Annotated in this window: 106 protein-coding genes and 1 riboswitch (1 of these 107 cut by a window edge); of the genes, 60 read left to right on the top strand and 46 right to left on the bottom strand. The window is 69.5% G+C overall.

Going from position 1 to position 112,175, the window contains the following annotated elements; genetic code table 11:
- Positions 1-89: 89 nt before the first annotated feature.
- Both BM013_RS24770 and BM013_RS24765 read right to left on the bottom strand, forming a co-directional pair.
- Positions 90-1,109 carry a FecR domain-containing protein gene (locus BM013_RS24770; RefSeq protein WP_093130293.1) on the bottom strand — a complete coding sequence of 340 codons (1,020 nt, stop codon included), beginning with the start codon at positions 1,107-1,109 and terminating at the stop codon, positions 90-92.
- A complete protein-coding gene (locus BM013_RS24765; RefSeq protein ID WP_093130292.1) occupies positions 1,099-1,608 on the bottom strand; it encodes a sigma-70 family RNA polymerase sigma factor in 510 nt (169 codons plus the stop codon). The genes BM013_RS24770 and BM013_RS24765 overlap by 11 nt, the downstream gene beginning before the upstream one ends.
- A 466-nt stretch (positions 1,609-2,074) precedes the next feature.
- Here BM013_RS24765 and BM013_RS24755 point away from each other — a divergent pair, with 466 nt between their 5' ends.
- Together BM013_RS24755 and BM013_RS41845 are read left to right on the top strand one after the other, a co-directional pair.
- The gene (locus tag BM013_RS24755) at positions 2,075-2,764 is read left to right on the top strand and encodes a mandelate racemase/muconate lactonizing enzyme family protein (RefSeq protein WP_218153683.1); all 690 of its coding nucleotides are present in this window, start codon (positions 2,075-2,077) and stop codon (positions 2,762-2,764) included.
- Between the two features lie 60 nt (positions 2,765-2,824).
- Positions 2,825-2,947, top strand: a complete 123-nt coding sequence (locus tag BM013_RS41845; protein WP_256221661.1) for a hypothetical protein — start codon at positions 2,825-2,827, stop codon at positions 2,945-2,947.
- 22 nt (positions 2,948-2,969) lie between these two features.
- Here the strand turns inward: BM013_RS41845 and BM013_RS24745 are convergent, their stop codons facing one another.
- The gene (locus tag BM013_RS24745) at positions 2,970-3,875 is read right to left on the bottom strand and encodes a LysR family transcriptional regulator (RefSeq protein WP_093130289.1); all 906 of its coding nucleotides are present in this window, start codon (positions 3,873-3,875) and stop codon (positions 2,970-2,972) included.
- 75 nt (positions 3,876-3,950) lie between these two features.
- Between BM013_RS24745 and BM013_RS24740 the strand changes: the two genes are divergently transcribed.
- Genes BM013_RS24740 through BM013_RS24720 form a run of 5 tightly spaced genes read left to right on the top strand, consistent with a single transcriptional unit; the run spans position 3,951 to position 9,000 of the window.
- A complete protein-coding gene (locus BM013_RS24740; RefSeq protein ID WP_093130288.1) occupies positions 3,951-4,826 on the top strand; it encodes an HpcH/HpaI aldolase/citrate lyase family protein in 876 nt (291 codons plus the stop codon).
- A 57-nt stretch (positions 4,827-4,883) separates the two neighbouring features.
- Positions 4,884-5,894, top strand: a complete 1,011-nt coding sequence (locus tag BM013_RS24735; RefSeq protein ID WP_093130287.1) for a tripartite tricarboxylate transporter substrate binding protein — start codon at positions 4,884-4,886, stop codon at positions 5,892-5,894.
- Between the two features lie 10 nt (positions 5,895-5,904).
- Positions 5,905-7,110 (top strand): CaiB/BaiF CoA transferase family protein, encoded by a 1,206-nt coding sequence (locus BM013_RS24730; protein ID WP_093130286.1) that lies wholly within the window; start codon positions 5,905-5,907, stop codon positions 7,108-7,110.
- Positions 7,111-7,114: 4 nt separating this feature from the next.
- Positions 7,115-7,990 carry an amidohydrolase family protein gene (locus BM013_RS24725; RefSeq protein WP_093130285.1) on the top strand — a complete coding sequence of 292 codons (876 nt, stop codon included), beginning with the start codon at positions 7,115-7,117 and terminating at the stop codon, positions 7,988-7,990.
- Positions 7,991-8,040: 50 nt separating this feature from the next.
- On the top strand, positions 8,041-9,000 hold the full coding sequence (locus BM013_RS24720) for a Bug family tripartite tricarboxylate transporter substrate binding protein (RefSeq protein WP_093130284.1): 960 nt from the start codon (positions 8,041-8,043) through the stop codon (positions 8,998-9,000).
- 1 nt (position 9,001) lies between these two features.
- Here the strand turns inward: BM013_RS24720 and BM013_RS24715 are convergent, their stop codons facing one another.
- Positions 9,002-9,433 carry a nuclear transport factor 2 family protein gene (locus tag BM013_RS24715; protein WP_093130283.1) on the bottom strand — a complete coding sequence of 144 codons (432 nt, stop codon included), beginning with the start codon at positions 9,431-9,433 and terminating at the stop codon, positions 9,002-9,004.
- A gap of 353 nt (positions 9,434-9,786) precedes the next feature.
- On the bottom strand, positions 9,787-11,184 hold the full coding sequence (locus tag BM013_RS24710) for a replication initiation protein (protein WP_093130282.1): 1,398 nt from the start codon (positions 11,182-11,184) through the stop codon (positions 9,787-9,789).
- Positions 11,185-11,797: 613 nt separating this feature from the next.
- On the opposite strand from BM013_RS24710, the gene BM013_RS24705 reads away from it, so the two are divergent.
- From BM013_RS24705 to BM013_RS24690, 4 genes are all read left to right on the top strand, one after another.
- The gene (locus tag BM013_RS24705) at positions 11,798-12,952 is read left to right on the top strand and encodes an AAA family ATPase (protein ID WP_256220156.1); all 1,155 of its coding nucleotides are present in this window, start codon (positions 11,798-11,800) and stop codon (positions 12,950-12,952) included.
- Between the two features lie 432 nt (positions 12,953-13,384).
- Positions 13,385-14,476 carry a ParB/RepB/Spo0J family partition protein gene (locus BM013_RS24700; RefSeq protein WP_093130280.1) on the top strand — a complete coding sequence of 364 codons (1,092 nt, stop codon included), beginning with the start codon at positions 13,385-13,387 and terminating at the stop codon, positions 14,474-14,476.
- Positions 14,477-15,248: 772 nt separating this feature from the next.
- Positions 15,249-15,482 (top strand): hypothetical protein, encoded by a 234-nt coding sequence (locus BM013_RS24695; RefSeq protein WP_093130279.1) that lies wholly within the window; start codon positions 15,249-15,251, stop codon positions 15,480-15,482.
- A gap of 28 nt (positions 15,483-15,510) precedes the next feature.
- Positions 15,511-17,454 (top strand): phage integrase family protein, encoded by a 1,944-nt coding sequence (locus tag BM013_RS24690; protein ID WP_093130278.1) that lies wholly within the window; start codon positions 15,511-15,513, stop codon positions 17,452-17,454.
- Positions 17,455-17,487: 33 nt separating this feature from the next.
- Here the strand turns inward: BM013_RS24690 and BM013_RS24685 are convergent, their stop codons facing one another.
- From BM013_RS24685 to BM013_RS24660, 6 genes are all read right to left on the bottom strand, one after another.
- Positions 17,488-18,084: an L-threonylcarbamoyladenylate synthase type 1 TsaC gene (locus BM013_RS24685; protein WP_093130277.1), complete on the bottom strand. Its 597-nt coding sequence runs from the start codon at positions 18,082-18,084 to the stop codon at positions 17,488-17,490.
- A 59-nt stretch (positions 18,085-18,143) separates the two neighbouring features.
- Complete coding sequence (locus tag BM013_RS24680) at positions 18,144-19,007, bottom strand: isocitrate lyase/PEP mutase family protein (RefSeq protein ID WP_093130276.1); 864 nt, start codon at positions 19,005-19,007, stop codon at positions 18,144-18,146.
- A gap of 40 nt (positions 19,008-19,047) precedes the next feature.
- Positions 19,048-20,238, bottom strand: coding sequence for a 2-methylaconitate cis-trans isomerase PrpF (prpF, locus tag BM013_RS24675; RefSeq protein ID WP_093130275.1), 1,191 nt, complete (start codon positions 20,236-20,238; stop codon positions 19,048-19,050).
- 18 nt (positions 20,239-20,256) lie between these two features.
- Complete coding sequence (acnD, locus tag BM013_RS24670; protein WP_093130274.1) at positions 20,257-22,863, bottom strand: Fe/S-dependent 2-methylisocitrate dehydratase AcnD; 2,607 nt, start codon at positions 22,861-22,863, stop codon at positions 20,257-20,259.
- A gap of 82 nt (positions 22,864-22,945) precedes the next feature.
- The gene (gene prpC, locus BM013_RS24665; protein WP_093130273.1) at positions 22,946-24,157 is read right to left on the bottom strand and encodes a bifunctional 2-methylcitrate synthase/citrate synthase; all 1,212 of its coding nucleotides are present in this window, start codon (positions 24,155-24,157) and stop codon (positions 22,946-22,948) included.
- Positions 24,154-24,561, bottom strand: coding sequence for an acyl-CoA thioesterase (locus tag BM013_RS24660; RefSeq protein ID WP_093130272.1), 408 nt, complete (start codon positions 24,559-24,561; stop codon positions 24,154-24,156). Before BM013_RS24660 ends, prpC begins: the two co-directional genes overlap by 4 nt.
- A gap of 140 nt (positions 24,562-24,701) precedes the next feature.
- On the opposite strand from BM013_RS24660, the gene BM013_RS24655 reads away from it, so the two are divergent.
- Positions 24,702-26,123, top strand: a complete 1,422-nt coding sequence (locus BM013_RS24655) for a short-chain fatty acyl-CoA regulator family protein (protein ID WP_093130271.1) — start codon at positions 24,702-24,704, stop codon at positions 26,121-26,123.
- On the opposite strand, the gene BM013_RS24650 is transcribed toward BM013_RS24655, so the two are convergent.
- The 5 genes from BM013_RS24650 to BM013_RS24630 are packed head-to-tail and all read right to left on the bottom strand — an operon-like array spanning position 26,095 to position 32,012.
- The gene (locus BM013_RS24650) at positions 26,095-27,207 is read right to left on the bottom strand and encodes an LLM class flavin-dependent oxidoreductase (protein WP_256221660.1); all 1,113 of its coding nucleotides are present in this window, start codon (positions 27,205-27,207) and stop codon (positions 26,095-26,097) included. The two genes, BM013_RS24655 and BM013_RS24650, sit on opposite strands and share 29 nt — an antisense overlap.
- A complete protein-coding gene (locus BM013_RS24645) occupies positions 27,204-27,980 on the bottom strand; it encodes an ABC transporter ATP-binding protein (protein ID WP_143098329.1) in 777 nt (258 codons plus the stop codon). The genes BM013_RS24650 and BM013_RS24645 overlap by 4 nt, the downstream gene beginning before the upstream one ends.
- Positions 27,977-28,969, bottom strand: a complete 993-nt coding sequence (locus tag BM013_RS24640; RefSeq protein ID WP_093130269.1) for a FecCD family ABC transporter permease — start codon at positions 28,967-28,969, stop codon at positions 27,977-27,979. Before BM013_RS24640 ends, BM013_RS24645 begins: the two co-directional genes overlap by 4 nt.
- Positions 28,966-29,838 carry an ABC transporter substrate-binding protein gene (locus BM013_RS24635; RefSeq protein WP_256221659.1) on the bottom strand — a complete coding sequence of 291 codons (873 nt, stop codon included), beginning with the start codon at positions 29,836-29,838 and terminating at the stop codon, positions 28,966-28,968. The genes BM013_RS24640 and BM013_RS24635 overlap by 4 nt, the downstream gene beginning before the upstream one ends.
- Before the next feature lie 41 nt (positions 29,839-29,879).
- Positions 29,880-32,012: a TonB-dependent receptor gene (locus BM013_RS24630; protein WP_093130267.1), complete on the bottom strand. Its 2,133-nt coding sequence runs from the start codon at positions 32,010-32,012 to the stop codon at positions 29,880-29,882.
- Positions 32,013-32,151: 139 nt separating this feature from the next.
- Positions 32,152-32,422, bottom strand: a riboswitch (cobalamin riboswitch).
- Positions 32,423-32,665: 243 nt separating this feature from the next.
- Here BM013_RS24630 and BM013_RS24625 point away from each other — a divergent pair.
- Positions 32,666-33,373, top strand: coding sequence for a pentapeptide repeat-containing protein (locus BM013_RS24625; protein ID WP_256220152.1), 708 nt, complete (start codon positions 32,666-32,668; stop codon positions 33,371-33,373).
- A gap of 25 nt (positions 33,374-33,398) precedes the next feature.
- On the top strand, positions 33,399-35,387 hold the full coding sequence (gene mrdA / locus BM013_RS24620) for a penicillin-binding protein 2 (protein WP_093130265.1): 1,989 nt from the start codon (positions 33,399-33,401) through the stop codon (positions 35,385-35,387).
- An 18-nt stretch (positions 35,388-35,405) separates the two neighbouring features.
- Here the strand turns inward: mrdA and BM013_RS24615 are convergent, their stop codons facing one another.
- From BM013_RS24615 to BM013_RS24580, 8 genes are all read right to left on the bottom strand, one after another.
- Positions 35,406-36,311 (bottom strand): DUF1932 domain-containing protein, encoded by a 906-nt coding sequence (locus tag BM013_RS24615; protein WP_093130264.1) that lies wholly within the window; start codon positions 36,309-36,311, stop codon positions 35,406-35,408.
- A 25-nt stretch (positions 36,312-36,336) separates the two neighbouring features.
- Positions 36,337-37,218, bottom strand: coding sequence for a metal-dependent hydrolase (locus BM013_RS24610; RefSeq protein ID WP_177206677.1), 882 nt, complete (start codon positions 37,216-37,218; stop codon positions 36,337-36,339).
- A gap of 25 nt (positions 37,219-37,243) precedes the next feature.
- A complete protein-coding gene (locus BM013_RS24605; RefSeq protein ID WP_093130263.1) occupies positions 37,244-38,251 on the bottom strand; it encodes a Bug family tripartite tricarboxylate transporter substrate binding protein in 1,008 nt (335 codons plus the stop codon).
- Positions 38,252-38,375: 124 nt separating this feature from the next.
- Positions 38,376-39,347 (bottom strand): Bug family tripartite tricarboxylate transporter substrate binding protein, encoded by a 972-nt coding sequence (locus BM013_RS24600; protein WP_093130262.1) that lies wholly within the window; start codon positions 39,345-39,347, stop codon positions 38,376-38,378.
- A gap of 49 nt (positions 39,348-39,396) precedes the next feature.
- The gene (locus tag BM013_RS24595) at positions 39,397-40,704 is read right to left on the bottom strand and encodes a gallate dioxygenase (protein WP_093130261.1); all 1,308 of its coding nucleotides are present in this window, start codon (positions 40,702-40,704) and stop codon (positions 39,397-39,399) included.
- A gap of 12 nt (positions 40,705-40,716) precedes the next feature.
- Entirely contained in the window at positions 40,717-41,421 is a 705-nt protein-coding gene (gene ligK / locus BM013_RS24590) for a 4-carboxy-4-hydroxy-2-oxoadipate aldolase/oxaloacetate decarboxylase (RefSeq protein WP_093130260.1), read from the bottom strand.
- 2 nt (positions 41,422-41,423) lie between these two features.
- Entirely contained in the window at positions 41,424-42,452 is a 1,029-nt protein-coding gene (locus BM013_RS24585; protein ID WP_093130259.1) for an amidohydrolase family protein, read from the bottom strand.
- A gap of 16 nt (positions 42,453-42,468) precedes the next feature.
- On the bottom strand, positions 42,469-43,608 hold the full coding sequence (locus BM013_RS24580) for a 4-oxalomesaconate tautomerase (RefSeq protein ID WP_093130349.1): 1,140 nt from the start codon (positions 43,606-43,608) through the stop codon (positions 42,469-42,471).
- 138 nt (positions 43,609-43,746) lie between these two features.
- On the opposite strand from BM013_RS24580, the gene BM013_RS24575 reads away from it, so the two are divergent.
- Positions 43,747-45,018, top strand: coding sequence for a LysR family transcriptional regulator (locus tag BM013_RS24575; protein WP_093130258.1), 1,272 nt, complete (start codon positions 43,747-43,749; stop codon positions 45,016-45,018).
- A 26-nt stretch (positions 45,019-45,044) separates the two neighbouring features.
- Here the strand turns inward: BM013_RS24575 and BM013_RS24570 are convergent, their stop codons facing one another.
- Positions 45,045-45,827 carry an IclR family transcriptional regulator gene (locus tag BM013_RS24570; protein ID WP_093130257.1) on the bottom strand — a complete coding sequence of 261 codons (783 nt, stop codon included), beginning with the start codon at positions 45,825-45,827 and terminating at the stop codon, positions 45,045-45,047.
- Positions 45,828-46,013: 186 nt separating this feature from the next.
- Between BM013_RS24570 and BM013_RS24565 the strand changes: the two genes are divergently transcribed.
- The 5 genes from BM013_RS24565 to BM013_RS24545 are packed head-to-tail and all read left to right on the top strand — an operon-like array spanning position 46,014 to position 50,431.
- The gene (locus BM013_RS24565) at positions 46,014-47,033 is read left to right on the top strand and encodes a TRAP transporter substrate-binding protein (RefSeq protein ID WP_093130256.1); all 1,020 of its coding nucleotides are present in this window, start codon (positions 46,014-46,016) and stop codon (positions 47,031-47,033) included.
- 43 nt (positions 47,034-47,076) lie between these two features.
- Positions 47,077-47,523, top strand: coding sequence for a type II 3-dehydroquinate dehydratase (locus BM013_RS24560; RefSeq protein ID WP_093130255.1), 447 nt, complete (start codon positions 47,077-47,079; stop codon positions 47,521-47,523).
- A 19-nt stretch (positions 47,524-47,542) separates the two neighbouring features.
- Positions 47,543-48,106, top strand: a complete 564-nt coding sequence (locus BM013_RS24555; protein ID WP_093130254.1) for a TRAP transporter small permease — start codon at positions 47,543-47,545, stop codon at positions 48,104-48,106.
- Positions 48,103-49,383: a TRAP transporter large permease gene (locus tag BM013_RS24550; protein ID WP_093130253.1), complete on the top strand. Its 1,281-nt coding sequence runs from the start codon at positions 48,103-48,105 to the stop codon at positions 49,381-49,383. Before BM013_RS24555 ends, BM013_RS24550 begins: the two co-directional genes overlap by 4 nt.
- Positions 49,384-49,408: 25 nt before the next feature.
- Positions 49,409-50,431, top strand: a complete 1,023-nt coding sequence (locus BM013_RS24545; protein WP_371280767.1) for a TRAP transporter substrate-binding protein — start codon at positions 49,409-49,411, stop codon at positions 50,429-50,431.
- A gap of 93 nt (positions 50,432-50,524) precedes the next feature.
- On the opposite strand, the gene BM013_RS24540 is transcribed toward BM013_RS24545, so the two are convergent.
- The 4 genes from BM013_RS24540 to BM013_RS24525 form a co-directional block, all read right to left on the bottom strand.
- Positions 50,525-53,140: a TonB-dependent siderophore receptor gene (locus tag BM013_RS24540; RefSeq protein ID WP_256221657.1), complete on the bottom strand. Its 2,616-nt coding sequence runs from the start codon at positions 53,138-53,140 to the stop codon at positions 50,525-50,527.
- A gap of 99 nt (positions 53,141-53,239) precedes the next feature.
- A complete protein-coding gene (locus BM013_RS24535) occupies positions 53,240-54,250 on the bottom strand; it encodes a FecR family protein (RefSeq protein ID WP_093130252.1) in 1,011 nt (336 codons plus the stop codon).
- Positions 54,243-54,755: a sigma-70 family RNA polymerase sigma factor gene (locus BM013_RS24530; RefSeq protein WP_093130251.1), complete on the bottom strand. Its 513-nt coding sequence runs from the start codon at positions 54,753-54,755 to the stop codon at positions 54,243-54,245. Before BM013_RS24530 ends, BM013_RS24535 begins: the two co-directional genes overlap by 8 nt.
- A gap of 98 nt (positions 54,756-54,853) precedes the next feature.
- On the bottom strand, positions 54,854-55,762 hold the full coding sequence (locus BM013_RS24525) for an AraC family transcriptional regulator (RefSeq protein WP_093130346.1): 909 nt from the start codon (positions 55,760-55,762) through the stop codon (positions 54,854-54,856).
- 245 nt (positions 55,763-56,007) lie between these two features.
- Between BM013_RS24525 and BM013_RS24520 the strand changes: the two genes are divergently transcribed.
- Both BM013_RS24520 and BM013_RS24515 read left to right on the top strand, forming a co-directional pair.
- Complete coding sequence (locus BM013_RS24520) at positions 56,008-56,871, top strand: oxidoreductase (RefSeq protein WP_093130250.1); 864 nt, start codon at positions 56,008-56,010, stop codon at positions 56,869-56,871.
- Between the two features lie 42 nt (positions 56,872-56,913).
- On the top strand, positions 56,914-57,423 hold the full coding sequence (locus BM013_RS24515; protein ID WP_256221656.1) for a DUF2867 domain-containing protein: 510 nt from the start codon (positions 56,914-56,916) through the stop codon (positions 57,421-57,423).
- 4 nt (positions 57,424-57,427) lie between these two features.
- Here BM013_RS24515 and BM013_RS24510 read toward each other — a convergent pair whose 3' ends face one another.
- Complete coding sequence (locus BM013_RS24510) at positions 57,428-60,226, bottom strand: hybrid sensor histidine kinase/response regulator (RefSeq protein WP_093130248.1); 2,799 nt, start codon at positions 60,224-60,226, stop codon at positions 57,428-57,430.
- A 147-nt stretch (positions 60,227-60,373) separates the two neighbouring features.
- On the opposite strand from BM013_RS24510, the gene BM013_RS24505 reads away from it, so the two are divergent.
- The 14 genes from BM013_RS24505 (at position 60,374) to BM013_RS24440 (ending at position 72,773) form a co-directional block, all read left to right on the top strand.
- Entirely contained in the window at positions 60,374-60,766 is a 393-nt protein-coding gene (locus tag BM013_RS24505) for a response regulator (RefSeq protein ID WP_093130247.1), read from the top strand.
- 59 nt (positions 60,767-60,825) lie between these two features.
- Positions 60,826-61,869 carry a LysR family transcriptional regulator gene (locus BM013_RS24500; protein WP_093130246.1) on the top strand — a complete coding sequence of 348 codons (1,044 nt, stop codon included), beginning with the start codon at positions 60,826-60,828 and terminating at the stop codon, positions 61,867-61,869.
- A 137-nt stretch (positions 61,870-62,006) separates the two neighbouring features.
- Positions 62,007-63,602: an AMP-binding protein gene (locus tag BM013_RS24495; RefSeq protein WP_093130245.1), complete on the top strand. Its 1,596-nt coding sequence runs from the start codon at positions 62,007-62,009 to the stop codon at positions 63,600-63,602.
- A 14-nt stretch (positions 63,603-63,616) separates the two neighbouring features.
- Positions 63,617-64,906, top strand: a complete 1,290-nt coding sequence (locus tag BM013_RS24490) for an acyl-CoA dehydrogenase family protein (protein WP_093130244.1) — start codon at positions 63,617-63,619, stop codon at positions 64,904-64,906.
- 48 nt (positions 64,907-64,954) lie between these two features.
- Positions 64,955-65,968: a Bug family tripartite tricarboxylate transporter substrate binding protein gene (locus tag BM013_RS24485; protein ID WP_371271168.1), complete on the top strand. Its 1,014-nt coding sequence runs from the start codon at positions 64,955-64,957 to the stop codon at positions 65,966-65,968.
- A gap of 107 nt (positions 65,969-66,075) precedes the next feature.
- Positions 66,076-66,348 (top strand): hypothetical protein, encoded by a 273-nt coding sequence (locus BM013_RS24480; protein WP_093130243.1) that lies wholly within the window; start codon positions 66,076-66,078, stop codon positions 66,346-66,348.
- A 22-nt stretch (positions 66,349-66,370) separates the two neighbouring features.
- Positions 66,371-67,138, top strand: coding sequence for a hypothetical protein (locus tag BM013_RS24475; protein ID WP_093130242.1), 768 nt, complete (start codon positions 66,371-66,373; stop codon positions 67,136-67,138).
- Positions 67,139-67,384: 246 nt separating this feature from the next.
- On the top strand, positions 67,385-68,482 hold the full coding sequence (locus BM013_RS24470) for an alpha/beta hydrolase (RefSeq protein ID WP_093130241.1): 1,098 nt from the start codon (positions 67,385-67,387) through the stop codon (positions 68,480-68,482).
- Positions 68,483-68,530: 48 nt separating this feature from the next.
- On the top strand, positions 68,531-69,793 hold the full coding sequence (locus BM013_RS24465) for a sterol desaturase family protein (protein WP_093130240.1): 1,263 nt from the start codon (positions 68,531-68,533) through the stop codon (positions 69,791-69,793).
- A 145-nt stretch (positions 69,794-69,938) separates the two neighbouring features.
- Positions 69,939-70,274, top strand: coding sequence for a tannase/feruloyl esterase family alpha/beta hydrolase (locus tag BM013_RS24460; RefSeq protein WP_093130239.1), 336 nt, complete (start codon positions 69,939-69,941; stop codon positions 70,272-70,274).
- Between the two features lie 4 nt (positions 70,275-70,278).
- Positions 70,279-70,887, top strand: a complete 609-nt coding sequence (locus BM013_RS24455) for a class I SAM-dependent methyltransferase (protein ID WP_093130238.1) — start codon at positions 70,279-70,281, stop codon at positions 70,885-70,887.
- 215 nt (positions 70,888-71,102) lie between these two features.
- On the top strand, positions 71,103-71,939 hold the full coding sequence (locus BM013_RS24450) for an alpha/beta hydrolase (RefSeq protein ID WP_093130237.1): 837 nt from the start codon (positions 71,103-71,105) through the stop codon (positions 71,937-71,939).
- A 9-nt stretch (positions 71,940-71,948) separates the two neighbouring features.
- Entirely contained in the window at positions 71,949-72,347 is a 399-nt protein-coding gene (locus BM013_RS24445) for a GNAT family N-acetyltransferase (RefSeq protein WP_093130236.1), read from the top strand.
- A 48-nt stretch (positions 72,348-72,395) separates the two neighbouring features.
- Positions 72,396-72,773, top strand: coding sequence for a copper-binding protein (locus BM013_RS24440; protein ID WP_256221654.1), 378 nt, complete (start codon positions 72,396-72,398; stop codon positions 72,771-72,773).
- A 39-nt stretch (positions 72,774-72,812) separates the two neighbouring features.
- On the opposite strand, the gene BM013_RS24435 is transcribed toward BM013_RS24440, so the two are convergent.
- Together BM013_RS24435 and BM013_RS24430 are read right to left on the bottom strand one after the other, a co-directional pair.
- Entirely contained in the window at positions 72,813-73,595 is a 783-nt protein-coding gene (locus BM013_RS24435; RefSeq protein WP_093130235.1) for an ATP-grasp domain-containing protein, read from the bottom strand.
- Positions 73,596-73,607: 12 nt separating this feature from the next.
- The gene (locus BM013_RS24430; RefSeq protein ID WP_093130234.1) at positions 73,608-74,006 is read right to left on the bottom strand and encodes a PaaI family thioesterase; all 399 of its coding nucleotides are present in this window, start codon (positions 74,004-74,006) and stop codon (positions 73,608-73,610) included.
- Positions 74,007-74,173: 167 nt separating this feature from the next.
- On the opposite strand from BM013_RS24430, the gene BM013_RS24425 reads away from it, so the two are divergent.
- Positions 74,174-74,722: a TetR/AcrR family transcriptional regulator gene (locus tag BM013_RS24425; protein WP_093130233.1), complete on the top strand. Its 549-nt coding sequence runs from the start codon at positions 74,174-74,176 to the stop codon at positions 74,720-74,722.
- A gap of 101 nt (positions 74,723-74,823) precedes the next feature.
- On the opposite strand, the gene BM013_RS24420 is transcribed toward BM013_RS24425, so the two are convergent.
- Both BM013_RS24420 and BM013_RS24415 read right to left on the bottom strand, forming a co-directional pair.
- Positions 74,824-75,018 (bottom strand): hypothetical protein, encoded by a 195-nt coding sequence (locus BM013_RS24420; RefSeq protein ID WP_093130232.1) that lies wholly within the window; start codon positions 75,016-75,018, stop codon positions 74,824-74,826.
- Positions 75,019-75,136: 118 nt separating this feature from the next.
- Positions 75,137-76,039 (bottom strand): LysR family transcriptional regulator, encoded by a 903-nt coding sequence (locus BM013_RS24415; RefSeq protein ID WP_093130231.1) that lies wholly within the window; start codon positions 76,037-76,039, stop codon positions 75,137-75,139.
- A gap of 96 nt (positions 76,040-76,135) precedes the next feature.
- Between BM013_RS24415 and BM013_RS24410 the strand changes: the two genes are divergently transcribed.
- Complete coding sequence (locus BM013_RS24410) at positions 76,136-77,482, top strand: aspartate aminotransferase family protein (protein ID WP_093130230.1); 1,347 nt, start codon at positions 76,136-76,138, stop codon at positions 77,480-77,482.
- A 17-nt stretch (positions 77,483-77,499) separates the two neighbouring features.
- Here BM013_RS24410 and BM013_RS24405 read toward each other — a convergent pair whose 3' ends face one another.
- Positions 77,500-78,258 carry a hypothetical protein gene (locus BM013_RS24405; RefSeq protein WP_093130229.1) on the bottom strand — a complete coding sequence of 253 codons (759 nt, stop codon included), beginning with the start codon at positions 78,256-78,258 and terminating at the stop codon, positions 77,500-77,502.
- A gap of 91 nt (positions 78,259-78,349) precedes the next feature.
- Here BM013_RS24405 and BM013_RS24400 point away from each other — a divergent pair, with 91 nt between their 5' ends.
- From BM013_RS24400 to BM013_RS24365, 8 genes are all read left to right on the top strand, one after another.
- The gene (locus BM013_RS24400; protein WP_093130228.1) at positions 78,350-78,787 is read left to right on the top strand and encodes a hypothetical protein; all 438 of its coding nucleotides are present in this window, start codon (positions 78,350-78,352) and stop codon (positions 78,785-78,787) included.
- 123 nt (positions 78,788-78,910) lie between these two features.
- Positions 78,911-79,417: a hypothetical protein gene (locus BM013_RS24395; protein WP_256220149.1), complete on the top strand. Its 507-nt coding sequence runs from the start codon at positions 78,911-78,913 to the stop codon at positions 79,415-79,417.
- On the top strand, positions 79,414-80,601 hold the full coding sequence (locus tag BM013_RS24390; protein WP_093130226.1) for a PrsW family intramembrane metalloprotease: 1,188 nt from the start codon (positions 79,414-79,416) through the stop codon (positions 80,599-80,601). The genes BM013_RS24395 and BM013_RS24390 overlap by 4 nt, the downstream gene beginning before the upstream one ends.
- Before the next feature lie 21 nt (positions 80,602-80,622).
- The gene (locus BM013_RS24385) at positions 80,623-81,843 is read left to right on the top strand and encodes a helix-turn-helix domain-containing protein (protein WP_093130225.1); all 1,221 of its coding nucleotides are present in this window, start codon (positions 80,623-80,625) and stop codon (positions 81,841-81,843) included.
- 48 nt (positions 81,844-81,891) lie between these two features.
- The gene (locus BM013_RS24380) at positions 81,892-82,599 is read left to right on the top strand and encodes a Vgb family protein (protein WP_093130224.1); all 708 of its coding nucleotides are present in this window, start codon (positions 81,892-81,894) and stop codon (positions 82,597-82,599) included.
- 55 nt (positions 82,600-82,654) lie between these two features.
- Positions 82,655-83,491, top strand: a complete 837-nt coding sequence (locus BM013_RS24375; protein ID WP_093130223.1) for a DUF899 domain-containing protein — start codon at positions 82,655-82,657, stop codon at positions 83,489-83,491.
- A gap of 31 nt (positions 83,492-83,522) precedes the next feature.
- Positions 83,523-84,158: a hypothetical protein gene (locus tag BM013_RS24370; RefSeq protein ID WP_093130222.1), complete on the top strand. Its 636-nt coding sequence runs from the start codon at positions 83,523-83,525 to the stop codon at positions 84,156-84,158.
- A gap of 270 nt (positions 84,159-84,428) precedes the next feature.
- Positions 84,429-87,512, top strand: coding sequence for an autotransporter outer membrane beta-barrel domain-containing protein (locus BM013_RS24365; RefSeq protein ID WP_093130221.1), 3,084 nt, complete (start codon positions 84,429-84,431; stop codon positions 87,510-87,512).
- Between the two features lie 34 nt (positions 87,513-87,546).
- On the opposite strand, the gene BM013_RS24360 is transcribed toward BM013_RS24365, so the two are convergent.
- The 3 genes from BM013_RS24360 to BM013_RS24350 form a co-directional block, all read right to left on the bottom strand.
- Positions 87,547-88,608, bottom strand: a complete 1,062-nt coding sequence (locus BM013_RS24360) for an agmatine deiminase family protein (protein WP_371280796.1) — start codon at positions 88,606-88,608, stop codon at positions 87,547-87,549.
- A 95-nt stretch (positions 88,609-88,703) separates the two neighbouring features.
- Positions 88,704-89,882 carry an agmatine deiminase family protein gene (locus tag BM013_RS24355; protein ID WP_371280755.1) on the bottom strand — a complete coding sequence of 393 codons (1,179 nt, stop codon included), beginning with the start codon at positions 89,880-89,882 and terminating at the stop codon, positions 88,704-88,706.
- A 92-nt stretch (positions 89,883-89,974) separates the two neighbouring features.
- On the bottom strand, positions 89,975-90,847 hold the full coding sequence (locus BM013_RS24350) for a LysR family transcriptional regulator (protein ID WP_093130220.1): 873 nt from the start codon (positions 90,845-90,847) through the stop codon (positions 89,975-89,977).
- A 109-nt stretch (positions 90,848-90,956) separates the two neighbouring features.
- On the opposite strand from BM013_RS24350, the gene BM013_RS24345 reads away from it, so the two are divergent.
- Entirely contained in the window at positions 90,957-92,036 is a 1,080-nt protein-coding gene (locus BM013_RS24345; RefSeq protein WP_256221651.1) for an agmatine deiminase family protein, read from the top strand.
- A 4-nt stretch (positions 92,037-92,040) separates the two neighbouring features.
- On the opposite strand, the gene metC is transcribed toward BM013_RS24345, so the two are convergent.
- The 4 genes from metC to BM013_RS24325 form a co-directional block, all read right to left on the bottom strand.
- Positions 92,041-93,246 carry a cystathionine beta-lyase gene (metC, locus tag BM013_RS24340; protein ID WP_093130219.1) on the bottom strand — a complete coding sequence of 402 codons (1,206 nt, stop codon included), beginning with the start codon at positions 93,244-93,246 and terminating at the stop codon, positions 92,041-92,043.
- A 49-nt stretch (positions 93,247-93,295) separates the two neighbouring features.
- Positions 93,296-94,306, bottom strand: a complete 1,011-nt coding sequence (locus BM013_RS24335) for a Bug family tripartite tricarboxylate transporter substrate binding protein (RefSeq protein ID WP_093130218.1) — start codon at positions 94,304-94,306, stop codon at positions 93,296-93,298.
- 76 nt (positions 94,307-94,382) lie between these two features.
- Positions 94,383-96,014: a rhodanese-like domain-containing protein gene (locus BM013_RS24330; RefSeq protein ID WP_093130217.1), complete on the bottom strand. Its 1,632-nt coding sequence runs from the start codon at positions 96,012-96,014 to the stop codon at positions 94,383-94,385.
- An 84-nt stretch (positions 96,015-96,098) separates the two neighbouring features.
- Positions 96,099-96,689 carry a cysteine dioxygenase family protein gene (locus BM013_RS24325; protein WP_093130216.1) on the bottom strand — a complete coding sequence of 197 codons (591 nt, stop codon included), beginning with the start codon at positions 96,687-96,689 and terminating at the stop codon, positions 96,099-96,101.
- Between the two features lie 106 nt (positions 96,690-96,795).
- Here BM013_RS24325 and BM013_RS24320 point away from each other — a divergent pair, with 106 nt between their 5' ends.
- From BM013_RS24320 to BM013_RS24310, 3 genes are all read left to right on the top strand, one after another.
- A complete protein-coding gene (locus BM013_RS24320; RefSeq protein ID WP_093130215.1) occupies positions 96,796-97,674 on the top strand; it encodes a LysR substrate-binding domain-containing protein in 879 nt (292 codons plus the stop codon).
- A 154-nt stretch (positions 97,675-97,828) separates the two neighbouring features.
- Complete coding sequence (locus tag BM013_RS24315) at positions 97,829-99,715, top strand: sensor histidine kinase (RefSeq protein ID WP_143098328.1); 1,887 nt, start codon at positions 97,829-97,831, stop codon at positions 99,713-99,715.
- A gap of 133 nt (positions 99,716-99,848) precedes the next feature.
- Positions 99,849-101,489, top strand: coding sequence for a thiamine pyrophosphate-binding protein (locus BM013_RS24310; RefSeq protein ID WP_093130213.1), 1,641 nt, complete (start codon positions 99,849-99,851; stop codon positions 101,487-101,489).
- Here BM013_RS24310 and BM013_RS24305 read toward each other — a convergent pair.
- Complete coding sequence (locus BM013_RS24305) at positions 101,486-102,607, bottom strand: RNA methyltransferase (RefSeq protein ID WP_256221650.1); 1,122 nt, start codon at positions 102,605-102,607, stop codon at positions 101,486-101,488. The two genes, BM013_RS24310 and BM013_RS24305, sit on opposite strands and share 4 nt — an antisense overlap.
- Before the next feature lie 159 nt (positions 102,608-102,766).
- On the opposite strand from BM013_RS24305, the gene BM013_RS24300 reads away from it, so the two are divergent.
- Entirely contained in the window at positions 102,767-103,210 is a 444-nt protein-coding gene (locus BM013_RS24300) for a cupin domain-containing protein (protein ID WP_093130340.1), read from the top strand.
- A 36-nt stretch (positions 103,211-103,246) separates the two neighbouring features.
- On the opposite strand, the gene BM013_RS24295 is transcribed toward BM013_RS24300, so the two are convergent.
- Positions 103,247-104,110 (bottom strand): AraC family transcriptional regulator, encoded by an 864-nt coding sequence (locus BM013_RS24295; RefSeq protein ID WP_093130212.1) that lies wholly within the window; start codon positions 104,108-104,110, stop codon positions 103,247-103,249.
- Positions 104,111-104,204: 94 nt separating this feature from the next.
- Between BM013_RS24295 and BM013_RS24290 the strand changes: the two genes are divergently transcribed.
- The 7 genes from BM013_RS24290 to BM013_RS24260 all read left to right on the top strand — a co-directional run bounded on the left by BM013_RS24290 (position 104,205) and on the right by BM013_RS24260 (position 108,931).
- Entirely contained in the window at positions 104,205-104,750 is a 546-nt protein-coding gene (locus BM013_RS24290; RefSeq protein ID WP_093130211.1) for a carboxymuconolactone decarboxylase family protein, read from the top strand.
- 37 nt (positions 104,751-104,787) lie between these two features.
- Positions 104,788-105,495, top strand: coding sequence for an MOSC domain-containing protein (locus tag BM013_RS24285; RefSeq protein ID WP_093130210.1), 708 nt, complete (start codon positions 104,788-104,790; stop codon positions 105,493-105,495).
- Between the two features lie 58 nt (positions 105,496-105,553).
- Positions 105,554-105,931: a DUF4345 domain-containing protein gene (locus tag BM013_RS24280; RefSeq protein WP_093130209.1), complete on the top strand. Its 378-nt coding sequence runs from the start codon at positions 105,554-105,556 to the stop codon at positions 105,929-105,931.
- Between the two features lie 367 nt (positions 105,932-106,298).
- Positions 106,299-107,483: an MFS transporter gene (locus BM013_RS24275; protein WP_256221649.1), complete on the top strand. Its 1,185-nt coding sequence runs from the start codon at positions 106,299-106,301 to the stop codon at positions 107,481-107,483.
- A gap of 87 nt (positions 107,484-107,570) precedes the next feature.
- Positions 107,571-108,035, top strand: a complete 465-nt coding sequence (locus tag BM013_RS24270; protein ID WP_093130207.1) for a GNAT family N-acetyltransferase — start codon at positions 107,571-107,573, stop codon at positions 108,033-108,035.
- A 3-nt stretch (positions 108,036-108,038) separates the two neighbouring features.
- Positions 108,039-108,386, top strand: a complete 348-nt coding sequence (locus tag BM013_RS24265) for a toxin-antitoxin system YwqK family antitoxin (protein WP_371280746.1) — start codon at positions 108,039-108,041, stop codon at positions 108,384-108,386.
- A gap of 254 nt (positions 108,387-108,640) precedes the next feature.
- Positions 108,641-108,931, top strand: coding sequence for a DUF1330 domain-containing protein (locus BM013_RS24260; protein ID WP_093130205.1), 291 nt, complete (start codon positions 108,641-108,643; stop codon positions 108,929-108,931).
- Between the two features lie 176 nt (positions 108,932-109,107).
- Here BM013_RS24260 and BM013_RS24255 read toward each other — a convergent pair whose 3' ends face one another.
- A complete protein-coding gene (locus BM013_RS24255; RefSeq protein ID WP_143098327.1) occupies positions 109,108-109,446 on the bottom strand; it encodes a hypothetical protein in 339 nt (112 codons plus the stop codon).
- Positions 109,447-109,786: 340 nt separating this feature from the next.
- Here BM013_RS24255 and BM013_RS40615 point away from each other — a divergent pair, with 340 nt between their 5' ends.
- Complete coding sequence (locus tag BM013_RS40615; RefSeq protein ID WP_143072477.1) at positions 109,787-110,092, top strand: hypothetical protein; 306 nt, start codon at positions 109,787-109,789, stop codon at positions 110,090-110,092.
- Between the two features lie 97 nt (positions 110,093-110,189).
- Positions 110,190-110,594, top strand: coding sequence for a hypothetical protein (locus tag BM013_RS24250; protein WP_143098326.1), 405 nt, complete (start codon positions 110,190-110,192; stop codon positions 110,592-110,594).
- Between the two features lie 220 nt (positions 110,595-110,814).
- Here the strand turns inward: BM013_RS24250 and BM013_RS24245 are convergent, their stop codons facing one another.
- A protein-coding gene (locus BM013_RS24245) for a GGDEF domain-containing protein (protein WP_256221648.1) crosses the window boundary here: on the bottom strand, positions 110,815-112,175 show its 3' portion. It continues 187 nt past the right edge of the window; only the last 1,361 of its 1,548 coding nucleotides appear in the window; its start codon lies beyond the right edge, outside the window — the gene reads right to left on this strand; its stop codon occupies positions 110,815-110,817.

The raw sequence follows: 112,175 nt of genomic DNA, 5'->3' as shown, positions 1-112,175 counted from the left end.
CGCGCCGCTGGTTTTCGCGGCACCTCCATCCGTTGATGCACGAGATCTGGAAACCTGCCGCTTTCGGCAGAAATTTTTTGAGAACCCGTTCAGCGGGCGGCGACGCTCACCCAGAACCGGCTCACGGAACGCAGCCGCACGGGCAGCGTTTCCTCCAGCATGGCGAGCACCGCGTCGGTGTCGGCGAGCGGAAAGGCGCCGCTCACAAGGAGGCCGGCCACGGCCGGGTCGCAGCGCAAGACACCGCTGCGGTAGCGGGCCAGCTCATCGAGAAAATCGCCCAGGCGCATGCGCTCGACCACCAGCATGCCGTCGGTCCAGGCCACGGCGCGTTCGTCGGCGCGGTTCAGCATGCCGACGCTGCCCGCGCCGAAACGCACGCGGCTGCCCGCCTCCACCCGCGTGACCTGCGACTGCGTGCCGGCGCTGACGTCGACCGCGCCTTCGAGCACCGTGAGCCCGGTGGCATGCGCGCCTTCGTCGAACTCGCGCACGACGAAGCGGGTGCCCACCGGCACCAGCCGGCCGTCGCGGCCGAGCACGATGAAGGGGCGCCGGGCGGCGTCCTTGCCGGTGGTCACCATGATCTCGCCGTGGAGGAGCCGCAGCGTGCGCGTGGCGGCGTCGAAGCGCACGTCGACCGCGGTGCGCGTGTTGAGCACCAGCTGCGTGCCGTCCGCCAGCACCACGCTGCGCCGCTCGCCGGCACCGGTGCGGTGGTCGGCGCCCAGCAAGGCGATGTCGTGCCGCAGCGCCCAGGCGCCCCAGGCGCCGAGCCCCACGCCCGCGACGGACTTGAGCACCCAGCGGCGCTGCTGGCGCTCGGCGCCGCGCAGCGTCGACCGCGCGACCTGCGGATGAATGCCGGTGGTGCCTTCGCGCAGGTCGCGGCCCAGGCCGCACAGCCGCAGCCAGGCGCGCTCGTGGTCGGGGTGCGAGCGGCGCCATGCGTCGCAGGCGGCGCTGTCGGTGGCCGATGCGCCGCCGGACTGGATCTTCACCAGCCACGCGACGGCTTCGTCGACGACCGACGAATCGATGGCGCGCGGCGCGTCGCTCGCGGGCTTGAACACCGGCTGGCCGAGCCAGGCCTCGGACTCAATCGCCATAGACGGCGTCGTAGCAGTGGCGGTAGGCCTTGCCCATCGCCTTCTGCACGACGTTGAGGGTCAGGCCCAGCTGCTCGGCGATCTGCGGGTAGCTCAGGCCGTCGAGCTGCGCCATCAGGAAGACCTCGCGCACATGCGGCTTGAGGCCGTCGAGCACGCGGCTCACGGCCGCGAGCGCCTCGACGACCAGCAGGCGGGTTTCGGGCGACGGCGTGCTGGCCTCGGGCAGGTGCGCAATGGCGTCGAGGTAGGTGCGCTCCAGCGCGAGGCGGCGGAAGTATTGCGCCGCGATGCGGCTCGCCACGGTGGTCAGGTAGGCGCGCGGTTCACGCAGCGGGCCCGCTTCGTTCGACGACAGGATGCGCGCGAAGGTGTCGTGCGCGAGGTCGGCCGCGTTGTCCAGGTTGCCGAGCTTGCGGCGCAGCATGTCCAGCAGCCATGGGTGATGGTCGCTGTACAGCGTATTCACGAGGCGGATCGAGGCGTCGGTGGCGGGCATGGAGGGCTTGCAATGCGGTCGCGGCACTTGTTGCGAATGGTTCTCATTGTAAGCAGATGGTTGTAGCAAAGGGAAGCCCGTTCGCACCATTCGCACATCCGCCCCCACCGCGCCGGCCCGGGGATCAGTTCAGCCCGGGCGCCTCGGCCTGCGACCACCACCTCGCGCAAGAGCATCTTCAACCAGACCGACCTGACGTTCTCGCTGAACACGGGCGCGGTGAAGCACAAGCTGCTCGTGGGCGCCGAACTCGGCCAGCAGGACACCGACAACTTCCACAACACCGGCTTCTTCAACAACACGGCAACCAGCGTGACGGTGCCGCTGGCGTTTCCGACCACCTACGCGCCGGTGGTCTACCGCCAGGCCGCGACCGACGCCAACAACAGCGGCAAGGCGCGGGTGGCGGCGCTGTACGTGCAGGAGCAGATCGAGCTGGCAGTTGCTCGGCGGGCATGGCCCGCGCGTGCCTTGCTACGCGGGCGGCGTGGACCTCGACCTGCCGCTCGACAAGCTGCTCGCCCAGACCGACGCCAACCTGAAGAAGGGCTTTCGCGCCATCAAGATGAAGGTGGGCCGCAAGAGCCTCGGCGAAGACGTCGCGCGGCTCGCGGCGATGCGCGAGCACCTGGGCGCGGAGTTTGCGCTGATGGTCGACGCCAACATGAAATGGACGGCCGACCAGGCGATTCGCGCGGCACGCGCGTTCACGCCCTACCACCCGCTGTGGCTCGAGGAGCCGCTGATTCCCGACGACGTGGCCGGCCATGCGCGCGTGCTGCGCGACGGCGGCCTGCCGATCGCGGCCGGCGAGAACCTGCGCACGCTGTGGGAGTTCAAGCACCTGATCGAGAGCGGCGGCGTGAGCTTTCCGGAGCCCGACGTCACCAACTGCGGCGGCGTGACCTCGTTCATGAAGATCGCGCACCTGGCCGAGGCCTTCAACCTGCCCGTGACCTCGCACGGCGCGCACGACGTCACCGTGCAACTGTTGGCGTCGACTCCCAACTGCGCCTACCTCGAAGCCCACGGCTTCGGGCTGGACCGCTACATCGCGCAGCCGCTGGAGATACAGGACGGCTTCGCGCTCGCGCCGAGCCGCGCGGGGCACGGCATCGAATTCGACTGGCAGCGGCTGGCGAAAGAGCAAGCCTGACGCAGGCCTGCAGACGCAGATGCCTCAGCAGCCGACGACGCCTTCACAAAGGCATCGGTCTTGCTGCCCGGGCGCACCTTGCCGCTCACCGTGCCGACCTCGTTCGCATGCGATGCGATCACCGACGCGGGCTTCACCAGTTCGGTGACCTTCGATCCGTCTTCGTCGATCGAAGGCACCTGAACCGGCGCACCGCGCCGTTGCGTCAACGCACCGATGCCGTGCGGCGCGTGCCGCCCTTGCCGTCCGTCACCAGCCTCGCGCTGTCCACGAAGCCCTGGATCAGCCTGAGCCGCGCCGACGCGCGCAGCCACAGGATGCCGAAGCGCCGGTGCTCCGAAGGCAAGGGCAGCGCGATCTTCACGACCTTCTGCCCGTCGAGCAGCGGAGACGCGATGTCGGGCACCAGCGAAACACCCAGGCCGCGGTCGACCATCATCGCAATGGCCAGCAGCGAGCTGAGTTCGAAGCGCTCCTGCGGCACGATGCCCGCGGCGCGAAGGTAGCGGTCGGCCTGCTTGCCGCCGCCCAGGTTGCGGTCGTAGCGGATGAGCGGCGAGGTGCGCAGCAGCTCGTGCGGATCGCGCCGCGCCAGGCGGCTCGGCGCGAGCAGCACCAGCGGCTCTTCGCGCAGCAGGGACCAGTCGAAGGTCTTGGCCAGCGCGAACGGCGGGTACAGGCACACGGCCGCGTCGAGCTCGCCCTGCTGCACACCCTTGTAGAGCGTGGCCGTGGTACCCGACTGGAGGAACACCTTGGCGCCGGGGTGCGTCGTCACGAAGCGCGCGAGGATGTCCGGCAGCAGGCTGTGGATGGCGGTGTTGATGGTGCCGATGACCAGCTCGCCGCCGGCCGCCTCGCTGCCGAGCAGCGCCTTGATGTCGCTCACCTCGCGCAGCAGCGTGCGCGCGCGCTGCACCAGTTGGTGGCCGGCCTCGGTCGGTTGCACCGTGCGGCCGGCGCGCGCGAGCAGCGGCGCATGGAGCTCGCGCTCCAGCGCACGGATCTGCTGGGCCACGGCGCCGGGCGTGAGGTCGAGCCGGCGCGCGGCTTCGGACATCGAGCCCGACTCCACCACCAGGAGAAAGCTGTGCAGGTACGCGGTTTCCATGAAAGTAGATTTTCTATGATCTGATCGCAGTCATCCCCTGTTTTTCTTCGCTCATGAACTGCAGACACTGCGTTCATGAGAAGCAAACTGTTCGTTCCGGGCTCCCGCCCCGAGTTGTTCGCCAAGGCACTGGCCAGTGCGGCGGACGCCATCTGCATCGACCTGGAAGACGCCGTGTCCGAACCGCGCAAGGACGAGGCGCGCGAAACCGTGCGCCAGTTCCTGGTGCGCGGCGATGCGGCCACGGCCGCGTCGACGAAGACGCTGATCGTGCGCATCAACGCCATGGACACGCCGCACTTCGAGCGCGACGTGACAGCCGTGGCGCAGGCCGGTGTGCACCTCATCAACCTGCCCAAGCCGCAAAGCGCGGCGCACGTGCGCACCGCCATTGAAGCCATCGAGCGTGCGGAGCGCGCCAACGGCGTGCAGGCGTCCATCGGCCTGCTGCTGAACATCGAGACGCCCGCGGCCTTGCGCATGGCGTCGGAGCTGGCGCTGGCGCATCCGCGCGTGGCGGGCCTGCAGCTGGGGCTGGGTGACCTGTTCGAGCCGCTGGGCATTGCGCGGCGCGAGCCGGCGGCCATCCAGCAGGCGATGTTCGCGGTGCGCATCGCCGCGGGCGAAGCGGGCCTGTATGCCTACGACAGCGCCTTCGCGGACATTCGCGACGCCGAGGGCTTTCGCGCCGAGGCCCAGCTGGCGCGCAACCTCGGCTTCCTCGGCAAGACCTGCATCCACCCGAGCCAGATCGCCATGGCCAACGACGTGTTCCGCCCCACCGACGAAGAGATCGCACACGCCTGCAAGGTGGTCGAGGCCACGCGCGTGGCCGATGCCGACGGTGTCGGTGCCTACGTGGTGGACGGAAAGATGATCGACGGCCCTTTCGTGGTCCGCGCGCGCGCCATCGTCCAGAGCGCACGCAGCCTGGGGCTGCTGCCACGTTGAGCCGGCGTCCGCTTGCCAACCGCGCTTCCTGAATTCATAAAAACCCCGGAGACAAAAATGCAGTTCCCCTCGTCCGTTCGCTTTCGCTCTGGTTCTCGCTTTGGTTTTCGCTTGCGCACGCTCGCCGTCGTTGCCGCTGCCACGCTGGCCGGCACAGCCTTCGCACAAGGCGCCTTCCCTTCGAAGACGATCACCATCGTCGTGCCCTACCCGGCCGGCGGATCGAACGACACCTTCGCGCGCCAGGTCGCCAAGGAGCTCGGCGACGAGCTCAAGCAGCCCGTGATCATCGACAACCGGCCCGGCGCGAGCGGCAACACCGGCACCGGGCAGGTGGCGCGCGCCACGCCCGACGGCTACACGCTGGTGGCGGTGTCCTCGAGCATGACGACCAACGCGGCCGTGCAGACCAGGCTGCCCTTCGACCCGGTGAAGGGGCTCGCGCCCGTGGCCATGTTCGCCAAGGGCCCGTTCATCGTCGCGGTGAACAACGAGTTCCCCGCCAAGACACCGGCCGAGCTCATCGCGGCCATCAAGGCCAAGCCCGGCCAGTACAACTACGCGTCGTCCGGCTCGGGCAGCGTGAACCAGTTCGGCACCGAGCTGCTCAAGGCCAAGGTGGGCGACCTGCAGATCGCGCACATCCCGTACAAGGGCATGGGCCCGGCCGTGACCGACCTGATCGGCAACCAGACGCAGCTGCTGATTTCCAGCGGCCCTTCGCTGCTGCCGATGGTGCGCGCGGGCAAGCTGCGCGCGGTGGGCATCACCAGCCTGAAGCAAAGCCCCGTCGCGCCCGACCTCACGCCCATGGCCGTGGCGGTGCCCGGCTACGAATTCGAACTGTGGTGGGGCCTGCTGGCACCGGCGGGCACGCCGGGCGACGTGGTCGGCAAGCTCAACACCGCCGTGAACCGCATCCTGGCCAAGCCCGCCATCGCGGCCAACTTCCTGCGCGAAGGCGCGATCGCCACGCCGCTCACGCCGGCGCAGTTCGGCACCGTCATCGCGGACGACGTGGAGCGCTGGAAGAAGCTGGCCAGGCAACAGAACATCACCGCCGATTGAGGAAACACCCATGAGCATCACCGCCTCCCACGCCGCGGACGACAGCACGCGCCTGCCCGCGCGCACCGGTCCCGCGGGGCCGCTGAGCGGCCTGCGCGTGCTCGACCTGAGCGCCTACATCGCGGGCCCCTACGGCTGCTCGCTGCTGGCCGACCAGGGCGCGGAGGTCATCAAGATCGAGCCGCCCACGGGCGACAACCTGCGCAAGTACCCGTCGACGCTGGAGGCCGAGAGCCGCGCGTTCATCGGCGTGAACCGCAGCAAGCTCGGCGTGGTGCTCGACCTGAAGCAGCCCGATGACCTGGCCGCGCTGATGGCCCTGGTGCGCACGGCCGACGTGCTGGTGCACAACTTCCGCCCCAGCGTGCCGCCCCGCCTGGGCATTGCGTACGACCAGCTGAAGCTGGTGAACCCGCGGCTCATCTACTGCAGCGTGACGGGCTACGGCGAGACCGGCCCGCTGCGCGCGAAGGCCGGCTACGACCAGGTGCTGCAGACCATGACCGGCATGTGCGCGCTGCAGGGCAAGCGCGGCGAGCCGCCCGAGATCATCTACGGCTCGGTGGTCGACTACTACGCGGCCGCGCTGGTGGCCGCGGGCGTGGCCTCCGCGCTGTACGAGCGCGAGAAGAGCGGCGAAGGCCAGTTCGTGGGCGTGTCGCTGCTGCGCTCCGCGCTCACGATGCAGTCGGCGCGCATGGTGTGGGCCGAGGGCGAGCCGAAGGACGTGGGACGCGACATGCGCTCGGGCGGCATCACCGGCATCCACCCCACGCGCGAGGGGCACATCTACATCTCGGCCAACACGCCGCACTTCTGGCGGGCGCTGTGCGACAAGGTCGGCCTGGGCGAGCTGGCCGCCGACGAGCGCTACGACTCGGTGCGCAAGCGCGCGCAGCACTTCGCGGAAATCGTGCCCCGGCTGCGCACCGCACTGGCCGAACGCACCGCGCTCGAGTGGGAAGAACTGTTCGGCGAAGAAGTGCCCTGCGCCGCCGCGCGCACGGTGGAAGACATGTTCGACAACGCACAGGTGCTGGCCGAGGACATGGTCGCGAACTTCGCGCATCCCACGCTGGGTTCGTACCGCGGCTTCACCCGCCCCGTGCAATTCGGCCGCACGCCCGGGCCCGAGCCCTTCGCGGCGCCCACGCTGGGCCAGCACACGCAGCGCGTGCTGCCCGCGAAAGAGGCCGCCGGCCGCGCGGACGACTGAAGCCATGCGCGCCGACCTCGTGGTGCCGCACAGCAGCGGCACGCGCCAGCCCGCCAGCAGCGCGCCCGAAGATGCCTGCGACGCGCACATGCACGTGTACGACCGCCGCTTTGCGCTGCACGGGTCGCCCGATGCAATGCTCGACCATGCGACCGCCGGCGACTACCGCCTGCTGCAGCGGCGCATCGGCACGCAGCGCACGGTGGTCGTGCAGCCGCGCGTGCACGGCACCGACAACAGCGTGACGCTGGCGGCCATCCGCGAACTGGGCGCGCGGCACACGCGCGGCGTGGCCGTGGTGCGCCCCGACGTGAGCGACGCCGAACTCGAGCGCCTGCATGCGGGCGGCATCCGCGGCATTCGCTTCACGCTGTACACCGCGGCCGGCGCGGCAACGGATTTCTCCATGGTCGAGCCGCTCGCGCACCGCGTGCATGCGCTCGGCTGGCATGTGCAACTGCACTGGAGCGCCGGGCAGATCGTGGAACACGCGGCGCTGCTCGCGCGGCTGCCTTGCACCGTCGTGTTCGATCACCTGGCGCGCATGCCGCAGCCGGATGCACAGGCACACCCCGCGTTCGACGTGGTGCGCCGGCTGCGCGACAACGGCCGCACGTGGATCAAGCTGTCGGGCGCCTACCTCGACTCGGCGCTCGGCGCCGCGGGCGGCTATGCCGACACCGTCGCGCTCGCGCAGGCGTGGGTGCGGCAAGCGCCCGATCGCGTGGTGTGGGGCAGCGACTGGCCGCACCCCACCGAACGAACCGGCAAGCCCGACGACGCGCAGCTGTTCGACCTGCTGGCCGCCTGGGTGCCCGACGAAGCCCAGCGCCAACGCGTGCTGGTCGACAACCCGGCGCGGCTCTACGACTTTTCCTGAACGACCAACCCCTGGACACCCGAGACCCCTTGAACACCCGAGACACCGGCATGAACAAACGACTCCTGAAATCCGTCGCGGCGCTGGCCGCCTGCGCTCCCCTGCTGGGCTGGGCTGCCTGGCCCGACAAGCCGATCCGCATGGTCGTCCCCTACGCGGCGGGCGGCGGCGCGGACAACACCGCGCGCATCGTCGCGCAGCAGATGAGCACGGCGCTGGGCCAGCAGATCATCATCGACAACAGGCCCGGTGCGGGCGGCGTGATCGGCGCAGACAACGTGGCCAAGGCCGCCGGCGACGGCTACACGGTGCTGTACGACGCCTCGGCCTTCTCGGTGAACCCGTCGCTGCGCAAGCTGCCCTTCGACGCGGCGAAGGACTTCATTCCGGTGTCGCTGGTGGCCACGGCGCCGCAGATCCTGGTGGTGCCGGCCACGGCGCCGTACAAGACGGTGACGGAGTTCATCGACTTCGCGCGCAAGAACCCGGGCAAGCTGAGCTTCGCCTCGGCGGGCGGCGGCACGGGCTCGCACCTGGCGGGCGAGGCGCTCAACGAGCAGGCCAGGATCAACCTGATGCACGTGCCCTACAAGGGCGGCGCGCCTGCGCTCACCGACGTGATGGGCGAGCAGGTGTCGGCCTATTTCGGCAACGTGGCCTCGACGCTGGGCTACGTGAAAGGCGGCAAGCTGCGCGCGCTGGGCGTGAGCTCAGCCAAGCGTGTGCCGGGGCTGCCCGACACGCCGACGCTGGCCGAGTCAGGCCTGCCTGGCTACAACGTGGTGGAGTGGAACGGCGTGTTCCTGCCGAAGGGCACGCCGCCCGAGGTGGTGCAGAAGCTGGGCAAGGCGGTGCAGGCGGCGGTGAACGAGCCGGCCGTGAAGCAGAAGCTGCTGCAGCTGGGCCTGGAGCCGGCGGGCACCACGCCCGAGGCGTTCGCGAAGTTCGTGCAGGACGAAAGCGCCCGCGTGAGCGCGCTGGTGAAGGCGCGCAACATCCGCGTCGATTGAGCTAGGGGCCGGGCTGGGGCTGAGCCTTGGCCTGGGCCTGGGCTTGCATGTGGGCCTGGAGCATGGCCCCCATCTTTTCGTGGATCAGGTTGACGGCCTTCAGCGGCCGCAGCATCACCTTGAACTCGGTGATCTTGCCGGCGTCGTTCCACTTGATCATGTCCACGCCGTTGACGCTGATGCCGTCGAGCTCGAGCGTGAACTCGAGCACCGCGTCGCGCTCGCCCTTGAGTTCGCGCACGTAGCGAAAGCTGTCGTTGAAGAACACCTGGAACGCGGCGGCCAGGTACTTCTGCGTGATGGCCTTGCCGACCTGCGGCTTGTGCACCACCGGTGAATGAAAGACCGCGTCGTCGTCCAGCAGGGCGTCGAGGCCCGCTGCGTCCTGGCGCTCGACCAGTTGGTGCCACGTGGCGAGGGTGTCGATCGGCATGGGGTGTCCTCGGGCGTTGAATGAAAAGGCCCGGCCTGCGCGGCCGTGGATGCGGGCGCAGTCTAGCGAGGCGGCCGTTGGAGAGCTACTTGCGGTGTCGCGCAGTTGTCTTGGGGAAGGTGCCGGGTTCTCCTGTCGGAGCGCGGGGATGGGGCATGGGGTCGCTCGCAAGCGTCGGCGATGCGATTCCAAGGGCGCCCTCGCCTTCCGCTGTCGGGCAACCGGTCGCAGATGCCGCAATTTCTCAATAATCCACTAACGGCGCGTTTTAGAAAGGCATCACGCCGCCAACCACGGCGCGCATGCCGACACATCAGTGCGACGCTGACGCCTCAACTGCTCGGCAAGAGGTCTCAGATGCCAGCTACGCCGCGCTGCAGCGCGAAATCGAGCAGCACGCGGTCGGAAGGCTCTTCAGGCCAGGTCGTCTGTGCCACCCACTTGTAGAACGTGCTGGCGGCCACACGGCTGGCCGGGCCGTCGCGGCGCCAGGCGCGGGCAATGGGCGGTGCCAACTGCTCGAGGCGCTGCGTTTCGAACTGGCCGCGCAGCTCGCCCTGCGCGGGCGGCTGCATCTCGCTGAACATCGCACGGGCTTGCGCCATGCGGTCGTTCTCCCAGAGCTCGCGGATGCGCTGCATGCGGTCGGACGGCGACAGCTGTTGCTGCATGGCAGGTTGCGCAGCGGAGGTGGCGCCGGCGGCCGCGGCCGCGGCCGCGGGCGGCACTGCATCGGCAGGCGGCAGCGACTTGATCGCCGCGTAGCCTTTCTTGAGCGCGTCCTTGAAGTAGGCCGCGGGCGATTTCAGCTCGGGCATCGTCGGGCTGCGCAGCCGCTGGTCGACGTGGTCGAGGGTAGCGCGCAGCTGGCCCTCGTCGGTCGTGGCGTAGAGGTCCTGCGCCTCTTCCTGCTTGATGCCGAGTGCGATGAGCCGGCCGACCAGCGCCAGGTCGAACACATTGCGCTCGGCATTCTGGATTTCGCCCAGGCGCTGCTGCGCCTTGGGCACGACACGGAACTGGATCTCTTCGATCTTTCGCCCGCGCTTGTGCTCGATGAGCTCGATGCTGAAGTCTTCGCAAAGCGCGTCGATCTCGGCCAGGGCCTTGGAGATCACGTCGCGCTTGAGGAAGCGGTAGTCGACTTCCTTGATGTCGCTGCGCCCGGTCAGCACGGCAGCCCACCAGACCACGTCCTCGCGCATCGACAGGCGGCCAGGGGAGGTGAGGTAGCGCGCACCGATCTCGTAGAGCACGGCGGCGGAATAGCTTCGCATCTGGCCGCTGATCTCCAGCAGCACGCGCGTGTACTGGTGAGGGCGGACGAGCCGCTCCTTGATTTCTTCCGGATAGCGCCAGGTGACCATGCAGGCGCGGCCCCTGCCCTGTTCCTCGATGGTGACGGTGCCCAGCAACTGCGACGACACCCAGCGCTTCAGCGCGGGGCCGCTGGTCGACCATTCGATGGTCGTCGCCTGCATGTCGCGCAGGTGGGCCTTGAGCAGCTCGGTGTTGTTGGAGTTGAAGCGGGCGTCGCCGATGAGCTCGCTCAAGGCGAGCTTGTAGACGGGTTCGTCGACGCCCTGGCGCTGCGAGTGATACAGCAGGGCGTTGTAGATACGGCGGGACAGCAGCGTGAGACGGCCGCGCTTGGGCCGGATCGCAATGGCTTCATTGGCTTTGGCGACGCTCTGTTCGTCTGCTGTCGGGGCTTGGCGCGGGGCGCTGGGCGGAGCATCTTCCTCGGCCATGTCTGATGTATCGCAAATGCTTGGGTTCACATCATGCCTCCGTATTGTGAATCGGTCAAATCACAAAGAAATGGACCGACTTGTTTTATTTAAAAATAAACACTTGGGACTTTGAAGAGTTTGGCTACTGACTTTCTCGTTCTGTGACAAGGACTTGGCGAGGTTTGTGTGAGTAGTTATGGGGTTCAATGTGAGATCCGATGGGATTTCATGTGAGATCCATTGGGGTTCTTCGGCCATTGCTGTGTATGTCTATGGGGTTTGATGTGAGTGGATATGGGGTTCTGGCCTCGCCCGATGCCCTTTTCGCCCCGATCCATCCCGTTCTGCGGCTCGAAGACGCCCGGATGCCCCGCAGTGGCGCACCTGAAGGGGCGTGGCACGGCAAAATGCGCCCATATGGCTGGGCGCCGGGACGGGGTTCCCTAATCCTTCTCACATTAGACAAGTGCATGGAGACCGCGGAATCGGTATAACTTGTTCATTCGATGGATTCTCGTAGAATTGCCGGATTCTGTCGAATAGGGTCTATGCAATGTCCGTCCCCGTGCCCCCCGTCAGTGGAAACCAGGTTTCCACCGACACCCAAACGCCTCCAAGGCAAGTCATCAACATGGAGCGCATCGCTGGCCTTGCCACGCGCGCTGGTTCCATGGTCGAGCAGATCCGGGGAATGCTGCTCGCCCCCGAGGCTCGCAAGATTCCTCCCGTCTATTCCACCGCCCAACTCGCCGCGCTTTGCGGCGTGGACAAGGCGCATGTCGCCTACCGCATCACCAAGGAAGACCTGCCGGCCGGCCGCCTGACGCCGTCGGGCGGCAAGCGCACCTTCGAGCTCGACGAGCTGCGCCGCTGGACGCGCACCTACCGTGCCGACAAGATGCGTCCCTCGGGTCGCAAGGCGATCACGATCGCTGTCGGCAACTTCAAGGGCGGCGTCGCCAAGACCACCACGGCCATGGTGCTGGCGCAAGGCCTCAGCCTGCGCGGCCATCGCGTGCTGGCGATCGACACCGACCCGCAAGGCTCGCTGACCACGCTGCACGGCTTGCTGCCCGAGGCCGAGGTCACGGAAGACATGACCATCGGACCGCTGTGCGACGGAACGCAGAGCGACATCCGCTATGCCATCCGCTCGACCTACTGGGACGGGCTGGACCTGGTGGCCGCAGCGCCATTTCTGTTCTCCGCCGAATTCGCGTTGCCCGCACGCCAGATGCAGGAACCCGGCGCGAAGTTCTGGGACGTACTGAACGAAGGCCTGGAAAGCGTGCGCGACCTGTACGACGTGATCGTCATCGACACGCCGCCGTCGCTCTCTTATGTGACCATCAACGCGCTCTGGGCTGCGAACGGCATCGTGGTGCCGGTTCCGCCGTCGGGCCTGGACTTTGCCTCGTCGGCCCAGTTCTGGTCGCTGCTGGCCGACCTGGGCGGAAACCTCGACGGCCAGAGCAAAGACCGCGAGGGCAAGGCCTTCGAGTTCCTGCACGTGCTGCTGAGCCGCGTCGATGCGGCGGACCCGGCCATGCCGGCGGTGCGCCAGTGGATCCAGGCAACCTACGGCGAATACACGTTGCCGGTCGAGATCCCGAAGACCAGCGTCACGAGCAACAAGGCCGCCGAGTTCGCGACCGTCTATGACGTGCAGCGCTATGAAGGCGCAGCCAAGACATACAAGCGTGCCGTGGATGCGTACGACGCATTTGTCGAACTGGTCGAGCAGTCGGTGGTCGGCGCTTGGGCCGCTCAAGGGAGAGCGCGCTGATGGGTGGAGGTTGCAGTCAAGACCGAATCCCTGCCAGTGTGCGAGAAAGCAGGACGGTGCGCGTTGGCGTGGAAACCAGGTTTCCACGCCAGGCCGTGTCACTGCGGATGGTTGAGCTGGACGCTGGGCTGCTGCTCGCTCGCCCAGAAGCGTCTTCTAATATGAGGGCACGCAAGGCCAGGCGTGTTGCTGGCGGAATCGTGGAAACCTGGTTTCCACGAAGTGTCGCGAACGTTGTCCATGGCATCGAGTCCGCATGCCGCCCGAACCTGACGATTCAACGGAAGCGCGAAGCAGCAGCTTCTGTTTTTACGACCGGATGCCAGCGACTGGCGTCCGAGCCGCGACGGGCGAAATCGCCGTCGTCGCCGATTGGGGCATCGCGATCCCCGCTTGTGGAAACCAGGTTTCCACGCCCAAGGAGTCCGCACCATGTCTAGTACCCGCAAGCGCCTCGAAGCGCTGACCGCCAACCTGTCGCTGCCGCAGGCGCCCGCACAACCCGTCGACCTGCCGAAGGCAGCGCCTCCTGAAGAGCCGGCGCCGCACGTGGCCCCCGCAGGCATCAGCGTGGAAACCAGGTTTCCACCGGCCGTGGGGGGCACTCATGTGCCGCGCACCGGCCCAGGCCAGATGCTCGCGTTCCGCGGCCAGATCCAGCAGGTCGAGGGAGAGATGGCGGCTCTGCGCGAAAAGCTGCGCCAGTACGAAGGCTCCCTGCCGACCCGCAAGATGGACCCGGCCACGATCCGGCCGAGCCGCTGGGCCAACCGCCACGAAACGGCTTTCAAGACCAGCGAGTTCGCGGGCCTGAAGGCCGACATCGAACATGCAGGCGGCAACGTCCAGCCGATCCTGGTGCGGCCGCTCAAGGACGAGCCGGGCCAGTTCGAACTGGTCTTCGGACACCGCCGCCACCGCGCCACGCTGGAACTGGGCATCCCCGTTCTGGCGTCGATCTGGACGGACGACCTGGGCGACGCCGCCCTGTTCGCCGCCATGGACCGGGAAAACCGCGAACGCGCCGACCTGTCGCCGTACGAGCAAGGCGTGATGTACCAGCGCGCCCTGGAAGAGCAACTGTTCCCCACGCAACGCCAGCTCGCCGAAGGATTGGGCGTCAGCCACACCTGGGTGCGAAAGGCGCTGATGGTGGCGCAGTTGCCGTCAGCGGTCGTCGAATGCTTCCGCTCGCCGCTGGAAATCAGCTTCCGCCATGCCGAGCAGATCAACGCCGCGATGGCGCTGGACCGCCGCGCGCTCCTGAAGCGGGTGGAAAAACTGCGGGGCCAGACGCTGTCGCCGGCGCTGGTGCTGGCGCGTCTGCTGGACGCTGCGCCCGGTTTCGAGCGCAGCGAGCGGGTCGAGGTTCAGGTCGACGGCCAGAAGGTTGGCACGCTCGTGCGTTCGAAGGCCGGGGAGGTCACGATCACCCTCACGCCTGGTGCCGCGATCAGTGCCCCGCTCGAGTCGTTGGAATCTGCGATCTCCGACGCTTTGCGCAGGGCACGCAGCTTGAGCTGATCGGCATCTGGGCGAGGCAGCTTGCCCCAATGTGAGATCTATTGGGATTTGAGGGTGCCTCGTGTCCAGTTCAGGCAGCCTTTGTAGTTAATTGGCCGTGGCCCGGACAAGCCACTTTGGATCGGGTCGCGCAAATGGCAATTGCGAAACGCCCGATCCCTCAGGCGCTGGTGCACCACGACATCCCCAGGGAAGGCCGTTCCAGCACTGCTGGAGCACTTCCCAATGGCAAGGAGGTGCCGCCAGCGGGCCAGGCCGGGTCCGATACACCTTCGGAGCCTTTGACGAGTGGATGCACACCAGTCGTTGGCACCGAACAAGTACGGCAAGCAGATGCCCAAATTCACTCACAATGCCGGCGCTCCCGATTCTCAGGGCGCCCTTTGTGGAGGTCGCGAAGCTTGGTACCCGCCATGCCGTTCCTCGTGCGGCGCCCTTTCGATCTTGTGAAAGTGAGCGCAGGCTTTCGCAGCTGCTTCCAGCAGCGACAAGCACTTGCATCGTTAATCTCGAAGGGGCGGGAATAAGCCGCCGTATCTCTCGCCTCATGGCATCGAGTAACGGTGTTTTCCTTGGCAAAGCAGGCCCAAATGGAAACATCCCGCTACCAGCCATCCGGTCAGCTCCCGGATAATGCCAATCAAATCAATCACTTAAGTCCAGGTCACGCTGCAGACTCTAGAAATGCAACCAAAAATTGCATGGATGATTATTCTGCTAATCATCGAAATAGAATGAGCCCCTCGACTCATTCCACAAGACCCAGGCACCCATGACATCAGACGGTACGTCGTCCCCCTTTGCACACATCGATGACGAGACCCTCGTGAAACTGGCGCATGAATGGCGCGCCCATGCACAGCGCGGCGAGAAGGAGGCTTACGGCACGGCGCACGCGCTGGAAGTCGAAGTCCGCCGCCGTTCCCGCGAGGCGGCCGCCGTCGTCGAAGACGCGCCGGCCAGCGAGCCCACCCCCACCCGGCCGTGGTGGAAGTTCTGGCAATAAACCTGCCCAGGCCCGAACCTCCAATCCCATGACCCCGCTGCAGCCCCGCAAACTCCACCGCGGTCACTTCGCGTTCATGCGGGCGCTGGCCCAGGGCATCGACGAGCGCACCAGCTGGGACCGCTACCTTCGCCTGGAAGGCGAGCACACCGACCTGCGGGTCGTGCGCCGCACCATCGCTTGGATCCGCGACGAATTCGCCGCTGCCGCGCGCCGCGAGCAGCGGCCCGGCACCGCCCGGCTGATCCTGCTCGACCCCGAGCAGTTCGCCGCGGCCACGCCGCTGCCGAGCCTGAGCGATTTCGCGCACGCGCAGGGCCTGGAAGATTTCTCCGAAGCCGAGCAGATCGAGGCCTACGAGACGGCCTTCCCCGGGGCGGCAAGCCAAGGCGGCAGTGGCGCCGCCCGCGCATCGCGACGCACCCGCGTCCTGGAACGCCAGCTGGAAGCGCTGCGCTGGCTCGAAGGCCTTGCGGCCCAGGACCCGCGCCCCAACGATGGCGTCTCGGCCTGGCTCAACCCCGCCGTGGCCGCGCGGCTCGAACTCGCGGGCCTGCCGACCCTCGTCGCGCTGATCGCGAGCATCAACCTGAATGGCGCCCGCTGGTGGGTGCGGGTGCCCGGGGTCGGTGAACGCAAGGCCGCGCGCATCCTCGACTGGCTGCGTGCCAACGAGTCGCCGCTCGGCCTTCGCGTCGGCACGCATGCGGCCCAGCGGCGCGGGCTGGTGAGCCCGGTCGACCTGGCCGCCGTCGTGCCGGCCGCAACCGCCCTGGTTCCGCTCGAAAAATTCGTGACGCCCGCCGAGTTCGACGGCCGCAACGGCCGCTGCCGCGCGCCGCGCGACACGTGCCTGCTGACGGCTGCGACCGACCGCGAAGCCATCGGCGCGTGGCTCGCCGCGAAGCGACCGCGTGACGCATCCGCCGAGCTTTCGCCCACGCAACGCTCCTACCGCAAGGAGGCGGAGCGCCTGTTGCTGTGGGCCGTGCTCGAGCGCAAGACGGCGCTGTCCTCGCTGGCGGCAGAAGACGCGATCGCCTACCGCCAATTTCTTGCCCAGCCGCCCGCCTCGTGGTGCGGCCCGCGTCACAACCAGCGCTGGTCGCCGCTGTGGCGTCCGCTCGAAGGCCCGCTCGCGCCCACCGCCGTTCGCCAGGCGATGGCCATCCTGCGCAGCCTCTTCGCATTCCTGATGCGCCAGAACTACGTGGTGAGCAATCCCTTCGCCGCAATGGCCGAGCCGGCACCCGCCCCGCGTGCGCTGGGCATGCATCGCACGCTCAGCTTCGCGCAGTGGCAGCACCTCGACACGCTGCTCGCGAAGCACGCCGCAACCGAAGCCGGCCGGCGCCTGCGTCGCGGCATGCGCTGGGTCTATGCAACCGGGTTGCGTTTGGCTGAAATCACGGGCGCCACCTGCGGCGACCTGCAGCAGGTGGCCTTCCGCACGCCCGACGGCCGCGATGCCGGCGGCTGGCTGTTGTCGGTCAACGGCCGGGCCGGACGCAGGCGCGAAGTGCCCGTGCCTTCCGAGCTGGTCGCCGACCTGGAAGAAGAACTCGCGCACCACGGCTTCGAGCGGCAGGTGGGCGCAGCGAACAACCGTGCCATCCACGTGCTCGCCCGTTTCGACGTGAAGCTGGACCACCCCAAGCCATGGTCGACTTCCGGCTTCTACAGCGCCATCAAGCTGTTCCTCGCGCAGGCCGCGCGCACGCTCGGCGATGCCGATGCGAAGGACCTGCAACGTGCCAGCATCCACTGGCTGCGCCATGCCCATGGCGCGCACGCGTTGCAGGGCAGGGCAGGGCGGCCGCCCGTGCCGATCCAGGTCGTGCAGAACAACCTGGGCCACGTGTCGGTGGGCACCACGGCCGGCTACCTGGGTTCGCAGGGACTCGCGGGCTTGATGGAGATGCAGGGCTTCTGGAGCCCATCGCCCGAGTTCCAGCCCGATTCGCCGCTGTAGCGCCGCGGGTCGTTGGCCGTTAGCCGTTAGCCGTTAGCCGCGAACCAGTTCGCCCGTCAGCACATCGCGAATCTCGCTCGGTTTCGCGAAGCCGCCCAGCGGTGCGTCGACCAGCACGTCGATGCCGCTCGGAAAGTACGAGAGCACTTCACCCGCATCGAGTGCAGGTGGCTTCCCATGCGGATTCGCGCTGGTCGACACCAGCGCGCCGCCGAAGGCACTGCACAGTGCCGCCGCGCCGGCATGCGCCGTCACGCGCAGCGCAATGCCCGCATGCCGCCCCGAGATCCACGCCGGCACCTGCTCGCTGCGCGGAAAGATCCAGGTGAACGGCCCGGGCCAACTCGCCAGCGCCCTGTCGAGCGCGGCCGTCGGAATTTGCGCCATGTCGACATACGGCACAACCTGCGAGAAGTCGGCTGCGATGAGCAGCACACCCTGCTCGACCGAGCGTTGCTTGAGCGCGCAGATGCGCGTCACCGCAGCTTCATTCGACGGGTCGCAGCCCAGGCCCATCACCGCTTCGGTGGGGTAGGCCGCCACGTTGCCCGCGCGCAGCCGATGTGCGATCGCAGCAGCGTCGGCCGGCAAGTGGTGGAAGGTCTGCGTTGTCGAGGTTTGGGGCGGCATGGTGCCCGGCAGTCTACCGAGAGCCGGCTCCGCACCGACCCATTGCAGTGCCAACCCCTTCAGACCGCGTAGTGCTTCTCGAGCGCGTCGAGCTCCGGCTTGCGCACCAGCCGTTGCCTCTCCGCAAACGAAACGACCAGCGCCGGGTCTTCGTTCACGCGCTTCGTTTCACGCAACACCGTCAGTGCCTTCTGCATGCCCGCGACCGCACCCTGCAGTGCCGCGTTCGCGTACAGCACGATGCCGTAGCCCAGCCCCGCGAGCTCGTCGGCACCGAAGATCGGCGTCTTCCCGCCGATCACCATGTTCATGAGCTGCGGCTTCGCCAGCCGTCGAGGCAGCGCGCGGATCTCGTCGGCCGTGGTCACGGCCTCCACGAACAGGATGTCGGCGCCGGCTTCGCTGAACCTCTGCGCGCGCTCGATCGCCGCCTCGAAGCCCTGCGTGGCGGCTGCGTCGGTGCGGGCCATGATGAGCAGGTCGGAGTCGGTGCGCGCGTCCACCGCCGCCTTGATCTTGCTCACGGCCTCCTCGGTGGAGATCACGTCCTTGCCCGAGAAATGCCCGCAGCGCTTGGGCGCGACCTGGTCCTCGAACTGGATGCAGTCGGCGCCCGCGCGCTCCAGCACGCGCACCGTGTGCCGCACGTTGAGCGCATTGCCGAAGCCCGTGTCCGCATCGACGATCAGCGGCAGGCTCACCGCATCGCGGATGCGCGCGGTGTGGTCGGCGATTTCGTGCAGCCCCATGAAGCCCTGGTCGGGCAGGCCGAACCACATGTTGGTGACGCCCGCGCCCGTGACGTAGATGGCGTCGAAGCCCAGGTCTTCGATCACGCGCGCCGACAGCGCATTGAAGGCGCCCGGCACCAGCACGCCGCGGCGTGCCTCGGCCAGCGATCGGAGGGTCTTGCGAGTCGACATCGGTGTTTCCTGTGAATGAGTCAATGAAGGAGCGCGGTGCTCAGAAGGCATCGCCGGGCACGCGCACCCAGCCTTCCATCAGCACGCGGGCGCTGCGGCTCATCACGGCCTTGGTCACGCGCCATTCGCCGTCGGCGTGCGTGGCCTGTGCGCCCACGCGCAAGGTGCCCGAGGGATGGCCGAAGCGCACGGCCGCGCGCTCGCCGCCACCGGCCGCAAGGTTCACCAGCGTGCCCGGAACGGCCGCGGCGGTGCCGATGGCCACGGCCGCCGTGCCCATCATGGCGTGGTGCAGCTTGCCCATCGACAGCGCACGCACGAGCAGGTCGACGTCGCTCGCCGCAATCGCCTTGCCGCTGGAGGCGGTGTAGCCGGCGGGCTTCGCGACGAAGGCCACCTTCGGCGTGTGCTGCCGGCCGGCCGCTTCATCGATGTGCTTGATGAGGCCCATGCGCACCGCGCCATGCGCGCGAATGGCTTCGAACTTCGCGAGCGCCGCGGCATCGCCGTTGATCGCGTCCTGCAGCTCGGTGCCCGAGCAGCCGACGGCTTCGGCGTTCACGAAGATGGTGGGAATGCCCGCGTTGATCATCGTCGCCTGCAGCGCGCCGACGCCCGGCACGTTCAGCGTGTCGACCCGTTGGCCGGTGGGGAACATCGCGCCGCCCGCGCCTTCATCGTCGGCGGCGGGGTCCATGAATTCGAGCTGCACTTCGGCCGCGGGAAAGGTCACGCCGTCGAGCTCGAAGTCGCCCGTTTCCTGCACGGCGCCGCCCGACATCGGCACGTGCGCCACGATGGTCTTGCCGATGTTGGCCTGCCAGATGCGCACCACCGCCATGCCGTCGCGCGGCACGCGGCTCGCATCGACCATGCCGTTGCTGACGGCAAAGGGCCCGACGGCCGCAGACAGGTTGCCGCAGTTGCCGCTCCAGTCCACGAAGGGCTGGTCGATCGACACCTGGCCGAACAGGTAGTCCACGTCATGGCCGGGCCTGTTGCTCTTCGACAGGATCACGGCCTTGCTCGTGCTCGACGTGGCCGCGCCCATGCCGTCGATCTGCTTGCCGTAGGGGTCGGGGCTGCCGATGACGCGCAGCAGCAGCGCGTCGCGCGCCTTGCCCGGTACCTGCGCGGCGTCGGGCAGGTCCTGCAGGCGAAAGAACACGCCCTTGCTGGTGCCGCCGCGCATGCAGGTGGCGGGAATCCTGATTTGGGGTGCGTAGGTCATGGTGATGCGATTCTCGATTCAGGCTGCCACGGGCGAGCGCGCTGTCGTTGCAAGAAAGTCCTGCGCAAAGCGCTGCAGCACGCCGCCTGCCTCGTAGATCGACACCTCCTCGGCCGTGTCGAGCCTGCAGGTCATCGGCACGTCGAGCCGCTGCGCGTTGCGCCGGTGGATGACCAGCATGAGGTCGCCGCGCGGCTTGCGCTCGCCGGTCACGTCGTAGGTCTCGGTGCCGTCGAGCTTCAGCGTGAGGCGGTCGACGCCCGGCTTGAACTCCAGCGGCAGCACGCCCATGCCGATCAGGTTGGTGCGGTGGATGCGCTCGAAGCCCTCCGCGGCAATCGCTTCCACGCCGGCCAGGCGCACGCCCTTGGCGGCCCAGTCGCGCGAAGAGCCCTGCCCGTAGTCGGCGCCCGCCACGATGATCAGCGGCTGCTTGCGCGCCATGTAGCTTTCGATGGCCTCCCACATGCGCATGACGCGGCCTTCGGGCTCCAGCCGTGCCAGCGAACCGGCGCGCACCGTGCCGTCGCCGTTGCGCACCATCTCGTTTCGCAGCGTGGGGTTGGCGAAGGTGGCGCGCTGCGCGGTGAGGTGGTCGCCGCGGTGCGTCGCGTAGGAGTTGAAGTCTTCCTCCGGCAGGCCCATGCGGTGCAGGTACTCGCCGGCCGCGCTGTTCATCATGATCGCGTTCGACGGCGACAGGTGATCGGTGGTGATGTTGTCCGGCAGGATGGCGAGCGGGCGCATGCCCTTGAGCGTGCGCTCGCCCGCCAAGGCGCCTTCCCAGTAGGGCGGCCGGCGGATGTAGGTCGATGCGGCGCGCCAGTCGTACAGCGGCGCCACCTGCTCGCCGGTGTCGGGCCGGATCGCGAACATCGGCTCGTACACCTGGCGGAAGTGCTCGGGCTTCACGCTCGACTTCACGATGGCATCGATCTCCTCGTCGCTCGGCCAGATGTCCTTCAGGCGAATCTCCTTGCCGTTCGCCACGGTCAGCACGTCGCGCTCGATGTCGAAGCGCACCGTGCCCGCAATCGCATAGGCCACCACCAGCGGCGGCGAGGCCAGGAACGCCTGCTTCGCATACGGATGAATGCGCCCGTCGAAGTTGCGGTTGCCCGACAGCACCGCGGTCGCGTACAGGTCGCGCGCCACGATCTCCTGCTCGATCACCGGGTCGAGCGCGCCCGACATGCCGTTGCACGACGTGCACGCATAGGCCACCACGCCGAAGCCCAGCTGCTCGAGCTCGCCCATCAGGCCTGCCTCCTGCAGGTACAGCGTCACCGCCTTGGAGCCCGGCGCCAGCGACGACTTCACCCACGGCTTGCGCACGAGGCCCAGGCGGTTGGCGTTGCGCGCCAGCAGGCCCGCGGCGATCACGTTGCGCGGGTTGCTGGTGTTGGTGCAGCTGGTGATGGCCGCGATGATCACCGCGCCGTCGGGCATGCGGCCGGGCTCGTCGCGCCAGGGCGCTGCAATGCCGCGCGCCGCCAGGTCGGTTGTCGCCACGCGCGCATGCGGGTTCGACGGGCCGGCCATGTTGCGCACCACCGTCGACAGGTCGAACTGCAGCACGCGCTCGTACACCGCGTCCTTCAACGCGTCGGCCCACAGGCCGGTGTGCTTCGCGTAGGTTTCGACAAGGCGCACCTGCGCGTCGGCACGCCCGGTCAGGCGCAGGTAGTCGATGGTCTGCTCGTCGATGGCGAACATCGCGGCCGTGGCGCCGTACTCCGGCGCCATGTTCGAGATGGTCGCGCGGTCGCCCAGCGTGAGGCTGGCCGCGCCTTCGCCGTGGAACTCCAGGTACGCGCCCACCACCTTCGCATGGCGCAGGAACTCCGTGAGCGCCAGCACCACGTCGGTGGCGGTGATGCCCGGCTGCGGCCGGCCCGAGAGCTTCACGCCCACGATGACCGGCAGGCGCATCCACGAGGCGCGCCCCAGCATCACGTTCTCGGCCTCCAGCCCGCCCACGCCGATGGCGACCACGCCCAGCGCATCGACATGCGGCGTATGGCTGTCGGTGCCCACCAGCGTGTCGGGGTAGGCCACGCCGTCCTGCGCATGCACCACGGGCGACATCCGCTCGAGGTTGATCTGATGCATGATCCCGTTCCCCGGCGGAATCACCTCCATGTTCCTGAAGGCCCGCTTCGTCCATTCGATGAAGTGAAAGCGGTCCTCGTTGCGCCGGTCCTCGATGGCGCGATTCTTCGCGAAGGCATCGGGGTCGAAGCCGCCGCACTCCACCGCCAGCGAGTGGTCCACGACGAGCTGCACCGGCACCACCGGGTTCACCTGCGCCGGGTCGCCGCCCTGTTCGGCAATGGCGTCGCGCAGGCCGGCCAGGTCGACCAGCGCGGTCTGGCCCAGGATGTCGTGGCAGACCACGCGCGCCGGAAACCACGGAAAGTCATGCTCGCGCCGGCGCTCGACGATCTGCACCAGGCTTTGCGCGAGCAGCGCCGGGTCGCAGCGGCGCACCAGGTTCTCGGCGTGCACGCGCGAGGTGTAGGGCAGGGTGGCCCAGGCGCCGGCGCGGATCGACTCGACGGCCTCGCGCGCGTCGAAGTAGTCCAGCGAGGTGCCGGGAAGGTTCTTGCGGTAGTGGGTGTTCATGGGGGCAACGCTCGGGCCTGTGCGCTTTCACATGCTTCACGCACGGTGCGCGGCGCAGGCCTCTTCTCGTCTCCTGTTCTTTTTACGTCCGATCCTGGATCGGCGCGAACTTCAGGTCTTCCGGCCCGGTGTAGTTGGCGCTCGGGCGGATGATCTTGTTGTCGATGCGCTGCTCGATGATGTGCGCCGCCCAGCCCGAGGTGCGCGCAATGACGAACAGCGGCGTGAACATGGCCGTGGGCACGCCCATCATGTGGTAGCTCACCGCGCTGAACCAGTCGAGGTTGGGGAACATCTTCTTGACCTCCCACATCACGCGCTCGAGCCGCTCGGCAATGTCGAACATCTTGGTCGAGCCGGCCTCGTGCGACAGCGACTTCGCCACGCCCTTGATCACCACGTTGCGCGGATCGCTCACCGTGTACACCGGGTGGCCGAAGCCGATGACGACCTCCTTGGCCGCCACGCGGCGGCGGATGTCGGCCTCGGCCTCGTCGGGCGAGTCGTAGCGCTTCTGGATCTCGAAGGCCACCTCGTTCGCGCCGCCGTGCTTGGGCCCGCGCAGCGCACCGATGGCGCCGGTGATGGCCGAGTGCATGTCCGAGCCCGTGCCCGCCACCACGCGCGCGGTGAAGGTCGAGGCGTTGAACTCGTGCTCGGCGTACAGGTTCAGCGAGGTGTGCATCGCGCGTTCCCACGCGGCGCCCGGCTTGCGGCCATGCAGCAGGTGCAGGAAGTGCGCGCCGATGGAGTCGTCGTCGGTCTCCACGTCGATGCGCTTGCCCTGCGTCGACCAGTGGTACCAGTACAGCAGCATCGAGCCGAGCGAAGCCATCAGCCGGTCGGCGATGTCGCGCGCGCCCGGCACGTTGTGGTCTTCCTTCTCGGGGAGCATGCAACCCAGCGAAGAGACGCCGGTGCGCATCACGTCCATCGGGTGCGCGCTGGCGGGCAGTTGCTCCAGCGCTTCCTTCAGGCTCGCGGGCAGGCCGCGCATCGACTTGAGCTTGGCCTTGTACGCGCGCAGCTCGGCGGCCGTGGGCAGCTTGCCGTGCACCAGCAGGTGCGCGATTTCCTCGAACTCGCAGACCTCGGCGATGTCCAGGATGTCGTAGCCGCGGTAGTGCAGGTCGTTGCCGGTGCGGCCCACGGTGCACAGCGCGGTGTTGCCGGCGGTCACGCCGGACAGGGCGACGGACTTCTTCGGCTTGAAGCCGCTGGCTGGGGGCGGGACCGCAGTGACTGCCGTGACGGCGGAGGCTGTGGGGTTGGTGGGGGTGGCAATGTCGTTCATGCTGCTTCCTTCTCTTTCTCTTTGTGCAGGTAGGCGCCGGGAATGCGCGCGGGCCGGCCGTTCTTGTCGACGACGACCATCTCGAACAGCGACTTCAGCGCCAGCCGCGGCGCGTGGCCCAGCTGCTCGGCCGTGCCGCTCACGCAGACCGTGAGCGACGAGCGGCCCACGCGGCTGGTCCATGCGCGAAGCCGCAGCACGCTGCCCACCGGCACGGGCGCCAGGAACTGCGCGTCGCCGCAACTGGCCATCACCACGTCGGACTTCGCGAAGGCGCGCGCGGCCAGGAAGGCCGCCTTGGACATCAGCAGCAGCGCGTTGCCGCCGAACAGCGTGCCGTAGTGGTTGGCGTGCTCGGGGAACACGATTTCCGTGAGTTCGAGCGCCGTGTCGTGGTTCGTCATGGATTCGCAATTTACGCAATTGCATGCCCATAATGAAGGACTGAATTAGCCAATCATTGCGAATGGAAAATGCCGAATTTGCAAATATTGCGAATATTGCAAAGTCCAACTGACCGCCCCTTCTCGCCAGGAACCACACGATGAGCAAGACCTTCATGGGCGTGCGCCTGCGCAAGCTGCGCGCCGAGCGCGGCCTGACGCAGGTGGCGCTGGCCCAGGCGCTCGGCCTGTCGCCCAGCTACCTCAACCAGATCGAGCAGAACCAGCGGCCGCTCACCGTGGCCGTGCTGCTGAAGATCAGCCGCGCGCTCGGCGTCGACGTGCAGCAGTTCTCCGAAGACGAGGAGGCTCGCCTGGTCTCCAGCATGCGCGACGCGCTGGCCGACAACCCCGGCGGCGAGACCGTCGCGTTGCCCGAGCTGCGCGAGGTCGCCTCGCAGATGCCCGCGGTGGCGCGCGCGTTGCTCGCGCTGCACCGGCGCCACCAGGAGGCCATGGAGCGGCTGGAGATGATGGCCGCCGAGTTCGGCGACGGGCGCGGCGAGCTCACGCGCGCGCGCCCCATGCCCTTCGAGGTGGTGCGCGATTTCTTCTTCGCCCACCAGAACCACTTCGAGCCGCTGGACATGGCGGCCGAGCAACTGGCGGGCGAGGCGCGCAGCTACGGCGGCCCCTTGTCCGAATGGCTGCTGCTGCGGCTCATGAAGCAACACGGCGTGCGCGTGGTGCCGACCGACGACGACGCCATCGACAGCCAGCGCCGCTACGACGCCACCAGCCGCGTGCTGCGCCTGTCGGGCAGCCTCGAGCCCGGCCAGCAGGCGTTCCAGCTGGCCACCCAGCTGGCCCTGCTGGAGCAGACGCAGCTGATCGAGTCGCTGGTGGAAGGCGCCGACTTCGGCGACGCCACGGCGCATGCGCTGGCGCGCATCGGCCTGGCCAACTACTTCGCCGGCGCCATGCTGCTGCCCTACGGTCTCTTCCTGAAAGCCGCGGAAACGCTGCGCTACGACATCGACCTGCTGGCGCGCCGCTTCGGCGTGGGCTTCGAGACCATCTGCCACCGGCTGAGCACGCTGCAGCGGCCCGGCGCGCCCGGCGTGCCCTTCTTTCTGATTCGCGTGGACCGCGCCGGCAACATCTCCAAGCGGCAGTCGGCCACGCACTTCCACTTTTCGAAGACCGGCGGCACCTGCCCGCTGTGGAACGTGTACGAGGCCTTCGCGCAGCCCGGGCGCATCCTGCGCCAACTGGCGCGCATGCCCGACGGCCGCACCTACCTGTGGGTGGCGCGCACGGTGTCGCACGGCCAGCGCGGCTTCGCGTCACCGAGCAAGACTTTTTCCATCGGCCTGGGATGCGACATCCGCCACGCCTCGCGGCTCATCTATGCCAAGGGCCTGGACCTGGCCGACCAGGAAGTGCCCACGCCCATCGGCATGGGCTGCAAGGTGTGCGAACGCGTGGCCTGCCCGCAGCGGGCGTTCCCCTTCGTGGGCCGGGCGCTGGACGTGAACGAGAACGAAAGCCGGTTCACGCCGTATGCGGTGGCGGATGCTTAGGGCCTTGGGCCTGGTTCGAATGCATCGCCTGTAACGCGTGTTGCGCCTGTCGCGCCTGTTGCGCCCGTAGCGCCGGCATGGCTTCCTGCGCGAAGAGCCGCATGCCCTCCAGCGCCTCGCCGCTGGCCAGCACGCCGTTGCCATTGAAGACGCAGCGCAACTGCCGCACGCCGGTGCGCGCGACCAGCTGTTCGACCTGCGCCACGCAGTCCTGCGGATCGCCGAGCACGACCTGCTCGCGCAGCACGCGCGCCGCGTCCAGCGGCGGCACCTGTTCGGGCAACACGCCGCGCAGCCGTGCGAAGTGCAGGCGGCGCGCGTACAGCAGCGGCAGCAGCCGGTCGGCCTGCGCCCTGGCGGCTGCCTGCGTCGCGCCGATGCAGACGTAGCGCGAGAGCGACGAGCTCGCCAGCATCCGCGCCTGCCCCTCGCGCCCGCGTTGCGCGAAGGCGGCCTCCACGTGCGCGAGCTGCGCCGTTTCGGGCGGCTCCAGGCTCAGCAGCAGCGGCAAGCCATGCGCCACGGCAAAGCCCATGGTCTCGGCGGTCGAGCCGGCGATGTACAGCGGCGGATGCTGCGGATGCTGTCGTTGCGAGCCCACCGGGCCGACGGTCTGTGCGTCGAAGCGCCACGGCCCCTCGCTGGACGACACGGCCTTGCCGCTCAGCGCGTCGCGCAGCAGCAGGCAGGCGCGCTCGAAGCGCTCGCGCGTGCTGGCGGGGTCGATCTGCAGCGCGCGCAAGGTCGACGCGTCGGTGCCGCGGCCCACGCCCACGTCGAAGCGGCCGTCGCTCTGCAAATCGAGCTGCGCGATCTCCTCGGCCAGCAGCAGCGGATGGTGCAGCGGCAGCACCAGGGCCGAGACGCCCACGCGCAGGCGCTGCGTGCGCGCAAGCAGGGCGGCGGCCAGCAGCATCGGCGAGGGGTAAGGCCCGCCGGCGGGCAGCAGCCGGAATTCATGGAACCACACGCCGTCGAAGCCCAGCCGCTCGGCTTCCTCGAAGAAGGCCAGAAACGCGCGGTGATCGCCGAGCGTCGCTTCGCGCGAGTAGCCGGCCAGGTCGATGCGCAGCGGCGCGTTCATGCCGGCGCCCGCTGACCGGGCACGCCGGTGAAGAAGCGCAGCGCGCCGACCTCGTGCGAGGCAATCGGCGCACCGTACGCCGTGGACAGCAGCGCGGGCGTCAGCACCTGGGCGGGCGTGCCGTGCGCGAGCAGGCGCCCGCCGGAAAGCAGCGCGAGCCGCTCGCACCAGGCGCTGGCCACATGCAGGTCGTGCAGCACCACGACGACCGCGCGCTGCCGCGCCGTTTCGCGCAGCATGGCCATCAGCCGGTGGTGGTGCGGAATGTCGAGGTGCGCCGCCGGCTCGTCCGCCAGCAGCAGCGCGGGGCCGTGCGCCAGCGCGCGCGCCACGCTCACGCGCGCCTTCTCCCCGCCCGACAGCGTGGCGAAGCGGCGCGCGAGCAGCGGTTCGAGCTCGCAGCGTTCGACCAGCTCGGGCGACAGCTCGGCCGCATGGAGCCGCAGCATTTCCGTCACGCTCAGGTCCCAATGGCTCGTGCCCTGCTGCGCCACGTAGCCGATGTGCCGCGCGAACGCGCGTGCCGGCCACTGCGGCAGCGGCCGGCCGCGCAGCAGCACGCGGCCCGACGACAGCGGCATCAGACCCAGCGCGGTGCGCAGCAGCGTCGTCTTGCCCGAGCCGTTCGGGCCGACGATGCCGAGCAGGCCCCGTTCGGGAATCGCCAGGCTCACGCGGTCCAGCAGGAAGCGGTGGCGTCCCACGCCGGTGGAAACGTCGTCGAAGACGAGCGCGTCGCTCACGGCCGTCGCGCCGCCGGTCGCTTCGCTCATGCGCGCCTCCACAGCAGCAGCGCCAGGAAGAACGGTCCGCCGATCAGCGCCGTCAACAGCCCCGCCGGAATCTCGCTGGGCGCCAGCGCGGCACGCGCCACGCCGTCGACCAGCACCATGAGAATGCCGCCGGCCACCGCGCAGGCCGGCACCAGCCGCGCATGCAGCGGCCCGATCCACCAGCGCAGCACGTGCGGCACGATGAGCCCGACAAAGCCGATCAGGCCGCCCCAGCTCACGGCCAGCGCCGTGGCCAGCGAGGCCACCAGCACGGCCCAGGCGGAAAAACGCGGCACGCGCACGCCCATGCTGTGGGCCGTGTCCTCGCCCATGCCCAGTGCGTCGAGTCCGTAGGCCAGCGAGCGCACCAGCAGCACCAGCACGGCGAGCGCCGCGAACAGCGCGGCCACCTCGCCCGGCGTGGGCGTCTGCACGCCGCCCAGCTGCCACGAGATGACGGCACGCAGGTTGGTCGACTCGTCGCCGTACACCATGAGGATCAGGCTGCGCAGCGCCGCCAGGATGGCGGCCAGCGCCACCCCCGCCAGCAGCAGGCGGCCGGCCTGCCATTCGCCGCCGAGCCGCCCCACCAGCAGCACCAGCCAGCTCGCGCCCCACGCGCCCAGGAAGGCCAGCAGCGGCAGGCCGAGCGCCGGCGGCACGATGGCCGGCAGCAACAGCGCAATGGCCGCGCCCACGGCCGCGCCGCTCGCGCTGCCCAGCAGGTAGGGCTCGGCCAGCGGATTGCGGAACACGCCCTGGAACACCAGTCCCGCCAGCGACAGGCAGGCGCCCACGAAAAAGGCCGCCGCCACGCGCGGTGCGCGCCACAGGCGCACCAGCTCCGCGTCGAGCGAGCCGCTGGCGAACCAGCGCGTGGGCCACACCGTGCCGGCGCCGATGCTCAAGGCCAGCGTGACCGCCGCGATGCCCGCCACGCCCAGTACCAGCCACAAGGTGGCGTCAGACACCCGTTTCTTCTCGTTCATGCGAACAGCTCCGGATGCAGGGCCCGCGCGTACTGCTCGACCGCCTCGATCTGCCGCGGCCCGGGTATCAGCTTGTGGCTGCGCTCCAGCACCACCACGCGGCCGCTCTTCACCGCGCGCAGGCTGTGCCAGCCGGGCCGTTCGGCGATCGATGCCGGGTCCTTGGGCACCTGCTGCAGCGAGATGATCACGTCGGGGTCGCGCACGAAGATCGCCTCGGCGCTCACCTGCTGCGAGCCTTGCAGGTCGGCGAACACGTTGCGCCCGCCGGCCCACTGCAGTGCGTCGTTGGCGTAGTGGCCCGTGCCCATGGTCTGGAAGGCGCCGCGCGCGGCGGCGGCCGTCTCGAGGTACACGCTGCGTCGCGGCGCCACGGCCACCGTGCGGGCGACGGCGTTCAGGCGTTCCTCCATGCTTGCGCGCAAGGCCCGCGCGGCGTCGTCCGCCCCGGTGGCGCGGCCCAGCAGGTCGATGTTGCGCAACACCGAAGGCAGGTCCGGGTGCGCCAGCACCACCGACGGCACCTGCACGCGCTCGAAGGCCTCCACCAGGCCCAGCGCCGTGTAGTGCGACGGCGTCACCACCAGCAGGTCGGGCCGGTACGCGGCCACCGCTTCCGCCGAGTAGCCCAGCGAACCGCCGATGCTCGGCTTGGCACGTGCCGACTCGGGCCAGCGCACGCGCCCGCCGATGGCGGCCACGCGGTCTTCCAGGCCCAGTGCCCAGGCCAGCTCGACGTTGCTCGGAAACACCACGACGATGCGCTGCGGCGGCGCCGCGATGCGCACGCGGCGGCCGAGCGCGTCGGTGACCTCGCGCGGGAACCCCTGCGCGGCGAACGCGGGTGAAGCAGCCAAGCCGGAAGTCATGAGCGCCATTCCCGTCAGCATCGTTCGCCGCTTCATCGCGCTCAGAACGTGTAGCTGGCGCGCGCGAAGAAGGTGCGCGGCGCCCCGGCGTTGCCGGCGTCCTGCGCCGAGAGGTCGTCGCCGATGTAGTACTTGTTCGCCAGGTTGTTCACGCCCGCCTGCAGCGTGAGCTGCGGCGTGGCCTTGTAGCTCACCGCCACGTTGGCCAGCAAATAGCCCGGCAGCTTCTGCGGGTTGACCACGTTGTCGCGCAGGTAGCGGCTGCCCACGTAGTTGGCTGTGCCCGACACCGACCAGGGGCCCTGCGCCCAGGTCACGCCGACACCGGCGATGTTGTGCGCCGACATGCGCACGCGGTAGCCGCCGAAGTTGGTGCTGCGCGCGCCGCTGTCGGTGTAGGTCTGGAAGTCCTTCAGGCGCGCGTCCTGCCACGTGTAGTGCAGGTAGCCGTTCCAGTGCTGCGACAGCCGCACCTGCAGCGACGACTCGATGCCCTTCGCGCGCGAGGTCGCGTTGCTGAACACGAACGAGTCGGGCCCGCTGCGGTAGGCGCGCTGGCCGTCGACCTTCTCGGCCTCGAACACGCTGACCTGGTAGGCCCAGCCGTCGTCGGCCGCGCGCCCCTTCACGCCCACTTCCTTGCTGCGCGTGAGCTCGGGGCGAAGAATGTCGGGCACCACCACGTTGTTGCGCGTGTTCAGCGCCACGGCCTGCGGGCGGAAGCCTTCGCTCCAGTTGGCGAACACCGCGTGCGTGGCCGCGGCGTTGCGCGAGAAGGCCCAGTCGGCCCCCAGGCGCGGGCTGGTGCGGCTGCCTTCCTGCGCGGAGACCACGCTGGTGCCCGAGCGGCCCAGCGTCTGCTCGAACTTGTCGTGGCGCAGGCCGGCGGTGATGCCGAACGCGTCCCACTCGAAGCGGTCTTGCACATAGAAGCTGCGCACTTCCTGGTCGAAGCGCGAGTAGGTGGTGGCGCCGCGAATGCCGCGCGGGTCGTTGCGCACGTTGGTCACGGGCACGTCGTAGAACGGGCCGCGGTAGGTCGGTGCGTTGGTGAAGGTGGGCGAGTCGAGGTTCTGCCAGCCGCGCTCGATGTTCACGCCGAACTGCAGCTCGTTGCTCCAGCGCTTGCCGCCGGTGAGCCACGTCACGGCCACGTCGTGGAACACGCCGCGGTCGGAGGTGTCGCTTTCGGAGTAGCCCTTGTTCACGGCCGCGGGCGGCGGCACGATGGTGATGCCCCCGGCAAAGAAGCGGTCGTAGCGCGCGAAGCTGCTCAGGTGGCTGAGCGACCAGCCGCCGCCGAAGTCGACCTTGTTCTTCCACGCGATCGACTGGTAGTCGCCCACCACGTAAGAGTCGGGAATGCCGTAGTTGTCGCGCGAGGTGATGCCGAACATCGGCTTGCCGTTCTGCAGCGGCACGATGGAGCCGCGGTCGCCGCGCACGTGCGAGTCGTAGATCTGCAAGCCCGTGGTCCAGTTGTTCGTGACGGCGAAGTCGCCGCCGAGCACGGCCGCCGCCTGCGCCCGGCCCGCGTCGCGCTGGAAGCCCTTGTAGTCGTTGTTGGCCGCGCCGATGTACAGGTTGCCGCGCTCGAAGTCCCAGCGGTAGCGCACGCTGGCGTCGGTGCGCCCGAAGCTGCCCAGCGTGGTGGTCACGGTGCCGCCCGCGCGCTCGGGCTTCATGAAGAACTGCGCCACGCCGCCGATGGCGTTCTTGCCGTAGAGCGCCGAGGCCGGGCCCTTGATGAACTCGACGCGATCGACCAGGTCGGGCGCGATCAGCGTGATGTCGGCGTTGCCCTGGAGCTGGCGCAGCGGCACGCCGTCGATCAGCACCAGCACGTCCTGCGTGTCGCGCAGGCCGCGCGTCTCGAAGCGCGTGTAGTAGTTGCCCTGCGTGCCGAACTGCAGGCCCGGCACGGTGCGCAGCGTGTCCTCCAGCGTGACCGCGCCCACGGCGTCCATCTGGGCGCGGTCCACCGAATAGGTGGTGAACGGAATGCGCAGCGGGTCGGCCTCCAGCCGGGTGGCCGTCGAGATGGTCTTCTTCTCGTTGACGGTCAGCGTCGGCAGTGCGCCGGACGAGGCGGCCTCCTGGGCCGAGGCGCCGGACATGGCCAGCAGCAGGCCCACGCCGAACAGGGGAGTGGGACGGGTCGAAATCTTGCGCATGCGTTGTTCCTTTGGCCCGCACGCCCGCGGACCGTTCAAAGACCCGAACGCTGCGGCAATGGGTTGCACGGCGCCGGAGGAACACGCACGCATGAAGGTACGCAACACAGCCGGCCCGGACAAACGCACTCCCGCAGCGTCCGAAGGCGATCGCGTGGGCCGGTATCCGGGCTCGTGGGGTGCGTCGATGGCGCAAGCGCATCGGCGCGGAAACCGCCGCCTTCCCACGTCCGAGGACGCAGTGGCTGCACATGCCCGCGGGCATGCGCCAGAAGTTTCCAGACCCACTGACCGTTGCGGGGGCAGCGCAGGACTTGCGCACCGTACGTCGCGATGCGTTTCACCTGCTTCCCGTTTAACTCCTGTGCGGCATGCGCCGCAAAAAGAGCACCCTCTGATCGTTGGAATTCGATGGCGATAAGTAAAAATACCGCACCGAATGCGCGCGATTATAGAAAGCGCTCCCGTGCGGGTCGACGCATTTGCGCTACAGAAGACCGCTTTTCGCGACGAAACACGGGAACTCTGGCGGCGCATCGGGTTCAACAGCGGTTGACCTCTCGTTCACGACCGGGGGAATGCACCTCCGTACACCCGTACACGCCCCGCACCCGTCCACGCCCGCAGGCGTCGGCGACCTTGTCCACAGACCCATGAACGACGCTTCGAGCACTCCTTCCCTTTTTCCGATGTCCGGCGAGACCCTCGACCGTACCCACCTGAAGCGCCTGATCGCCGAAGCCGCCGCCCCGCTGCAGTTCGAGCAATGCGACTTCGACGGCGCCGACCTGTCCGAGCTCGACCTGCGCCGCGCGCAGTTCACCGGCTGCAGCTTCGCCGAGGCCAACTTCAAGAAGGCCCAGTTGGCCGACACGCAATGGACCTCCTGCCGGGCGCGCCAGGCCGACTTTCACCTGGCCGACCTGACCGACGCGCGCTTCGTCGCCTGCGACCTCAACAACACCGGCTGGCACCGCGCCAAGCTCTCGGCCACGCGCTTCTCCGAGGTGAAGCTCACCGGCGCGCACTTCCACGAGGCGCAGGTGCTCGGCATCGGTTTTCACGATTCGCTGCTCGCCGGTGCCGACCTGCGCGGCATGTCGTTTCGCAAGCAGACCATCGAGCGGCTCGACCTGCGCGACGCGGACCTCGCGGGCTGCGACTTCCGCGACGCGGTGTTCGAAGGCGGCAGCCTGCGCGACGCGAACCTGAAGAACGCGCGCTTCGACGGCGCCGACCTGCGCTCGGTCGACCTCGGCGGCCTGCGCATCGCGCACGTGTCGCAGCTCTTCAAGGGCGCGATCATTTCCTCCGACCAGGCCGCCGCGCTGATCGGCGAACTCGGCCTGCGGGTGCTGTGAGCACGAAAGGCATTGCTGCGTACCGATGAACCATGAAATCCGCGACACCGCCGCCGAACTCGCGCGCTTTCGCCGCCGCCTGCTGGTCATTGCCTGCGTGGTGCTGTTCGGCTTCGCGCTGATCGGCGCCCGCCTGGCCGTGCTGCAGGTCGTGCGCCACGACGACCTGGCCGAACGCGCCGAGAGCAACCGCACCGCCATCGTTCCCATCGTGCCCAACCGCGGGCTGATCCTCGACCGCAACGGCGTGGTGCTTGCCTCGAACTACGCGGCCTATACGCTGGAGATCACGCCCTCGAAGGCGGGCGACGTCAACGCCGCCATCGACGAGCTCGGCGACCTGGTGGAGGTCACGCCGCGCGACCGCCGCCGTTTCCAGCGCCTGCGCGAGGACTCGCGCAGCTTCGACTCCATTCCGATCCGCACGCGCCTGAGCGACGAGGAGGTGGCGCGCTTCGCCGCGCACCGCTATCGCTTCCCGGGCGTGGAGATCAAGGCGCGGCTGTTCCGCAACTACCCGCACGGCGAGACGGCCGCGCACGTCATCGGCTACATCGGCCGCATCAACCAGCGCGAGAAGACCGCGATGGACGACTGGCAGGAAGAAGACCGCGCCAACTACCGCGGCACCGACTACATCGGCAAGCTCGGCATCGAGCAGAGCTACGAGAAGGTGCTGCACGGCGAGACCGGCGTCGAGCAGATGGAAACCTCGGCCGGCGGACGCGCGGTGCGCCGCCTGGCGCGCCACCCGGCGGTACCGGGCCAGACGGTGATGCTGTCGCTGGACATCAAGCTGCAGAAGCTGGTGGAAGACATGTTCGGCGAGCGGCGCGGCGCGCTGGTGGCCATCGACCCGAAGAGCGGCGAGGTGCTGGCCTTCGTGAGCAAGCCCACGTTCGACCCGAACCTGTTCGTCGAGGGCATCGACGTGGAGAGCTGGAAGGCGCTGAGCGAATCGATCGACAACCCGCTGCTCAACCGCGCGCTGCGCGGCACCTACCCGCCGGGCTCGACCTACAAGCCCTTCATGGCACTGGCCGCGCTGCAGACCGGCAAGCGCGCCGCCAACGTGGTGGAGAACGACCCGGGCTACTACAACTTCGGCGGGCGCACCTTCCGCAGCCACCGCGGCGGGCTGGGCGGCGTCGACATGCACCGGGCCATCCAGTATTCGAGCAACACGTATTTCTATTCGCTCGCCACCGAGATGGGCGTCGACCTGATCCACGACTTCATGGCGCCGCTGGGTTTCGGCCAGGCCACCGGCATCGACCTGATCGGCGAGGTGCGCGGCGTGCTGCCCAGCACCGCCTGGAAGCGCCAGGCCTACCGCCGCGCCGAGATGAAGAAATGGCATCCGGGGGAGACCATCTCGCTGGGCATCGGGCAGGGCTACAACAGCTTCACCATGCTGCAGCTCGCCTCGGCCAACGCCACGCTGGCCAACGCCGGCGTGCGCTACCAGCCGCACCTGGTGCGCGCCATCAGGGACACCGTCAGCGGCGAGGTCGTGCAGCAGGTGCAGCCGCCGGCGCAGGACCTGGGCTATGCGCGCAGGAACGTCGACGTGGTGCGCAACGCCATGGTCGCGGTCACGCAGGGCGGCACGGGCACGCGCGTGTTCGCCGGCGCCGCCTACGCCTCGGCCGGCAAGACCGGCACCGCGCAGGCCGTGAGCCTGAGCCCGAAGGCGCGCGCCAGCGGCAAGGCGCTCGATGCGCGCCAGCGCGACCACGCGCTGTACATGGCGTTCGCGCCGGCCGAAAACCCGACGATCGCCGTGGCGGCCATCGTGGAGAACGCGGGCTTCGGCGCGGCGCATGCGGCGCCGATCGTGCGCCGCGTGTTCGACTACTGGATTGCGGGGCAATACCCCAACGACACCGACATGGCGGCGGTGAAGACAGGCACCGCGGGCGCGCCGATCGGCACGCCGCTGGTGGCCAGCGAAGTGCCGCTGGCCGAAGACCGCGCGGAGGCTGCGGCGGACGAGGAAGCTGCAGCGCTGTAGGAAGGCACGGCGCGCAGGCTACGCGTCCTTGCTGTCCTTCCCGATGAGCCGGTCCGCGTAGTCCTCCCACGCGCTCTTGCCGCCCAGCCCTTCGAAGACGCCGTCGCGCGCCTGTTGCGCGACCCAGTCCTGCCTGGCCGCGATGCCCGCGGTCATGAGCGGCTCGAAGCCGGCCTCGCGCACGGTCTGCGCCGCCTCGCGCATTTCTTCCGCGCGCCGCCGGCCGTGCTGTACCACGCGGCTGAAGAAGTAGGCGCCTTGCTGCGGCCAGTCGATCTGCGGAAAGGTCTCCTTCAGCGTGGCGAGCATCTGCGCCTCCACGCCGTAGCGGCGCGCGGTGGTGAAGCTCTCGATCACCAGCGCCTCCAGCCCCTTGATCATGATGCTGCGGCTCATCTTGATGGCCGACGCCACGCCCAGCGTCTCGCTCACCGCCTTCGCGTCCATGCCCCAGCCGTTGAGCGTGGCCGCCAGTGCCTCGGCCTGCGCGCCGCCCAGCAGCGTCGGCACGCGGATGCCGTAGGGCGGCACCGAGGTCATCACGCCGGCTTCGACGTAGTCCACACCGGCGGCGCGCAAGGCCTCGGCCGCGCGCTGCTTGGTGCCGGGCGATGCGGAGTTGAGGTCGAGAAAACGCGTGCCCGTGCGTGCATGCCGCGCAGCCTCTTCGGCCACCGCGAAGGTCTGCGATGCGGTCACGGCGGAGATCATCAGGTCGGCCTCGGCGCAGAGTGCCGCCATGCTGGCCGCGGCAATCACGCCGTTAGTGTCTTCGGCCGTGCGCCTGGCCGCGGCACCGTTGGCAGCGTCTGCAAAGCGCAGGTCCCAGGCCACGATGCGGTCGATGCCGGGCTTGCCTGGCAGTCCGCGGCCGAAGATGCCGCCGACCTCGCCGTAGCCGATCAGCCCCAGAGTGAGTCCCATGGTGCGGTCCTTGTCGAAAACTTTGTCAAAACGAGGCGCTCTCGCCGGGCTCGAGCGCCAGCACGCGCGTGGCGCTGCTGCCGAGCGCGCGCATGTACTGCTCGGGCGTGCCCTTGCCCAGCGGGTTCGCGCCGTAGTGCATCGGAATCACGAAGCGCGGCTTGAGCCACTCGCGCGTGACGAAGGCGGCATCGTCGGGGCCCATGGTGAAGTGCCCGCCGATGGGCATCAGCACCAGGTCGGGCTTGTAGTAGCTCGCGATGAAGGCCATGTCCGCGAACGGGCCCGTGTCGCCCATGTGGTAGATGCGAAAACCGTTCTCCAGCTCGATGATGAAGCCCACCGGCTCGCCGCCCGGGTGCGCCTCGTCCTTGCCGGTGGCGGGGTTCTTCCACACGATGACCGACGAGTGCTCCGCGTGCACCGCCGTCACCTTGATGCCGGGCGCCGGCGTGACCGTGCCGCCCTTGTTGAAGCGCGGCGCCAGCGCCGGCGGCAGGATGCCGAGCAGGCCGACCGTCTGGTTCATGTCGCCGGGCCCGTACATCGGCACCTGGTTGAGCAGCGCCAGTGCCGGTGCGTCCGCGAAGTGGTCGAGGTGGCCGTGCGTGACCAGCAGCACGTCGACCTTGCCCAGCGCCTCCAGGTTCTTGTACTTCGGCGGCGTCAGCGGGTTCTGCTTGAGCCACGGGTCGGTCACGATCACCTTGCCGCTGGGCGTGGTGATGCGAAAGGCCGACTGGCCGAGCCAGAGCACTTCGGTCTTGCCGGCGGCGGCCGGTGCCGTCGTCGCTGTTGTTGCTGTTGTTGTCGTCGTGTTCGACGTTGCCGCCGTCGTGCACGCGACGCAGGCCAGCACCGCGGCCGTCGTCGCCGCCATCGTCAGCAGGCGCTTGAATCCTGTCATTCCCATGGTCTCCTGCGGGCTGCGTTCAATCGACGGTGACGTGTGCGGTCTTGATGACGCGGTCCCAGCGCACCATCTCGCTCGCGATCAGGTCGCCGAAGGCCTTGGGGCTCGTGGGCGTGGGTTCGGCGCCTTCTGCGCCCAGGCGCATCTTGACCTCGGCCGAGTCCAGCGAGCGGTTGATCTGCTGGTTGAGCGCCGCGACCACCGCCGCCGGCGTGCCCGCGGGCGCCACCAGGCCGTACCACTGGTCGGCCTCGAAGCCCTTGGTGCCGGCGACGCCGCTCTCGGCCACGGTCGGCACGTCGGGCAGCAACGCGATGCGGTGCGGGCTCGACACCGCGATCGCGCGCAGCTTGCCGGCCTTGATGTGCGGCATCAGCGCGGGCGCGCCCGTGAAGAGCACCTGCAGCTGGCCCGCGAGCAGGTCGTTCACCGCCGGTGCCGTGCCGCGGTAGGGAATGTGCAGGAACGAGGTGCCGGTCTGCAGCTTCAGGTATTCCATGGTGATGTGCGCCGCGCTGCCGTTGCCGCCCGAGCCGAAGGCCATCTGCCCCGGCCTGGCCTTGGCCAGCGCGATGAGTTCGGGCAGCGTGCGTGCCGGCACCGACGCATGCACCACCAGCACGTTGGGCACGCGCGCCACCCACGCCACCGGGGTGAAGCTGCGCAGCGGGTGGTAGTCGAGCTTGGGGTACAGCGACGGGTTGATGGCCAGCGTGCCGATGTGGCCCATCAGCAGCGTGTAGCCGTCGGCCGGCGACTTCGAGGCCTTGTCCGCGCCGACCGAGCCGCCGGCGCCGGGCACGTTGTCGACCACCACGGCCTGGCTGAACGCACGGCCCAGCTCCTGGCCGATGGCGCGCGCCAGCAGGTCGGTCGAGCCGCCGGGCGTGAAGGGCGCAATGATGTGCACGGGCCGCGCGGGGTAGGCCTGCGCGAAGGCAAGGTTCGCCGTGGTCAGGCCGAATGCGCCGCCCGCACCGAGGGTGGCTGCGAGGCAGGCCTGCCGGCGCGTGATGCCTGGGGTCATGGGGTGTGTCTCCTGCGTTCTTCGGATTCGTCTTGCGTCGTTGGTCGCGCGGTCTGCCACGCGGTCTGCCACGCGGTCTTTCGCGCGGCAAGTTGCGCGGCAAGTTGTGCGGCAGGTTGTGCGCTCAGTCGGGCTTGATGCCCGCTTCGCGGATCAGCTTGCCGTAGCGCGCCGCATCGCTCTTCAGCAGCTTGGCGAACTGCTCGGGCGGGCCGGGCAGCGTGACGCCGCCGGCCGCGGCGAGCTGCTCGCGCACTTCCTTCGACTCGAGCGCCTTCTGCACGGCGTTGTGCAAGGCCGCCAGCACCGGCTTGGGCGTGCCTGCGGGCGCGACGAAGCCGTACCACACGCTGGCCTCGAAGCCCGGGTAGCCCGACTCCGCCACAGTCGGCACGCCGGGCAGCACGGCGGAGCGGTCGGCGCTCATCACCGCCAGCACGCGCAGCTTGCCGGCCTTGACCAGCGGCAACACCTCGAGCGCGTTGACCGCGACCACGTCCACATGGCCGCCGAGCACGTCGGTGATGGCCTGCGCGCCGCCCTTGTAGGGCACGTGGCTCAGCTTCAGGCCGGCGGTGTGCTGGAACAGCTCCATCGCCAGGTGCGGCGTCGAGCCGTTGCCCGGCGTGGCGACCGTCAGGCCGCCCGGCTTGGCCTTGGCGGCGGCCACCAGGTCGGCCACCGTCTTGATGGCCGATTCCTCGCGCACCGTGAACACCACGGGCACGCGCCCGACCATCGTCACCGGCGTGAGGTCGTGGTCCAGGTCGTAGGGGGCGGGCTGGAACAGCGACGGGTTCACCGCCAGCGCATTGGCCGCCAGCAGCAGCGTGTAGCCGTCGGGCGCGGCGGTGGTCAGCGCCTTCACCGCGATGTTGGTGCCCGCGCCGGGCTTGTTCTCGACGATCACCGACTGGCCCAGCGTGGCCGCCATGCGCTGGCCGACCGAACGCGCGATGGCGTCGACCGCGCCGCCGGCGCTGTAGCCCACGAGGATCTTCACGGGCTTGGACGGGTAGGCGTCTGCCGCGGCGGCGTTGCCGACGGCGAGCAGCGCGGCGAGGGCGCACGCGACGGTGCGAAAAATCTGCTTCATGGTCTGTTCCTGGGTTAGCTGGTTAGCTGGTTATCTGTGCGTGCGGTTCTCAGCGGGCGGGCGGCGGCGTCGGGGCCGCGTCCCATGCCTGCGGCGCGGCGTCCTTGCCGGCCACCGAATACAGCGCGCCGGGCGCGTTGCGGGTCTGCTGGAAGGCTTCCAGCGTCTGGCCGCGCATGGCGGCGTAGATGTGAAGGTTCGACACGCCCACCACCGCGCCGAGCTTCTCCAGCATGAAGAAGATCACGCCGTACCGGATGAGCCCGCGCCAGTCGCGGCGGCGCAGCAGGTCGCGCTCCTGTTCGGTGAGCGCCGCCGCCTCGAACGCGGATTCCTCGTCGGCCATGAAGGCCGCGCGGTGCGCGGGGCGCGTCATGCCGTGCAGGAACTTGTTCAGCCGGTAGGCGCGCACGCTGGTGGCCAGCGTGAAGGGGTAGGTGCCTTCCAGCGCCTCGATGCCGGCGAGCTGCTCGTCCATGTGGCGGCGGTGGCGCTGCACCTCGCTCGCAATGGGCGCGCTCGCCAGGTTCTCGTAGACGGCCGTGGCAATGCCGGTCATCGAGGGCAGGTAGTAGCTCTGGTGCGTCTTGCGGATGTTCGAGGACAGCGCGCCGCGCATCACCAGCCACATGATCACTTCCGCGCCCTCGGCGCCGCCCAGCGTGGCGAGCTCGGCCTGCGTCATCTCGGTGAGGCGCACCGGGTCGTTCTCGATCAGGTCGAGAAACTGCGCGTCCCAGCCGGTGTTGTTGAAGCCCGCGCGCTCGCCGTGCACCTGGTGCGACAGCCCGCCGGTGGCCACGATGGCCACCTTCAGGTCTTCGGGGTAGCTCTCGATCGCGCGGCGCAGCGCCTGCCCGAGCCGCCAGCAGCGGCGCGCCGACGGCACCGGCGACTGCAGCACGCCCACCTGCAGCGGGATCACCGGCACCGGCCATGCGGGCTCGTGCGCGCACAGCAGCGACAGCGGCGAGAACACGCCGTGGTCGAGCGCGCGGTCCTGGAAGAACGACATGTCGAACTCGTCCGCCACCAGCGAGCGCCCGATGTGCTGCGCGAGCGCGGGGTGGCCGGCCAGCGCCGGCAGGTCGCGCGCGCCACCGCCTTCGTCGGCCACCGCATGCTGCTCGCCCACGCCCAGCGTGAAGGCCGAGTAGTGGTCGAAGAAGAACGAGCTGACGTGGTCGTTGTAGATGAAGAACAGCGCGTCGGGCTTGTGGTCTGCGAGCCAGCGGCGGGCCGGCTCGAAGGCCTCGAAGATGGGCGCCCACACGGGGTCCTGCTGCTTGTTCCTGTCGTACGCGAAGCCGATGGTGGGCGTGTGCGAACACGCGACGGCGCCGATGATGCGAGCCATGGCCTGCCTGCCTCAGTCGATGTAGCGCAGCCCGGCCTTGGCCAGCGGCTCGCGCATTGCGTACATGTCCAGGCCCAGCACGCCGGAGGCCAGCTTCTGGCGCTTGGCGTGCTCGTTGTCTTCGCGCGCCTGCGCCGCCTCGGCCACCTGCTGCGCCATGTGGGCGGGCACCACCACCACGCCGTCGACGTCGGCCACGACCACGTCGCCCGGGTTCACCAGCGCGCCGGCGCACACCACGGGCACGTTCACCGAACCCAGCGTGGCCTTGATCGTTCCCTTGGCGTGAATGGCGCGGCTGAACACCGGGAAGTTCATCTCGGTCAGGTCGCGCACGTCGCGCACGCCGCCGTCGATCACCAGGCCACGGCAGCCGCGCGACAGGAACGAGGTGGCCAGCAGGTCGCCGAAGAAGCCGTCGGTGCTGTCGGCCGTGCAGGCCGCCACCACCACGTCGCCGGGCTGGATCTGCTCGGCGGCCACATGCATCATCCAGTTGTCGCCCGGCTGCAGCAGCACGGTGACGGCCGGGCCGCAGCAGCGCGCCAGCGGGTAGATCGGGCGGATGCGCGGCTGCATCAGGCCCAGGCGGCCCATGGCCTCGTGCACGGTCGACACGCCGTGGCGCGACAGCAGCTCGACGGCGGCCGGGTCGGCGCGCCGGATGTTGCGGTGAACGACGCCCAGCGCCTGGAAGTGGGGTTGCGGTGCGGTCATGGTCAGAGTCCCCTGGCGGTGAGTGCGCGGTCCAGCCGCGGGTACACGCGGCGCGCGTTGCCTTCGTAGATCTGGTGGCGCGCCCTGGCGTCCAGCGTGGTGGCCGCGTCGATGTAGCGGCGCGTGTCGTCGTAGGGGAAGCCGGTCTCGGGGTCGATGCCGCGCACCGCGCCGATCATCTCGCTCGCAAAGAGGATGTTGTCCACCGGGATCACGCGCGTCAGCAGGTCGATGCCCGGCTGGTGGTACACGCAGGTGTCGAAGAAGATGTTGTTCAGCAGGTGGTCTTTCAAAAGCGGCTTCTTCATCTCCTGCGCCAGGCCGCGGAAACGCCCCCAGTGGTAGGGCACCGCGCCGCCGCCGTGCGGAATGACGAAGCGCAGCGTCGGGAAGTCCGTGAACAGGTCGGAGGTCAGGCACTGCATGAAGGCGGTGGTGTCCGCATTGAGGTAGTGCGCGCCGGTGGTGTGGAAGCAGTCGTTGCAGCTGGTGCTCACGTGCACCATGGCCGGGATGTCGTGCTCGACCATCTTTTCGTACAGCGGATACCACTGGCGGTCCGACAGCGGCGGCGAGGTCCAGTGGCCGCCCGAAGGGTCGGGGTTCAGGTTGATGCCGACGAAGCCGTAGTCCTTCACGCAGCGCTCCAGCTCGGGAATGCAGCTGCGCGGGTCCACGCCCGGCGACTGCGGCAGCATGGCCGCGCCGGCGAAGTGCGCGGGAAACATCTGCGCCACGCGGTGGCACAGCTCGTTGCAGATGGCGGCCCAGGTCGCGCTGGTCTCGAAGTTGCCGATGTGGTGCGCCATGAAGCTGGCGCGCGGCGAGAAGATGGTCAGGTCGCTGCCGCGCTCGCGCATCTTGTGCAGCTGGTTCTGCTCGATGGACTCGCGCAGCTCGTCGTCGCTGATGTGCAGCGACGCGGCGGTGGGCGCTTCGGCGGGGTTGCCGAGGCTGGCGATCTGGCGCTTGCGCCATGCTTCCAGCGCCGCGGGCGCGGTGGTGTAGTGGCCGTGGCAGTCGATGATCACGGGGTCTCCGTTCGGGTCAAGGGTGGGATGAGGGTGCGAGCGGCACCAGCACGTGGCCGCGGAACAGCGGCCGCGCGGTGCGCAGCAATGCGGCGCCTGCAATGGCGCGACCGGTGTCGTCCATCAGCAGGCGCACGGTGAATTCGCCGGTGGGGTGCTCCACCGACAGGTCGTGCACGCGGCGTTCGGCGCCGGCATCCGCAGCGACGGTGAACAGCCCGTCCATCACGGAACCCGGCACCACGCAGGCCGAGGCCACCGACACCGCGCCCAACACGCCGATGGCGTCATGGCACTTGCGCGGAATGAAGGTGCGCGTGTTCATTGCGCCGCCGGCCAGTGCGCGCGACAGCAGCGTCATCTTGGGCACCACCTTGGCGCTCACGTCGCCCAGGCCCATGCGCTGGCCGGCCTGCAGGCGGATCGATTCGACGCGCGCCTTCAGCTCGGCATCGGCGTCGAGCGCGGCCGGTGTCTCGCTGCCGCTCACGCCGAGGTCCACCGCGTGCATCAGCACCACGGGCATGCCGTTGTCGATGCAGGTGACGTCGATGCCGTCGATGCGGTCGCGCGCCTGGCCCGTGGGCAGCAGCGCGCCGCAGCTCGAGCCCAGGATGTCGGAGAAGCGCAGCTCCACCGGCGCGCCGTGCCCCGGCACGCCGCTGATGGCGGTGTCGCCGCTGTAGCGCACACGGCCGCCGGGCGTCTGCACCACGGCGTCGCAGTACGAGGCCGTGTTGACCATGCGGATGCGCACCACCGACTGGCCGTCCTGCGCCTGCACCAGGCCTTCGTCGAGCGCGAACGGGCCGACCGCCGAGAGGATGTTGCCGCAGGTTGGCGCGTAGTCCACGCGCGACTCGGTCGCCACGACCTGGCCGAACAGGTAGTCGATGTCGGCGCGCGGATCGGCGGAGGGCGAGACGATCGCGACCTTGGTGGTCAGCGGGTTTCCGCCGCCGATGCCGTCGATCTGCCGCGCGTCGGGGTGGCCCATGGCCGCGAGGATCACGGCGTCGCGCGCGGCCGGGTCCGCGGGCAGGTCCTTGGCGTGGAAGAAGGCGGCCTTCGACGTGCCGCCGCGCATCAGCACGCAGGGCAGCGATTGCAGATCGGAAAACGAGTCTGCAGCGGGTTCAGGGGGTTCGGCAGGCATGCGGAAAGTGTGGACGCAGCGCGCCGCGAGCGGGTTGAGTTCCGCTTGCACTGCGTTCTCATTTATTTATTGATCTCGGGTTAACCCTTGGTGTGAAAGAGAGGCCTTGCATCTTCCTGTGCTTGGCAGAATCACTGCATGCCTGCAAAGAAACTTATCGATGCCGAAGCGCCCGCGGGCGGCGGCACGGCGCTGCAGATCAACCTGCGGCACCTGCAGGCCTTCTCGGCCGTGGCCGCCACGGGCAGCGTCACGCAGGCGGCGGAGGTGCTGTTCCGCGTGGCGTCGGCGGTGACGCGCGCGGTGGCCGAGCTGGAGTCCAGCCTTGGCGTGTCGCTGTTCGAGCGCAAGGCACGCGGCATGCTGATGAATGTGTACGGCGAGGCGGTGCGCGTGCGCGCGCAGCGCGTGGAGCAGGAGTTTGCCGCGGCCTGCCAGGAGCTGGCGGCGGGCGACATCGGGGCCGCACGGCAGCCGGTCGAGGCGCGCAGCCTGCTGGCGTCGATGTTCAGCGGACGCCGCCTGGCGCTGTTCGCCAGCCTCTCGGAACTGCACAACATGCCCGCGGTGGCCGCCGCCTTCGGCGTGACGCAGCCGGCCATCAGCGCGCTGGTGCGCGAACTCGAGGCGCGCACCGGCCGCACCCTGTTCACGCGCTCGGCGCGCGGCGTCACGCCCACGCGCGCGGGCAGCCAGCTGGCGTTTCGCTGCAAGCGCGCGCTGGCCGAGCTGCGCAGCATCGCGTCGGACCTCGCGGCGCTGCGCGGCGCGGTCGAAGGCCGCGTGACGGTCGGCGCGCTGCCGCTGTCGCGCACGCTGATCCTGCCTTCGGCCATCGCGGCGCTGGTGGCGCGGCATCCGCGGCTGCATGTGAGCACGGTCGAGAGCCCGTACGAGGCGCTGGCCGCCGCGCTGCGCAGCGGCGACATCGACTTCATCATCGGCGCGCTGCGCCCGCCCGAGGACGCGAAAGACCTGCTGCAGGAGCCGCTGTTCGAAGACCGCATCTCGCTCATCGTGCGCGCGGGGCATCCGCTGGCGATGCGTCCGCGCGTCGGCCGGGCGGCGCTGCAGCGCGCGCAGTGGGTGCTGTCGCGGCCGGGCTCGCCCTCGCGCGAACTGCTGGTGCGCGCTTTCCGCGAGGCGGGCGACGCGGCGCCCGTGCCGGCGGTGGAAACCGGCGACCTGGCATTGCTGCGCGGCCTGCTGCTGCAGAGCGACATGGTCACCGCCATCTCGGCGCACCAGCTGCGCTACGAGATCGAGACCGGTGCGCTCGTGGTGCTGCCCTATCCGCTGGAGAGCACGCGCCGGCGCATCGGCCTCACGCAGCGCAGGAACGCGCTGCCGTCGCCGGCCGCCAAGGCGCTGATCGATGCGGTGCGGCAGGTGGTGGCCGCGCGGATGTAGAGACTCGGCAGGTCTTCGGTGGCTGTTCAGGCCCTGCGCTTGAACATGGCCGACGCACCGCTGGCCAGCGCCACGTCTTCGGCCGACAGCAGCAGCACCGGGCCCAGTTCGAGCATGCGCTCTTCGCTCAGGCGCACCAGCGGCCCGGCGATGGTGATCACGCCGATCACCGCGCCGTTGCCGCTGCGCACCGGCGCGGCCATGGCGGTCATGGCGGGTGCGAACACCTCGTTGATCATCGCGAAGCCGCGCTTGCGTGCCGCGCGCAGGTAGGCCAGCAGGGCCTTCACGGTAGTGGGCGCCTTCGGGCCGTAGTCGTCGGGGTTGCCGAAACCCTGCCTGGCGACCAGCTGCAGCGCCTGCTCGTCGGTCATGGTCGAGAGCCAGGCATGGCCGGCGGAGCTGCACGACAGGTTCACCGACAGGCCCATGTCAGGGTCGTAGCGCAGGCCGCGCGTGGCGCCCTGCGCCTTGGCAACGAAGGTGAGCTCGTCGCCGTCGACCACCGCCAGGCGCACCAGCTCGCCCGACTCGGCGGCCAGCTTGTCGAGCAGCGGCTGCGCCACGTCGACGATGCCGCTGTTGCTCAGGAAGCTCAGGCCCAGCGACACCAGCTTGATGGTGAGCATGTAGTCGCCGTGGCTCTGGTCCTGGCGCACGTAGCCGCAGCGGATCAGTTCGGTCAGCAGGCGGTGCGTGGCGCTCAGCGGCATTTCGAGCTCGGCCGAAAGCGCCGACAGCGCGCGGCCTTCGGGGTGGCCGGCCAGGTGTTCAAGGACCTTGAAGCTGCGTTCGAGTATGGCGGTCATGTCGTTCGAAAGAAAAGGAGGCAGGCGCGGGAGCAGGTGCAACTCTAGCCCTTTTGCCAAGTGTTTTCACTAGTGGAAATACTTTCCACTTCCAAACTAAGATCGCGCCGCCGGAGGTTGGAGGCGCCCGTGGGCCGCCCCGGCGTGCACCCTTCAAACACAGTTCGAACCGCTGGAGATCACATCTTGAGAACGCTTTATCGCTCGCTGGCCGCGGCCGGCCTGACCGCCGCCCTGGGTCTTGCCGTCTCCACTTGCGCCTTCGCGCAGGGCGTGCAGGAACGTGTCATCCGCTTCGGCCACCTCAACAACGCCGACCACCCGGTGAGCTTCGGCGTGAAGCGCTTCGCCGAACTGCTCGCGGCCAAGAGCGGCGGCAAGATGAAGGTGCAGGAGTTCCCGGCCTCGCAGCTGGGCAACGAGATGCAGCAGCAGTCGGCGCTGCAGGGCGGTGTGCAACAGATGTCGGCGCCGGCCACCACCTCGCTGGCGGGCATCGTGAAGGAATTCGGCCTGGTCGACTTTCCGTTCGCGGTCGGCAGCTTCGCGCAGGCCGACGCGCTGCTCGACGGCCCGCTGGGCCAGGCGCTGATCGCCAAGCTGCCCGACAAGGGCCTGGTCGCGCTGGGCTACTGGGACCTGGGCTTTCGCAACGTCACCAACAGCAAGCGCCCCATCACCAAGCCCGAGGACCTGGAGGGCCTGAAGATCCGCGTCATTCCCAACCCCGTGTTCCTGGAGACCTTCAAGGCCTTCAAGGCCAACCCGGTGCCCATGCCCTTCGCCGAGCTGTACGGCGCGCTCGAGGCCAAGGCGGTGGATGGCCAGGAGAACCCGTACGCGGTGATCCTGTCGAACAAGTTCTACGAGGTGCAGAAGTTCGTGAGCGCCACCAACCACGTGTACGCGGCCAACATCGTGCTGGTCAGCAAGAAGTTCTGGGACTCGCTGAGCCCCACCGAGCAGAAGATGATGCGCGAGGCCGCCGACGAAGCGCGCGGCTACCAGCGCCAGGTGAGCCGCGCCGCCGCGCAGCGCGCCGTGGGCGACCTGCAGGCCAAGGGCGCGCAGTTCAACGAACTCAGCCCGGCCGAGCAGGTCCGCATGCGCCAGATCGCCAAGCCCGTGACCGAGCGCTTTGCCGCGAGCTACGACCCCGCCATCGTCAAGCTCTACACCGACGAGCTGGCGCGGATCCGCAAGTAAGACCCCACCGCCACCGCCACCGACGCGCACTGGAAGCACCGCCATGAAGATTCTTGTCCTGCACGGCCCCAACCTCAACCTGTTCGGCCGCCGCGAACCCCACATCTACGGCAAGACCACGCTCGCCGAAATCAACGCGCAGCTGCAGCAGCTCGCGGGCGAGCTCGGCGTGACGCTCGACACCCTGCAGTCGAACCACGAAGGCGACCTGATCGACTTCCTGCACACCAACATCGACGAGGCGCAAGGCGCGCTGGTGAACCCCGCGGGCCTCACGCAGCACGGCGTGCCGCTGCACGACGCGATCAAGGCCATGCCGTTCCCGGTGATCGAGGTGCACATGTCGAACATCGCCGCGCGCGAGGCGTGGCGCGCGCACTCGATCATCTCGCCGGCGGTGAAGGGCACCATCCAGGGGCTCGGGCCGCAGTCGTACCTGGCCGCGCTGCGCGCGCTGGTCGAGTTGAACCAGCAGGCCGCCGCGGCCTGAACGAAGAGAGACCTTCCACATGAACCAATGGATCGACCGGTGCTGCACCGCCGTCGAGGCCTTGATCGCGGCCGCGCTCGCGGTCATGGTCGTGCTGGTCTTCGGCAACGTGGTGCTGCGCTACGGCTTCAACTCGGGCATCACCGTGTCCGAGGAAGTCTCGCGCTGGCTCTTCATCTGGATGACTTTCCTGGGCGCCGTGGTGGCGCTGAAGGAGCACGGCCACCTCGGCGTCGACATGGTGGTGCAGAAGCTGCCGCCCATCGGCAAGAAGATCTGCCTGGCCGTGGGGCACGTGGTGATGCTCTATATCGTGTGGCTGCTGTACCAGGGCAGCATGGCGCAGACGCGCATCAACTGGGACGTGACCGCGCCGGTCACCGGCGCCTCGATGGCGGTGGTGTACCTGTCGGGCGTGGTGTTCTCGGTGCTGGCGGCGTTCATCCTCGCGCTCGACCTGCTGCGCCTGCTCACCGGCCGCCTCGCCGAGAGCGACCTGGTGATGGTGCAGGAGTCCGAAGAGGCGGTGCAGCTGCAGCAGATCCTCGGTTCGCAGGGCGACGCGACCGGAGCGCACAAATGACCATTGCCGTTTTTGTAGGCGCGCTGCTGCTCGCCATGGCGATGGGCATTCCCATCGCGTTCTCGCTGCTGGCCAGCGGCGTCGCGCTGATGTGGCACCTCGACCTGTTCGACGCGCAGATCCTCGCGCAGAACGTGATCGGCGGGGCCGACAGCTTTCCGCTGCTGGCCGTGCCCTTCTTCATGCTGGCCGGCGAGATCATGAACGTGGGCGGCCTTTCGAAGCGCATCGTCGACTTCGCGCTGGCCGTGGTCGGCCATGTGAAGGGCGGCCTGGGCTACGTGACCATCATGGCCGGCTGCCTGCTGTCGGCACTCTCGGGCTCGGCCGTGGCCGACGCCGCGGCGCTCACCGCGCTGCTGCTGCCGATGATGGTCAGCGCGGGCCACGACAAGGCGCGCGCCGGCGGGCTCATTGCGGCCACCGGCGTCATCGGCCCGGTGATCCCGCCGAGCATCGGCCTCGTGATCTTCGGCGTGGCGGCCAACGTGTCGATCTCCAAGCTGTTCCTCGCGGCCATCGTGCCGGGGCTGCTGATCGGCGGCGCGCTGTGGGTCACCTGGGCCTGGCTGGTGCGCCGCGAGAAGATCGTGCCGCCGCCGCGCAAGTCGTCGGCCGAGATGCTCTCGGCGTTTCGCAAGGCGCTGTGGGCGCTGATGCTGCCGGTGATCATTCTGGTGGGCCTGCGCATGGGCGTGTTCACGCCGACCGAAGCGGCCGTGGTGGCCGCCGTGTATGCGCTGTTCGTGTCGACGGTGATCTACCGCGAGATCACCTGGAAGGACCTCTACGGCATCTTCGTGAGCGCCGCCAAGACCAGCGCCATCGTGATGTTCCTGATCGCCGCGGCCATGGTGAGCGCCTGGCTCATCACCGTGGCCGACCTGCCCTCGAAGGTGGTGGGGCTGCTGCAGCCCTTCATGGGCAACCAGATCCTGCTGATGATCGCGATCATGGTGCTGGTGATGGTCGTGGGCACCGCGATGGACATGACGCCCACCATCCTGATCCTCACGCCGGTGCTGATGCCCATCGTGAAGGCCGCGGGCATCGACCCCGTGTACTTCGGCGTGCTGTTCATCATCAACAACTCGATCGGGCTGGTCACGCCGCCGGTGGGCACGGTGCTCAACGTGGTGGCCGGCGTGGGAAAGATATCGATGGACGACGTCACGCGCGGCGTGGTGCCTTTCATGATCGCGGAGTTCGCCGTCATGTTCCTGATGGTGCTGTTCCCATGGCTGGTGACGGGGCCGGCCAGCTTGTTCCATGGCTAGAAAAAACACACAAGGAGACTTCAGCATGAAGAGTTCGACGCAGACGACCAAGAGGATGTTCGTGGCGGCCATTGCATCCCTCGCGGTGGTGGGCATGTCCGGCGCCGTGGCGCAGGTGAAGGAGCGCACGCTCAAGTTCGCGTTCCAGAACCAGACCGGCCATCCGCAGGCGCAGGGCGCGCAGAAGTTCGCCGACCTGGTGGCCGCCAAGTCGGGCGGCAAGATCACCGTGAAGCTGTTCGCGGGCGGCGCGCTCGGCGGCGACCTGCAGACCGTGTCGGCGCTGCAGGGCGGCACGGTCGAGATCACGGTGCTGAACGCCGGCATCCTGTCGGCGCAGGTGAAGGAGTTCGCGGCCTACGACTTTCCGTTCCTGTTCAACAGCGGCAAGGAGGCCGACGCCGTCACCGACGGCCCGTTCGGCCAGAAGCTCATGGCCAAGCTCGAGGACAAGGGCCTGCACGGCCTGGGCTACTGGGACCTGGGCTTTCGCAACCTCACCAACAGCAAGCGCCCGATCGCCAGGGCCGACGACATCGCGGGCCTGAAGATCCGCGTGATCCAGTCGCCGATCTACATCGACCTGTTCAGCGCGCTGGGCGCCAACGCCACGCCGCTGCCGTTCCCCGAGCTGTACCCGGCGCTCGACCAGAAGGCAGTCGACGGGCAGGAGAACCCGAACACCACCATCCTGTCGTCCAAGTTCGCCGAGGTGCAGAAGTACATCACCCAGACGCGGCACATCTACAACCCGCAGGCGCTGCTGATCAGCAGGAAGACGTGGGACGGCATGAGCGCCGAGGAAAAGAAGATCATCACCGAGGCATCGAACGAGTCGACCGCGTTCCAGCGCCAGGCCTCGCGCGGCGCCGCCGACAGCGCGCTCGACGCGCTGAAGAAGGCGGGCATGACGGTGTCGGAGTTGCCGCCCGAAGAAATGGCGAAGCTGCGCACCAAGGTGAAGCCGGTGATCGACAAGTACGCGGCCTCGGTCGGCGACGCGACCGTGAAGGAACTGATGGCGGAGATCGACAAGGTGCGCAAGTAGGCCGAAGCAGCGCAGGCAGCAGAGGCAAAGGAGGCAGCAGAGGTCGCAAAGGCAGCGGGGACAGGCGGGCCCCGGCGCCCGCCCCGTTCAGCCTCAGAACTTGTACCGCGCGATCACCTGCGCATTCCGCGGTGCCCCGTACGTGCCCGAATACCACCAGCCCGACATCGACGCGATGTACTTGCGGTCGAACAGGTTCTGCACGTTGAGCGTGAGCGAAAGCCTGTCGTTGACGTCGTAGCGTGCCATCAGGCTGGCCACCGCGTAGGCGCCCTGCCGCGCGGTGACGGTGCGCTCGATCTGCCAGGCCTCGCCCGTGTAGGTGATGCCGCCGTTCCATTCCACGCCGCCGCCCAGCGTGAGCCGGCGCCATGCGCCGGGCAGGCGGTAGGTGGTCCAGAGCCGGGCCATCTGGCGCGGGAAGGTGGTGTTGATGCGCTGGCCGGTCGCGTCCTTGGAGCTGCTGTAGTTGTACGAGGCCGCCAGGTTCCAGTCGCGCGCCAGTGTGCCGTTGAGTTCCAGGTCGATGCCCTCGGTCCTGGCGCCCTTCACCGCGCGCGAGGCCGTGGTGGTGGTGCCGGGAATGAAGTAGCCCGTGTCGGGCTCCGAGATGTTGTCCTGGCGGATCTGGTACACGGCGGCGCTGCCGGTCACGCGTCCGTCCAGGAAGCTGCTCTTGATGCCGGCCTCGTAGGTGTTGCCTTCCTGCGGGTCGAGCAGGCTGCCGCGGCGGTCGATGGCAGTCTGCGGGTTGTAGATGGTCGCAAAGCTCGCGTACAGCGTGTGGTTGGCGTTCAGGTCGTAGACCAGCCCGGCATAGGGCGTGAACACGCGCCGCTCGGACGAAGGAGAGCTCTCGTCGTAGCCGGCCGTGGTCTTGGTGATGTAGTTGCTGTCGTAGTTCAGCAGCTTGCCGCCCACGATGAGCTTGAGCCGGTCGCTCAGCTGGAAACGGCCCGCGCCGTAGATGCTTTTCTGGCGGCGCGTGCTGTCGAAGGTGACGAAGCGCTCGCCGAACACGGGCGTGCCGCTGTTGTCCCAGCGGTAGATGTTCACGGGCGCATCGCGCAGCCCGGTGATGTCGAAGCTGCCGTTGGTCAGGCTGCGGAAGTCGGTGTAGTCGAAGCCGATCACGGCCTCGTGCTGGCGGCCGAACAGGGTGAACGGGCCGCTGAGCTTCACGTCGACGGTCTTGTTGCGCAGGTCGTAGTCGCGGCGCTCGGCGTTCAGGGAAAGCCCGTCGCCGGTGAACTTGTCGAACAGCTTGCTGTTGACCGCGAGGTACACCGAGTCTTCGCGCTGCGTGGAGCGCAGGTAGTTGGCCGAGAGCTTCAGTTTCCAGTCGTTGGCCAGCGATTGCTCCAGCGTCAGGAAGCCGCTGGTCGACTTGGTGTTGAAGCGGTTGTTGCGGCTGGCGCTGCTGAAGGACACCGGAAAGTCGGTCTGCTCGCCGCTGCTGTTGAACAGCGGATACCCCAGGTACGACAGCGATCCGCGCGAGCGGTTCTCCTGGTGGTCGATGCCGACGGTGAGCTTCAGCGTGGAATTCAGGTCGGCCTCGACCACGCCGTAGAGCACGTCCTTCTTCTTGCTGTAGTTGTCGATGTAGCTGTCGCCTTGCTGGTGCACCGCCACCACCCGGCCGCGCACGCTGCCCGACGCGTTCAGCGGCGCCGAGAGGTCGAGCATGCCGCGCCGGTCGCCCCAGGAGCCGACGCTGGCCTCGGCCGTTCCCTGGAAGGCGGCCGTGGGTTTCTTGCGCACCAGGTTGATCGCGCCCGACGGGTTGCCCGCGCCCGTGGTCAGCCCCGAGGCGCCGCGCAGCACCTCGATGCGGTCGTACAGCGCCATGTCGGCGATGCTCTGCGAGGGCAGCGCGTCGAGTCCGAGGAACTCGGTGTGGGTGCTGACGCCGTCGAGCTGGTAGTTGGTGATGGCGTAGCCACGCGCGCTGGCGGCGGAGCGCTCCGTGCCGAGCACGGCGGTCGAGATGCCCGGCGTGCGCGCCATCACCTGGCTGATGGTGGTGAGGTTTTCGTCTTCCATGCGCTGCTGCGTCATCACGCTGACCGACTGCGGCGTGTCCTTCAGGCTCAGGCCGAGCCCGGTGGCCACGCCGCTCGGACCCTGTGCGGTGTAGGCGCCCGTGCCTTCGGTGGTGCCAGGGCGGTCGGCCTGCGCCGTGACGCGCACTTCGGACAGCGTCGTGCCCGCGTCGGAGGTCGATGCGGACGAGGGGGCGGCCGATGCGGCGTTGCCCTCGGCGGCCACGACGGTCAGCGTGCCGCTGGGCGTTTGCGCCAGCGCGAGCCCGCTGCCGCTCAGCGCCTGCTGCGCGGCCTGCGCCACGGTGAAACGGCCCTGCACGGCGTGGGCGCGGCGCCCGGCCACGAGCGCGGGGGCGGCGCTGATGGTGCGGCCCGCCTGGCGGGCGATGCGCGCCAGCACGATGCCGAGTTCATCGGCCGGCAGGTTCCATTCCATGGCCCCGCCGGCCGCGGCGGGGGAGGCCGGTGAAGCCACCGAATTGGCGGGTGTCTGCGCAAACGGCGTGGTGGCGCATGCGAGCAGGGCCGCCAGGGCCAGGGTGGCTTTGCGCGAGGGAAGGCGCGAGGGAGCGCGTGAGGTCGGGCGCGCGGGCATGGGCGTGGGCATGGACAGGGGCAGGCCGGCGTGCGCGCGGGCGGATGAAAGAAGGGGCAGCGTCACGTCGGACATTCCTCGTCGGTTCTGGTTGATCGAAGCGTTCAACCTGTATGTCCCACGAGGGGGCGCAAACCCGTCAGTTCATTCGTTGCGGTGTGCGCCCTATGCCGTGCGAACGTCCACATGCACCACCCAGTCGCCCCAGCGGCGCACCCGCAGCGGCAGGGTGTCGACCAGCGCCTGCAGCGCGTCCATCGGCCGGTCCAGCGGGTAGACGCCGTACACGCCGACGCGCGCGGCCTGCGGGCTCACGCGCAGGATGGCGGGCGTGTAGGGCCGCAGCGCCGCAATCACGTCGGCCAGCGGCTGGTCGTGCACTTCGAGCACGCCGGTGGACCACGCGCTCGGGTCGACAGGGGCGTTGGACACGGGCAGGGGCTCGATGCGGCCGGCCTGCATCCAGGCGCTGCGTCCTTCCTGCAGGTCGACGGGGGCACCCTCTTGCTGCGCGCTGAGCCGCACGCTGTGTTCCAGCACCGAGACCAGCGTGCGCCCGTCGTCCTGCCGCACCATGAAGCGCGTGCCCGTCGCCTGCACCGTGCCTTGCGCGCTGTGCACGACGAAGGGCCGCCGTGCATCGGCCGCGACCTGGGCGATCAGCGCGCCTTCGCGCAGCCGCACCAGGCGTCGGGCCGGGCTGAAATGCAGGTCGACCGCCGAACGCGCGTTGAGCAGCAGCTCGCTGCCGTCGTCCAGCGTGAAGCGCCTGCGCTCGGCGGTGCCGGTGCGCAAGTCGGCCGCCCACGCCATGAGCGGGGCGCGCCGGTCGGCCCAGAGGCCGCCGCCCGCGGCCGCCAGCAGCGCCACCGTGGCACTCCCCAGCAGCGCGCGGCGGCGGGCACCGTGCTCGGGCGGCGCGCTCAGTGCGCGCACGTGCATCGGCGCGTGGCCGCCGGTCTGCAGATGGTTCAGCGCGGGGGCGATCCGCTGGCTCAACCGCTCTCGCAAGGTGGCCCACGCGGCGGCATGAGCGGGCGCGGCGGCAAGCCACCGGGCAAAGGCCTGGTGGTCGCCGTCGTCGACGTGGCCGGAGTCGAGCCGTACCAGCCAGTCGATGGCCTGTTCGGTGGTGGCATCGAGCGGCGGCGCCGCGTACCCCCGGATCTCAGGCATCGGGCTGCGCCGGGCAGGTGTAGAGGTGCACGATCGCCTGCTTCACGTAGCGCTCCACCGAGGTGATCGACACCCCCATGCGCGCCGCGATCTCGCCGTGCGGCAAGCCTTCGAGCTGGCGCAGCAGGAAGGCCTCGCGCACCTTGGGCGGCAGGCCGTCGAGCCACCGGTCCAGCGTTTCGATGGCTTCGCGCACCAGCGCATAGGCCTCGGGCGAAGGCGCCAGTGCTTCCGGCTGCGCGGCAAGCGCGTCGAGCCACGCGTGTTCCAGTTCGCGCCGGCGCCAGAAGTTGTAGAGCACGCGCTGCGCCAGGGTGGTCAGGTAGGCGCGCGGCTCGCGGATGGCCTGCGCCTGGCCGCCGGTGATGACGCGCACGAAGGTGTCCTGGGTCAGGTCCGCGGCGGTGTGGCCGTCGCCCAGGCGGCGCCTCAGCCAGCCCTGCAGCCAGTCGCGGTGCTCGCGGTAGAGCGCGTCGATCGGGGCTGCCGCAGCGGGGGAGGACATGGAACGAAATTGCCGTCAATGAGAATTACTCTCATTCTATCCGGCGGTCTTCGGTCCCGCCCCTTGGTGCCTTTGCCCCTTGGTACTGCCGTCCAGGCTCAGTGCGACGCCACGTACACCGCGTGCGGCACCGGATCGGGCAACGCAAAGGCTTCGCGCATGCGCTGCGCTTCTTCCGCCGGGCCGCGCCCGAACATGCGCTTGAACTCGCGGCTGAACTGCGAGGGGCTCTCGTAGCCCACCTGCGTGCAGGCCAGCGCCGCCGTCACGCTGTTCCTCACCATCAGCAGGCGCGCCTGGTGCAGCCGCGTCGACTTCAGGTACTGCATGGGCGAGGTGGCCGTCACAGCCTTGAAGTGCGCATGGAACGACGGCGCGCTCATGCCGGCCTCGTGCGCCAGCATGCCGATGTCCAGCGGTTGGGCGAAGCACGCGTGGATCTTGCGGATGGCGCGCGCCACCTTGCCGAACTGGCCCTGCCGCGTGAGCGCCGCGCGCATCGCGCCGCCTTGCTCGCCGCCGAGCACGCGAAAGTAGATCTCGCGCACCAGGCCCGGCCCGAGCACGGCGGCCTCGACCGGCGAGCGCATCACCTCCAGGAAGCGCAGCACCGACTGCGAGAGCCGCGCATCCATCGGCGTGGACATCAGCCCCTTGGGCGCCGCGCGCGTGGGCGCGCCGTGTTCGTCCAGCCGCAGCATGAGCTCGGCGGCCACGTTGAAGTCGAGCCGGAAATAGATGGCCAGCAGCGGCTCCTCGGCGGTGGCGTCGGTCTCCATCGAGAACGGCACGGGCACCGACACCGCGAGGTAGTGCTGCGCGTCGTACAGGTACACCTCGTCGCCGAGAAAGCCGCGCTTGCGCCCCTGCAGCACGATGACGATGCCCGGGTCGTACAGCACCGGGGCGCGGCCCAGCGGGCGGTTCGACCGCAAAAACCGCACGTCGGGCAGCGGCGTGAGGTTGTAGCCCTCGGCGGGTGCGAGCGCGCCGGCCAGCGCCACCATCTGCCGCTGGAGCGCGGCCGCGGGCGGTGCGGGTGACGTCACTGGTGACGGTGCTGGCGGCGGCCTGCGTTTCTTGGAAGGGGAAGGGGAGGGCATGGCGGGCTGTTCCGGGTTGCGTTCAATTTGCCACACAAGCGCCACGACTTCCATCGGCTCATAGTTTCAGGCAAGCAATGCAGGCGACCGGGCATTTCCGGTTTCGCTGGCGATTCCTAGCATCGGTCATCCCCATTCAAGGAGCCGCCATGGCCGTCGCATCGCAAGTCAAGACCTTTCTCATCACCGGCGTGAGCTCCGGTTTCGGCAGCGCATTCGCAAGCGCCGCGCTCGCCGAAGGCCACACGGTCGTCGGCACCGTGCGCAGCGAGGCGGCGCGCACCGCGTTCGAGGCGCGGGTGCCCGCGTCTTCGCAATCACCGGGCCGCGCCCACGCCGTGGTGCTCGACGTGACCGATTTCGACGCCATCGGGGCGGCCGTCGACGCCGTGCAGCGGCAGGTCGGGGCGATCGACGTGCTGGTCAACAACGCCGGCTACGGCCACGAAGGCACGCTGGAGGAGTCGGAGCTCGGCGAGATGCGCCGGCAGTTCGACGTCAACGTGTTCGGCGCCGTCGCCATGACCAAGGCGGTGCTGCCGTCGATGCGCGAACGGCGCGCCGGACACATCGTCAACATCACCTCGATGGGCGGCTTCATCACGATGCCGGGCATCGCGTACTACTGCGGCAGCAAGTTCGCGCTCGAAGGCATTTCCGAGGTGCTGGCCAAGGAGGTCGCGGGCTTCGGCGTGAAGGTCACGGCGGTGGCGCCGGGGTCGTTTCGCACCGACTGGGCCGGGCGCTCGATGGTGCGCGCGGCGCGCACCGTGGCGGACTACGACGCGCTGTTCGACCCCATCCGCCAGGCCCGGCAGGACAAGAGCGGCGAACAGGCCGGCGACCCCGCCAAGGCCGCGCAGGCGCTGCTGAAGATCGTGGCCGACGCGAGCCCGCCCGTGCACCTGCTGCTCGGCAAGGACGCGGTGAAGCTGGTGCGCGAGAAGCTCGCGGCCATGTCGCGCGAGATCGATGCCTGGGAGGCCCTGTCGAGCGCGACGGACCATGACTGAACCCGAACGGCGTCGCACAATGCGGGCATGGCCCCAAACAGCGTGAGAACCGCGGCACTGCCCGCCGAAAGCAGCATCGCCCACCTCTTCGTGGGCGCCGACCTGGCCGATGCCTTCGCCATCGCGCTGCCGGCCGGCGCGCCGCAAGACACCGAGGCGCTCGCGCGTGCGGTGTTCGGCGACCCGGCCCCGTGGTTCCGCGCGCTGCTGGCGCTGCGCGATGCCATCGTGGCGCCGTTCGGCATCAAGACCTCGGCGCGGCTGCGTCGCGAACTCGGCAGCGACGGGGCCGCCACGCACATCGACTTCTTTCCCATCCTGTCGCGCGAGCCCGGCGAGCTGATCATCGGCGAAGACGACCGGCACCTCGACTTTCGCGCCTCGGTGCTGCAGCGCGCGTCGGCCAGCGGTGAAGGGCGCGAGCTGGTCGCGACCACGGCGGTGCATTGCCACAACCTGTTCGGGCGCATCTACATCTTCGTGATCTCGCCGTTCCACCGGCTGGTGGTGCGTTCGAGCCTGTCGCGGGCCGCGGCGCGCGGCTGGCGCTGAACGCTCAGTCAGCCAACCCTGCCAGCCAAGCGCGCTGGCCCGGGTACAGCGCGTCCTGTATCCGCTCGAGGTCCGGCGGCTTCGCAAAGTGCGCGTCAAAGCCCGCTTCAAGCGCCTTGCCGCGGTCCGACTCCTGCCCGTAGCCCGTCAGCGCGAGCAGCACCATGCCCCGGCTGCGCGCATCGGCGCGCACGCGCCGCGCCAGGTCGTGTCCGCTCAGGCCCGGCAGGCCGATGTCGAAGACGCCCGCATCGAAGCGCGTGGTCTCCAGCAGCTCGAGCGCGGCCTCGGCGCTGTCGGCGGTGCTCACGTCGTGCCCTTCCAGCGTGAACCAGTCGGCCAGCACCACCAGCGCGTCGCGGTTGTCGTCGACCAGCAGCAGCTTCAGCCTCGGCCGCGTGTCGGCCGGCGTGACGGCAGCCGGCAGCACCGCCGGCGCCTCGTCGCGCGCCAGCGGCAGCCGCACGGTGAAGCTGCTGCCTTGGCCGGGGCCGTCGGAGTGCGCCTCGATGGTGCCGCCGTGCAGCCGCGCCAGGCTGCGTGCAATGGCCAGCCCGAGGCCCAGCCCGCCCGCGGCGCGCTGCAGCTGCTGCTCGCCCTGCACGAAGCGCTCGAACACCTGCGACAGCAGCTCGGGCGCAATGCCGATGCCCGCGTCGGCCACGGTGAGTTCGGCGTGGCCGTCCTGCGCGCGCAGCGCGATCTCGATGCGCTCGTCGGGCTGGGTGAACTTGGCGGCGTTGTTCAGCAGGTTGCCCACGATCTGCGCCAGGCGCAGCGGGTCGCCGTGCACGGTCACCGGCGCGGCCGGCAGCGACACGTGCGGCATGTGGCCGCGCGCGTGCAGCGCGGGCAGCGTGAGCTCGATGGCCTTGGCCACCGTGTCGCGCAAGTCGATGCGCTCGGGCCGCAGCACGATCTTTCCGGACACGATGCGCGAGATGTCGAGCAGGTCGTCCACCAGCCGCGACAGGTGCTTCACCTGCCGCTCGATGATCTGCCGCTCGCGCGGAAACGCCGTGTTGTCGCGCCGCTCGATGAGCGTGAGCGCCAGCGAAATGGGCGCGAGCGGGTTGCGCAGCTCGTGGCCCAGCATGGCCAGGAATTCGTCCTTGGCCTTGCTGGCCACTTCGGCCTGCGCCTGTGCCTGGCGCGCGCGCGCCAGCAGGCGCACGTTGTCCAGCGCCAGTGCGGCGCGCTGCGCCAGCTCGCCGATGAACGCGCCGTCCTCCGGCCCGAAGCGCCGCTTCGAGCGATCCTGCAGGATCGCCATGGCGCCGATGGTGCGGCCGCGCGCCACCAGCGGCACCACGCAGCCGGCGCTGATGTCCAGCGCCTGCACGAAGTCGAGCAGCTGCGGGTCGAAGGTGGCGAGCAGGCCCGGCTCGTCCAGGTTGTGAAGAAAAGTCTTGCCGGTGGCAATGGCCCACGGAAAGAAGCCGGGCACGCCGGCCGGCGCCTCGCGGTTGCCCACCATCGCGGCAATCTGCGCGCCGCGCGCCGGGTCGGCGTGGTGCGTGAGCTTGCGCTGCAGCACATCGTTCTCGTCCAGCAGGTCGATGCGGCAGAGGTCCGCCACGTCGGGCACGATCACTTCGGCAATGGCGTGCAGCGTGGAGTCTTCTTCCAGCGAGCGCGACAGCGCCGCGCTGGCGCTCACCAGCCGCTCGAGCCGCAGCTGCGCGGCCTGGGCCGCGGTGCGCGCGTCGCGCTCGGCGCCGAGCAGGCATTCGCGCTCCACCTCGTGCTGCAGGCGCTGGGTGGCGGCGGAGGCCAGCGCCTGGCCCACGGCGTCGATTTCGGACACGCCCGAGCGCACGCTCGCCACCGGCTGGCCGAGGCCGAGCGCGTCGGCGCTCTGGCGCAGGCGGGCCATCGGGCGGGTGATGCTGCGCGACATCCACCAGGCGGCCACGCCGCCCAGCAGCAGCGAGATCAGCAGGCCGCTGCCGTAGGCGATGAGCGTGCGGCGCATCGCGTCCTCGGCCACCACGGTGGGTGCCCCCAGCGCCACGGTCCACGGCGCGAAGTCCAGGCGCGACACGGCGGTCTGCACGTGCGTGCCGTCCACGTTGCGCGTGGTGCCGACGAATTCCTGGCGGTCGCGCCGCGAGCCGAGCAGTTCCTTCAGCGTGTCGCTGGGCGCCTGGCCGCGAAAACGCTCGTCTTCGCGCGAGCGCGCCACGCGCAGGTCGTTGGAGTCGAAGATCGACACGGCCCAGCCCTCGGGCACGCGCTGGCGCGTCAGCACCGCGTGGATGGCCTCGGGCCGCACGATGGCCGTGAGCACGTAGCGCACCTCGTCGTTGCGCAGCACCGGCACGCGCACGGCAAACGCCAGGTTGCCGCGCGGCCCGGGAATGAGCGGGCCCACCGCCGGCTGCCCGGTGCGCACCACCTGCGCCAGGCTCGCGGCCTCCACCACGCCTTCGCCCGTGCCGGTGACGGCGCCCTCGGTGCTGAAGATGACCTTGCCGTTGGGCGCCACCAGCAGCACGCCGCGCCACTCGGGGTGCGAGGCGCGCAGCCCCTTCGACAGCAGCAGCGCATCGACCAGGCCCGAGGATTCCGGCGCGCCGAGCGGCTCGGTCAGCGCCAGGGCCTGCAGCGCGGCCACCGTGAGCCGCAGTTCGCTGTCCACTGCCGTTGCCAGCGCGCGGGCCACGCCGAGCGTGGAGGCCTGGGTCTGTTCGCGCTGCCCCTTGAGCAGCCCGTGCAGCGCGAAGCCGCAGACGATGGCCAGCGGCAGCAGGGCGGCGGAAGCGACCAGCAGGAGCCGGGCCGACAGGGTGGGGGTGCGCATGGAAGGACGGGCGGGGCTTGGGCGTTCTCGAAGAGCCGATATTGTGGCGCGGCGCGGGCCGCGCGGGCGCCGAATGCGATGGCGCCGCCAGCCGGACGGGACCTTCGCTTACAGGCCCCCGCGCGCGAAAGAACGACTGTGCAAGCCATGAAACTTGCCGTCTACATCGTCGAGGACGAGCCCGCGATCCAGGACAGCCTGAAGGTCGTCATCGAGGGCTACCTGCGCGCCGAGGTGATCGGCTCGTCGCCCTCGGAGGCCGAGGCGATCGCGTGGCTGCACGCCCACGACGGCGGCTGGCAGCTGCTGGTGGTCGACCTGAAGCTGGCGCAGGGCTCGGGCCTGGGCGTGCTCGCGGCGGTGGCGGGCGCGGGCCCGCGCGGCGAGGGCTGCGCGGTGATCGCGCTCACCAACGCCGCCTCGCCCGGCAACCGCGCGGAGTGCCTGCGCCTGGGCGCCGACGCGGTGTTCGACAAGACCGAGGAAATCAACCAGTTCCTGGCGTACTGCGAACAGAAGATGCCCGGCGCGGCGTCCTGAAGACGGCAAGAAAAGCAGGGCGAAAGGAGGGCGCGGCCTGGGTACAGAATCGCGGGGCCATGGAACTCCGATCCCTCCGCTATTTCATCGCCGTGCTCGAGGCGGGCAGCCTGTCGCGTGCCGCGGGCGCGCTGTATGTCGCGCAGCCGGCGCTCACGGCGCAGATCAAGAAGCTCGAGGTCGAGCTCGGCACGCAGCTCTTCGAGCGCTCGCACGTGGGCGTCACGCCCACGGCGGCCGGGCTGCAGCTCTACCAGGACGCGCGCAGGCTGCTGTCGGACGCCAGCGCGATGCGCGAGCGCCTGCAGCGCGCGCCCGACGGGCCCGAGGGCTCGGTCACGGTGGCGGTGCCGTTCCTGCTGGCCTCGCTGCTGCTCGGGCCGGTGCTGGCGCGGCTGAAGCAGTCGCACCCGCGCATCCGCGTGTTCGTCATCGACGACCTGAGCCTGATGGTGCGCAAGGCCATGGTCGAGCGGCGCGCGGACATCGGCTTGCTGGTCGACACCGAATACGTCAACGGCCTCGACGTGAAGCCCTTCGCGCGGGAAGCGATGTTCGTCTGCGGCCACGACGCCGACGGCAAGGTGGCGGCCATGACGGTGCAGCCCGCCGGCAGGAAGGCGGCGAAAGGCAAGGCCGCCGCGGTGCAGCGCCCCGAGCTGCCCTTCGCCCGCGCGGCCAGCCTGCCGCTGGTGCTGCAGTCGCGCCGCTTCAGCATTCGCGCGCAGGTCGAGCGCACCGCGGCCGACCTGGGGCTGGAGCTCAACATCGCGCACGAGCACGACTCGGCGCGCGTGATCCGCTCGCTGTACCTGGCCGGCGCGGGCTTCACCTTCTCGCCCGCCTGCGCCATGGGTGACGCGTCGCCAGGCGGCAAGCAGTGGCTGGTGGCGCGCGTGGTGCAGCCCGACCTGGCGCGCACCTACTTCCTTGCGACTCCGTCGGCGCGCGAGCCCGACCCCGCGACCCAGGCGGTGATGGACGTGCTGGTCGACGAGACGCGCCGCATGATCGCGTCGGGACGATGGGAGGCCGAGTTTCTGTTCGGCAAGCGGCGCACGCCGGCCACGCCGGGCACGCCGGGCACGGCCGCCAGGCCATAGCGCCGGACGCGCCGAGCCGGCCGGGCCATCAACCTTTTTGATGGCCGCGCATCAGCAATCCGTATTTGTTGTTGCGCGCCTTGCGCTGCCAAAGTCGTCTCCATCCCGTGCCGTGGCACGGGCATCCAGGAGACAACTTGCAAACCACAGCCCCCCAGATAGACCCGCAGATCGCCCCCGGGATCGCCAACGTCGGCGAGCTCGCATCCCGCGCCGCCCGCATCCACGCCAAGCGGCTGGCCGTCACCAGCGCGCAGCGCTCGGTGACCTACGAAGAACTCGAGCAGCGCTCCAACCGCCTGGCCAACGCGCTGTGCGGCCTCGGCCTGCAGCGCGGCGACCGCGCGGGCGTGTACCTGCCCAACTGCATCGAGATCGTCGAGCTCGAACTGGCCTGCTACAAGGCCGCGCTGGTGAAGGCGCCGATCAACGCGCGGCTCGCACCGGTCGAGGTGGCCGAGGTCATCGCCAACAGCGAGGCGACGCTGATCGTCACCACCGCCGAGCGCGCCGAGGGCTTCCTGCCGCTGCTCAAGGGCGCCGCGCCGCGCCTGCTGCTGCTCGACGCCGCGGACGGTTCGCCGGCGTCGTACGAAGGCATGCTCTCGCGCGCCAGCGACCGCTTCACGCCGGCGCGAGTGCGCGCCGACGAGCTCGCGGTGCTGCACTACACCTCGGGCTCCAGCGGCGTGCTCAAGGCCGCGATGCAGACCTTCGGCAACCGGCTCGCGCAGCTGCGCAAGTTTTTGATGCGCGCCGACAACCTGCAGCCCGGCGACCTGCTGGGGCTGGTGGGCCCGATCACGCACGCGTCGGGCATGCAGCTGGTGCCGGCGCTGTGCAGCGGCGCCACGATCCGGTTGTTCGGCGGCTTCGACCCCGGCCGCTTCATCGCCGAGATGAAGCGCGAGCGCGTGACCCACACCTTCATGGTGCCGACCATGATCAACATGCTGCTGGCCGAGGTGCAGGGCCGCTACCGTCCGCTGCCCGACCTGCGGCGCCTGGGCTACGGCGCCGCGCCGATGGCGCCGGCCCGCATCATGCAGGCGATGGACGTGTTCGGCCCCGTGCTCTCGCAGGGCTACGGCGCGGGCGAGACGACCTCGGGCGTGTGCGGCCTCAGCGTGGAAGACCACCTGTTCGCGCGCGCCGCCATGCCCGGGCGGCTGGCGTCGTGCGGCCGGCCGTTTCTCGAGTCGCAGGTGGACATCGTCGATGACGAAGGCCAGCCGGTGGCCACCGGAGAAATCGGCGAGATCGTGGTGGGCGGCGCGGACATCTTCGCGGGCTACTGGCGCGCACCCGAGCTCACGGCCGAGGTGCTGAAGAACGGCCGCTATCACACGGGCGACCTGGCGCGCGCCGACGACGAGGGCTACATCTACATCGTCGACCGCAAGAAGGACATGGTGATCAGCGGCGGCTTCAACGTGTACCCGTCGGAGGTCGAGGCGGTGCTGTACCAGCACGCCGCGGTCGACGAGGCCTGCGTGTTCAGCGTGCCCGACGACAAGTGGGGCGAGGCCGTGGCCGCGCACATCGTGCTGAAGCCCGGCGTGGCCGCGGACGCGGCCACGCTGGACGCCTTCTGCGCCGAACGGCTCGCGGGCTTCAAGCGCCCGCGCCGCATCGAGTTCGTCGAGGCGCTGCAGAAGAACGCCAACGGAAAGATCGCGCGCAAGCTGATCCAGTCGCCGTACTGGGCCGGCCACGACCGCCGCGTGAACTGAGGAGCCGCACTGCCATGAACACACAAGTCATCTCATCCGAACCCGCGGCCACGGCCACGGCCACGGCCACGGCCACGACCGCGGTCGCAACCACGGCCACCGCTGCTTCCAGCGTGCGCTCGCCGCTGTTCGACGGGCCCTTCGAAGGTTCGGAACGCGCGGCCGAACTGATCGCGCGCATCGGCGATTTCCTGCACGGCGAACTGGCCGCGCTGGTGCGCGAGGAGGGCATCGACCACGAGCACGGCGCCGACAGGGCCACGCTGCAGCGCGTGTGGCGCCGCTCGCACGAGCTGGGTTTCTACGGCATGACGCTGCCCACGCAGATGGGTGGCCTCGGGCTCTCGCTGCTCGACCACGTGCTGATCAAGGAGTCGATCTACGCGAGCGGCTCGCCGCTGGCGCCGCACGTGTTCGGCGAACTCAGCGGCCCGCCGCGCGTGGGCGCGCTGGCGCGCTACGCCACGCCGATGCAGCTCGCGAACTTCATCGTGCCGGTGGCGCAGGCCGAGAAGGCCATCTGCTTCGCGCTCACCGAGACCGAGGCCGGCTCCGACCCCGGCGCGCTGCAGACGCAGGCGCGCCTCGAGGGCGACACCTACGTCATCAACGGGCGCAAGCGCTTCATCTCGGGCTCGCCCTTCGCGGACTTCGCGGTGCTGATGGCCTCCACCTCCGACAGCCCCGAGCGCCGCGAGATCTCGGCCTTCTTCGTCGACCTGCGCCAGGGCGGTGTGGAGGTGAAGGCCGGCTACAAGACGATGGCCGGCCAGTCGACCACCGGCGACATCCTGCTGACCGACTGCCGCGTGCCCGCGGCCAACCTCATCGGCGAGCCGGGCCGCGGCCTGGCGCTGGCGCTGGGCCGCATCACCGTCAACCGGCTGCTGCATTGCCCCGGCATGGTGGGCCTGGCCACCGTCGCGCTGAAGGACGCACGCGACTACGCGCGCACGCGCCGCCAGTTCGGCCAGCCCATCGCGCAGTTCCAGGCCATCCAGCATTCGCTGGCCGACATGGCCACGCAACTGGCCGCGGCGCGCGCGCTGATGCTCTCGACAGCGCGCCAGCTCGACGCGGGCGGCGACGCGCGCGCCGATGCGTCGATGGCGAAGCTGTTCTGCTCGGAGGCGGCCTTTCGCATCGCCGACGCGGCGGTGCAGATCCACGGCGGCGAGGGCATCGTGCAGGGCCGGCGCGTGGAGTTCCTGTTCCGCATGCTGCGCATGTACCGCGTGCTCACGGGCACCAGCGAGATACAGAAGAACATCATCGCGCGCGAGCTGCTCGGCGAGGCGCCGTAGGCCGGGCCCGAACGAAATACAAGACCAAACGATCCGGAGACAAGCGAATTGAACAACGACCTCATCGACCTCAACGGCTGCATCGACCTTTCACGCCGCGCGCTGTGCCGCGCACTGGCCGCATCGCCCCTGCTGCCGCTCGCGAACGCCGCCCGGGCCGCCGACCCCTGGCCCAGCCGCCCCATCAAGTGGGTGGTGCCCTACCTGGCCGGCACCGGCCCCGACACCGGCGCGCGCATCCTCGCCGAGGCGGCAGGCCGCCTGCTGGGCCAGCCGATCATCATCGAGAACAAGGGCGGCGCGGCCGGCAACATCGGCGCGCGCCAGGTGGCCCGTGCCACGCCCGACGGCTACACCTGGATCTACTCGGCCGCGCCCATGGCCGCGAACGTGCTGATGTACCGCAGCCCCGGCTACGACGTGATGAAGGACTTTCGCCACGTCATGCGGCTCACCACGTCCGACGTGCTGCTGGTCGTCCACCCCGCCTCGGGCATCGAGACGCTGCAGGACCTCATCGCCAGGGCGCGCGCCAATCCCGGCAAGCTCGACTACGCCTCGGGCGGCGTGGGCACGCCCTCGCACCTCGGCGTGGAGCTGTTCCTGAATGCCGCCGGCATCAGCGCCACGCACGTGCCGTACAAGGGCGCGTCGGAGCTGGTCAATGCGGTGCTGGGCAGCCAGGTGGGCTTCGGCATGCCGATCTTCGCGGTGGCCTACCCGCACGTGAAGGCCGGCAAGCTCAGGGCGCTGGGCGTCGCGGCGGGCAAGCGCAACGCCAGCCTGCCCGACGTGCCCACGCTGGCCGAGCAGGGGCTGAAGGGCGTGGAGCTCACGTCGTGGGGCGGGCTCTCGCTGCCGGCCGGCACCGCCGACCCGATTGCCGCGCGCATCTACGAGGTGTTCAGCCGAATGCTCAAAGACCCACGGGTGATCGCGGCGATGACGGAGCTGGGCAGCCAGGTCACGCCGTCGACGCCGGAGGGCTATCTGCAGGTGATCCGGCATGAGATCGAACTGACGGGACGGATGATGAAGAGTGCGAGCATTGCGCCGCTGTAGGCGGGCATTTGGCCTACTCGGAGCGTCAGCCCTCGCGCATGGGCGGGGGCCGTGAAGCGACGCAAGCTCGTCGCTCGACACCATCCCGATGAAAAGGATCACCCACCATGCACCCCACGACGCCCCCACGCCATCCCGATGCCATCACGCAGCTCGACGTGTCCCAGGCCGTGCTCGAGGACGAGGAGAACCCGAGCGCCTTGCGCGCGACAACGCCGCAGGAGCGCGCCTTGTTGTCCCCCACGCACCGCGGCTGGGGGGCCGCGTGCCGCAGGGCCGTGCGCAGCGTGACGAGCAGCCCCGTGAAGCTGTTGGGCGGCGCGGCGGTGGTGGGCCTAGCGCTGGCCCTGGCGGTCGCCAAGCGGCCGGCCCGCCTCTGATTCGCACCGGCTCGCGGCCCCGGTGCGCAACGCGCTCGACTTCAGTTCCTGGCAAGGCCTGCTCTCGACCTTGCTGGGGCTGGTGCTCGTGTCGGCCATTGCGGTCGGCATCCGGCTGCTGGTCATGCACGGCGTGCAGCAGCGGCGCGAGCGGCAGAACCGGCAGATCAACGAACGGCTGAAGACGCTCATCGCGGCCTACAAGGTGCTGGGCGGTTCATTCACCGGCGAACTGGCCGTGGATCCGAGCCACCTTCGCGACCTGCGCCAGCGCGCGGGTGCCGTGACGGACATGCCCGCGACCGATGAAGACGGCCCGGCGCGCGCCGACATGCCCGCGTCGGACCGCCGCCGCCGCATCCGCGATGCGGTGGAGGCCGCGCTGTCCGACGTGATCCTTCTCGGAACCGAAACGCAGGTGCGGCTGGCGACGCGGGCGGCCAACGACATGGTCGCGGGCCGCACCGTGGAGACGGCGGAACTGGTGGTTGCGCTGCGCACCTTCATCCGCGACGTGCTCGACCTCGACCCCCTTCCCGCCGAACTCGGCGTGCCCAAGCAGGGCCCGTTGCGCGCGAAGGGCACGCCGTCGCGCGGCGAAGGTGGCGGCACGGCTGGCGCGCGCGGCGGCAGCGGTGCCAAGGGCGGCGGCGCGGGAGGTGCCGGCGCGGCGGGTGCGGGCGGTGGCCTGGCCGGCGTCGGCATGGGCATGCGGATGGAGAGCGCTTCCGACACAGCCGCTGTCGATGCGGCGGGCGGCGTGTCCGCGGACCTCGAGCCGCGGCCCTGAAGAAACACCGGCTCGTGACCAAAGGCCGGCTTCAGGTCGCGCTTGCGGGCTTGTAGGACGACGCCACGTCTTCGCCCGTCGCGCATCGATTCTTAAGTCGTTGGTCTACATGTCACTCGCCAGGCAAGGACACGCTTGGGGTTTCAACGGGGGCTTGCCATGCAAGGGCGATGCGAGCATCCACGCGCGCCGGCGCATCCGCTGCCGCACTCCGCGACAACCCCAGGACATATCCAGGAGAAGGCGATGATCCCCAGAACCCTGCACATCGCGGCACTGCTTGCCGCGGCGGCGCTCTCTGCCTGTTCGCAAGTCCCGCAGACCTACGCCGAGAAGGCCAGCGCGCAAGGCACGGCCAATGCGCAACCGGGCGCACGCCGATCGCCCGCGCAGCTCAGCCCGGTGCCGACCAGCGAGGTGAGCCCGCAGATGCAGGCGTTGATCGCGGCGCCGTACCCCGCGCACTTCAATGCGGCGCCGAAGGACGCGGCTGAATGGAAAGAGCTCATCAACCGCCGCGCCGCGCCCGTGATCGCGGCGATCCCGGCGATGAAGCAGAAGCTCGGCGTGAGCGTGCAGTCGGTGAAGATCGCCGGCGTCAACGCCTTCATCGTCACGCCCAACAAGATCGCGCCGGGCAACGAGAAGCGGCTGCTGATGCATGTGCACGGCGGCGGCTACGTGTTCGGCCCGGGCGAGTCGGCGCTGCCCGAGGCGCTGCTGCTCGCGAGCATCGGCGGCTACAAGGTCGTGTCGGTCGACTACCGCATGCCGCCCGACTTCCCGTACCCCGCCGCCATGGACGACGCCATGGCCGTGTGGAAGGAACTGCTCAAGACCAACCGGGCGAAGAACATGGCGGTGTTCGGCACCTCGACCGGCGGCGCGATGACGCTCGCGCTGGTGCTGCGCGCCAAGGCCGAGAACGTGCCGCTGCCGGGCGCCATCGCACCGGGCACGCCGTGGTCCGACATCGCGAAGGTCGGCGACACCTACCAGACCAACGAGTGGATCGACAACGTGCTCGTGACGTGGGACGGCTGGCTCGGGCGCGCCGCGCTTCTCTATGCCGCAGGCCGCGACCTGAAGGACCCGCAGCTGTCGCCGATCTACGGCGACTTCAAGGGCTTTCCGCCCGCGATCCTGACCACGGGCACGCGCGACCTGTTCCTGTCGAACACCGTGCGCACGCACCGCAAGCTGCGGCGCGCCGGTGTCGAGGCGGACCTGAACGTCTACGAAGGCCAGTCGCACGCGCAGTACGGGCTGAGTCCAGACGCACCGGAAACCCGAGAAGCATTTGGCGATATCGCGAGGTTCTTCGACCGGCACCTGGGGCGTTAGCAGGCAGCGCGCGTGGATACTCGGTCGCCACTCAACGACCGGTTCCCCATGCCCACTCCCTCCCCCGCAGAACGCTTCAAGAACGACGTCGCCCAGGAAATCAGGAAGGGCGTCGACCTCGCCCTTTCGCACGGGCCGCTGCACCGCGGCAAGGGCATGGTCAGCGGAATGATCGCGCTGGTGCTGGCCAACTTCAGCATGCTGGGCGTGTTGATGTTCCAGTTCCCGGCCTTCCTGAGCACGCCCAAGGTGCGCGAGGTGCTGAGCTTCGACGCCATGCGCACCGTGCTGCTGGTGGCCATGGTGGTGTGCGGCGCGCTGGCGCTGACCAACATCGTCTTCAACCGCGTGCGGCGGCTGTCGGCATGGGCGCTGTTCTGGCTGGCCGTGGCGGTCGTCGGCTCGCAACTGGGCGTGAGTGCCACGGGCCATGGCTGGCTGCCCGCGGGGCCGTTGCCGGCGAACATGCCGTACCTGGGCGTCGACTGGTTCATCTTCGACCTGCTGGCGACCACGCTGCTGTTCACCACCATCGAGAAGCTCAGGCCGCTGCGGCCCGCGATGCCGATCTTCCGCAAGGAGTGGCAGACCGACTTCATGTACTTCGTGACGGGCCACCTGCTGGTGGGGCTCACGCTGTTCCTGGTCTACGCCGTTCTTTATGGCGTGAGCGGCATGTTCGCGGGCGTGCAGCCCGGCGCACAGGACACGCTGCGCGGCTGGGTGCGCAACCTGCCGTTCGGCTATGCGCTGTTGCTGCTGATGCTGGTCACCGACTTCGCGCGCTACTGGCTGCACCGCTTCTATCACGAGACCGCGATCGGCTGGCGGCTGCACTCCATCCATCACAGCGCCGAGCACATGGACTGGATCTCGGGCAGCCGCACGCACGGCGTGGAGACGGTGCTGTCGACCGTGGTCATCCTCGCGCCGGCGTTCCTGCTGGGCTTCTCGCAGAACGTGATCAACGTGTACATCGTCATCGCGGGCGTGCAGGCGGTGTTCAACCACACCAACGCATCGGTGCGGCTGGGGCCGCTGCGCTACCTGATCGTGACGCCCAACTTCCACCACTGGCACCACAGCCGCGACGCCGAAGGGCTCGACCGTTGCTACGCGGCGCACTTCGCGTTCTGGGACTACCTGTTCGGCACCGCGGTGAAGGCGGACAAGAACAAGATCTGGCCCGACAACTACGGCGTGGTGGGCGACTACGTGCCCAAGGGGTTCTGGCAGCAGCAGCTGTATCCGCTGACGTGGTCGGGGCGGTGGACGGACGAGCACGGCGTGGTGCATCGAGAGAATCGCTAGCGCGCCGCGAGCCACGTTTGCGGCTTGTGGGGCGTGTACTGTGTGTGCGGCGCATGTGTCTTTCGCAAGCGCGCAAACCCGTGCCCATGTCGGGCGGCGTTGTCTCTACCATCTGCCTGACCGACAACGACCCGAGCAGGCGACCATGGCAATTCAAGAGTTTCATGCACACGGCCCCGCGCTGGGCGCAGTGGTCTTGGCAAGCGCCGTGCTGGCCGGGTGCGCGGGGACCAGCGGCCCCAGCGGCCCCACCGGCGCGACGGCCGACGCCCAGGCCGCGTGCACGGCGCTCCAGGGCATGGAGATCCCGGCCAGCGCGATCGGCCAGGCGCCCGGGACGATCGCGTCGGTCGACAACAACCCCGGCGCCCATCGCTCGCGCCCCGTGTGCCGCTGGCCGGCATGGCCGATGTTCACGGGCGCGGCGGGTGCCTCGGTGAACGATGCGTCGAACTTCGGCCGCGTCGTGCCCCGGCCATGACGCCATGACGCAGGTTCCGGGAACCGCCGGCTACGGCGCCAATGCGGCGGCCCTGGCGCAGCAGTACGAAAGCCTGAAGTTCGCCGATGTGCATCGCGTGGTGCTGCATTGCTTTCCACCGCCACCCGCCCGAGTGCTGGACATCGGCGCGGGCTCGGGGCGCGATGCCGCGGCACTGGCCGCGCTCGGCCACCGCGTGGTGGCGGTCGAGCCGACCCCCGAACTCCGCATGGAAGGCATGCGCCGCCATGCGGCCTTGCCCATCGAATGGGTGGACGACCATCTGCCCGCGTTGCACGCCACGCGGGCCGGCGGCCGCCGCCATGACCTGATCCTGCTGACTGCCGTGTGGATGCATCTCGATGCCGGCGAACGTGAAGTCGCCATGGAGGCCGTTGCGGCGCTGCTGGCCGATGGCGGGCAGGTCGTGATGTCGCTGCGCCATGGCCCCGTGCCGCAAGGCCGGCGGATGTTCAGCGTGTCGGCGGAAGAGACGACGCGGCTCGCCGAACGGCATGGCCTCGTGCTGAGTTTTCTCGGCGAGCGGGAAGACATGCTGGGCCGCGGCGATGTCACCTGGAGCTTTCTGGTCCTGCTTCGGCCTGGGGCATAGTCGCGCCGGGTGTCCGGCAAACCCGGCGCGTTTCGATGCCGCCGCCACGCACGGCAGGCGCGGTGGATGTGACAGCCGCTTCGCACTGGCGCGGTCGGCTTTTCCCCCGCCGAACCGCGGGTTCACCGAACGCGGCGAAACTACGCGCCATGCGCCGCGCACCAGCACCGGTGGCACCGGCAGCACCAGCACCATCTCCCCGGGAGTAGAACAACTTGGCATCCAACAAAGTCTTTCGCATCGCACTGTCGGCTTCGGCCGCCGCCATCGGAGGCATCGCGGCGTACTGGACCCTGCTTGCGGCACGGCAAGGCGACATCCTGTTCAACGCGCGCAAGCTTCCCGTCGTGCATCTGTCCGACGATTTCTCCACCTACTCGCACACCGTGCCCGGCGGCATGGTGCGCGGCTACGTCTACCACCCGCAGGGCGAGGCCGCGCTGCAGGACCTGTTCGTCTACTTCGCGGGGCGCGGCGAAGACGTGCGCGCCACCGCGCAGATGCTGCACTGGCTGCCCGAGGGCTTCGGCTTCGCCGCGCTCAACTACCGCGGCGTGGCCGATTCGCAGGGGCATCCGTCGGAGATCGCCTCGGTCCAGGACGCGTGCCAGTTCGCCAACCACTTGCGCAAGGCCTTCCCGCACGCGCGGCTGCACGTCGTCGGCCGCAGCCTGGGCACGGGCGTGGCCATCCAGCTCGTGGCACGTCAGGCATTCGCGAGCCTGCAACTCGTCACGCCGTACGACTCCATGCTCGAAGTGGCCAAGAAGCGGTTCCCGCTGGTGCCGCTGTCGCTGCTGTTGCGGCACCAGTTCAATTCGCTGGAGCACAGCAAGGAAGTGGCTGCCAAGACGCAGGTGCTGCTGGCGGAGCGCGACGACGTGGTGCTGCCCGAGCGCTCGGCCAAGCTCATCGCGGCCTGGCCTACCCCCATCAGCGTGCAGACCGTGCCGGGCTCGGACCACCACAGCATCATGGGGCTCGAGGCGACGTGGCTCTATCTCCTCGACTTCGCGTTGACGGCGATTCTTCCGGAGCCGAAGGCGGCGTAGGGATTCACCATGACGCGCGCGATCGTTCGGGCTTTCGAGGCGGCCGATCTCGCGGCGGTGCACCGGCTCCTGGCGTGCAGCGGATGGTCGCACCGGATACCCGACGCGCAACACCTGGCTCGCCTGGTCGCCGCGTCGCAGCGGGTGGTGGTGGCCGAGACCGACGGGCGTGTCGTCGGCTTCGCGCGCGCGATCACCGACGGGATCTCGAACGGCTACCTGTCGATGGTCGTGGTTGCGCAGGATGCCCGCAGGCAGGGCGTGGGCCGGGCGCTTGCCGAAGAGATCATGCGAGGCGACGACGCCGTCACCTGGGTGCTTCGCGCGGGCAGGGAGGGCGCCGACGCCTTCTTCGCCGCGCTCGGATTCGTCGGCTCGACGGTGGCGATGGAACGCACGCGCCGCTGAGCCAGAATGTCGTGCTGAACGTCCATCCGACCTCGAGGAGACTCACGCATGCCGCTCGCGCCGCACCGCACCGTTCTTGCCAGCATCGGCCTCGGCTTCTTGCTCATGGCCGTCAACGCCGGCGCGCAACCGAAACCGCCTGACGGCTTGGAGCACGCAGGCGCGTCCGCGCAGGTGCTCACCCCAGCAGTCGTGCGGTCGTTCCACGAAGAGCCCGGCGGCAAGTCCTACGTGCGGCTGAAGCTGTTGCCCAGGGCGAAGCTCCCGTTCACCGTGCAGACCTTCAGGGTCGCCGACCGGTCGTTGCTCGTGGGCCTTTCCGAAGGCGCCTCGGTGAAGTTCACTTCCAGGCACATCGACGGCGAGAACACCGTGACGTCGATCCACGCAGTGGCGGGATGCCAGCGATTTCAACCGTGTGACTGAGGCTGGCCTACCGGGGAGCCAGTGCGCGCAAGCCGCTGTTCAGCCCGCGCCTTCCATGTCCTCCAGAGCCAACACGAGCGATTGCACGTTGCCGGCATAGAAGCCTGCCGCGTTGATCGTGTTGATTTCCACGATCTTCAAGCCGTGCGGGGTGTCGCACACATCGATCACGAACGCCCTGTGCGGTTGCCATGCCTGCACGCACGCCTGCACGAACCGGTCGAACCGTTCATCCACGTCGCTGGCGTACATCACCTTGTCGCCGCGCTTGTACATGCTCCGCGTCGCGATCTCGCCGTTCACGATCCAGAAGCGGTACTCGCCGTGGATGGTCTTCGGGTTGCAGATCTGCACGAGCGTTTCACCGCTCAACGACGTCCCGTAGTCGTGCCCGAGGTCGACGACCTTGTGCTTCCAATCATTGAAGTCCTCGGGCATGAAGACCTTGCCCGCGAAGTACTTGCTGTCGTCGACGGGCCGCAGGAAGGTCGGTTCGGCGAGGAGCGGCACGTCCTTGAACGGCAGGATCCTGCTGTCGAAGTTCAGCATGCGCTCGCCCCAGTGCTGGAGCTGGACCTTGAAGTCCTTGTCGAACAGGTCGTAGACGCCGGGTGTCCAGCGCTGGGCCCTGGCCGTGTGCCGCATCGAGTACGAACCGAAGCACACGACCTTCTCCTGTTGCGGCTGCGCGGGCGGCACCAGCTCCCCGATGAACGGGATGACCTTGTGGACCGAGAAGGGAATGGCGAACCGCTCCAGCGTTCCGGTCAGGTTGGCCCACTCGTTTTCCTTGAACAGGTTTTCTTGGAGGATCCAGTGCACACGCGGCTCCCGTCACGTCCGTCGCACGAGTTTGCCCGTGGAAGACGCACGCGCAATCAACCGCCCGTCGGGCGCGAACAGGTCTGCGTCGAGGAACACCACGCTGCGTCCCCATCGAAGGATGCGCGCCTCGGCCTCGAAGGTGGTCACTTCGGCCCGGTCGAGGAACGAGACCTTGAGCTCCAGGCTGGCGAGGCCGGCGGTCGGGTCCTTGGCGTGCACGGCGACAGCCATCGAGCAGTCGAGCCAGGCGGTGACGAGCCCGCCCTGCACCACGGTCCCGTTGCTGTGCGCGAACTCCGGCCGCGCAACGAAGCGCACGCGCGCCACGCCGGCTTCGGGGTCGGTATGCAGCACCTGCGAGAAGCCGATGGTGTGCATCAGCGCGCTGGGGAATTTTTCGATTTCCATGCGCGCATTCTCTCGCGGCGGTCGTTGCCGCCCCCTGCGGCGGCGACGCCAAGGTGACGCGCGCTTCGGCCGCGCCAGCAGGTCGCTTCGGGTAGGGTAGGGCGTCTTTACCAACCGATCGACGCGGTAACAGACTGATCCGGTAGAAGCTGCGCTAGACTGCGGGAATGCCCAGGCCGACCAGACCCGAGATAGACGCAGAAATCATCGACCGCGCCGCGGCGCTGTTCGCCAGACACGGTTTTGCGAACACCTCGCTCCAGCAGATCGCGGACGCCGTCAACTACTCCAAGGCCGGGTTGCTGCACCACTACCCGAGCAAGAAGGCGATCTACGACGCGGCACTGAAGATCGGCCTCGGGCAGACGCAGACGCTGCTGGCCAGCGTCAAGGGCATTCCGCCCGGCGTCGAGCGGGACCGGGCCGTGGTGGAGGCTTCGGTCGACCTGACCTTCGACTGGCCGGGCCTGTCGGCGTTCGCAAACCAGCTCGCGAACACCGAGCAGGACGTCGACCCGGAGCTGACCGAGATGGGCCTCATGATGTACGCCGCCCTTGCCATCGACCTGAAGTCGGCGAAGATGGAGCGCATCGTGCGTGTGACGAGCGCTTTTTCGGGGCTCGGCATCACGGCCATGCTGGCCGCCCGGGTCAACCTCAAGAAAGAGTGGCGCAACGACATCGTCGCGTCCGCGATGAACGCACTGGGCCACTGACGCCGAGCTTCGTCACCGCAGGCGCGCGTGGGCACCCGTCACCCGCCACCCGCCACCCGCCACCCGCCACCCGCCACCCGCCACCCGCCACCCGCCACGCGTCACACGCCGCCGACGAAGCTGATGAATTTCGGGGCCAGGATCCCGTGCCCCATGCTGACCGACACGCGCAACTCGGGCATGCGCGTCGCCACGGTCTTGCCGGCCATGTAGAGCCCGCCGAACGCCATCCCGAGAACGACGAGCATCTTCATGTGCGGCTTGATGGCCGTGAAGGCGAGGTGCAGGCGGGTCAATGTGTTTTCCTTCTTGGAGGGGCGGGCAGTCCAGCCTCACGCCGAGGCTGAAGGGCTCATTATTCTACCGATTCGGTTGGTTGACAACCATTTCGGTTTGTATATTCCAGGAGGTGGGTCAAGCCGCGGGAAGAAACTTCCTCACGTGCGCAGCGAACGCGGTGGTCAACGCCGTCGGTTCCTTCCGGTCGAACGCGAGGGTGACGCCGACGCTCGGCAGGTCGGGCAGGCCGTGTTCCGGCGTGAGGATCTCCAGGTCGTCGGGCACGGCGGTGCGCGTCAGCACGATGACGGCCTGGCCCGAACGCGCCATGCCGACCAGGCCCGAGAGGCTGCTGCTGGCATAGGCGAGCCGGTACGCGCGGCCCGCGGCCTCGAGCGAGCGCTTCGGCCACAGATGGTCCAGCGCGTCGGGCGCGCCCAAGGCCAGCGGCAGCGGGTCGAGCAGGGCGGCGGCACCGCCGCGCCGTGCCACCCACACCAGCGGCTCGCGGCGGATCACGTCGGTGCCGGCCGCGCCGCTTGCGTCGACCGAGCTGTCCGAGCTGTTCGAGCTGCCCGCGCTGCCCGCGATCGACACCAGCGCCAGGTCGACCGCGTGCCGCGCCAGCAGCTCGTGCAGCCGCGGTGTCGGCGCGCATGTCACGTCCACCTGCACCCGCGGATGCAGGCTGGCGAAGCCTTGCAGCAGGTACGGCAGGAACACGACCGCATAGTCGTCGGGGCAGCTGAAGCGCAGCACGCCGGTCAGCTGCTCGCCGCGCAGCTCGGCCAGTGCTTCGTCGTGCTTGCGCAGCAGCTCGCCCGCGCGCACCAGCAGCCGCTCGCCGGTGGCGGTGAGCGTCACGCCCCGCCCGGTGCGGTACAGCAGCGGCTGCTCGACGATGCCTTCGAGCTTCTGCATCTGCATGCTGAGCGCCGACTGCGTGCGCCCGACGCGTGCCGCGGCCTGGCCCAGCACGCCGGTCTCGGCAATGGCCACGAAGCTGCGCAGCAGGTCGATGTCGAGGGATTGGCTCACGAAATGAGTTCTCCTGATACCTGAGTTCAAAACAATTCGCTTCCCCACGCGCGGGCCGCTGCGTAAGGTGCTTCATTTTGATCGGGAAGCATCGACATGAGCAGGAACGACGACCCCCAGTTTTGGCAGCAGGCCCGACAGCACCTGGTGCGCTACGGCGGCAGCTTCGAGCCGTTGATCATCGAGCGGGCGCAAGGCAGCTTCGTCTACGACGCCGACGGCCGCGCGATCCTCGACTTCACCTCGGGCCAGATGAGCGCGCTGCTCGGGCACTCGCACCCGGACATCGTCGCCGTCGTGTCGGAGCATGCGCGCACGCTCGACCATCTGTTCAGCGGCATGCTGTCGCGCCCGGTGGTGGCGCTGGCCGCGCAGATCGCGAAGCATGCACCGCCGGGGCTGGAGCGCTCGCTGCTGCTGAGCACCGGCGCCGAGTCGAACGAGGCGGCGCTGCGCATGGCCAAGCTGGTGACGGGCCGCCACGAGGTGGTGGCGTTCACGCAGTCGTGGCACGGCATGACCGGCAGCGCGGCCGCGGCCACCTACAGCGCGGGGCGCAAGGGCTACGGCCCGGCCGCGGCCGGCTCGCTGGCCATTCCGGCGCCGAATGCCTACCGGCCGCGCTTCACCACGCCGGCCGGTGAGCTCGACTGGCGCCGCGAACTCGACGACGGCTTCGAGCAGGTCGACCGGCAGTCGACCGGCGCGCTCGCGGCGTTCATTGCGGAGCCGATCCTCAGCAGCGGCGGCATTCTCGAGTTGCCCGCGGGCTACATGGCCGCGCTGAAGAAGAAGTGCGGCGAGCGCGGCATGCTGCTGATCGTCGACGAGGCGCAGACCGGCGTCGGGCGCACCGGGCTGATGTTCGCGTGCGAGCGCGACGGCGTCGCGCCCGACATCCTCACGCTCTCCAAGACGCTGGGCGCGGGCCTGCCGCTGGCGGCGATGGTGACCACGGCGGCCATCGAGGAAGAGGCCCATGCGCGCGGCTTCCTCTTCTACACGACGCACGTGTCCGACCCGCTGCCCGCGGCGGTCGGCCTCAAGGTGCTCGAAGTGGTGGAGCGCGACGGGCTCGTGGAGCGCGCGCGCACGGCGGGCGCGCGGCTCACGCAGGGGCTGCAGCGCCTGCAGTCGCGGCATGAATGCATCGGCGACGTGCGCGGACGCGGCCTGCTGCTGGGGCTGGAACTCGTCACCGACCGTCGGACCCGCGAGCCGGCCTCCGAACTCGGCGAAGCCATCACGCGCGAGTGCATGCGGCTCGGGCTGAGCATGAACATCGTGAAGCTGCCGTCCATGGGCGGCGTCTTCCGGATCGCGCCGCCGCTGACGATCAGCGACAGCGAGATCGACCTCGGGCTGGAGCTGCTCGACAAGGCGATCGACAACGCCGTGCGTGCCGCGGCGGGCAAGCGGCTGGCTGCCGTGAACGCGGCGTAGCGCGCCGGGCGATCGGGTCAGCCGGCCGGAAGCCAGCGGCCCGAACTCGGGCACAGCATGGCCGGCGCGCCGTTCACCAGCACCTGTTCTTCGCCCAGTTGCTGCGCGGCCGCGGGATCGACGTCGAACGCGATCCGCAGCGCGCGTGCGACGTGGGCGTTGGCCATGGGCAGTTCCCAGGTCAGGAAGAGCTGGGTGCAGTCCTGCCCCGGCAGGAAGTCGGCCGCGTCGAAGCCGGTGCTGCCGCGCCGCACCACGGCATGCGGCTGGCCGGTGTCGAAGACCAGCGCGGTGCCGCGCGCCAGCGGAATGCGTTGCCCCGCGTACGGAAAGAGCACGTCGAGCCCGCGGTCCTCGCTCACGAACAGATTGCAGAACGCCGCACTGCCGTACTGCGCGCCGTCGTGGTGGTAGCGCGCGCCGCGGCAGGCCATGAGGGCGATGTCGCTGGCGGCCAGCACGCCGGGCAGCCCCTGCGCATGGGTCCAGTCGGCCATGGCCTGCACGCAGCGCTTGTAGTCCGGCCAGCGCATGCGCGCCCGCGCGAGCGGCATCGGCTCGACGTCGCCGGGCTCCAGTGCCAGCTGCGAGGCGATCTCGCGGTCCCAGTCCGCCACCAGCCGCGCGGGCGGCGCCGGTATGTCGAGCGTGGCCGACAGCACCGTGCCGCTCACGCTGCGGCTGCGCAGCGCGTCGCCGTTCCAGAAGATGGAGGTGAGGGCGTCGCGCGTGCCGGACAGCGGCTGCGGCGCGGACGATGGAGGAGGGCGGCTCATCCGGGCCAGTGTAGTCACGGGTCCCGCGCACCCTCCCGCGTGCCGATGCCCACAGAATGTCGGCCTCCAACACCCGAAAGGCATTCGCCACATGTTGACGTACGCGATCCAGAAAGTCGGCTACGACCACCAGCAGACCGACCCGCAAGGCGAGACCAACCTGATCGCCTTCATGGCCGCCATCGACGCCTTCCCCTGGGGCGAGCAGCACCAGGCATGGGACGAGGCGCAGGAGGGGCCGCTGCCCGCGCTGGTGCTGTGCAACGACGCCGAGCAGCGGCAACTGTGGGTCACTGCACTGGGTACCGGCACGACGGGTGGCACCGCGGGCAGCTACCAGCTGCAGTCGGTCGCGATGCGCATGCGCAAGGGCTTCTTCGGCAAGGGCAAGCTGGCGCAGGACGCGACCGTTGCCGACGCGCGCAACCGCGGCGAGGTCGACCGGCTGTGCGAACTCTTCTGCGACGGCCAGTACGACGCGCTCGACCGCGAGGTGGAGCGGCTCGCGGCTCGCGACAGCGGCGACTGACTGTCACCGCGATCGTGGCCGGCGCACCGCGCACCGCGAATTTCATCGGGCCTATGGCACGATCAAAGGATGCATGAGCCGTCACGCCGAATACCCTATCGCACCTGGCCGGGCGCGCTCGCGGTGCTTCTCGCCATCGCCGTCTACGTGGGCGGCCTGAGCCTCTGGGACCGCCGCACGCCCGCGAGCCGGCCCCTGCCCGAGGGCGGCACGGTGGCCGTGGGCCAGGCGCGCTTCATTCCGGTCGAGGGCTGGCAGATGGACGTGTCGCGCTCCAAGGCCGGCCAGTCGATGATGCTCTTCAAGGGCAGCCACAAGTTCCTGGTGACCGTCGGGCAATGGGCCGGCGGACCCGACGGCCCGATGCTGCGGCAGCAGCGGCTCATGGAGCGCGGGCAGGGCCTGCGCATCGACGGCGACGTGTCCGACTTCATCACCCTGTGGGGCCTGCAGGGGAAGACTTTCGCCTACTACGGCTCGAAGCTGGCGGGCCGCTTCTGGCAGGTGGTCGACCCGCGGCGCCAGTCGGTGGTGCAGATCGACGCCTACGGCGCCGACGACGGGCTCGACGAAGCCCTGGAAGACGCCCGCGAGATGCTCGACTCGATGGACCTGGAGGCCGCGCAATGATCCCGCCGGTCTTCGACAAGGACGCTTCCGCGTGGCCGGTGGGCACCGACTCCTTCTTCCAGCCGCGCCGCGTGGCGTTCTGGGTGCTGGCCGCGCTGATCGTCAACGGCCTGTTCTACACGCTGCACCTGTTCTTCATGGGCGTGCGCGTGGTGCCCGTCACCGCGCTGCTGGGGCTGGTGGTGTGGGGGCTCTACACGCTGGTGTTCCTGCAGGTCTTTCGCACGCTGGACCTGCTCGAGCAGCACCCGCCCGAGGCCTTCGTGCTGGCCTTCGCATGGGGCGGCATGGGCGCCGTGTATTTCTCGGCGCCGGCGAACATCGCCATCCAGAGCCTGTGCGCCAAGCTGGTGTCGCCGGAGTTCGTGGCGGTCTGGGGGCCGGCGGTGGCGGGGCCGATCACGGAAGAGTTCCTCAAGCTCGCGGGCGTGATCCTGCTGGTGCTGGTGGCGCGCAACCAGTTCCAGACCTACCTGTCGGTGCTGATCGTCGGCGCCATGACCGGGCTGGGCTTCCAGGTGACCGAGAACCTGATCCACACGGTCAATGCCTCGATGCACTTCCCGCTGGAAAACCAGGTGGCGCCGGTGTTCATCAACCTGCTGACGCGCGGGCTGCTGAGCGGGCTGTGGAGCCACGCGGCCTACACGACCATCGCGTCCTTCGGCATCGCGTGGTTCCTGCTGCACCCCGAGAAGCCGCGGGTGGTGCGCATCGCCGTGGCCTTCCTGTGCTTTGCGCTCGCATGGGCCATGCACTTCGTCTGGAACTCGCCGTTCCTCGAAGACCTGTTCGACGGCGGCTATGGCGAGATGGCCGTGCTGCTCGCCGTGAAGGGCATTCCCGTGGTCATTGCGGCGGGGCTTTTCTGGCGCGTTGCCGCGCGCGAGAACGGCACCTACCTGCATGCGCTGGCGGCCTACTTCGTGCCCGAGCGCGAGCTGATCCGCGACGACGAGTGGGTGCGCATCGGCGCGCCGCTGCAGCGCTACAAGGTCCGCCGCGAAATCGGGTGGACCTTCGGCTGGCGTGCGCGCCGGCTGAAGACGCGGCTGCAGCGCGAGCAGTTGCGGCTGATCCGCAAGGCGGGCACTTACGGGCGCGGCGCGCAGACGCTGCGCCACGAGGTGGCGGTGCGGCGCCTGCGCGCGCAGCTCGAGCCGCTGATCGCCGTGCAGCCCTGAGCGCGCCGCAACCCTGCCGACATGGATTCGCTGATCGCCGCCTCCGCCCGCGCGCTTGCCGCCGGCGACGCGCTGGGCGCGCTCAAGCGCGTGGCGCTGCGCGACGACCCGCCGGCGCTGGCGCTGCGCGGCATCGCGATGGCGCAGCTTGGCGAGCACCCGCGTGCGCGCGAGCTGCTCAAGCGCGCGGCGACCGGCTTCGGCGCGCATGAAGAACTGTTTCGCGCGCGCTGCGTCGTCGCCGAGGCCGAGGTGGCGCTGGCCATGCGCGACCTTGGCGGTACACCGCGCGCGCTGGCCGCGGCGGCCGCCACGCTCGAAGCGCGCGCGGACCACGCCAACGCGCTGCAGGCGCGGCTGATCGCGGCGCGCCGGCTGCTGCTGCTCGGGCGGCTCGACGAGGCCGCCGCCGCATTGGCGCTGCTCGATGCGCGCGGCCTGCCGCCTTCGCTGGCGGCGGTGGCCGAGCTCAGCGCGGCGGAACTGGCGCTGCGCTCGCTGCACATCGGCACCGCGCACGCGGCACTCGAACGCGCGCACGAAGCCGCCGGCCGCGCCCGCGTGCCCGCGCTGCTGGCCGAGGTGGCCGAGGCGCGCGCCACGCTGGAGCGGCCCGCCGCGCGGCGTCTGTCCAACGGCGACGAGCAGGTGCTGCGTCTCGACGAGGTCGCCGCGCTGCTGGCCTCCGATGCGCTGGTGATCGACGCCTGCCGCCGCGGGCTCGGCATGGGTGAAGCCTGGCAGCCGCTGGCACGCCGGCCCGTGCTGTTCGCGCTGGCGCGTGTGCTGGCCGAGGCGTGGCCCGGCGACGTCGATCGCGAAGCCCTGATCGCCAGCGCCTTTCGCACGCAGCGCCCCGACGAAACGCACCGCGCGCGCTTGCGCGTCGAGATCGGCCGCCTGCGCGCGCTGGCCAAGGGCATGGCGCAGATCGAGGCCACGCCGCGCGGCTTCGTGCTCAAGCCGCACGGCCCACGCGCGGTGGTGGTGCTGGCGCCGCCGATCGACGGTGAACAGGGCGCGCTGGTGGCGCTGCTGTCCGACGGCGCGGCGTGGTCGACCTCGGCGCTCGCGCTGGCGCTGAACGCGAGCCAGCGCACGGTGCAGCGCGCGCTTGCCGATCTCGAAGCCGAAGGCCGCGTGCGTTCGATCGGACAGACACGGGCGCGGCGCTGGCTGTCGCCGCCGCTGGCCGGATTCACGACGATCTTGTTACTCCCCGCTGCGCTGCCGATTGAATAGAGTTGTCTCCAAGGCGCCGATCCACGGTGCACCCACAAGGAGCCAACGATGACCAGCAAAGCAAGCAAGACAGCCGAGACCGGCAAGGCCGGCCCTCATGCCGAGGCGCGCGCCGGGGTGCAGCCCGCGGAGATCGTGCGCGAGTACGGACCCTTCCCCGGCAGCGACAAGGTGGCCGGCGTAACCCATGACGGCCAGCGCGTCTGGGCCGCGCTGGGGGCGCAGCTGATCGCCTTCGATCCGCACAGCGGCGAGCCCACGCGCACCCTCGACGTTGCCTGCGACGCCGGCACCGCCTTCGACGGCAAGCACCTCTACCAGATCGCCGATTCGCGCATCGACAAGATCGACCCCGTCACGGGCGGCGTGGTGGCGTCGATTCCGGCGCCCGGCCACGGCAGCGACTCGGGCCTGACCTGGGCCGAAGGCAGCCTGTGGGTGGGCGAGTACCGCGACCGCAAGATCCACCAGGTCAACCCCGAGACCGGCGCGGTGGTGCGCACCATCGAGTCGAACCGCTTCGTCACCGGCGTGACCTGGGTCGACGGCGAGCTCTGGCACGGCACCTGGGAGGGCGACGAGAGCGAGATCCGTCGCATCGACGCGCAGACCGGCGCCGTGCTCGAGCGGCTGGAAATGCCCAGCGGCGTGGGCGTGAGCGGGCTCGAGTCGGACGGGGCCGACCTCTTCTATTGCGGCGGCGGTGGCAGCGGCAAGGTGCGCGCCGTGCGCCGGCCCAAAGCTGCCCGGGTCTGACCTACATCTCCACACACCTTCGTACACGTCCGCAGATTGCAAGGAGCTTCCCACCATGAACACCGCAGTTACCGAAACCAGCACCGTGAATCATCCCGTCGTGCCGCCCGAGCGCTGGGTGGCCGAACGCCGCGCCTTGCTGGCGCGCGAGAAGGAGCTGATGCGCCTGCACGACCAGGTCGCCCGCGAGCGCCGCGCGCTGCCGTGGGAGCGCATCGAGAAGGCCTACGTGTTCGACACGCCGCAGGGCCGCCGCACGTTGGCCGAGCTGTTCGAGGGCCGCCGGCAGCTGCTGGTGCAGCACTTCATGTTCGGCCCGGGCTGGACGCAGGGTTGCCCGAGCTGCTCGTACATGGCCGACCACACCGACGGCATGAACGTGCACCTGGCGGACCGCGGCATCACCTTCGTGGCCATCTCGCGCGCGCCGCTGGCCGACCTGCTGCGTTTTCGCGAACGCATGGGCTGGCAGTTCGACTGGGTGTCGTCGAACGGCAGCGACTTCAACCACGACTTCGCCGTGAGCTTCACGCCGCAGGAGCAGGCCACCGGCGCCGTCTACTACAACTACGAGAAGCGGCCCTTCCCGGCGCAAGAGGCGCCGGGCGTCAGCGTGTTCTACAAGGACGACGCGGGCGATGTCTTCCACACCTATTCGACCTTCGGCCGCGGCGTGGAAGTGATGATGGGCGCGTACAGCCTCATGGATCTCACGCCCAAGGGCCGCAGCGAGCGCGACGTGCCGCACAAGATGGAGTGGGTGCGCCACCACGACCGCTACGAGCCGGCACCGGCACCGGCACCCGCACCGGCACCGGCACCGGCACCGGCACCGGCACCGACGCTTGCTCCCGCGGCGGCCGGCGGCTGCTGCGGCGGCGCGCAGCACTGAGGCGCGAACGGCCCGCCCGCACGAGAACGGCATGGCAAGCCTCTGGCCATGGCTGGCGGTCGCCGGTGTCGGCGCACTGCACGGGCTGAACCCCGCCACCGGCTGGATGTTCGCCGCCGCCTGGGGCTTGCGCGCGCACGACCGGCGGCAGGCGCTGCGGGCCCTGGCGCTCATCGGCATCGGGCATGCGGCCTCGGTCGCGCTGGTGGCCGCCGCGGTGGCGCTCGGCCTGTCGATGGACCGGGTGCTGTTGCAGGCCGGGGCGGGGGTGCTGTTCGCCGCGGTCGCCGGCGTGCACCTGGCGGGCCTGCTGCGCCGCCGCGCCGGGCATGGCCCCGCGCGATGGGCGGCGCGCACGCCCACCGGCCATGCCGGGCTGGCGCTCTGGTCTTTCATGATGTCCACCGCGCACGGTGCCGGCCTGATGCTGGTGCCGGCGCTCATTCCCCTGTGCATGGGCGACGCGCCCGCGGCCCGGGAGATCACCGCGTCGGGCTCGCTGCTGCCGGCGTTCGCGGCGGTTGGCGTTCACTCCGCGGCAATGCTTGCCACCACGGGGCTCGTTGCCACCGGTGTGTGCCGCGGCTTCGACGCGGGCACCGGCTGGCTGCGCGCCTTTCGCCGGAAATCGCAGGCGGCGGCGCCTGCTGCACGCCTGTTGCACTGAGTACCTTCGAACTCATCAGGAAACATTGGTTACTTCCTGATGCAATTCAGGGTATGCCGCCTACCGGATGCCCCGACGCGACGGGGGCGGCCGCCATACCCACCCTTCAAGGCCCGCATGGGGTACCCGAAACCGGGCATATGCCGCCCTGCTACGCGTGCTTACATTTTTAACTTGCAAATTCGAAATCGACGGCGTGGGGAGGTGCAAGCCATTGCTGCCACACGCGGGCGCCTGCCCGATCAGGTAACGAAGGACCAAGTTGAAGCCATGAACAAGATCTTCCGAACCCTCTGGAATTCGACCCTCGGCACCTGGGTGGCCGCACCTGAAATCTCGCGCGGCCATGCGCGCTCGTCCAGCACGCGCAGCGTTCGCGTGGCCACGGCGGCGGCGGCGCTGCTGGTGTGCGCCGTGCCGGCATGGGCGGCCGGTGGCGCGGGCGGCGTGCCTGTCGGCGAGACCACGCTCAACGCGGGCGCGGGCGGCAGCAACGGCACCGGCGGTGCCGGCGGCTTGAACGACACCACGGTCAATGCCTTCGGCGGCGCCGGCGGCTCGTCAACGCCAACAGGCGTTACACCGGGAGCGAGCGCAAACATTGGGCTGTTCGGCACGGCCACCCCGGGCACGGGCGGCACGGCCGGCACGGTCAGCATTCCCGCCGGTCCGGGTGCGTTCGTGGGCCAGGCCGGCGGCGCGGGCCAGGCGCAGACCGGCGGCCCTGCCGCCGGTGACGGCTACGGCGGCGGCGGCGGCGGCGGCTTCCAGGGCGCGTCGATCCTGAACAGCACCACCACGTCTCCCGACAGCTACACCGGCGGTGCCGGCGGCGCGGGCGGCAACGGTTACTGGGGCGGCGGCGGCGGCGGCGCCGGCGGCTACGGCTCGATCCTCGATGCGCCGCTGGGCAGCTACACGGCCACGGGCAGTTCCACGGGCGGCATCGGCGGCCAGGGCGGCGACGCCTTCTCGCAGGCCGGCGGCGGCGGCAGCGGCGGTGGCGGCTTCTACCTGAACACGACGAGCGCCGGGATCACCTTCATCAACACCGGCGCCATCACCGGCGGTGCGGGCGGCGCGGGCGGCGCCGAGTCGTCGCCACCGCGCGCGAACACCGCGGGCGGCGGCGGCGGCGCGGGCGGCATCGGCGTGACCCTGGCCGGCACCGCGGTGACCGTCAGCAACACGGGCCAGATCACCGGCGGCGCCGGTGGCGCGGGCGGTGCGGCCGGCGGCGGCGTGGGCGGCACCGGTTCGCCGGGCGCGGGCGGCGACGGCGGCATCGGCCTGTCGTCGACCGGCGCGGGCGCCACCATCGGCAACACCAACAGCATCACGGGCGGGGCCGGCGGCGCAGGCGGCGCCAACAGCAGCGGCGGCGCGGCCGGCGCCAACGGCGTGGGCGGGGCCGGCGTGGCGGGCGCCAACATCGCGCTGACCAACAGCGGCACCATCACCGGCGGCCTCGGCGGCGACGGCGTCACGCGCGCCGCGGCGGTGGAGTTCACCGGCGGCGCCAACAGCCTCACGCTGAACACCGGCTCGGCGATGACCGGCGCCGTTGCCATCGACGCGGGCGCCACCGCCAGCGTGATCGCCGGCGCCAACGGCCTGAGCGTGCCCAACGCGCTGATCCTGGGCGGCAACGGCACCATCGACACCAACGGCAACAGCCTCGGCTGGTCGGGCCCGATCTCCGGCGCCGGCAGCCTCGCGAAAAACGGCGCGGGCGTGCTCACGCTGAGCGGCACCAACACCTACACCGGCGCCACCAGCGTCGCGGCGGGCACCTTGCGCGCCGGCGCGGCCAACACGCTGAGCAGTGCGAGCGCCTTCACCGTGGCGACGGGCGCCACGCTCGACCTGGCCGGCAACAGCCAGACCGTCGCGTCGATGGCCAACAGCGGCACCGTGTCGCTGCTGGGCACGGTACCCGGCACCACGCTCACCGTGACTGGCCCGTGGGTCGGCAACGGCGGCACGCTGCGCCTGGGCACCGCGCTGGGCACCAGCGCCAGCGCGAGCGACCGGCTCATCCTGAGCGGCGCCACCGCCATCGCGAGCGGCACCACCAACGTGCAGGTCACCAACCTCGGCGGCCTGGGCGCATTGACCAGCGGCAACGGCATCGAGTTGATCAGTGCCGTCGGCGGAGCCACCACCACGGCGCAGACCACCAAGAGCGCCTTCAGCCTCGCGGGCGGCCACGTCGATGCGGGCGCCTACGAATACCGGCTGTACGCGGCCGACGCCAGCGGCGCGGGCGAGAACTGGTACCTGCGCTCCACCACCACGGCCGTGCCGCCGGCCACCGGTGGCGGCACGGGCACGGGCACGGGGACAGGGACAGGGACCGCCACCGGCGGCGGCCTGGTCGTGCCGACCTACCGCGCCGAAGTGCCGCTGTACGCCGCGCTGCCCGAGCAGTTCCGCCAGGCCAACCTGTCGATGCTGTCCAACCTGCACCAGCGCGTGGGCGACGACGGCCCGAGCGGCGCCAACACCGCGTCGCCGGAGCAGGGCTACCGCCAGGCCTGGGCCCGCATCATCAGCACCGACCGCACCATTTCGCAGGGTGGCACCGTGAGCCCCACCAGCAAGGGACGCCTCACCGGTTTCCAGGCCGGCACCGACCTGTGGGCCGACCCCAACTGGCGCGTGGGCGTGTACGTGGGCCAACTCGACGGCGACATGCGCGTGACCGGCTTTGCCAGCGGCCTGGCGAACCTCGGCGTGGGTTCCACCGACCTGCGCAGCCAGTACGTCGGCGCCTACGCCACCTGGAAGAACGACAGCGGCCTGTACGTCGACGGCGTGCTGCAGGCCGGGCGCCACCGCTACACCGCGTCGCCCACGCTGAGCTTCGGCAGTTCGGGCAAGGGCAACAGCCTGCTGGCGTCGATCGAGGTCGGCCAGTCGTTTCCGCTGGCCGAGAACTGGACCATCGAGCCGCAGCTGCAACTGGTGCACCAGCGCGTGAACCTGGGCGACACCGGCATCGCCGGTGCGCTGGTGCAGCAGGACAGCCACAACGGCTGGCTGGTTCGCGCGGGCGTGCGGGTCAAGGGCGAGATCGCCACCAGCGCCGGCCTGCTGCAGCCCTATGTGCGCGTGAACGTGTACCGCAGCGGCAGCGGCACCGACGTGACCCGCTTCGTCGGCCCGGCCGGCTTCACCGACATTGCCACGCGCACCGGCGGCACCAGCACCGAGCTGGCCGGCGGCGCCACGCTGCAGCTGACCGAGAGCACGAGCCTGTATGCGGAAGTGGGCAAGCTGTGGGGCTCGGGCGGCGGGGCGCGCACGAAGAGCGGGATCGAAGGCAGCATCGGGGTGAAGGTGCGCTGGTAAGCGTGAGCGCGGGCCCACGCCAACGCCCGCGCCCTCAACGCGGCTGCTGTTGCGTGGTGCAGTGGATGCCGCCGCCGCCCGCGGCGATGGCATCGATGTCGAGCTGCACCACCTCGCGTCCCGCAAACAGCTCGCGCAGCAGCGAACGGGCGTTGCCGTCGGCGCGCGCGTCGCCGAACTGCGGCGCGAAGACGGCACCGTTGCACACGTAGAAGTTGATGTAGCCCGCCGCGAACTCGCGTGTCTCGAAGGTCTTGCGCACCGTTGCCGGCCCCTTGAGCACCTCCACGCGCAGCCGCTGTCCGCGCGCATCGGTGGCCTGCCGCAGGATCTCCAGGTGGCGCCGCGTCACCGCGTGGTCGTAGGAGTCGGGGTCGTCGTCGAGGCCGGCCACCACCACGCCGGGCGATGCGAAGCGGGCGTAGAAATCGGTGTGGCCGTCGGTGATGTCGCGGCCCGCGATGCCCGGCAGCCAGATGATCTTGCGCAGGCCCAGCAGCCGCTTGAGCTCGGCCTCGCAGGTCTCCTTGCTCAGGCCCCGGTTGCGGTTGGCGTTGAGCACGCAGCTCTCGGTGATGATCGCCGTGCCGGCGCCGTCCACCTCGATGGCGCCGCCCTCCAGCACGAGCCGGGTGCGCAGGCGCTGTACCTCGGCCGCGTCGCTCACGTACTCGGCCACCTCGGCGTCGTGGCCGTGCGACTGCTTGCCGCCCCAGCCGTTGAAGTTGAAGTCCACGCCGGCCCGTTCGCCGGCGGCGTTGCGCACGAACACCGGCCCGGTGTCGCGCATCCAGAGATCGTCGACCGGCTGCACCTCCAGCTGCACGCGGTCGCCGCACAGGCGCGCGGCGATGTCCTGCTCTTCCTCGCGCACCAGCATGTGCACCGGCTCGAAGGCGGCGATGCCGCGGGCAATGCCGGCCAGGTGCTCGCGCGCCGGCTTCAGCAGGCGCCGGCCCCACACTTCCTCGCTGGGGCCGAAGGACATCCAGGTGGCGAGGTGCGGCTCGCCCTCGTCGGGCATGTGCCATGTGTCACCCGTGGCCCCGCCCGGGCTTGCGGCCCTGGCGGCCGTGAACGCCGTGACCGCCGGCATGGCGGCCCAGCCCAGCGGCGCGAGGCCCAGGCCGCCCAGCAGGCGGCGGCGTGTCGCGGAAAAACGCATGTCGGGCTCCTCGGTGGGCGGCGCGCTCACGCCGGCTCCTGCTGCGTCGTGCAATGAATGCCGCCGCCGCCCGCGGCGATGGCGTCGATGTTCAGCTGCACGATCTGATGGCTGGGCAGATGGGCGGCCAGCGCATCGCGCGCCGCCCGGTCGGCGACAGCATCGCCGAATTCGGGCAGGAACAGGGCCTTGTCCGTGATCAGGAAATTCACGTAGCCGGCCGCGAAGTCCTTTCGCGCGTACGCCGGCCGTACCTGTCCCGGCGTTTCCAGCGTGACGATCTGCAGGGCGCGTCCGCGCGCGTCGGTGGCCGTGCGCAGCAGTTCCAGGTGCCGCCGCGTCACGGCGTGATCGAACGACTGGCTGTCGTTGTCCAGCGCCGCCACCAGCACGCCCGGCTTGAGGAAGCGGGCGTAGAAATCGGTGTGCCCGTCGGTGATGTCGCGGCCCGCGATGCCCGGCAGCCAGATGATCTTTTCCAGTCCCAGCAGCCGCTTGAGCTCGGCTTCCGCATCGGCCTTGCCCACGCCCGGATTGCGGTTGGCGTTGAGCACGCAGCTCTCGGTGATGACGGCCGTGCCCTGGCCGTCGACCTCGATGCCGCCGCCCTCGAGCACCAGGCTGCTGCGCAGCAGGGGAACGCCCGCCTGCCCGGCCATGAAGGCCGCCACCGTGGCATCGCGCGCATGGGCCTGCTTGTTGCCCCAGCCGTTGAAGTTGAAGCCCACGGCGGCGCGTTCGCCGCGTGCGTTGCGCACGAACACGCAGCCGGTGTCGCGCATCCAGAGATCGTCGATGCCGTGTTCGATCAGTTGCACGTTGGAGCCGCAGAGCTGCCGCGCGGTGGCGAAGTCTTCCGGGTTCACCAGCATGCGGACCGGCTCGTACACGCTGATGGCATTGGCGATGCGTGCCAGCGCCTGCTGCACCGGCTGGCGCAGCTGCGCCGTCCAGATGGATTCGCGTGCCGCGAAGGCCATCCATACGGCGCGGTGCGCGCCGCCTTCGTCGGGCATCTGCCAGCCGTCGCAGCCGCTGGAAGCCACGGGGGCGGCCGCCGGTGAAGGCGTGAGGGAAGGAGAAGGGGGCCATGCAGGGAAAAGGGCGGGCGAGCCGCCGCCACTGCCACCACCGCCGCAGGCGCCGAGCATTCCGCCCAGCAATCCGAGGCTGCCCAGGCCCATCAGGGCACGTCGAGTTGTCATGAAAATTAAGGGTTACTACCAGGGCATCGGATTCTGTCGACCTTTATTCATTTGCATAACTGATCTTTATTGGCTGAATCAATCAACCCAGCTCATGATTTGTCTTGCGCGTCGCGCGCATAGCCCAGCAGGCTGTCGAAGACCTCGCGCACCAGCGGCAGCCGCGGCTCCCCGCCGGTGCGCGACATCCATACGGTGCCCAGCGGCAGGCTCGGAAAGCCGGCCAGGTGTTGCAGCTGGCCGTTGCGCAGGGCCTCGTCGGCCAGCAGCCGCGAGAGCAAGGCCAGGCCGCGCCCGCGCAGCGCGGCGTCCAGCAGCAGGCGCGGATCGTCGTAGATCGCCACCTTGCGCAGGCCGCCGAAGTGCTCGCGGATGAAGGGGCCGATGCGGTCGCTCGTGAGGTCGCCCTCCAGGCACAGCATGCCGGTGCCCTGCGGTGCCCCCGCGCCGGGCACGCCGACGGCGATCAGCTCGTCGTCCAGCAGCGGCACTTCGAGCACGCCCTGCTGCTTGAGCGGCTCGCGCGTGATGGCGATGTCCACGTCGAGTTCGTCGATGTAGCGGGCCGTCTCGTCGATCGAGATGATCGGGCACAGCGCCGGGTGCGCCTGCAGCAGCTGGTCCACGCGCGCCTGCAGCCAGCCCCTGACGATTGGCGCGGGGCAGACCACCGTCACCAGGTTGTCGTCCATGTAGGTCTCGATGCGGCTGAGCCCGTTGCGGATCTGCTCCAGCGACTTGCTCACGCTGTCCAGCAGCAGGCGCCCGGCCACCGTCAGTTCCACGCCGCGGCCCTTGCGCCGGAACAGCGGCTGGCCGACCTGCTGCTCGAGCTGCGCGATCTGGTGGCTGATGGCCGATTGGGAAACGAAGAGCTCGTCCGCGGCGCGCGAGTAGTTGCCCAGGCGGGCGGCCGCCTCGAAGCCGATCAGGAACCTGAACGAAGGCAGTCTGGCGTTTGACATATGCACATATGAGTTGGGTCGATGAATACATGGCGAATTCATCGTTTTTCAATCAGCTGGGTTCAACTCATAGTACGCGTCCCTTTGAACGACACACCCGAGGAACGACGTGATACCGAACGATTTCGACTGCCGCCGCGCCGGCTTGCGCATGCCCGCCGAATGGGAGCCGATGGCGGCCACCTGGCTGGGCTGGCCGGTGCTGGCCGACCGCGAAGAACTCTGGGGAACACACTACGACGCGGTCTGCCGCGCCTTTGCGCTGCTCGCGCGCACGATCGCCCGCTACCAGCGCTGCATCGTCGCCGCCCACGCACCGCTGGCCGACCGGGCGCGCGAGCTGTGCGGCCCGCGGGTCTGCGTCGTGCCCATGGCCGTCGAGGACAACTGGCTGCGCGACTGCGGCCCCGTCTTCCTGGTGGACGCGCAGCGGCGCACCCAGATGGCCGCGGGCTTCCGCTTCAACGCGTGGGGCGGCAAGTACCACCCGCACGACGGTTGCCGGCGTTGCGCGGCCGACATCGCGGCATGGGTGGGCGTGCCGCTGGTCGCGTCGGACATGGTGCTGGAGGGCGGCGCCTTCTACGTCGACGGGCAGGGCACCCTGCTGACCACCGAGAGCTGCTTGCTGCATCCCAACCGCAATCCGGGCATGCGCAAGGCCGACATCGAGGCCGAACTGCGGCGCATGCTGGGCGTGCGCAAGATCGTCTGGCTCCCGGGCCATCCGGGCGAGGTCGAGACCGACGGCCATGTGGACGGCATCGCCTCCTTCACGGCACCGGGCCGCATCCTCTTCAATGCCGCCGACCCCGACCAGGGTGAGCTCTACCGCGCCATGCAGGAAAACCGCCGTGCGCTGGCGCTGGCAACCGACGCGCAGGGCCGCCGCTTCGAAGTGCTCGACCTGCCCGTGCCGCGGCAGGTTCGCAACCACGGCAGCGAGCGCTTCTGCGACACCTATGCGAACTACGTGCTGGTCAACGGCGCGGTGATCTCCACGGCCTTCGGCGTGCCGCAGGACGCACAGGCGCGCGAGGTGTTCGCCCGCGCCTTTGCGGGCCGCACGGTCGAGCTGCTGCCGATCGATGCCATCTCGCTGGGCGGCGGCGCCGCGCACTGCTCGACGCAGCAGCAGCCCCTGCCGGCGGCCCGCTGGCGCGGCGCGGGCTTCGGCCCGGCCTCCTAGGGAATTAGGCCCCTGTGTTCATCGCCGCAAACCCGCGCGCCAGGTCCGCCACCAGATCCGCCGGTGCCTCCAGCCCGACATGCAACCGCACCACCGCCCCGCGCCCGCTCCAGTCGGTCACGCTGCGCGCGGCGCGCATGTTGGTCCACGCCACCAGGCTTTCGTAGCCGCCCCATGACGAGCCACGCCCGAACAGCGTGAGCGCATCGACGAAGCGCTCGACCGCGGCGTTCCCGATGCCGGGCTTCAGCTCGATCGACAGCAGCCCGTTGGTGCCGCTGCAGTCGCGCTTCCAGATGTCGTGGCCCGGGTGCTGCGGCAGCGCCGGGCAGAACACGGTGGCCACCTCGGGCCGCTGCTCGAGCCAGTGCGCCACTTCCAGCGCATGCCGCTCGTGCATCTGCAGCCGCGCCGACAGCGTGCGGATGCCGCGCAGCACCAGCCACGCGTCATCGGGGCTCACGGTCATGCCGAAGGCGTCGCAGCGTTCGTTCAGTGGCCGCCATGCGGCCTCGGTGGTGGCGACGGTGCCCATCATCACGTCGGAGTGGCCCGAGAGGTACTTGGTCGCGGCCATCGTCGAGATGTCCGCGCCCAGCGCGAGCGGGCGGTACTGCAGGCCCGAACCCCAGGTGTTGTCGGCCGCCAGCAGCGCGCCGCGCGCATGCGTGAGCGCGGCCAGCTTCGGCAGGTCGCACATCTCGTACACCAGCGAGCCGGGGCACTCCGCGTACACCAGCCGCGTGGCGGGCTCGAACAGGTCCTCGATGCCGCTGCCGTCCGCCGCGAAGAAGCTGCTGCGGATGCCGTAGGGCTCGAGGAACGAATGCACGAGGTTGCGCGTGGGCTCGTACACGCTGTCCGACATCAGCACATGGTCGCCCGGCTTCAGGTACGACAGCAGCACCATGCCGATGGCGGCCAGCCCGGTCGGGAAGAGCCGCGTGCGGTAGGCGCCTTCGAGCTCGCTCACCGCGTCTTCGAGCGCGAAGGTGGTGGGCGTGCCGCGCGCGCCGTAGCTGAACACGCGCTCGTCGTCGCGCCGCGCCCGCGCATCGCGCATGGCGCCCACGCTGTCGAACAGCACGGTGCTGGCGCGCACCAGCGGCGTGTTGACGGGCGAGCCGCCCGCATGCGACGGGTTCTTGCCGGTGCGCGTGAGCCGCGTGTCGGGGGCCAGGTCTGCGGGGACGTTGTGCGGGTCGGACATGGTGATGAAGAGGGCGGATGGCGAAAGAATTTCAGGCCGCTATGTTGCGTCAATCGGCGCGGGCGCCGGAGAGCTTGACGATGCGCGACCAGCGATCGATGTCCTGGCGCATCTGCGCGGCAAAGGCTTCCGACGAATTGCCGACCACCTCGCTGCCGCCGTCGGTCACGAGCTTGGCCACTTCGGGCAGGCGCAGCGCGCGCACGATGGCTTCGTTCAGGTAGGCCACGCGTTCGGGCGGCGTGCCGGCCGGTGCGAAGAAGCCGTACCAGTCCTCGAAGCGCGCGCCGGCGTAGCCGAGTTCTTCGAGCGTCGGTGCCTTGGCGAACACGCCGATGCGCCGCGGGCTGGTCACGGCCAGCACGCGCAGCTTGCCGTTCTGCACCAGGCCCGCCACCGACGCGGTGGAGGTCACCAGCACGTCGACCTGCCCGCCGAGCAGGTCGGTCAGCGCGGGGCCGGCGCCCTTGTAGGGCACGTGGGTCATCTCGATGCCGTTGTCCTTGCCCAGCACCACGCCCACCAGGTGCGACAGGGTGCCGTTGCCCGGCGTCGCGTAGGTCACCTTGCCGGGGCTCGACTTGGCCTTGGCGGCCAGGTCGCCGAAGCTCTTGAGGGCCGAGTTGGCGTCGACCACCAGCGCGAGCGGCGCGGCGTTGATCTGCGTGATCGGGATGAAGTTCTTGACCGGGTCGAAGCCCGCCTGCGCATACAGCGTGGGGTTCACGGCCATGATCGACACCTGCGAGGTGAGCACGGTGTAGCCGTCGGGTTTGGCGTCGGCCACGGCCTTGGCGCCGATGTTGCCGCCCGCGCCGCCGCGGTTGTCGACCACGGCCGCCTGGCCGATGATTTCCGGCAGGCGCGTGGTGACGAGGCGCGCGGTGGCGTCGTTGCCGCCGCCGGGCGGGAAGGGCGAGATGAACTTGATCGTTTGCGACGGGAAGCCGTGGCGCTGCGCCATCGGCTCGGCGGTGGCGGGGTGCACGACCAGCGCCGCGAGCCAGGTGGCGGCGACGGCGAGGCGAACGAGCGGTGAGATGCGACTGACAGACGACATGACAGGACTCCTGGAATAGGAACGGACAAGGACGAACAACAGAAAGCGAAAACCGGGGGGGTGGATCAGGGGTGGATCACTGGTGCGATGGCGTGGCCGCCACCGCCGCAGGCAGGCGGAAAGCGGCTTTTTCCTGCGCATCGAGCTGCGCGACGAGGCCGGTCTCCCATGCGAGGTAGCGGCGAGCGGCTTCCTTGTTGCCGTCGTGGCGGTCGTGCACGAAGAACAGGTAGTCGATGCAGTCGGCATCGGCGGGCAGCGCGGGCGTGGCTTCCAGCGGCAGGCCGGCGGCGCGCCAGGCGGCCATGCCGCCCTGCAGCAGCAGCGGCAGCGGCGCAGGCAGGTTCGCGAGTTCGGAGGCCGCGGTCCAAGCCGCGAGCGCGGCGTCGTCGGCCACCAGCACCAACTGGCGCGTCTCGTTCTTCACGTCGGCGGCCAGGCGCGGGCGGATCGACCAGCGCGCCTGTGCGATGTGCCCGGCGCGAAACGGCATGCTGCCGCGAAGGTCGATCACCGCCACGTCGTTCTTCTCGAGCCGCGCGGCGAGCGTTTGCGCATCGATGGTGGCCAGTGGAGGAGCCGCCGGTGCCTTGGCGGGCGCCAGCGACAACCCGCTCGCGAGGCCGCCCTCGAGCACGCTCGCGTCGTGGCCCATCTGCCGCAGCCAGCTCGCGATGGTCGGCGCGCGCACGCCGTCGTTGTCGAACAGCACGAGCCGCGCGCCGCGCACGCCGACGTACTGGTCGCCGGCCTGCATCAGCTGGCCGCCCGGCGTGTGCTGCGCGCCCGGCAGGCTGCCGGCGGCGAACTCTTCGGGCGTGCGCACGTCGCACAGGAACAGGCTGCGGCCCGCGTTGGCAGCCTCGGCGGTTTCGGCAGCCTCGGCGGCCCACTGCTGCACCGTGGGCGCGGTGACCACGGGCACGTCGAAGCGCGCGGCCAGTGCCTTCGCAGCGGGGCGCAGGTCGGTGTTGCCGCTGTCGTCGGCGTAGCGGCGCGTGCCGCCGTGCTCCAGCACGTGGTCGTTCAGGTACCAGCCCTGCGTGCCGTTCTCCAGCGCGTACACCGGGTTGGGCAGCCCGAGGTTGATCAGCGTCTGCGCGCCGATGATGCTGCGCGTGCGCCCCGCGCAGTTGATGACGATGGGCGTGGTGGTGTCGGGCACCAGCTGCCGCACGCGGTAGGCCAGCTCGCCGTTGGGGCAGCAGGTGGCGCTCGGGATGTTCATCTTGTGGAACTCGCTCACGGGCCGGCCGTCGAGCACCACCACCTTGTCGTTGCGCGCCAGCATCTCTGCGAGCTGGTCGGCGCTGACGCGGGGCGTGTGATAGACCTCCTCGGCCAGTTCGCCGAAGGTCTTCGAGGGCAGGTTGACGCCCGCGAAGAGCACGTAGCCCGCGGCCTTCCATGCGAGGGCGCCGCCCTGCAGCACGTGCACGCCGGTGTAGCCCAGCGCGGCCAGCTGCGCGGCGGCACGCTGTGCCACGCCGGCGGATGCGCCGTCGCCTTCGTCATAGACCACCACCCGCGCGCCGCGGCGCGGCACCAGGCGCGGCACGTCGAGCTCGAGCCGGCTGAAAGGCAGCGGGATGCCGTAGAACAGGTGCGCCTCGCCGTACTGGCCGTGCTCGCGCACGTCGAGCAGCGCAATCTCCGCGCCGTCGTGCAGCCAGGATTTGAGGGTCTTCGGGTCGATGAAGGAGGTCATGAGAACAAGTCGTTGGGACGAACGGGGTCCTGCGAGGCCGCGCGTGCGGCCCGCATGAACAAAAGTGGAAAGCCGGAAGGCGCTTTAGCGGCGCGTCTGCACGCCGATGCCCATGGTCTGGTAGGTGCCGGCGGCCAGGTCGTAGGCGGTGCGCTGGTTCAGCGTTTCGAGCGCGCGGCCGTACATGTGCAGGTGGCGGATCACCTGCTCGCCCTGGATCTCCACCGAGTGGATGTCCTCGGGCATCAGTGCGATGCCCGTGCCCGGTGCCACGACGACCAGTGCCGTTTCCTCGAGCTGGCCCTTGCCGGCCACGGCGCCGTCGTCGGTGCGCTCGTACACGCGGTTGTGCTCGGTGCCTTCCACGGCCGCGATGCAGGCCCAGGTCGTGTGGTTGTGCGGCACGATCTTCTTGCCGGGGCGCATCACGTTCAGGTAGAGCGCATAGCTCTGGTCGGCGTCTTCGGCGATCAGGTAGCGCGCCTGGTGCTCGCCGGCCTCGGGCGGCGGGAAGTCGGCGGCGCCCCAGTACGCGGTGTGCGCGGCCAGGTCTTGCAGCGAGCCGAGCACCACGTCGAGCGTCTCGCGGGTTGCTTCAGCGCCGCCGATGGCTTTCTTCATCGCATCGATGGACGCGGTCACGGCCTGCTGGCGTTGCTCGGATGGGGTGCTCATGCGTGTTCTCCAGTGGGGTTGCGTGTTCGGTATGCATTCACTGTAGTGACCGGCGCGTGACGCAACAATCCAAGCGGTGCAACAAACACATCAATAAAATTAATGTATGGCCACCCTCGATCTTGAACTGCTGCGCTCCTTTGCCGCCGTTGTCAGCCACCACAGCTTCGCGGCGGCGGCCGTTCACCTGGAGCGCACGCAGTCGGCCATCACGCAGCAGATGCAGCGGCTCGAGGAGCAGATCGGCCATCCGCTGTTCGCCAAGCAGGGCCGCCAGAAGCGGCTCACCGAGCACGGCGAACGCCTGCTCACCTACACGCACCACATGCTCGCGCTGAACGACGAGGCCCTGCGCAGCTTGCGCCAGGGCCAGCTCGAAGGCAACCTGCGCATCGGCGCGCCGCACGACGTGGCCGAGACCATGCTGCCGCTGCTGCTGACCGAGGTGGCGCGCACCTCGCCGCTGCTGCAGCTGGACATCCACATCGGGCGCAGCCCCTACCTGATGACTTCGCTGAAGAGCGGCGAGGTCGACATGATCATTTCCAACCGTGCCGACGCGCAGTCGCAGTTCGAGGGCGTGGTGCTGCGCAACTCGCCCACCGTGTGGCTGTGCGCCGCGGGCTACGTGCACGACCCGACCAAGCCGGTGCCGCTCATCATGGCCGACGGCCCCAGCATCTTCCGGCGCATCGGCCACGAGGCGCTCGACACGGCGGGCGTGGCCTGGACGCCGCGCTACACCTCGTCGAGCCTGATCGGCATCAAGGCCGCGCTGCGCGCGGGGCTCGGCGTGACCGCGCGCGGCGTGGAGCAGCTCGACGCCGGCCTGCGCGTGCTGGGCGCGGGCGACGGCATGCCGCGGCTGCCCGACCTGGCGTACTACCTCTACGTGCGCAGCCATGTGGTGAACCCGGTCACGCGCCAGGTGTTCGAGACGCTGAAGAAGCACCTGCGGCTGCCGCGCACCGACGTGCCGACCTGAAGCACCAGAAGAGCCAGAACCTCGGAACGTCAAACCCGAGAGCGCGAAACGGCTTGTGTGCGCTTGGGCGACAGTTCTGCAAGGAATTGTTGCTACAGTCGGCGGCGTCATGGGTCGACGAAACAAAGCGCTCGTATGGCGCCTGCTGTGGGTGATGCTTGTGCTCGCAGGGCTGGGATGGAGCGTTTCCGCCCGCGCCGTGACGCTGGTGGAGCAGGCGCAGCTCACGCTGGCCTTGCGCGGCCAGGCCCCGGCCCCCGCCGAAAGCCCCCAGACCGTGTCGCTGCCCTACCTCTGGGACGAGCGGCAGGGCGCGGTCGATGGCGAGGCGCGGTTCACCTTCGAGATTCCGGCCGCCGACCCCCACACCCCTCTTGCGCTGTTCGTGCCGCGCCTGGGCAACAGCTACCGGCTGTCTGTGAACGGCCATGAACTGGCGCGCTTCGGCGCCTTTCCCCCGGGCCCCTATGACGACGCGGCGATCGAGCCGCAGTACTTCCTGCTGCCGGCCTCGGGCCAGACATCGCCGCAGCGCGTGGAAATCGCCATTGCCGCGCAGGCCGCGCGGCAGGGCGGCCTGTCGCCGGTGGTGGCGGGCAGCGAGGCCGAGATTCGTCCGCTGTACGAGCAGGCGCTGTTCTGGCACGTCAGCGGCGGGCGCTTCATTGCCATCGTGAGCGGCGTGCTGGGTGCGCTGTCGCTGCTGGTGTGGCTGCGCCAGCGCGAACCCATCTACCTCTACTACGGCCTGGGCGAGCTGCTGTGGTCGGTGCAGACGGCGCGCGTGCTGTTCACGCATGCGCCCTTGGCCTGGCCCTGGTGGGGCGTGCTGCCGCTGGCGGCGTTCCAGGCGGCCACGCCCCTGCTGTGCCGCTTCGCGCTTTCCGTGGTGGGGCGCGACAACAGCCCGCTGGCGCGCTTCCTGGGCCTGATGGCGTGGCTGGCGCCGGTGACGGCCGCGATCGGCATCCTGGTGCCGGTGCTGTGGCTCATGCCGTTGTGGCGCGGGCTGAGCCTGCTGATGGCGCTGGCGATGATGGTCGTGGTGTTGCGCGTGGCGCTGCGCAGCGCGGTGCTCGAGCATCGCGTGCTGGCCGTGGCCGTGCTGCTGATCGTGCTGTGCGGCGCGCGCGACGTGTGGGTGATGCGCACCTCGCCCGAGGCCTACGCCATGGTGCCTTGGGTCCGCTTCGCGTGGGTGGGCTTTGCCATCTCGCTGGCCTGGATCATTGCCGAGCGCATGCGCAAGGACGCCCGTGTCATGGCGGCCATGAACGTCGCGCTGGAAGCCGAACTCGCCGAGCGCAACGCCGCGCTGGAGGCTGCCTTTGCCCGCGAGCGCGAAGGCGAGAAGGCGCGCGGCGCGCTCGAGGAGCGCCAGCGCCTCACGCAGGACCTGCACGACGGCCTGGGCGGCCAGCTCATGGGCGTGCTGCGCATGGCCCAGCAGCCGGGCGCGGCGCTCGGCGACGTCGCGCTGCACCTGCGCGACGCGGTCGACCAGCTCAAGCTCACGGTGGACGCCATGCACGGCTGCGAGGGCGACGTGGCCTCCGCGCTGGGCACCGTGCGCTACCGGCTCGGGCCGCGGCTGCAGGCCGAGGGCATCGACCTGCACTGGGACGTCGGCCATCTGCCGACGATGGCGGGCTGGACCGCGCGCGAGTCCCACCAGATGCAGATGCTGCTGTTCGAGGCGTTCGCCAACATGATGGCGCACTCGGCGGCCACGCAGGCCAGCCTGGTTGCGCGGCTGGTGCCCGGTGGCGGGGAAGGCGAGGGCGATGGCAACGGCAACGGCAACGGCAACGGCAACGGCGAGCGCATCGGCGAGCGCATCGAGATCAACCTGTGCGACAACGGCCGCGGCTTCGACGCCAACGCCAGGTCCGGCGGCCGGGGCCTGACCAACATGCGCGTGCGCGCCGCCGCGCTGGGCGGCACGCTCACGCTGCGCTCGCGGCCCGGGGAAACCGTGCTGTGCCTGCACTTGCCGGTGCCCGAGGCAACCGCGGGTGGGGCCGCCTTCGCCATCGACTGACGCGCGCCTTCGAAGGTGGCGCCTGACAGATAATCGGCCGCCCTGCGCCGCGCACTTCCTGTCCGGGTCAACGCTTGCGTTCGGGCCAGCGCCATTCACTCGGGCCCGGCACCTGAAAACCGAACTTCCCCGCATGACAGAACCCACTCGCCGTCGAGGCGCCGATGCGCTGATCCAGTCTCTGCAAGCCGCGGGCGTGAAGCGCATCTTCACGCTGTCGGGCAACCACATCATGCCGGTGTTCGACGCCGCGTTCGGCGCCGGCATCGAGCTCGTGCACACGCGCCATGAGGCCAGCACGGTCCACATGGCCGATGCGTGGGCGCGCATCACCGGCGAAGTGGGCATTGCCCTGGTGACGGGCGGCCCGGGTCATGCGAACGCTGTGGCCGCGCTGTACACCGCGCAGATGGCCGAGGCGCCGGTCGTGCTGCTGTCCGGCCATGCGCCGAACGACCAGCTCGGGCAGGGCGCGTTCCAGGAGATGCGCCAGGCCGAGATGGCCGCGCCGGTCTGCAAGGCCGCCTGGACATGCGCCAGCGCCGACGACGTTGCCGCCGACATCGCCAGGGCGATCCGTCTCGCGCGGTCGGGCCGGCCGGGGCCGGTGCACCTCAGCTTGCCGACCGATGTGCTCGAAGGTGCTGTGGCAGACGCTTCCTTCACTTTGGATGCGGCAGCGTTCGCACCCGAACCGATGCCGCTCGATGCGGCCGTTGCGGCGCGGTTGCTCGACTGTCTTGCAGCGGCCCGCAACCCCATGATCGTCGTCGGACCCTCGTGCATGACACGCAGCGGCCGCGCGCTGACCCATGCGCTGGAAGAGGCGACCGGCATTCCCGTGGTCGGCATGGAGAGCCCGCGCGGCGCCGGCGATGCGAGCCTGGGCGCGTTCGCCCAGCTCGCGGCCCGCGTCGACTGCCTGCTGCTCGTGGGAAAGCGGGTCGACTTCACGGTCAAGTTCGGCGCTGCCTTTCCCGCGGCGACGCAGGTGCACCAGGTCGACGCCGAGCAGGCCGAGATCGATCGCAGCCGCCGTGCGCTCGGCGACCGGTTGCAGACCGTGGCGCAGGCCGATGCCGCATCGGCATTGCGCGCGCTGACCGATGCCGCATCGCCGGCCGCGCGCGAGCCGGCGGCTTCTGCGTGGCTGAGCGAAGCGCACGAGGCGCTGGCCTACCGGCCCGCCGCGTGGGACAGCGCCAGCGCGCCATCGCCGGGCCGGCTGCACCCGGTGCAGATGCTGCGCCCCCTTCAGGCCCTGCTCGACAGCCATCCCGAATCGGTGCTCGTCTGCGATGGCGGCGAGATCGGCCAGTGGGCCATGGCCTGCCTGCGCGCACCGCACCGCGTGAACAACGGCGTGGCCGGGTCGATCGGCGCCGGGCTGCCCTATGCGCTCGCGGCGCGCTGCGCCCGACCCTCGGCGCCCGTGGTCGCGGTCATGGGCGACGGCACCGTGGGCTTTCACATCGCCGAGTTCGACACCGCGGTTCGCTACGGGCTGTCCTTCGTCGCGGTGGTCGGCAACGACGCGCGCTGGAACGCCGAGTACCAGATCCAGCTGCGCGACTACGGGCCCGAACGATTGATCGGCTGCGAGCTGCGGCCCACGCGCTACGACACCGTGGCGCAAGCCTTCGGCGCGCATGGCGAGTGCGTGACGGAGGCCGCCGAGCTGCTGCCCGCCGCGCGGCGGGCGCTCGCCAGCGGAATGCCGGCGTGCCTGAACGTGGTGATCGAAGGCGTGCCCGCGCCGCAGATCCGGCGCTAGCCGCCGGTAGCGCCGGTAGGGCCGGTAGGGCCGGTAGCGCTGGCCGAACCGGTAGTGCCGGCAGCACCGGAACGAAGGCCCGGCTCGGCGCCGGTCTTCGGCCTGTGCAGCACCACCTGCACCTCGGCCGCGCGCGCCCTCAACTGGCCGCAGCCACCGTCGATGTCCTGGCCGGCCGAGTTGCGCAGCTTCGTGAGGATGCCGCGCTGGTGCAGCGTGCGCGCCATCTGCTCGCAGCGCTCCCACGACGGGCGGCTGAACGCCACGCCGTCCACCGCGTTGAACGGAATCATGTTCAGCACGCCGTACTTGCCCGAGAGCAGTTGCACCAGGCCTTCGATCTCGTCCGGCCCGTCGTTCACGCCTTCCAGCAGCGTCCATTGGTACTGAATGGGGTAACCCGTGGCGCGCGCATAACGCTCGCCCGCGGCGACCACTTCCTCGGGCGTCATGTTGGGCGCGCGCGGCAGCAGCTTCCTGCGCAGCTCGGCCTTGGTGGTGTGCAGCGAGAGGGCCAGCGCGGGCTTCACGCGCTCCTGCTGCAGCCGCTCGAACGCGCGCGGGTCGCCCACGGTCGAGAACACCAGGTTCTTGTGGCCGACATTGCCCACCGTGCCGAGCAGCTCGATGGCCTCCAGCACGTTGTCCAGGTTGTGGGCCGGCTCGCCCATGCCCATGAACACCACCTTGCGCACCGGCCGCCGCAGGCGCGCAAGGGCGACCTGGGCAATGATCTCGGCGCTGCCCACCTGGCGCAGCAGGCCGTCGCGGCCCGTCATGCAGAACTGGCAGCCGACGGCACACCCGACCTGCGACGAGACGCACAGGCCGTCGCGCGGCAGCAGCACGCTCTCCACGGTCTGACCGTCGGCAAGGGCCACCAGCAGCCGCTCGGAGCCGTCGGCGCCGGGGTGCACCGCGTGAATGCGCGCCAGCCCCGCAAGCTCGGCCTCGATGGCGGGCAGGGCCTCCATCAGCGACGACGGGAAGAAGCTGTGCGGCAGGCGCCGGCCGCTGTCGCGCGGCAACGCATGCGACCACAGCCGCAGGATGCGCTGCTCGTGGCTGGGGCCCGCGCCGGCTTCGCGCAGCCGGCGTTTCAGTTCGTGGATTCGCATGCGGGGGGCAGGGCAGGGGGGCGCTGCGGGCTCTGATGACCGTGATGGCTCTGGGACGACATGCGACAGATTGTGCATGGCAGTCACCCGAAGTCAGCCGGCTTGTGCCCCCCGATGGCGGCGCGCAGAATCGCGCTCCCCGCCCTGGAGGCATGGAACATGACGATTCCGTACTTTGTCCTGACGCCCGAGCGGCGCGACAGTCCTCTGAACGTGGTCGGTACGCAGGTGACCGTGCTGGCGTCGAACGCGACGACGCGGAGCTTCGGCATCACCCTGCAGCGCGGCGACGAGGGCACGGGCCCGCCGCCGCACAGCCACGACTGGGACGAGGCTTTCTACGTGCTCGGCGGCCAGATCACGTTTCTCTGCGACGGCAAGGCCCACATGTGCCAGCCGGGCACGCTCGTGCATGTGCCGCGCGGCACGGTGCATGGCTTCCAGTACGGCAAGGGCGGCGGGCAGATGCTCGAGATCACGGGCCAGGGTGCCCTCGCGTCGGAAATGTTCGCCGCCATCGACCACGAGATTCCGGCGGGCCCGCCCGACATTCCCCGGCTGTTGGCGGTGCTCGCGCGCAACGGGGTCACCGTCGAGTCGTGAGCTTCAGCCTGCGCACCGAGGCGAAGCAAAGGCCGGTCACTGCCGGGCCGCAAGCCATTCACGCGCGGACACGCCGACCTTCTGCGTGAACAGGCGCGACAGCGCCGACGCATTGGCATAGCCGAGCGCCTGTGCGATGGTCTTCACCGATGCGCCCTTCCTGAGCTCGGCCTGCGCGATGGTCAGGCGCCAGTTCGCCAGGTAGTCCGCCGGCGTGGCGTCGACCACCGCCTTGAAGCGCTGGGCGAACGCGCTGCGCGACAGGCCGGCCTGTTGCGCCATCTGCTCCAGCGTCCACGGCTCGCCCGGGCGCTCGTGCATGCCGACCAGCACGCGCGCCAGTTGCGGGTCGCCGAGGCCGGTCAGCAGGCCGGCCGGCAACTCGCTTTCCTGCGGATGGTCGAGCAGCCAGCGCAGCAGCTGGATCAGCACCACCTCGAACATCCGGTCGGCCAGCAGCCGGTGCCCGCACAGCACCCGCGTGGTCTCGGCGAAGAGCAATGACAGCGACTGCTCGAGGCCTTCCACCGCGTGCAGCGGAAGGCGGATCAGCGCAGGCAGCGCACGTGCCAGCGGGTGCGCGTCGCCGCCGTCGAAGTCGAGCGTGGCGCAGACGAAATCCGAGCCTTCCGTCGGCGCGTTGTGAAAGTTGTGCGCCAGCGGGCGCGGATAGAAAAGCAGGCTCGGCTCCTTCACCACGAGCTTGCGCGGCACGCCGGCGCGCGACGAATGCGTGACCACCATCTCGCCGCGGCGCAGCACATGCAGAAAGCCGCGCCCCTCCTTCGCCTCGAAACGCGTGGTGCCGCACAAGGGGCCGGCATGGAACAGATGCGCCCGCACGTGGAAGCGTTCGAGCAGCGAGGAAAGCCTGTCGATGGGCGGCGTGCGGGGCGGCATTGGACGAAAAGGTACGTTATCTGGATAAAACGAGCCAAATCATACGACCGATGCAAAGACACTTGTTCCCACCACTTCATTTCAAAGGAACACCATGACTCGCATTCCCCTCGTGACCGACGCCGCTGCCACCGGCGAAGCCAAGGCACTGCTGTCCGAGATCCACGGCGCCTTCGGCGCCACGCCCAACATGTTTCGCGCCGTCGCCCACTCGCCGGCCGCGCTCAAGAGCCTGTGGGGCGCGTTCGGCGCGCTGGGCGGCGGCGTGATCCCGGCGCAGCTCGGCGAGCAGATCGCCGTGGCCGTGGCCGACCGCAACGCCTGCCACTACTGCCTGGCCGCGCACACCGCGCTGGGCCGCAAGGCCGGCGTGTCCGCCGCCGACATGGCCGCGGCGCAGGCGGGCGAATCGGCGAACCCGCAGACCGCGGCGGCATTGCGCTTTGCGCTGAAGGTCGTCGACGAACGCGGCCAGGTCGACGCAGCCGACGTGCAGGCGCTGCGCGCCGCGGGCTTCGACGACCGCCACATCGTCGAGATCCTGGCGCACGTGGCCTTGAACCTGTTCACCAACTATGTGAACGTCGCGTTCGAGGTGCCGGTCGATTTCCCGTCGGTCAAGCTGCGCGCGGCGGCATGACGAAGACCTTGCCGACGGCCTGGCTGGCGCAACTCGAATGACGGTGCAAGCCACCACCATCGACGCGCTGCTGGTGGGGCAGGTCGGCTTGCTGCCCGACGGCCGCTCGGCGAGCGGCATCCACAAGTCGCCCGCTGAAGGCGCGCTGTGGCTGTCCGCCACCGGCCTGCAGGGCGATGCGCAGGCCGACCCGCGCATTCACGGCGGCCCCGAAAAGGCCGTGCACCACTACCCGCGCGAGCACTGCGCAAGCTGGGCCTCGTGGAGCCGCCGCGCCGATCTGCTCGGAAGCCCCGGCGCCTTCGGCGAGAACGTTTCCACGACGGGCTGGGACGAATCGAATGTGTGCATCGGCGACGTGGTGCGCCTCGGCGATGCGCTGGTGCAGGTCTCGCAGGGCCGGCAGCCGTGCTGGAAGCTCGACGTTCGCTTCGGCGAGCCCGGCATGGCGCGCGAGATGCAATCGCGCGGCTGCACGGGCTGGTACTACCGCACGCTCGAACCCGGCTGGGTGCGCGGCGGCGCGCAGGCGGCGCTGGTCGACCGGGCGCACCCGCAGTGGCCGTTGTCGCGCCTCATCGCCCTGCTGTTCGCGCGCGACGAACGCTTCGCGCCCGAGTGGGCGGCTGCCGCCGAGTTGCCCGCACTGGCCGAGCGCTGGCGCCGCACCTTCGGCAAGCGGGTGGCCGCCGGGCACGTCGAAGACTGGGAGCCGCGGCTGCGTGCGCCTTCGAAAGACACCTGAGCTGTCAGCTTGCAGGGGCACAATCGCGGCGTTCATCAGCCCCCCAAGAGGTACGCCCATGCCCGCCAGCCAGCGCATCGTGCAAGTCTGTCTCTTCGTCGTTGCCGCCATCGCCTTGTTCGGCGGCACGCTCCAACTGTTCATGGGGCAGCCCGAGACCACGCCCAGGCTGGACAACGTGCACCGCTTCATGGGCGGCGTCTACCTGTCGACGGGGGTCATCAGCCTGTGGGCGGCGCTCACCATCCGCCAGCAGGGCACCCTCGTCTACCTGATCGCGTTCGCGGTCTTCATGGCCGCGGTGGGGCGGCTGGTTTCCATGGCCAAGGTCGGGCTGCCGGAGCCCGGCGGCGTGTGGCTGGCCTACCTGGCCTCGGAGCTGGTGTTTCCCGTGATCATCGTCTGGGCCCAGTGGGTGGCGCACCGCATCCGGTAGCGGTCGATGCCTCGGCTTTACGGCGGGAGGGGCAGCCACTATGCTCTCGCGCACAGCCAGAAGAAGCTGCGACCTTGACCGCGATGCGCGGGAAGGGCGCATTCGAAACATTCGCGTCGCCGCCTGATGCGAATGTGCCCCCGCCGGTCGCGCAACAGGATCGCCGGGGAGCGGCTGTCGAGGCGTGCTTGCCGAAGTGACGCAGCGAACCTGCGCAGCCTCGGCCTGTGGGGGCCGAACTCGCCGTCATCAACGGCCTCATCCACCCAAGCCTGAAACTTGAATGGGCCGCGCCCTGGTCGAAGGACCGGGGTCGCGGGTGGACAGGTCGAGCGGCATGGCGCCGAGCGACGTACAAGGCGACTTCATGAACGCTTCCAGCACGGCCCCGCGCCTGGCAACCCTGATCTTTCTGTCGGCCGTGGCGGTCTTGCCGGTCAACATGTTCGCGCCGTCGCTGCCCCACATCGCGCGGGCTTTTGGCGCCGACTTCGCGTTGGTGAACCTCTCGGTCGCCGGCTTCGCGGTGGTCGCGGCGCTGACCCAGCTCGTTGCCGGGCCGCTGTCGGACCGGTACGGGCGCCGTCCCGTGGTGCTGGCGGCCGTGTCGATCTTCGTCGTGGCGTCCATCGGCTGCGCGCTCGCGCCCTCGATCGGCATCTTTCTCTTCTTCCGCTTCATGCAGGCCGTGATCGCGGCGGGCTACTCGGTCTCGCTGGCGGTCATCAAGGAGACCTCGGGCGAGCGCGAAGCCGCGAGCAAGATCGGCTACGTCGCCTCCGCCTGGGCGCTCGCCCCCATGGTCGGCCCGGCGTTCGGCGGCATGCTCGACCAGCTCTTCGGCTGGCGCGCGAACTTCGTGGCCTTCGCGGTCTTCGGCGTGGCCGTGCTGGCCCTGGCCGCCGCCGACCTGAAGGGACCGGTCAAGACGGCCGCCCGCCCGCTGGCAAGCTACCTGCGCGGCTATGGCGACCTGCTGCGCTCGGCGCGCTTCGGCGGCTACGTGGTCTGCATGGCGTTTTCGACGGGAACGCTCTATGTCTTCCTGGGCGGCGCGGCATCGGCGGCCGGCCCGCTGCTCGAAGGTTCGAGCGTGAAGCTCGGCTTGCTCATGGGCGTGGTGCCCGCGGGCTTCATCGTCGGAAGCCGCCTGGCCAGCCGGTACGCCGCCCGCCATCCGCTGAGCACGACCGTGCTCGCCGGCCGGCTGTTGACGTGCGCCGGGCTGCTGGCGGGCCTGCTGCTGTCGGTGTTCGAGGTCGGGCACGTGCTGGCGTTCTTCGGGCCGTGCGTGTTCATCGGCGTGGGCAACGGCCTGACCTTGCCCGGCGCGAACGCGGGTGCGATGTCGGTCCGGCCCGACCTGGCCGGCACCGCCGCGGGCCTGGCGGCATCGCTCACGATCGGCGGTGCCGCCTTGATCGCCTCGGTCGCCGGGCTTTTCCTGGCGGAAGCGAGCAGCACGCACGCGCTGCTCTGCGTGATGCTTGCATCGGCCTCGCTGGGATTGGGCGCGGCGCTCGTGGTCGTCTCGCTGGACCGACGGGTGTGAGCAACGACGGCCTGCGGCTACATTCGGCCAGGCGCCCCTTGCGGGGGCGTTCGAGAGCGTTTGCAGGCCGAACCCCAAGGAGGATGCGTGGAAGTCCGTCAAATCGACCCATCGGAACTGGACAGCCTTCTGGCCCTGTACCGGCATCTCCACGAGTCCGACGACCCTTTGCCGGACCCCGGGATCGTCGAGGCCGTGTGGCGCGAGTTGGTGCAGAACCCGCGCTGCAGGTACTTCGGCGTCTACGTGGCCGGGAGGCTGGTCTCGAGCTGCACCGTCACCGTGATTCCCAACCTCACCCGCGGCTGCAGAGCGTATGGCGTGATCGAGAACGTCGTGACACATGCCGACCACCGCAAGCGGGGATACGGGCAGGCCGCGCTGGCCGAGGCGCTGTCCTTTGCGTGGTCCCAAGGCTGCTACAAGGTCATGCTGCTGACCGGCAGGAAAGACGATGCGACCTTCCAGTTCTATGAATCGGCCGGCTTCGACCGCAACGGCAAGCAGGCCTTTGTTGCGAAGCCTCCCGTCGCGAGGACTGAAGGTGGCTGAGCCGTGGGCTGGCCCGCACCGGTCCAGGCAAGCATGAACAGCCGTGCCGACCTCGACATCGCAGGGATCCTCTGCGAGGCTGGCGCGATCAGGTTCCGCTACGCGCGAGTGATGTCGGCCGACAAGACCCGATGGATTCGCCATGGTCTCTTCGTTGCGTACGACGAGAACGGCACGCCGGTCTCCGAAGGGCATTGCGTCGACGGCAAGGAGCACGGGCCTTGGCGCGATTTCCATCCGGACGGCACGCTTGCGGCCGAGGGCCGTTATCACGAAGGTAGCGGGGTCGGCCTGTGGCGGTTCTGGAATCCGGACGGTACCGAAGGGCCGGGCACCAACTGCGACGCATGACGGCCGCGACCGGATGGGGTCTTCGAGCACGGCCTCGTTCACGAAGGTGCTGAAGTCTTGAAAGGCCTCAAGTACGCATTGCGGTCGGATGTCATGTTCGGGCCGCGCTGAGCTTCAAAAGGCATTTGCAGCCACAAGCAGCCGTTCGCTCGGTCCGGCAGAATCTGGCCACAAGCGCCCACTCGATGGCACCTCTGTCTGTTCTCGGGCCAACGCTATCTCTTTGTTCGTTCCCCAACCTGAAAGAAATCACCATGGCAAAAGCCTACTGGGTCAGTGCGTACCGTGCGGTCAAAGACGCAGACAAACTTGCGGCCTACGCAAAACTGGCCGGGCCGGCCATCACCGCAGGAGGCGGACGCTTTCTGGCGCGGGGGCTTCCGGTCGCGGTGTATGAATTCGGACTGGCCCAGCGCACCGTGCTGATCGAATTCGACAGCGTCGAGCATGCGAAGTCCGTTCACGACAGCCCCGACTACCAGGCCGCGTTGGTCGCACTTGGCGACGGTGCCGAACGGGATCTGCGGATCGTCGAAGGGGTGTGAGCAGCGTCGAGGTCTTTGCTTCATGCCGACGATCTTGCTGCCTGTGCAGTTCTCGGTGTGTTGCATCGACGGGTTGAATCCGCCGCTACAAGCGGTCTCTCGCGGAAGCGGCAATTCGGAGAGGAGCGGACCGTCGCCGCTACCGCTACAGAATCCGACCACAAGTCGGGGACGGATCAGGTTCGTTCCAGGGATGAGTACAAAACCGATGCAATGCAAAAGCTCAGCGTCAGCAGGAGCGCCTCATAGGTCGCAAGTCCCAGCCAGAATTTGAAGGGCTCGTGCCGTTTGAAGACTCTATGCCTGCCACCGATGACGCCCGTCTTTATCGCAAAAAAGGGGTCCCACACAGGCAACAAGAGCCAGCACAGCAAAGCGACCACGCAGAACGCTTGCGATGCCGTGCCGGGACCAATGCCTGCTGCGGCGAGTGGCAGGAAAAGGCCGCCCATCAACATGCCGATAGAAATTCTGTCGGAGGGCGCGACATCAGGCTGCGAGTCTGGAGTAGGCATCATCGACTCGTAATTTCTCCATGCAATGCGGGGTCGCGGACGTCGATGATTTCGCAATGATTTGAGCGTGGGGCAAGCTTGAAGGTATGTCTTCGAGCGGCGAAAAGCGTACTTGACTGCGACTATTCTCGGGGAGTCGAATGATCGCGACCGGGCGCATGTGCGCTCGACATCAGCGAGCCGGACCGGGCCACAAGCAGTCCCTCGCGGCCGAGGCTGAATGCGGTCGGGAAACGCTCTACCTCAGCCGCTGACGGCATCAGCGCGCGGCCGATGGAAAAATCCGGCCACAACCGTCGCTCGACACGGGCGGCAACACACCGCAAGACAGAAACCAGAGTTGAACACCGTCAGTACCGGCGCTCAAAAAATGCAACGCGGCCAAAAATCCTATGTCTGCATTCACGTTTTCGACAACGTGAAGCCGGTCCTCCTTGTAGCGAGGGAGGGTGGGAGCTGGTGCTTTGTTTGCGGCGGGGAGCATGCCGACAATGCGTCTGAATACAGAGTCGTCGGGATGGGACACCTGCTCGACAGCGACCCTGCCCTTGACGCATTGCTTGATTTAGCTCCCGAGTGGGAAGCAGAGCGGGCCAACGTTCACTCACCCTGGATTCGCAGCAAGTGCGCGCCGCTTGATGACTAGTTTTCTAGCGGGACGACTCTCGGCCAGAGCCGGTCGTTGCGAATGGACTTCGTTAGAGCGGTGCGTCGGGTCAAAATAATTTCACAAAAGGCTATCTATGCTTGCTCGCCGCGCACACTTCTGGCTGTGTTGCATGCCCGGTCAGATGGAGGATTACGAAGAGCGGCTATCCGGCACGCCGATGAGAATTCAACGAGCCAAGGAGCCTTTGAGCAAGTTCGGGCCATACAGCTATATCTTCATCGATAGCCCGAAATGTGACGAGCCAATCGATTTTGTTTTGAAGTCCCTTCTCGACATTCTGGAGCCGTACGCCGAGATGATGCTTGGACTAGACAAATTTCTCTCGGGCATCAATGTAGAAATAAAAAGTACCGATCCGAGATACTCGGAACAGATTGACTCAGAAACGTTCGTCAGATTCGCGGCACTAAAGCTAGATGTGGCATTTGCTTTTGAGCATGTACCCGAAGACGTTGGAATTTCGTCAAATCTTAGGTAGCGCTCCCCTGAGTAAAGACACGCTGTAAGCGGCCGTTTTGACGCCCCGAATCCACGAGGATGAAAGACCGCAGTGCGCCCGTGCCCGATCTCCGATCGAGTGACCGCTTTCGGATGAGGCCGATGTCTGGAATGGCGCGCACAGCAGCCTTCCCCATAGCAACCCCCAAGCCCAAGCCACTCCCAACCTGATCGCAGCCCAGCCGTTCCCCCCACAGTCCTCAGGCCTGCTGCACCACCCCAGCCACCGCACCCGCCACCACAGAGCGCCCCCGCCCTCTCTGCTTCGCCTGGTACATCGCCTTGTCCGCCGCGGACAGCAGGTCCTGCGGCGTTTCGTCGCCGCAGCCCACGGCGATGCCGATCGACACCCCCATCACCGTCTCGGACCCCCTCAGCCGCAGCGGCAGCGCAATCGCGTCGATGCAGCGTTGCGCCAGGATCAACGCGGCCCGCTCGGCGGAGTCTTCGAAATCGGCGGCCAGCAGCACGAACTCGTCGCCGCCGATGCGCGCCACGGTGTCGGTCTGGCGCACCAGGCCGAGCAGGCGGCGTGCGACTTCTTCCAGGGCCTCGTCGCCCGCCTCGTGGCCGAGCGTGTCGTTGAGCGCCTTGAACCCGTCGAGGTCGAGGTACAGCACCGCCACCTGGTGGCCGTGCCGCTTGGCGCGCACCAGCGCCTGCTGGAGCCGGTCGTCCAGCAGCTTGCGGTTGGGCAGGCCGGTCAGGCTGTCGTGGTGGGCCAGCCGGGCCAGCGCGGCCTGGTTGTCGACCAGCTTGGCCAGCAGGCGGTTGAAGGCCTGCGTGAGGTGGCCGATCTCGTCGTCGCGCACCACGCGCAGCGGCGCCAGCCCGAGCTCGCCGCGGGTCATGCGGTCGGCCTGGTTGGCGGCGCGCAGCAAGGGCCGCAGCAGCCAGGCCATGATGAAGCCGATCAGGACGAGCACCGCAGCCACCGCGGGCGCGCGCTGCTGCAGGATGAAGGTCTGCATGCGCGCCACCGGCGCCAGCGCTTCCGACACGGGCAGCCGCGCCACCACGAACCACCCGCTGGTCGGCACGGAGGCGATGGCCGAGATCTCGTCGATGCCCTTGGCGTTGCGCGTGGTGCCGCTGCCGCGGTAGCCCGCCATGGCGCGGTCGTGCAGCAGGTTCACGCCGTCGGGCGGGGTCGGCGTGAGCGACATCGACACGTCCGTCGAGGCAACGAAGAGCCGGTCGCGCGGCGACACCACCAGAATGCCGCCGGCCTGGCCCACGCGCCCGGTCTGCAGGTGGTCGAGGAAGCCGTCGGCCGTGAGGTCCGCGGTGCCGACCAGCACGGCGGCCACCTTGCCCGCGGCGTCGCGCACCGGGGTGGTCATGGGCAGCACCGAATGCCGGGAGACCGCGGCGGCCCGCGGAACGCCCAGCGCGGGCTTTCCCTGCAGCGCGCTGGCGAATTCCGGACTCTGCGCTGCGAGTTGCCCCTCGCCGTCGAGCCGCCGGCCGGCGGCGTCGGCGACCGCCAGGCCGAGCGGGAACATGGCGTTCAGCGTGCCGCGCTCCGCCAGCCAGGCGTGCAGCTGCTGGGGGCGGGCCA

The organism is Variovorax sp. OK605 (assembly GCF_900115445.1).
In the GTDB taxonomy this organism is placed as follows: domain Bacteria; phylum Pseudomonadota; class Gammaproteobacteria; order Burkholderiales; family Burkholderiaceae_C; genus Variovorax.
Note: the sequence above shows the minus strand (reverse complement) of the source record. Positions and strands in the feature narration are given on the sequence as shown.

What these genes read in the sequence shown, in the direction of transcription:
- BM013_RS24550 (WP_093130253.1), top strand. Translation starts at nt 48,103, where the DNA reads ATGACCATTGCCGTTTTTGTAGGCGCGCTGCTGCTCGCCATGGCGATG.
- BM013_RS24250 (WP_143098326.1), top strand. Translation starts at nt 110,190, where the DNA reads ATGCTTGCTCGCCGCGCACACTTCTGGCTGTGTTGCATGCCCGGTCAG.
- BM013_RS24385 (WP_093130225.1), top strand. Translation starts at nt 80,623, where the DNA reads ATGGATTCGCTGATCGCCGCCTCCGCCCGCGCGCTTGCCGCCGGCGAC.
- BM013_RS24580 (WP_093130349.1), bottom strand. Translation starts at nt 43,608, where the DNA reads ATGCCTGCCGAACCCCCTGAACCCGCTGCAGACTCGTTTTCCGATCTG.
- BM013_RS24660 (WP_093130272.1), bottom strand. Translation starts at nt 24,561, where the DNA reads ATGACGAACCACGACACGGCGCTCGAACTCACGGAAATCGTGTTCCCC.
- BM013_RS24280 (WP_093130209.1), top strand. Translation starts at nt 105,554, where the DNA reads ATGCCCGCCAGCCAGCGCATCGTGCAAGTCTGTCTCTTCGTCGTTGCC.
- ligK (WP_093130260.1), bottom strand. Translation starts at nt 41,421, where the DNA reads ATGACCGCACCGCAACCCCACTTCCAGGCGCTGGGCGTCGTTCACCGC.
- BM013_RS24505 (WP_093130247.1), top strand. Translation starts at nt 60,374, where the DNA reads ATGAAACTTGCCGTCTACATCGTCGAGGACGAGCCCGCGATCCAGGAC.
- BM013_RS24690 (WP_093130278.1), top strand. Translation starts at nt 15,511, where the DNA reads ATGACCCCGCTGCAGCCCCGCAAACTCCACCGCGGTCACTTCGCGTTC.
- BM013_RS24560 (WP_093130255.1), top strand. Translation starts at nt 47,077, where the DNA reads ATGAAGATTCTTGTCCTGCACGGCCCCAACCTCAACCTGTTCGGCCGC.
- BM013_RS24295 (WP_093130212.1), bottom strand. Translation starts at nt 104,110, where the DNA reads ATGCCGCCCCGCACGCCGCCCATCGACAGGCTTTCCTCGCTGCTCGAA.
- BM013_RS24630 (WP_093130267.1), bottom strand. Translation starts at nt 32,012, where the DNA reads ATGCGCAAGATTTCGACCCGTCCCACTCCCCTGTTCGGCGTGGGCCTG.
- BM013_RS24350 (WP_093130220.1), bottom strand. Translation starts at nt 90,847, where the DNA reads ATGTCAAACGCCAGACTGCCTTCGTTCAGGTTCCTGATCGGCTTCGAG.
- BM013_RS24705 (WP_256220156.1), top strand. Translation starts at nt 11,798, where the DNA reads ATGGAGCGCATCGCTGGCCTTGCCACGCGCGCTGGTTCCATGGTCGAG.
- BM013_RS24315 (WP_143098328.1), top strand. Translation starts at nt 97,829, where the DNA reads ATGCTTGTGCTCGCAGGGCTGGGATGGAGCGTTTCCGCCCGCGCCGTG.
- BM013_RS24370 (WP_093130222.1), top strand. Translation starts at nt 83,523, where the DNA reads ATGGCAAGCCTCTGGCCATGGCTGGCGGTCGCCGGTGTCGGCGCACTG.
- BM013_RS24300 (WP_093130340.1), top strand. Translation starts at nt 102,767, where the DNA reads ATGACGATTCCGTACTTTGTCCTGACGCCCGAGCGGCGCGACAGTCCT.
- BM013_RS24305 (WP_256221650.1), bottom strand. Translation starts at nt 102,607, where the DNA reads ATGCGAATCCACGAACTGAAACGCCGGCTGCGCGAAGCCGGCGCGGGC.
- BM013_RS24330 (WP_093130217.1), bottom strand. Translation starts at nt 96,014, where the DNA reads ATGACCTCCTTCATCGACCCGAAGACCCTCAAATCCTGGCTGCACGAC.
- BM013_RS24335 (WP_093130218.1), bottom strand. Translation starts at nt 94,306, where the DNA reads ATGTCGTCTGTCAGTCGCATCTCACCGCTCGTTCGCCTCGCCGTCGCC.
- BM013_RS24500 (WP_093130246.1), top strand. Translation starts at nt 60,826, where the DNA reads ATGGAACTCCGATCCCTCCGCTATTTCATCGCCGTGCTCGAGGCGGGC.
- BM013_RS24360 (WP_371280796.1), bottom strand. Translation starts at nt 88,608, where the DNA reads ATGCCGGCGGTCACGGCGTTCACGGCCGCCAGGGCCGCAAGCCCGGGC.
- BM013_RS24520 (WP_093130250.1), top strand. Translation starts at nt 56,008, where the DNA reads ATGGCCGTCGCATCGCAAGTCAAGACCTTTCTCATCACCGGCGTGAGC.
- BM013_RS24685 (WP_093130277.1), bottom strand. Translation starts at nt 18,084, where the DNA reads ATGCCGCCCCAAACCTCGACAACGCAGACCTTCCACCACTTGCCGGCC.
- BM013_RS24260 (WP_093130205.1), top strand. Translation starts at nt 108,641, where the DNA reads ATGGCAAAAGCCTACTGGGTCAGTGCGTACCGTGCGGTCAAAGACGCA.
- BM013_RS24460 (WP_093130239.1), top strand. Translation starts at nt 69,939, where the DNA reads ATGGCAATTCAAGAGTTTCATGCACACGGCCCCGCGCTGGGCGCAGTG.
- BM013_RS24390 (WP_093130226.1), top strand. Translation starts at nt 79,414, where the DNA reads ATGATCCCGCCGGTCTTCGACAAGGACGCTTCCGCGTGGCCGGTGGGC.
- BM013_RS24355 (WP_371280755.1), bottom strand. Translation starts at nt 89,882, where the DNA reads ATGACAACTCGACGTGCCCTGATGGGCCTGGGCAGCCTCGGATTGCTG.
- BM013_RS24655 (WP_093130271.1), top strand. Translation starts at nt 24,702, where the DNA reads ATGAGCAAGACCTTCATGGGCGTGCGCCTGCGCAAGCTGCGCGCCGAG.
- BM013_RS24680 (WP_093130276.1), bottom strand. Translation starts at nt 19,007, where the DNA reads ATGTCGACTCGCAAGACCCTCCGATCGCTGGCCGAGGCACGCCGCGGC.
- BM013_RS24570 (WP_093130257.1), bottom strand. Translation starts at nt 45,827, where the DNA reads ATGACCGCCATACTCGAACGCAGCTTCAAGGTCCTTGAACACCTGGCC.
- BM013_RS24745 (WP_093130289.1), bottom strand. Translation starts at nt 3,875, where the DNA reads ATGGAAACCGCGTACCTGCACAGCTTTCTCCTGGTGGTGGAGTCGGGC.
- BM013_RS24455 (WP_093130238.1), top strand. Translation starts at nt 70,279, where the DNA reads ATGACGCAGGTTCCGGGAACCGCCGGCTACGGCGCCAATGCGGCGGCC.
- BM013_RS24380 (WP_093130224.1), top strand. Translation starts at nt 81,892, where the DNA reads ATGACCAGCAAAGCAAGCAAGACAGCCGAGACCGGCAAGGCCGGCCCT.
- BM013_RS24710 (WP_093130282.1), bottom strand. Translation starts at nt 11,184, where the DNA reads ATGGCCGAGGAAGATGCTCCGCCCAGCGCCCCGCGCCAAGCCCCGACA.
- BM013_RS24410 (WP_093130230.1), top strand. Translation starts at nt 76,136, where the DNA reads ATGAGCAGGAACGACGACCCCCAGTTTTGGCAGCAGGCCCGACAGCAC.
- BM013_RS24445 (WP_093130236.1), top strand. Translation starts at nt 71,949, where the DNA reads ATGACGCGCGCGATCGTTCGGGCTTTCGAGGCGGCCGATCTCGCGGCG.
- BM013_RS24510 (WP_093130248.1), bottom strand. Translation starts at nt 60,226, where the DNA reads ATGCGCACCCCCACCCTGTCGGCCCGGCTCCTGCTGGTCGCTTCCGCC.
- BM013_RS24740 (WP_093130288.1), top strand. Translation starts at nt 3,951, where the DNA reads ATGAGAAGCAAACTGTTCGTTCCGGGCTCCCGCCCCGAGTTGTTCGCC.
- BM013_RS24320 (WP_093130215.1), top strand. Translation starts at nt 96,796, where the DNA reads ATGGCCACCCTCGATCTTGAACTGCTGCGCTCCTTTGCCGCCGTTGTC.
- BM013_RS24285 (WP_093130210.1), top strand. Translation starts at nt 104,788, where the DNA reads ATGACGGTGCAAGCCACCACCATCGACGCGCTGCTGGTGGGGCAGGTC.
- BM013_RS24375 (WP_093130223.1), top strand. Translation starts at nt 82,655, where the DNA reads ATGAACACCGCAGTTACCGAAACCAGCACCGTGAATCATCCCGTCGTG.
- BM013_RS24310 (WP_093130213.1), top strand. Translation starts at nt 99,849, where the DNA reads ATGACAGAACCCACTCGCCGTCGAGGCGCCGATGCGCTGATCCAGTCT.
- BM013_RS24725 (WP_093130285.1), top strand. Translation starts at nt 7,115, where the DNA reads ATGCGCGCCGACCTCGTGGTGCCGCACAGCAGCGGCACGCGCCAGCCC.
- BM013_RS24575 (WP_093130258.1), top strand. Translation starts at nt 43,747, where the DNA reads ATGCCTGCAAAGAAACTTATCGATGCCGAAGCGCCCGCGGGCGGCGGC.
- BM013_RS24465 (WP_093130240.1), top strand. Translation starts at nt 68,531, where the DNA reads ATGCCCACTCCCTCCCCCGCAGAACGCTTCAAGAACGACGTCGCCCAG.
- BM013_RS24765 (WP_093130292.1), bottom strand. Translation starts at nt 1,608, where the DNA reads ATGCCCGCCACCGACGCCTCGATCCGCCTCGTGAATACGCTGTACAGC.
- BM013_RS24525 (WP_093130346.1), bottom strand. Translation starts at nt 55,762, where the DNA reads ATGGTGGCGCTGGCCGGCGCGCTCGCACCCGCCGAGGGCTACAACCTC.
- BM013_RS24275 (WP_256221649.1), top strand. Translation starts at nt 106,299, where the DNA reads ATGAACGCTTCCAGCACGGCCCCGCGCCTGGCAACCCTGATCTTTCTG.
- BM013_RS24720 (WP_093130284.1), top strand. Translation starts at nt 8,041, where the DNA reads ATGAACAAACGACTCCTGAAATCCGTCGCGGCGCTGGCCGCCTGCGCT.
- prpC (WP_093130273.1), bottom strand. Translation starts at nt 24,157, where the DNA reads ATGAACGACATTGCCACCCCCACCAACCCCACAGCCTCCGCCGTCACG.
- BM013_RS24615 (WP_093130264.1), bottom strand. Translation starts at nt 36,311, where the DNA reads ATGGGACTCACTCTGGGGCTGATCGGCTACGGCGAGGTCGGCGGCATC.
- BM013_RS24600 (WP_093130262.1), bottom strand. Translation starts at nt 39,347, where the DNA reads ATGAAGCAGATTTTTCGCACCGTCGCGTGCGCCCTCGCCGCGCTGCTC.
- BM013_RS24535 (WP_093130252.1), bottom strand. Translation starts at nt 54,250, where the DNA reads ATGCCTGAGATCCGGGGGTACGCGGCGCCGCCGCTCGATGCCACCACC.
- BM013_RS24530 (WP_093130251.1), bottom strand. Translation starts at nt 54,755, where the DNA reads ATGTCCTCCCCCGCTGCGGCAGCCCCGATCGACGCGCTCTACCGCGAG.
- metC (WP_093130219.1), bottom strand. Translation starts at nt 93,246, where the DNA reads ATGTCCGACCCGCACAACGTCCCCGCAGACCTGGCCCCCGACACGCGG.
- BM013_RS24430 (WP_093130234.1), bottom strand. Translation starts at nt 74,006, where the DNA reads ATGGAAATCGAAAAATTCCCCAGCGCGCTGATGCACACCATCGGCTTC.
- BM013_RS24645 (WP_143098329.1), bottom strand. Translation starts at nt 27,980, where the DNA reads ATGAGCGAAGCGACCGGCGGCGCGACGGCCGTGAGCGACGCGCTCGTC.
- BM013_RS24610 (WP_177206677.1), bottom strand. Translation starts at nt 37,218, where the DNA reads ATGACAGGATTCAAGCGCCTGCTGACGATGGCGGCGACGACGGCCGCG.
- BM013_RS24365 (WP_093130221.1), top strand. Translation starts at nt 84,429, where the DNA reads ATGAACAAGATCTTCCGAACCCTCTGGAATTCGACCCTCGGCACCTGG.
- BM013_RS24700 (WP_093130280.1), top strand. Translation starts at nt 13,385, where the DNA reads ATGTCTAGTACCCGCAAGCGCCTCGAAGCGCTGACCGCCAACCTGTCG.
- BM013_RS24490 (WP_093130244.1), top strand. Translation starts at nt 63,617, where the DNA reads ATGAACACACAAGTCATCTCATCCGAACCCGCGGCCACGGCCACGGCC.
- BM013_RS24770 (WP_093130293.1), bottom strand. Translation starts at nt 1,109, where the DNA reads ATGGCGATTGAGTCCGAGGCCTGGCTCGGCCAGCCGGTGTTCAAGCCC.
- BM013_RS24545 (WP_371280767.1), top strand. Translation starts at nt 49,409, where the DNA reads ATGAAGAGTTCGACGCAGACGACCAAGAGGATGTTCGTGGCGGCCATT.
- BM013_RS24635 (WP_256221659.1), bottom strand. Translation starts at nt 29,838, where the DNA reads ATGACTTCCGGCTTGGCTGCTTCACCCGCGTTCGCCGCGCAGGGGTTC.
- BM013_RS24400 (WP_093130228.1), top strand. Translation starts at nt 78,350, where the DNA reads ATGTTGACGTACGCGATCCAGAAAGTCGGCTACGACCACCAGCAGACC.
- BM013_RS24555 (WP_093130254.1), top strand. Translation starts at nt 47,543, where the DNA reads ATGAACCAATGGATCGACCGGTGCTGCACCGCCGTCGAGGCCTTGATC.
- mrdA (WP_093130265.1), top strand. Translation starts at nt 33,399, where the DNA reads ATGAACCATGAAATCCGCGACACCGCCGCCGAACTCGCGCGCTTTCGC.
- BM013_RS24425 (WP_093130233.1), top strand. Translation starts at nt 74,174, where the DNA reads ATGCCCAGGCCGACCAGACCCGAGATAGACGCAGAAATCATCGACCGC.
- BM013_RS24325 (WP_093130216.1), bottom strand. Translation starts at nt 96,689, where the DNA reads ATGAGCACCCCATCCGAGCAACGCCAGCAGGCCGTGACCGCGTCCATC.
- prpF (WP_093130275.1), bottom strand. Translation starts at nt 20,238, where the DNA reads ATGACCTACGCACCCCAAATCAGGATTCCCGCCACCTGCATGCGCGGC.
- BM013_RS24470 (WP_093130241.1), top strand. Translation starts at nt 67,385, where the DNA reads ATGATCCCCAGAACCCTGCACATCGCGGCACTGCTTGCCGCGGCGGCG.
- BM013_RS24405 (WP_093130229.1), bottom strand. Translation starts at nt 78,258, where the DNA reads ATGAGCCGCCCTCCTCCATCGTCCGCGCCGCAGCCGCTGTCCGGCACG.
- BM013_RS24440 (WP_256221654.1), top strand. Translation starts at nt 72,396, where the DNA reads ATGCCGCTCGCGCCGCACCGCACCGTTCTTGCCAGCATCGGCCTCGGC.
- BM013_RS24715 (WP_093130283.1), bottom strand. Translation starts at nt 9,433, where the DNA reads ATGCCGATCGACACCCTCGCCACGTGGCACCAACTGGTCGAGCGCCAG.
- BM013_RS24640 (WP_093130269.1), bottom strand. Translation starts at nt 28,969, where the DNA reads ATGAACGAGAAGAAACGGGTGTCTGACGCCACCTTGTGGCTGGTACTG.
- BM013_RS24730 (WP_093130286.1), top strand. Translation starts at nt 5,905, where the DNA reads ATGAGCATCACCGCCTCCCACGCCGCGGACGACAGCACGCGCCTGCCC.
- BM013_RS24735 (WP_093130287.1), top strand. Translation starts at nt 4,884, where the DNA reads ATGCAGTTCCCCTCGTCCGTTCGCTTTCGCTCTGGTTCTCGCTTTGGT.
- BM013_RS24625 (WP_256220152.1), top strand. Translation starts at nt 32,666, where the DNA reads ATGAACGACGCTTCGAGCACTCCTTCCCTTTTTCCGATGTCCGGCGAG.
- acnD (WP_093130274.1), bottom strand. Translation starts at nt 22,863, where the DNA reads ATGAACACCCACTACCGCAAGAACCTTCCCGGCACCTCGCTGGACTAC.
- BM013_RS24290 (WP_093130211.1), top strand. Translation starts at nt 104,205, where the DNA reads ATGACTCGCATTCCCCTCGTGACCGACGCCGCTGCCACCGGCGAAGCC.
- BM013_RS24595 (WP_093130261.1), bottom strand. Translation starts at nt 40,704, where the DNA reads ATGGCTCGCATCATCGGCGCCGTCGCGTGTTCGCACACGCCCACCATC.
- BM013_RS24255 (WP_143098327.1), bottom strand. Translation starts at nt 109,446, where the DNA reads ATGCCTACTCCAGACTCGCAGCCTGATGTCGCGCCCTCCGACAGAATT.
- BM013_RS24480 (WP_093130243.1), top strand. Translation starts at nt 66,076, where the DNA reads ATGCACCCCACGACGCCCCCACGCCATCCCGATGCCATCACGCAGCTC.
- BM013_RS24605 (WP_093130263.1), bottom strand. Translation starts at nt 38,251, where the DNA reads ATGACCCCAGGCATCACGCGCCGGCAGGCCTGCCTCGCAGCCACCCTC.
- BM013_RS24650 (WP_256221660.1), bottom strand. Translation starts at nt 27,207, where the DNA reads ATGAACGCGCCGCTGCGCATCGACCTGGCCGGCTACTCGCGCGAAGCG.
- BM013_RS24695 (WP_093130279.1), top strand. Translation starts at nt 15,249, where the DNA reads ATGACATCAGACGGTACGTCGTCCCCCTTTGCACACATCGATGACGAG.